At 62.2% G+C, this 102,409-nt stretch carries 89 protein-coding genes, 2 tRNA genes, 1 other RNA gene and 1 pseudogene; 34 read left to right on the forward strand and 59 right to left on the reverse strand.

Annotated features, from left to right (window positions below):
- The first annotated feature begins 32 nt into the window (after nt 1-32).
- The 4 genes from ACKAMS_RS20585 to ACKAMS_RS20600 all read left to right on the forward strand — a co-directional run bounded on the left by ACKAMS_RS20585 (nt 33) and on the right by ACKAMS_RS20600 (nt 1,933).
- Complete coding sequence (locus ACKAMS_RS20585; protein WP_003943461.1) at nt 33-1,001, forward strand: metallophosphoesterase; 969 nt, start codon at nt 33-35, stop codon at nt 999-1,001.
- Between the two features lie 54 nt (nt 1,002-1,055).
- Nucleotides 1,056-1,129 (forward strand) — tRNA-Pro (locus tag ACKAMS_RS20590).
- Between the two features lie 74 nt (nt 1,130-1,203).
- Nucleotides 1,204-1,527, forward strand: a complete 324-nt coding sequence (locus ACKAMS_RS20595; RefSeq protein ID WP_019746603.1) for a hypothetical protein — start codon at nt 1,204-1,206, stop codon at nt 1,525-1,527.
- A 52-nt stretch (nt 1,528-1,579) separates the two neighbouring features.
- On the forward strand, nt 1,580-1,933 hold the full coding sequence (locus tag ACKAMS_RS20600) for a VOC family protein (RefSeq protein WP_029254326.1): 354 nt from the start codon (nt 1,580-1,582) through the stop codon (nt 1,931-1,933).
- Between the two features lies 1 nt (nt 1,934).
- Here the strand turns inward: ACKAMS_RS20600 and ACKAMS_RS20605 are convergent, their stop codons facing one another.
- Nucleotides 1,935-3,491 (reverse strand): acyl-CoA synthetase, encoded by a 1,557-nt coding sequence (locus tag ACKAMS_RS20605; protein ID WP_408989448.1) that lies wholly within the window; start codon nt 3,489-3,491, stop codon nt 1,935-1,937.
- A 189-nt stretch (nt 3,492-3,680) separates the two neighbouring features.
- Here ACKAMS_RS20605 and ACKAMS_RS20610 point away from each other — a divergent pair, with 189 nt between their 5' ends.
- On the forward strand, nt 3,681-4,712 hold the full coding sequence (locus tag ACKAMS_RS20610; RefSeq protein ID WP_408989449.1) for an ABC transporter substrate-binding protein: 1,032 nt from the start codon (nt 3,681-3,683) through the stop codon (nt 4,710-4,712).
- 55 nt (nt 4,713-4,767) lie between these two features.
- Here the strand turns inward: ACKAMS_RS20610 and ACKAMS_RS20615 are convergent, their stop codons facing one another.
- The gene (locus ACKAMS_RS20615; RefSeq protein ID WP_020905958.1) at nt 4,768-5,244 is read right to left on the reverse strand and encodes a MarR family winged helix-turn-helix transcriptional regulator; all 477 of its coding nucleotides are present in this window, start codon (nt 5,242-5,244) and stop codon (nt 4,768-4,770) included.
- Nucleotides 5,245-5,363: 119 nt separating this feature from the next.
- Here ACKAMS_RS20615 and ACKAMS_RS20620 point away from each other — a divergent pair, with 119 nt between their 5' ends.
- Both ACKAMS_RS20620 and ACKAMS_RS20625 read left to right on the forward strand, forming a co-directional pair.
- Complete coding sequence (locus tag ACKAMS_RS20620; protein WP_030535688.1) at nt 5,364-6,977, forward strand: DHA2 family efflux MFS transporter permease subunit; 1,614 nt, start codon at nt 5,364-5,366, stop codon at nt 6,975-6,977.
- Nucleotides 6,978-7,069: 92 nt separating this feature from the next.
- On the forward strand, nt 7,070-7,738 hold the full coding sequence (locus ACKAMS_RS20625) for a DUF6891 domain-containing protein (protein WP_019746597.1): 669 nt from the start codon (nt 7,070-7,072) through the stop codon (nt 7,736-7,738).
- A 5-nt stretch (nt 7,739-7,743) separates the two neighbouring features.
- On the opposite strand, the gene ACKAMS_RS20630 is transcribed toward ACKAMS_RS20625, so the two are convergent.
- From ACKAMS_RS20630 to ACKAMS_RS20640, 3 genes are all read right to left on the reverse strand, one after another.
- Entirely contained in the window at nt 7,744-9,510 is a 1,767-nt protein-coding gene (locus ACKAMS_RS20630; protein WP_408989450.1) for a cholesterol oxidase substrate-binding domain-containing protein, read from the reverse strand.
- Nucleotides 9,511-9,606: 96 nt separating this feature from the next.
- A complete protein-coding gene (locus ACKAMS_RS20635; RefSeq protein ID WP_060939232.1) occupies nt 9,607-10,410 on the reverse strand; it encodes a metal-dependent hydrolase in 804 nt (267 codons plus the stop codon).
- A 220-nt stretch (nt 10,411-10,630) separates the two neighbouring features.
- Complete coding sequence (locus ACKAMS_RS20640; RefSeq protein ID WP_019746594.1) at nt 10,631-11,095, reverse strand: hypothetical protein; 465 nt, start codon at nt 11,093-11,095, stop codon at nt 10,631-10,633.
- A 167-nt stretch (nt 11,096-11,262) separates the two neighbouring features.
- On the opposite strand from ACKAMS_RS20640, the gene ACKAMS_RS20645 reads away from it, so the two are divergent.
- Both ACKAMS_RS20645 and ACKAMS_RS20650 read left to right on the forward strand, forming a co-directional pair.
- Complete coding sequence (locus ACKAMS_RS20645; RefSeq protein WP_003943475.1) at nt 11,263-11,967, forward strand: response regulator transcription factor; 705 nt, start codon at nt 11,263-11,265, stop codon at nt 11,965-11,967.
- Nucleotides 11,964-13,343 (forward strand): sensor histidine kinase, encoded by a 1,380-nt coding sequence (locus ACKAMS_RS20650; RefSeq protein ID WP_408989451.1) that lies wholly within the window; start codon nt 11,964-11,966, stop codon nt 13,341-13,343. Before ACKAMS_RS20645 ends, ACKAMS_RS20650 begins: the two co-directional genes overlap by 4 nt.
- Here ACKAMS_RS20650 and ACKAMS_RS20655 read toward each other — a convergent pair.
- The 8 genes from ACKAMS_RS20655 to ACKAMS_RS20690 all read right to left on the reverse strand — a co-directional run bounded on the left by ACKAMS_RS20655 (nt 13,240) and on the right by ACKAMS_RS20690 (nt 21,866).
- Nucleotides 13,240-14,229 (reverse strand): LLM class F420-dependent oxidoreductase, encoded by a 990-nt coding sequence (locus ACKAMS_RS20655; protein WP_020723628.1) that lies wholly within the window; start codon nt 14,227-14,229, stop codon nt 13,240-13,242. The genes ACKAMS_RS20650 and ACKAMS_RS20655 overlap by 104 nt on opposite strands.
- A gap of 6 nt (nt 14,230-14,235) precedes the next feature.
- A complete protein-coding gene (locus tag ACKAMS_RS20660) occupies nt 14,236-14,922 on the reverse strand; it encodes an HAD family hydrolase (protein WP_408989452.1) in 687 nt (228 codons plus the stop codon).
- A 269-nt stretch (nt 14,923-15,191) separates the two neighbouring features.
- Nucleotides 15,192-16,643 (reverse strand): catalase, encoded by a 1,452-nt coding sequence (locus ACKAMS_RS20665; protein WP_019746589.1) that lies wholly within the window; start codon nt 16,641-16,643, stop codon nt 15,192-15,194.
- A gap of 31 nt (nt 16,644-16,674) precedes the next feature.
- Entirely contained in the window at nt 16,675-17,229 is a 555-nt protein-coding gene (locus ACKAMS_RS20670; protein WP_019746588.1) for a Fur family transcriptional regulator, read from the reverse strand.
- 288 nt (nt 17,230-17,517) lie between these two features.
- On the reverse strand, nt 17,518-18,165 hold the full coding sequence (locus ACKAMS_RS20675; RefSeq protein WP_408989453.1) for a hypothetical protein: 648 nt from the start codon (nt 18,163-18,165) through the stop codon (nt 17,518-17,520).
- Nucleotides 18,149-19,864 carry a GMC oxidoreductase gene (locus tag ACKAMS_RS20680; protein ID WP_408989454.1) on the reverse strand — a complete coding sequence of 572 codons (1,716 nt, stop codon included), beginning with the start codon at nt 19,862-19,864 and terminating at the stop codon, nt 18,149-18,151. The genes ACKAMS_RS20675 and ACKAMS_RS20680 overlap by 17 nt, the downstream gene beginning before the upstream one ends.
- Nucleotides 19,861-21,345 carry a flavin-containing monooxygenase gene (locus ACKAMS_RS20685; protein ID WP_408989455.1) on the reverse strand — a complete coding sequence of 495 codons (1,485 nt, stop codon included), beginning with the start codon at nt 21,343-21,345 and terminating at the stop codon, nt 19,861-19,863. Before ACKAMS_RS20685 ends, ACKAMS_RS20680 begins: the two co-directional genes overlap by 4 nt.
- Nucleotides 21,342-21,866 carry a TetR/AcrR family transcriptional regulator gene (locus ACKAMS_RS20690; protein WP_020968240.1) on the reverse strand — a complete coding sequence of 175 codons (525 nt, stop codon included), beginning with the start codon at nt 21,864-21,866 and terminating at the stop codon, nt 21,342-21,344. Before ACKAMS_RS20690 ends, ACKAMS_RS20685 begins: the two co-directional genes overlap by 4 nt.
- A 183-nt stretch (nt 21,867-22,049) precedes the next feature.
- Between ACKAMS_RS20690 and ACKAMS_RS20695 the strand changes: the two genes are divergently transcribed.
- The 5 genes from ACKAMS_RS20695 (at nt 22,050) to ACKAMS_RS20715 (ending at nt 25,833) form a co-directional block, all read left to right on the forward strand.
- Complete coding sequence (locus ACKAMS_RS20695) at nt 22,050-22,754, forward strand: LuxR C-terminal-related transcriptional regulator (protein ID WP_019746583.1); 705 nt, start codon at nt 22,050-22,052, stop codon at nt 22,752-22,754.
- A gap of 190 nt (nt 22,755-22,944) precedes the next feature.
- Nucleotides 22,945-23,187 carry a LuxR C-terminal-related transcriptional regulator gene (locus ACKAMS_RS20700; protein WP_042950493.1) on the forward strand — a complete coding sequence of 81 codons (243 nt, stop codon included), beginning with the start codon at nt 22,945-22,947 and terminating at the stop codon, nt 23,185-23,187.
- Nucleotides 23,130-24,386, forward strand: coding sequence for a sensor histidine kinase (locus tag ACKAMS_RS20705; protein WP_223257798.1), 1,257 nt, complete (start codon nt 23,130-23,132; stop codon nt 24,384-24,386). The genes ACKAMS_RS20700 and ACKAMS_RS20705 overlap by 58 nt, the downstream gene beginning before the upstream one ends.
- On the forward strand, nt 24,383-25,480 hold the full coding sequence (locus tag ACKAMS_RS20710) for a hypothetical protein (protein WP_133728594.1): 1,098 nt from the start codon (nt 24,383-24,385) through the stop codon (nt 25,478-25,480). The genes ACKAMS_RS20705 and ACKAMS_RS20710 overlap by 4 nt, the downstream gene beginning before the upstream one ends.
- Before the next feature lie 47 nt (nt 25,481-25,527).
- The gene (locus ACKAMS_RS20715; protein ID WP_019746579.1) at nt 25,528-25,833 is read left to right on the forward strand and encodes a hypothetical protein; all 306 of its coding nucleotides are present in this window, start codon (nt 25,528-25,530) and stop codon (nt 25,831-25,833) included.
- A gap of 6 nt (nt 25,834-25,839) precedes the next feature.
- Here ACKAMS_RS20715 and ACKAMS_RS20720 read toward each other — a convergent pair whose 3' ends face one another.
- The 4 genes from ACKAMS_RS20720 to ACKAMS_RS20735 are packed head-to-tail and all read right to left on the reverse strand — an operon-like array spanning nt 25,840 to nt 30,666.
- The gene (locus ACKAMS_RS20720) at nt 25,840-26,751 is read right to left on the reverse strand and encodes a hydroxymethylglutaryl-CoA lyase (RefSeq protein ID WP_259120459.1); all 912 of its coding nucleotides are present in this window, start codon (nt 26,749-26,751) and stop codon (nt 25,840-25,842) included.
- Nucleotide 26,752: 1 nt separating this feature from the next.
- The gene (locus tag ACKAMS_RS20725) at nt 26,753-27,967 is read right to left on the reverse strand and encodes a CaiB/BaiF CoA transferase family protein (RefSeq protein WP_408989456.1); all 1,215 of its coding nucleotides are present in this window, start codon (nt 27,965-27,967) and stop codon (nt 26,753-26,755) included.
- 36 nt (nt 27,968-28,003) lie between these two features.
- Nucleotides 28,004-29,770, reverse strand: coding sequence for a multicopper oxidase family protein (locus ACKAMS_RS20730; protein ID WP_019746576.1), 1,767 nt, complete (start codon nt 29,768-29,770; stop codon nt 28,004-28,006).
- A 56-nt stretch (nt 29,771-29,826) separates the two neighbouring features.
- Nucleotides 29,827-30,666: an alpha/beta fold hydrolase gene (locus tag ACKAMS_RS20735; RefSeq protein ID WP_020968234.1), complete on the reverse strand. Its 840-nt coding sequence runs from the start codon at nt 30,664-30,666 to the stop codon at nt 29,827-29,829.
- Nucleotides 30,667-30,731: 65 nt separating this feature from the next.
- On the opposite strand from ACKAMS_RS20735, the gene ACKAMS_RS20740 reads away from it, so the two are divergent.
- Nucleotides 30,732-31,508 carry a TetR/AcrR family transcriptional regulator gene (locus ACKAMS_RS20740; protein ID WP_408989457.1) on the forward strand — a complete coding sequence of 259 codons (777 nt, stop codon included), beginning with the start codon at nt 30,732-30,734 and terminating at the stop codon, nt 31,506-31,508.
- Between the two features lie 49 nt (nt 31,509-31,557).
- Nucleotides 31,558-32,865, forward strand: a complete 1,308-nt coding sequence (locus ACKAMS_RS20745) for a DUF222 domain-containing protein (RefSeq protein WP_408989458.1) — start codon at nt 31,558-31,560, stop codon at nt 32,863-32,865.
- An 81-nt stretch (nt 32,866-32,946) separates the two neighbouring features.
- On the opposite strand, the gene ACKAMS_RS20750 is transcribed toward ACKAMS_RS20745, so the two are convergent.
- Both ACKAMS_RS20750 and ACKAMS_RS20755 read right to left on the reverse strand, forming a co-directional pair.
- Nucleotides 32,947-33,879, reverse strand: coding sequence for an oxygenase MpaB family protein (locus ACKAMS_RS20750; RefSeq protein WP_020905926.1), 933 nt, complete (start codon nt 33,877-33,879; stop codon nt 32,947-32,949).
- Nucleotide 33,880: 1 nt separating this feature from the next.
- Entirely contained in the window at nt 33,881-35,662 is a 1,782-nt protein-coding gene (locus ACKAMS_RS20755; protein ID WP_408989459.1) for an acyl-CoA dehydrogenase, read from the reverse strand.
- A gap of 159 nt (nt 35,663-35,821) precedes the next feature.
- On the opposite strand from ACKAMS_RS20755, the gene ACKAMS_RS20760 reads away from it, so the two are divergent.
- Both ACKAMS_RS20760 and ACKAMS_RS20765 read left to right on the forward strand, forming a co-directional pair.
- Nucleotides 35,822-36,463 carry a TetR/AcrR family transcriptional regulator gene (locus tag ACKAMS_RS20760; protein WP_408989460.1) on the forward strand — a complete coding sequence of 214 codons (642 nt, stop codon included), beginning with the start codon at nt 35,822-35,824 and terminating at the stop codon, nt 36,461-36,463.
- Between the two features lie 43 nt (nt 36,464-36,506).
- Nucleotides 36,507-36,848, forward strand: coding sequence for an Imm51 family immunity protein (locus tag ACKAMS_RS20765; protein ID WP_033235895.1), 342 nt, complete (start codon nt 36,507-36,509; stop codon nt 36,846-36,848).
- Nucleotides 36,849-36,910: 62 nt separating this feature from the next.
- Here the strand turns inward: ACKAMS_RS20765 and ACKAMS_RS20770 are convergent, their stop codons facing one another.
- From ACKAMS_RS20770 to ACKAMS_RS20785, 4 genes are read right to left on the reverse strand one after another with little or no spacing between them, the layout of a single operon-like run.
- Nucleotides 36,911-37,945, reverse strand: coding sequence for an aspartate-semialdehyde dehydrogenase (locus ACKAMS_RS20770; RefSeq protein WP_033235894.1), 1,035 nt, complete (start codon nt 37,943-37,945; stop codon nt 36,911-36,913).
- A 6-nt stretch (nt 37,946-37,951) separates the two neighbouring features.
- Nucleotides 37,952-39,217, reverse strand: coding sequence for an aspartate kinase (locus tag ACKAMS_RS20775; protein ID WP_019746567.1), 1,266 nt, complete (start codon nt 39,215-39,217; stop codon nt 37,952-37,954).
- A 49-nt stretch (nt 39,218-39,266) separates the two neighbouring features.
- Complete coding sequence (locus ACKAMS_RS20780; RefSeq protein WP_408989461.1) at nt 39,267-40,220, reverse strand: hypothetical protein; 954 nt, start codon at nt 40,218-40,220, stop codon at nt 39,267-39,269.
- The gene (locus ACKAMS_RS20785) at nt 40,220-40,585 is read right to left on the reverse strand and encodes a hypothetical protein (RefSeq protein WP_003943492.1); all 366 of its coding nucleotides are present in this window, start codon (nt 40,583-40,585) and stop codon (nt 40,220-40,222) included. Before ACKAMS_RS20785 ends, ACKAMS_RS20780 begins: the two co-directional genes overlap by 1 nt.
- A gap of 270 nt (nt 40,586-40,855) precedes the next feature.
- On the opposite strand from ACKAMS_RS20785, the gene leuA reads away from it, so the two are divergent.
- Both leuA and ACKAMS_RS20795 read left to right on the forward strand, forming a co-directional pair.
- Nucleotides 40,856-42,664, forward strand: coding sequence for a 2-isopropylmalate synthase (gene leuA, locus ACKAMS_RS20790; RefSeq protein WP_019746565.1), 1,809 nt, complete (start codon nt 40,856-40,858; stop codon nt 42,662-42,664).
- A 248-nt stretch (nt 42,665-42,912) separates the two neighbouring features.
- Nucleotides 42,913-43,290, forward strand: a complete 378-nt coding sequence (locus tag ACKAMS_RS20795) for an SHOCT domain-containing protein (RefSeq protein ID WP_020968226.1) — start codon at nt 42,913-42,915, stop codon at nt 43,288-43,290.
- A 95-nt stretch (nt 43,291-43,385) separates the two neighbouring features.
- On the opposite strand, the gene ACKAMS_RS20800 is transcribed toward ACKAMS_RS20795, so the two are convergent.
- Entirely contained in the window at nt 43,386-44,279 is an 894-nt protein-coding gene (locus tag ACKAMS_RS20800) for a LysR family transcriptional regulator (RefSeq protein ID WP_259120567.1), read from the reverse strand.
- A gap of 90 nt (nt 44,280-44,369) precedes the next feature.
- On the opposite strand from ACKAMS_RS20800, the gene ACKAMS_RS20805 reads away from it, so the two are divergent.
- The 3 genes from ACKAMS_RS20805 to ACKAMS_RS20815 are packed head-to-tail and all read left to right on the forward strand — an operon-like array spanning nt 44,370 to nt 47,296.
- Nucleotides 44,370-45,311 carry an EamA family transporter gene (locus ACKAMS_RS20805; protein ID WP_070385887.1) on the forward strand — a complete coding sequence of 314 codons (942 nt, stop codon included), beginning with the start codon at nt 44,370-44,372 and terminating at the stop codon, nt 45,309-45,311.
- Nucleotides 45,312-45,336: 25 nt separating this feature from the next.
- Nucleotides 45,337-46,590: a MurT ligase domain-containing protein gene (locus ACKAMS_RS20810; protein WP_097387976.1), complete on the forward strand. Its 1,254-nt coding sequence runs from the start codon at nt 45,337-45,339 to the stop codon at nt 46,588-46,590.
- Nucleotides 46,583-47,296, forward strand: coding sequence for a type 1 glutamine amidotransferase (locus ACKAMS_RS20815; RefSeq protein WP_019746560.1), 714 nt, complete (start codon nt 46,583-46,585; stop codon nt 47,294-47,296). The genes ACKAMS_RS20810 and ACKAMS_RS20815 overlap by 8 nt, the downstream gene beginning before the upstream one ends.
- Before the next feature lie 6 nt (nt 47,297-47,302).
- On the opposite strand, the gene ACKAMS_RS20820 is transcribed toward ACKAMS_RS20815, so the two are convergent.
- The 11 genes from ACKAMS_RS20820 to ACKAMS_RS20870 form a co-directional block, all read right to left on the reverse strand.
- Nucleotides 47,303-48,466, reverse strand: coding sequence for a low temperature requirement protein A (locus tag ACKAMS_RS20820; RefSeq protein ID WP_020905917.1), 1,164 nt, complete (start codon nt 48,464-48,466; stop codon nt 47,303-47,305).
- Between the two features lie 66 nt (nt 48,467-48,532).
- Nucleotides 48,533-49,660, reverse strand: a complete 1,128-nt coding sequence (locus tag ACKAMS_RS20825) for an acyl-CoA dehydrogenase family protein (RefSeq protein ID WP_153211051.1) — start codon at nt 49,658-49,660, stop codon at nt 48,533-48,535.
- 1 nt (nt 49,661) lies between these two features.
- A complete protein-coding gene (locus ACKAMS_RS20830; protein ID WP_020905915.1) occupies nt 49,662-50,867 on the reverse strand; it encodes an acyl-CoA dehydrogenase family protein in 1,206 nt (401 codons plus the stop codon).
- Between the two features lie 17 nt (nt 50,868-50,884).
- Nucleotides 50,885-53,095, reverse strand: a complete 2,211-nt coding sequence (locus tag ACKAMS_RS20835) for an acyl-CoA dehydrogenase (protein ID WP_408989462.1) — start codon at nt 53,093-53,095, stop codon at nt 50,885-50,887.
- 27 nt (nt 53,096-53,122) lie between these two features.
- Nucleotides 53,123-54,253 carry a steroid 3-ketoacyl-CoA thiolase gene (locus ACKAMS_RS20840; protein ID WP_408989463.1) on the reverse strand — a complete coding sequence of 377 codons (1,131 nt, stop codon included), beginning with the start codon at nt 54,251-54,253 and terminating at the stop codon, nt 53,123-53,125.
- Nucleotides 54,250-55,086, reverse strand: coding sequence for an SDR family NAD(P)-dependent oxidoreductase (locus ACKAMS_RS20845; protein ID WP_021342637.1), 837 nt, complete (start codon nt 55,084-55,086; stop codon nt 54,250-54,252). Before ACKAMS_RS20845 ends, ACKAMS_RS20840 begins: the two co-directional genes overlap by 4 nt.
- 1 nt (nt 55,087) lies before the next feature.
- Nucleotides 55,088-56,296, reverse strand: coding sequence for a DegT/DnrJ/EryC1/StrS family aminotransferase (locus tag ACKAMS_RS20850; protein WP_400821375.1), 1,209 nt, complete (start codon nt 56,294-56,296; stop codon nt 55,088-55,090).
- A 32-nt stretch (nt 56,297-56,328) separates the two neighbouring features.
- Nucleotides 56,329-57,510 (reverse strand): lipid-transfer protein, encoded by a 1,182-nt coding sequence (locus tag ACKAMS_RS20855; protein ID WP_047888076.1) that lies wholly within the window; start codon nt 57,508-57,510, stop codon nt 56,329-56,331.
- Nucleotides 57,507-57,920 (reverse strand): acyl dehydratase, encoded by a 414-nt coding sequence (locus tag ACKAMS_RS20860; RefSeq protein WP_408989464.1) that lies wholly within the window; start codon nt 57,918-57,920, stop codon nt 57,507-57,509. The genes ACKAMS_RS20855 and ACKAMS_RS20860 overlap by 4 nt, the downstream gene beginning before the upstream one ends.
- The gene (locus tag ACKAMS_RS20865) at nt 57,917-58,345 is read right to left on the reverse strand and encodes a Zn-ribbon domain-containing OB-fold protein (RefSeq protein ID WP_408989465.1); all 429 of its coding nucleotides are present in this window, start codon (nt 58,343-58,345) and stop codon (nt 57,917-57,919) included. Before ACKAMS_RS20865 ends, ACKAMS_RS20860 begins: the two co-directional genes overlap by 4 nt.
- Entirely contained in the window at nt 58,342-58,920 is a 579-nt protein-coding gene (locus ACKAMS_RS20870) for a MaoC family dehydratase N-terminal domain-containing protein (RefSeq protein WP_003943815.1), read from the reverse strand. The genes ACKAMS_RS20865 and ACKAMS_RS20870 overlap by 4 nt, the downstream gene beginning before the upstream one ends.
- A 65-nt stretch (nt 58,921-58,985) precedes the next feature.
- On the opposite strand from ACKAMS_RS20870, the gene ACKAMS_RS20875 reads away from it, so the two are divergent.
- Nucleotides 58,986-59,699: a TetR/AcrR family transcriptional regulator gene (locus tag ACKAMS_RS20875; protein WP_175413859.1), complete on the forward strand. Its 714-nt coding sequence runs from the start codon at nt 58,986-58,988 to the stop codon at nt 59,697-59,699.
- On the opposite strand, the gene ACKAMS_RS20880 is transcribed toward ACKAMS_RS20875, so the two are convergent.
- The 4 genes from ACKAMS_RS20880 to ACKAMS_RS20895 all read right to left on the reverse strand — a co-directional run bounded on the left by ACKAMS_RS20880 (nt 59,686) and on the right by ACKAMS_RS20895 (nt 62,785).
- Nucleotides 59,686-61,158, reverse strand: coding sequence for an MFS transporter (locus ACKAMS_RS20880; protein ID WP_069147121.1), 1,473 nt, complete (start codon nt 61,156-61,158; stop codon nt 59,686-59,688). The two genes, ACKAMS_RS20875 and ACKAMS_RS20880, sit on opposite strands and share 14 nt — an antisense overlap.
- Before the next feature lie 86 nt (nt 61,159-61,244).
- On the reverse strand, nt 61,245-61,814 hold the full coding sequence (locus tag ACKAMS_RS20885; RefSeq protein ID WP_020905905.1) for a TetR/AcrR family transcriptional regulator: 570 nt from the start codon (nt 61,812-61,814) through the stop codon (nt 61,245-61,247).
- Entirely contained in the window at nt 61,814-62,434 is a 621-nt protein-coding gene (gene recR / locus ACKAMS_RS20890; RefSeq protein WP_003943917.1) for a recombination mediator RecR, read from the reverse strand. Before recR ends, ACKAMS_RS20885 begins: the two co-directional genes overlap by 1 nt.
- 12 nt (nt 62,435-62,446) lie before the next feature.
- The gene (locus ACKAMS_RS20895; RefSeq protein ID WP_003943929.1) at nt 62,447-62,785 is read right to left on the reverse strand and encodes a YbaB/EbfC family nucleoid-associated protein; all 339 of its coding nucleotides are present in this window, start codon (nt 62,783-62,785) and stop codon (nt 62,447-62,449) included.
- A gap of 109 nt (nt 62,786-62,894) precedes the next feature.
- Between ACKAMS_RS20895 and ACKAMS_RS20900 the strand changes: the two genes are divergently transcribed.
- The 3 genes from ACKAMS_RS20900 to ACKAMS_RS20910 all read left to right on the forward strand — a co-directional run bounded on the left by ACKAMS_RS20900 (nt 62,895) and on the right by ACKAMS_RS20910 (nt 65,587).
- Nucleotides 62,895-63,695 carry an Rv3717 family N-acetylmuramoyl-L-alanine amidase gene (locus ACKAMS_RS20900; protein ID WP_408989466.1) on the forward strand — a complete coding sequence of 267 codons (801 nt, stop codon included), beginning with the start codon at nt 62,895-62,897 and terminating at the stop codon, nt 63,693-63,695.
- A gap of 84 nt (nt 63,696-63,779) precedes the next feature.
- Nucleotides 63,780-64,076 (forward strand): hypothetical protein, encoded by a 297-nt coding sequence (locus ACKAMS_RS20905; RefSeq protein ID WP_021332904.1) that lies wholly within the window; start codon nt 63,780-63,782, stop codon nt 64,074-64,076.
- Nucleotides 64,076-65,587 carry an alpha/beta hydrolase gene (locus tag ACKAMS_RS20910; protein ID WP_408989467.1) on the forward strand — a complete coding sequence of 504 codons (1,512 nt, stop codon included), beginning with the start codon at nt 64,076-64,078 and terminating at the stop codon, nt 65,585-65,587. Before ACKAMS_RS20905 ends, ACKAMS_RS20910 begins: the two co-directional genes overlap by 1 nt.
- Nucleotides 65,588-65,641: 54 nt before the next feature.
- On the opposite strand, the gene ACKAMS_RS20915 is transcribed toward ACKAMS_RS20910, so the two are convergent.
- Entirely contained in the window at nt 65,642-66,076 is a 435-nt protein-coding gene (locus tag ACKAMS_RS20915; protein ID WP_019746544.1) for an SRPBCC family protein, read from the reverse strand.
- 338 nt (nt 66,077-66,414) lie between these two features.
- Between ACKAMS_RS20915 and ACKAMS_RS20920 the strand changes: the two genes are divergently transcribed.
- A complete protein-coding gene (locus ACKAMS_RS20920) occupies nt 66,415-67,818 on the forward strand; it encodes an FAD-binding oxidoreductase (RefSeq protein WP_019746543.1) in 1,404 nt (467 codons plus the stop codon).
- The gene (locus ACKAMS_RS20925) at nt 67,815-69,116 is read left to right on the forward strand and encodes a class I SAM-dependent methyltransferase (protein WP_003943932.1); all 1,302 of its coding nucleotides are present in this window, start codon (nt 67,815-67,817) and stop codon (nt 69,114-69,116) included. Before ACKAMS_RS20920 ends, ACKAMS_RS20925 begins: the two co-directional genes overlap by 4 nt.
- 23 nt (nt 69,117-69,139) lie before the next feature.
- Here ACKAMS_RS20925 and ACKAMS_RS20930 read toward each other — a convergent pair.
- The 7 genes and pseudogenes from ACKAMS_RS20930 to ACKAMS_RS20960 all read right to left on the reverse strand — a co-directional run bounded on the left by ACKAMS_RS20930 (nt 69,140) and on the right by ACKAMS_RS20960 (nt 86,504).
- Nucleotides 69,140-70,194, reverse strand: a pseudogene (locus tag ACKAMS_RS20930) (hypothetical protein).
- 108 nt (nt 70,195-70,302) lie between these two features.
- Nucleotides 70,303-72,444 (reverse strand): 3-hydroxyacyl-CoA dehydrogenase NAD-binding domain-containing protein, encoded by a 2,142-nt coding sequence (locus ACKAMS_RS20935; RefSeq protein ID WP_020968211.1) that lies wholly within the window; start codon nt 72,442-72,444, stop codon nt 70,303-70,305.
- A gap of 45 nt (nt 72,445-72,489) precedes the next feature.
- Nucleotides 72,490-73,704, reverse strand: coding sequence for an acetyl-CoA C-acetyltransferase (locus ACKAMS_RS20940; protein WP_003943886.1), 1,215 nt, complete (start codon nt 73,702-73,704; stop codon nt 72,490-72,492).
- A 222-nt stretch (nt 73,705-73,926) separates the two neighbouring features.
- Nucleotides 73,927-75,789: a multicopper oxidase domain-containing protein gene (locus ACKAMS_RS20945; RefSeq protein WP_408989468.1), complete on the reverse strand. Its 1,863-nt coding sequence runs from the start codon at nt 75,787-75,789 to the stop codon at nt 73,927-73,929.
- Nucleotides 75,790-75,877: 88 nt separating this feature from the next.
- The gene (locus ACKAMS_RS20950) at nt 75,878-77,464 is read right to left on the reverse strand and encodes a hypothetical protein (protein WP_151097650.1); all 1,587 of its coding nucleotides are present in this window, start codon (nt 77,462-77,464) and stop codon (nt 75,878-75,880) included.
- Nucleotides 77,461-83,580 (reverse strand): SDR family NAD(P)-dependent oxidoreductase, encoded by a 6,120-nt coding sequence (locus tag ACKAMS_RS20955; protein WP_408989469.1) that lies wholly within the window; start codon nt 83,578-83,580, stop codon nt 77,461-77,463. The genes ACKAMS_RS20950 and ACKAMS_RS20955 overlap by 4 nt, the downstream gene beginning before the upstream one ends.
- Before the next feature lie 677 nt (nt 83,581-84,257).
- Nucleotides 84,258-86,504, reverse strand: coding sequence for a DNA polymerase III subunit gamma and tau (locus ACKAMS_RS20960; protein ID WP_211918636.1), 2,247 nt, complete (start codon nt 86,502-86,504; stop codon nt 84,258-84,260).
- A 162-nt stretch (nt 86,505-86,666) separates the two neighbouring features.
- On the opposite strand from ACKAMS_RS20960, the gene ACKAMS_RS20965 reads away from it, so the two are divergent.
- Complete coding sequence (locus ACKAMS_RS20965) at nt 86,667-87,980, forward strand: ammonium transporter (protein WP_003943791.1); 1,314 nt, start codon at nt 86,667-86,669, stop codon at nt 87,978-87,980.
- Between the two features lie 6 nt (nt 87,981-87,986).
- On the opposite strand, the gene ACKAMS_RS20970 is transcribed toward ACKAMS_RS20965, so the two are convergent.
- The 7 genes from ACKAMS_RS20970 to ACKAMS_RS21000 form a co-directional block, all read right to left on the reverse strand.
- Nucleotides 87,987-88,358: a carboxymuconolactone decarboxylase family protein gene (locus ACKAMS_RS20970; protein ID WP_408989470.1), complete on the reverse strand. Its 372-nt coding sequence runs from the start codon at nt 88,356-88,358 to the stop codon at nt 87,987-87,989.
- 8 nt (nt 88,359-88,366) lie between these two features.
- Nucleotides 88,367-89,962 (reverse strand): long-chain-fatty-acid--CoA ligase, encoded by a 1,596-nt coding sequence (locus ACKAMS_RS20975; RefSeq protein WP_408989471.1) that lies wholly within the window; start codon nt 89,960-89,962, stop codon nt 88,367-88,369.
- On the reverse strand, nt 89,955-90,578 hold the full coding sequence (locus ACKAMS_RS20980; protein ID WP_042950423.1) for an alpha/beta hydrolase: 624 nt from the start codon (nt 90,576-90,578) through the stop codon (nt 89,955-89,957). The genes ACKAMS_RS20975 and ACKAMS_RS20980 overlap by 8 nt, the downstream gene beginning before the upstream one ends.
- The gene (locus ACKAMS_RS20985) at nt 90,578-91,939 is read right to left on the reverse strand and encodes an MFS transporter (protein ID WP_021332896.1); all 1,362 of its coding nucleotides are present in this window, start codon (nt 91,937-91,939) and stop codon (nt 90,578-90,580) included. The genes ACKAMS_RS20980 and ACKAMS_RS20985 overlap by 1 nt, the downstream gene beginning before the upstream one ends.
- A gap of 96 nt (nt 91,940-92,035) precedes the next feature.
- Nucleotides 92,036-93,088, reverse strand: coding sequence for a 3-keto-5-aminohexanoate cleavage protein (locus ACKAMS_RS20990; protein ID WP_003943988.1), 1,053 nt, complete (start codon nt 93,086-93,088; stop codon nt 92,036-92,038).
- 51 nt (nt 93,089-93,139) lie between these two features.
- Nucleotides 93,140-94,039 (reverse strand): TauD/TfdA family dioxygenase, encoded by a 900-nt coding sequence (locus tag ACKAMS_RS20995; protein ID WP_019746531.1) that lies wholly within the window; start codon nt 94,037-94,039, stop codon nt 93,140-93,142.
- 30 nt (nt 94,040-94,069) lie between these two features.
- The gene (locus tag ACKAMS_RS21000; RefSeq protein WP_003943928.1) at nt 94,070-95,044 is read right to left on the reverse strand and encodes a quinone oxidoreductase; all 975 of its coding nucleotides are present in this window, start codon (nt 95,042-95,044) and stop codon (nt 94,070-94,072) included.
- A gap of 200 nt (nt 95,045-95,244) precedes the next feature.
- On the opposite strand from ACKAMS_RS21000, the gene ACKAMS_RS21005 reads away from it, so the two are divergent.
- Nucleotides 95,245-96,249 (forward strand): AraC family transcriptional regulator, encoded by a 1,005-nt coding sequence (locus ACKAMS_RS21005; RefSeq protein ID WP_021342611.1) that lies wholly within the window; start codon nt 95,245-95,247, stop codon nt 96,247-96,249.
- On the opposite strand, the gene ACKAMS_RS21010 is transcribed toward ACKAMS_RS21005, so the two are convergent.
- Entirely contained in the window at nt 96,242-97,288 is a 1,047-nt protein-coding gene (locus tag ACKAMS_RS21010) for a YeiH family protein (RefSeq protein WP_020905890.1), read from the reverse strand. The two genes, ACKAMS_RS21005 and ACKAMS_RS21010, sit on opposite strands and share 8 nt — an antisense overlap.
- Nucleotides 97,289-97,389: 101 nt before the next feature.
- Here ACKAMS_RS21010 and ACKAMS_RS21015 point away from each other — a divergent pair, with 101 nt between their 5' ends.
- On the forward strand, nt 97,390-98,298 hold the full coding sequence (locus ACKAMS_RS21015) for a LysR family transcriptional regulator (RefSeq protein ID WP_408989472.1): 909 nt from the start codon (nt 97,390-97,392) through the stop codon (nt 98,296-98,298).
- A gap of 7 nt (nt 98,299-98,305) precedes the next feature.
- On the opposite strand, the gene ACKAMS_RS21020 is transcribed toward ACKAMS_RS21015, so the two are convergent.
- The 4 genes from ACKAMS_RS21020 to ffs form a co-directional block, all read right to left on the reverse strand.
- On the reverse strand, nt 98,306-98,887 hold the full coding sequence (locus ACKAMS_RS21020) for an HhH-GPD-type base excision DNA repair protein (RefSeq protein ID WP_019746526.1): 582 nt from the start codon (nt 98,885-98,887) through the stop codon (nt 98,306-98,308).
- Between the two features lie 18 nt (nt 98,888-98,905).
- Complete coding sequence (locus tag ACKAMS_RS21025) at nt 98,906-100,261, reverse strand: glycosyltransferase 87 family protein (RefSeq protein WP_020968199.1); 1,356 nt, start codon at nt 100,259-100,261, stop codon at nt 98,906-98,908.
- 98 nt (nt 100,262-100,359) lie between these two features.
- On the reverse strand, nt 100,360-101,652 hold the full coding sequence (locus ACKAMS_RS21030; RefSeq protein WP_019746524.1) for an aminotransferase class I/II-fold pyridoxal phosphate-dependent enzyme: 1,293 nt from the start codon (nt 101,650-101,652) through the stop codon (nt 100,360-100,362).
- A gap of 41 nt (nt 101,653-101,693) precedes the next feature.
- An RNA gene (gene ffs / locus ACKAMS_RS21035) (signal recognition particle sRNA small type) lies at nt 101,694-101,793 on the reverse strand.
- Nucleotides 101,794-101,929: 136 nt separating this feature from the next.
- Here ffs and ACKAMS_RS21040 point away from each other — a divergent pair.
- Nucleotides 101,930-102,017: transfer RNA gene (locus ACKAMS_RS21040), tRNA-Ser, on the forward strand.
- 77 nt (nt 102,018-102,094) lie between these two features.
- Nucleotides 102,095-102,409: hypothetical protein (locus ACKAMS_RS21045; protein ID WP_408989473.1), on the forward strand; the 315-nt coding region annotated here is incomplete at its 3' end.

The raw sequence follows: 102,409 nt of genomic DNA on the forward strand, positions 1-102,409 counted from the left end.
GCAGAAGAACGCCACACCCGTATCCTTGAGAGGTGTCTTCCCAGTTCCGCACCAATCTGACCCGCACCGCACTTGGTGCCGCGGGCGCCGCTGCACTAGGGATCGGGTACGCATCCGGCATCGAACGCAATGCATTTGCACTGCGTGAGGTGACGATGCCAGTCCTGGCGCCCGGTTCGTCGTCGCTGCGGGTCCTCCATCTCAGCGACCTGCACATGATGCCGAACCAACGGTTGAAACAGAATTGGTTGCGTGAGCTCGAAGGCCTCGACCCCGACCTCGTGGTCAACACCGGCGACAACTTGTCGCATCAGCGCAGCGTCCCGGCAGTGGTCCAGGCGCTCGGTGATCTGTTGGCTCGGCCGGGTCTGTTCGTCTTCGGCAGCAACGACTACTTCGCTCCGAAACCGAAGAACCCACTGAGCTACATCTTCAACAAGGACAAGCGCATCACCGGGGATCCCCTCCCCTGGGGCGATCTGCGGGCCGCGTTCACCGAACGTGGATGGCTGGACATGACCCACGTGCGCCGCGAGCTCGAAGTGGCCGGTATTCGCATCGCAGCCGCCGGCGTCGACGATCCGCACCTGAAGCGTGATCGCTACGACACCGTCGCCGGAACACCCAATCCCGTCGCCCAGCTCAAGCTTGGTCTGACGCACTCGCCCGAACCTCGAGTTCTCGATCGGTTCGCCGACGACGGTTACGACCTTGTGCTCGCCGGCCACACGCACGGTGGTCAGCTATGCCTTCCGTTCTACGGCGCGTTGGTCACCAACTGCCAGATCGATCGATCCCGGGTCAAGGGGCCGTCGAAGTGGGGCGCGCACACCCAGCTGCACGTCTCCGCGGGCATCGGCACTTCGCCGTGGGCGCCGGCGCGCTTCTGCTGCCGCCCCGAGGCAACTCTGTTGACTCTGGTTCCGGCCACCAGGCGCGAACCGGAGCACGTCTCCGCACACAGTTCCGCAGAGTCTCCAGCGTCGGTTCTACGCAACTGACCTGCGGATTTAATGGCAGTCGACTCGGTAATGTAAGCTAACCGAGGTTCGACACGGGGTGTGGCGCAGCTTGGTAGCGCGCTTCGTTCGGGACGAAGAGGTCGTGGGTTCAAATCCCGCCACCCCGACAGTGAAGAACAGCAATCGAGGCCCTTCCGCTCACGCGGGAGGGCCTCGATTGCGTTGACGATAAGGTGAAGCCGTGGCATCCCAACCAGACTTTGCGCACAACGACATGGCGAGCCGTAGCCGACGCGAGAAAGCCGTCGGCCTGGCCAAGTTCGCCTGGGATCGCGATATCAGTAGCGCAGAGTTGCTCGAGATGCCCGACGATCGACTGCGCAAACTCGCACGTGCGGCCGGCGCCAATCCGCCGAGCACGCGGGAGACCTGGACCATCGCGGCCGGACTGCTCGACGAGAAAGCTGTGTGGGCAGCCGCTAACCCTGACCGTCCCGAAGCTCGGCGTGAGCATCCGGACGAGAAGATCATGTGGGTGAAGAAGCCGATCGAGCCCTGGCTGTGACAGCCGAATTGAGCGCAGCTGTGACAGCCGAATTCAGCGGAGCTGTGAAGCGGTGATCGGGCAGGTTGATGAGGTGGTCGTCGACTGCTCGTCTCCTATCGCACTGGCGAAATTCTGGGCCGGAATCCTCGGCGGACAACCAGTGGAGCGAAACACCGCGTGGGCGTTTGTCGACCCTCCAGGATGGACCCGCCTCGCGTTCCAGCGCGTACCGGAATCCAAGCTGACGAAGAATCGTCTACACATCGACGTCAGCGTGGATGACGTCGTCGCTGCAACCGAGGCCGCCGAGCGCCTCGGCGCAACTCGGGTCGGTACTGTCCAGCAGGACCCGGCCGGTACCTTTCAGGTGCTGCTGGATCCAGAGGGAAACGAGTGGTGCGTCGTCCGAAGTATCGGAAGGTGATTCACACTCCCGCTACGGTTTCGCGAGCCCAACGGTAGTCGGCCTTCCCACTGGGCGAGCGGAGGATGCTGGGTACCAGCACGATCGACCGGGGGATCTTGTACCCAGCCACGTGGGTGCGGCAGTGCTCCGACAATGATTCCGTCGCAACATCTTCGAACCCCGGTCGAACCTGCACGACAGCGGCAACCTTCTCACCGAATCGTGCGTCGGGCGCGCCCGCTACCAAAGCGTCGAAAACTGCCGGGTGAGTTTTGAGCGCCTGCTCCACTTCTTCGGGGTAGACCTTCTCGCCGCCGGAGTTGATGCACATCGAACCGCGCCCGAGCAGCACGATGGTTCCGTCGGCTTCCATCGTGCCCATGTCCCCGAGTACCGCCAGACGCACCCCGTCGACGACAGGAAAAGTTGCAGCAGTCTTGGCGGGGTCGTCGAAGTAGGCCACGGGGACATGGCCGGCCCTGGCGATGAAACCGGTTGTGCCCGAGCCTGGTTCGATGCGACGAAATTCGTCGTCGACAAGAATCATGTTGGGGTTGGATCGAATTCGCTTTGAACCGTCCTCACCGAATTCGACGACGCCGTCGTTGCCGGATTCCGAAGCACCGAAGGCATCCTTGATCACCAGTCCCGGTAATCGGGTTGTCAGTTCTGCCTTCAGGTTCGGGGAGAACAATGCGCCACCCGACCCGATCAGTTTGAGAGTCGAAAGATCGTACCGGCCTTCGCTTGCGGCGATGGCGTCGGCGATCGGCCGAGCAATCGCGTCGCCGACGACGGTGATTCCGGTGATCTTCTCGGCCTCGACCAGTCGCAGCACTTCCGTCGGATCGAAGCTGCGAGTCAGCACTCGGGGCGCTCCCATGAGGAAAGCCGTGAGCAGTGAATAGATCGCGGCTCCATGCATGAGCGGCGGGATTAGTAGCAGCACAGTCGGATTGGTGTTCGCCACGGCCGCATCCACAACCTCTTCGAGACTCCGACGCGGCGGCCCGCTGAGGTTCGCTCCGGACAGGGCTGCGAAGAAGAAGTCCTCGTGCCGCCACACCACGCCCTTGGGCATTCCGGTTGTACCGCCGGTGTAGATGATGAAATGGTCGTCGTTGCTTCGCGGGGCGAAGTCGCGAGTATCAGTCTGCGCGGCAAGGGCGTTCTCATAGTCGTCGCCGACGATCAGCACGTGGGAGATCTCCGGACACTGCGGAACCACGGCCAATGCCGTCGGCACGAATTCCTCTTCGACGAGTAATGCCACCATTTGAGAGTTGATGTAGATGTACAGGAGTTCTGCATCGGTATAGCGGAAGTTGACGTTGATCGGCACCGCTCTGATCTTCAAGCAAGCCAGGAGCGCTTCGACGTACTCGACGCAGTTACGCATGTGAATACCGACGTGCTGCCCCGGCTCGACGCCGACGGACTGCAGATGATGTGCGAGTCGGTTCGATCGCAGTTCGAGTTCGGCGTAGCTCAACCGCGAATCTTCCAGAATCAAGGGAACCCGATCGGGGATCGCATCGGCAACGGCCTCGAACAGATCGGCAATGTTCAGGGTCATCGAAATCCTCACTACACGCGTCTTCGCTTACCAGTACAGGTCTTTCGCGAAGCTAACACGTTGGTCGCACCCTGTAGTCCGAATTGCGTAGCGGTCCCGCTGAGCGAGACCTGACGCGCTGCTCACCTGACATCAACGGTGCGGATACCTCTCTGACCAAGCCCGATAGCCGGAAGGTAGGGTAGCCTAATGCATTCACGCACCACTCTCCGGAGCCGCACGTCGGTCCGGGTCGCCCTGCTTGCCCTGGCGACTGTTTTTGCCGCTACGGCCTGCGGTTCTTCCGACGCCGGCGGCAACGCAAACGGCAACACCGATGTCGCAACCGGCGGCAAGCTGTTCAGCACCGCCGACACGGAAACCGCGAAGCTCGGCAGCGATGCTGCGCCCGGCGAGTTCCCACGCACCATCACCCATGCTCTGGGCGAGACCACCCTCGAGGCCAAGCCGACCCGCGTCGTCGTCCTCGACAGTGGCGAACTCGACGAGGTCCTATCGCTCGGGATCACCCCGGTCGGCATCGCCAGCCCGGAAAGTGCCGCCGGTCAGCCGTCGTACCTGGCTGACAAATTGGTCGGCGTCCCCGATGTCGGCACGACCAACAACCTCAACCTCGAGGCGATCACCGCACTGCAGCCAGATCTGATCCTCGGCAGCAAGTTGCGCCAGGACAAGCTTTACCCGCAGCTCGCGGCAATCGCGCCGACGGTCTTCAGCATCCGCCCCGGCTTCCCGTGGAAGGAGAACTTCCTCCTTGCCGGTGACGCACTCGGCGAGGAGACCAAGGCCGAGCAGGTTCTCAACGACTACCAGACGCACGCGGATCAGGTCCGTGAGTCGATCGACGGTTCGCCGACTATCTCGCTGGTTCGCTTCATGTCCGGGAAGCTGCGCCTGTACGGCAACCTGTCGTTCATCGGCGTCATCTTGAAGGATGTCGGCCTGCCACGCCCGGCGATCCAGGACATCAACGAGTTGGCCGTCGAGGTCAGCCCGGAAACGATCACCGAGGCAGAGGGTGACCGAATCTTCTACTCCAGCTACGGAAATCCCGCAGACACCGGTCAGACCACCGTTGTCGCCGGTCCGCTGTGGGCAAGCATGGACGCAGTCAAGGAAGGCCGCGCCACCGAGGTGAGTGACGAGACCTGGTTCCTGGGCCTCGGCCCGACAGGCGCAGGCCTGGTTCTCGACGACCTGCAGGCCAAGCTCGGCAAGTAGCCGTCACCGACACAAAAAAGCCGCCCGACTCTCCGGAGTCGGGCGGCTTTTTTGTTCAGCGGTTGTCCTGCTCGAGGTGTTCGTTCATCGTCGAGTGCAGGTCGACGAGAAATTCCTCGAATCGACTGAGCAGTTCGGGCGGGTATTTCTCCATCATGGCGTCGAGTCGCACGGCAAGTGGGCCGAAGAACTCGTCCGCGAGGTCCTGCACATGCGCACTGCTGTGCAGCGTGACCACGCGACGGTCTGCATTCTCACGGGTCCGGACGATATGTCCCGCCTTCTCCAGGCGGTTGAGCAACGCGGTGGTTGCGCCCGACGTCAGCGAGATCCGCTCTCCGAGGCGGGCGGGCGAGAGCGGCGCCCCCTTCTCCTCGGCAGCGGTGATTTCCATCAAGGCAGTCGCGTCGGTGGAATGCAGGCCGAGCCACGACGCGAATCGATGACTGAATTCGGTGAACGTCCCACCGTACGCGCGGAATTCGTCCATCAGCCGCTCCCGCTCCACGGAGATGTCGCGCGGTGCTTCCACCCCGTGATCCCACCTTTCCTGTGCCAGACGGCGGCCGGTCGAGCCCAGCGCGCACGTTGACAACTTACCGCCTCAAATATACCTTCACTGTGAAGTTACTTCACAATGGAGGTTTATTCGTGAACATCTCACCCACCACTCGCAAGTGGTTGGGCCTGATCGCCATCGCACTCGGCGTGGCACTGATCGTCGTCGACACCACTATCGTCAACGTCATAGTTCCCTCGATCATCGAAGATCTCGGAATCAACTCCGTTCAGGCTCAATGGATCCAAGAGTCCTACGCAATCGTGTTCGCGGCGCTCCTGCTATTGGTCGGCAGAGTTGCGGACCTGGTCGGCGCCCGTCGCATCTTCATCGCCGGTGTCGTCGTGTTCGGCGCAACGAGCCTACTGGCCGGACTGGCACCGAACGGCGGCCTGCTCATCCTGGCGCGATTCCTGCAGGGCGCCGGCGCGGCCATGATCCTGCCCACCTCACTGTCGCTTCTGAACGCGATGTTCACCGGCAAAGCCCGCGGCCAGGCCTTCGCAGTCTGGGGTTCCACCATCGGTGCTGCTTCCGCCCTCGGCCCACTACTCGGCGGCTGGCTTGCCGAACATGCCTCATGGCGTTGGGCATTCGGCATCAATATTCCGCTTGCCGCGCTCATTCTGATCGGCGCTGTGCTGTTCATCGCGCCCTCACCCCGCACCGCTGGGCGCATCGACACCACCGGAGCGGCACTGTCCATCGCCGGCCTGGGCCTGCTCGCCTTCGGCCTCGTCGAGGGACGTACGTATGGGTGGCTGACGACGAAGGAACCCTTCGATCTGTTCGGCCTGTCGTGGTCCAGCGGACCGTCGCCGGTTCTGGTGGCGTTGGTTCTCGCCGTTCTGTCGCTCGGTGCGTTCGCCTACCGTCAAACCATGCTCACCCGCAGCGACGATCCGTCGCGGGCGCTGATGGACGTACGGCTGTTCTCCATCTCGTCGTTCCGCAACGGCAACATCGCGACGCTGATCATCGGGCTCGGTGAGTTCGGAATCGTTGCGGTGCTTCCCCTCTGGCTTCAGTTCACGCTCGGGTACAGCGCACTCCAGGCAGGGCTCGCGCTGGTTCCCATTGCCATCGGCAGCTTTGTCGCCAGTGGTGCGAGCTTCGGAATGGCGTCGAAGGTCTCGCCGTTGGGCTTGGTCCGTATCGGTTTGGCCCTCGAAGCGCTCGGTCTCGCCGGTCTCGGATTCATCGCTGCAACAGACAGCCCCTGGTGGACTATCGCCGCAGTGCTCTTCTTCTACGGCATCGGTGTCGGTTTTGCGACTGCGCAGGTGACCAACGTCGTGCTCGAGGAGATTCCCGAGCAGAGCGCCGGTCAAGGCTCCGGCATTCAGAGTGCGTTCCGCCAACTCGGATCCGCACTGGGCATCGCTGTCCTCACCACGGTCTTCTTCAGCACTCTCAATTCCACGCTGAACAACGACCTCACCGAGTCCGGTGTCGACCAAGCTCAGGCTGATCAGTTGACGCGTGCTGTCACCGACAGCGCGGGCGCCGCCATCGACTCGCTGGCCGGGTCACCGAGCACCGCTTTCGTCGCCGACGCTGCACAGTCTGCAATGACTCACGGGATCACACTCGGCGGATACCTTGCGGCCGGATTTGTCGTGGTCGGCCTGATCGCCACCGCGCTCATCCCGAACAAGCCTGCCCCGTCGACCGAGGAGGAAACAAAGGCAGCAGCCGACGCCTGACGGCCGGATCGGTGCAGTACGGTGCCGGTATGCGATTGCCCTGGTCACGGTCAGCACCGTCACGGTCAGCACGGTCACGTCAGCCTGCAACGGTGCTCAGCGCGGCCGACATCGTGGCCGTCCGTGAGCAAGCACGCGAATTGGTAGTCCCCGGTTTCGCGACGTTCGACGAAATCTGCGAAGCCGCCCGAGACTGTGTCGAGGGCGGTTTCGAGAACGATGAACTCGGCAGACAGATCGACGCAGTAGTGCGTGAGGTCTGGGACCGAAGGCTCGGGGAGCAGACCCAGTGGACGGGTCCCGGCGACTTCGAGCGCGTATCCGCCGCCTTCGCAGAACTCGAGCGCAGCGGCATCGTGGCCCGCATGAACTTCACCTGCTGCATGCAGTGCGGCACTACCGAAATCGACGACGAACGCACGCCGTCCGAACCGGACGAGAACGGGTATCCCTTTGCTCAGTGGGCGTACACGTTCTTCCACATGCAAGATGCGGAGCGTCTCGGCGACGAGCCGTCCGATCTCTACTTGTCCTACAGTGCGTTTCGTCCGGCCCACGATCTCGATCCCGCGCTGGTCTCCGCCGCGTTCGGCGGCGACGAAACCGCCAAGGCACAGATGATCGCGCACACCGATCAGACCGTCGGGCGCCAGGTAGCCGACGCACTCCGAGCCCAGGGACTGAGCGTCGACTGGAACGGTGACAACAATCAGCGCATCCGCATCTCCGACGTGCGCTGGCGCAAACCACTACCGCAGTAGGAGATTCAGCTGGGCGGCAAGACGCGGTCGATGAACGTATTGCTGAAGACGCGGTGCGGGTCGTGTTCGTCCAGAGTGGCGAGAGCGAAGTCCCAGTTCCCGTCGCCACCGGCACGGAAGGTGGCAGGCACTGTGCTGGTGAGGAATTCGTCGTCCTGGTACGCAGCTTGATCGGTGAATGCCCATCCCTTGGACCACTCCGGACGGAAAGTCGCGTAATCGCCGGAGTAGTTCGCGACCATCCACCGTTCCATCTCGCGAAGGAACGCGGGCAATCCCGCGGTGCCGGGAATCGAGACCACGTTCATCCAGATCGCCGTATCCCAGTCCTGACGATCCGCCCGGGGCCGCACCGCTGACAGATCCGGCACGCCGGCGCTGTCGACAAGGACTTCGCCACTGTCATCGACACCACAGAGACGCACTTCGAACGGCATGTTGACGGGATACTGCCCCCGCGACGCGTAGTGCGTCATTCGCTCGTTCAACCAACTCGTCATCTCGTGGACGACTCGGCCGATGTTGGACCGCTTGGTGATCACCGCGCCGCCGCCCGCTACTACGCGCAACGTCGTGTGCCGCAGGTAGAACAGAACATCTTTTGACCAGCCCCACAGATCGTCGGTGTCGGTCAGCGCCAATCCTGCTGCTACAGCTCCGAACTGAGAGGCGCCGAACAGCGGTGTCGCAGCTTGAAGGCCCTGCGCCACCATCCCCAACGGGGTGGTGACTTCTTCGGGAATCGCGTCGGAGAAGAAGTAGTTGTACGGCCCGCTCACCTCTCGGGACTCCGGTGGTTTGACCGGGGTCGGCGTCCAGACCTTGAGCCACGGTGTTTGCGTGAACGGGAACCAGATCGCCTCCACCCGTCCGGATTTCTCGACAAAACTCTCGTAGGTACGCCCTGGCGAACCGGGAGCAGCAAAGAGTTCTTGCCACGGAATGTCGGTGAAACTCTGGCACCGCAGCCGATAATTCTCCCCGGCTTGCAGCGTCACGGAGGTGACGAAGGTTCGGCCCAGGTGAGTCAGGAAAGCCGTGATCTCGTCATCTGATCGGTGAAAAGTCTTCAGCCCGTATCGATTGCGGCCTTCGTCCCACGCCACCACCGTGATCTCGGTGATCAGATTGCTCAGCGAACCATACGATTGACCAGGGGTGATCGTCTCCCCCACCGCCGGATAGGTTGCCCCGTGAGCGCCGATCGCCAGCGCGCCGGCGATGGACAGCTCACCGATCGCCGGAGCGTTGGCCCAGCCGAGCCCCTCGCGCTCGAGCGCTGTCAGAATCGCTTCGATACTGGCGCCGGCGCCCGCCGTGACGGTTGCGGGCGTGCCGTGCTGCACCACAACCGAATTCAAGTTCGCCATCGTATCGACCAGCAGAACTCGATCCGAAGGCGCGCCGGGCACCACCGTCAACGGACTCCACCCGTGCATCGTTCCCTTCGCACGCACTGTGTACCCGTTGTCGAACGCCCAGTTGGCGAGGGTGACGACGTCGTCGCTGTGACGCGCCGTCGCCGTCCACACACTCTCGAGCATGATTTCTCGCGACCAGTTCGCGTATGCCTGCTGTGACAACGGAATGTCCGACGGAAATCCGGGCGGTGGCGCGATGGTCGATGCCGAGCCCCAGGGAACAGCTCCCGCCGGTGCCCAGGAAATACCCGCGAGAGCAGCTGCGGCGACACTCGCTGCGAGAAATCCGCGCCGGCTCACACCGTCTTCTCTCGAGCTGTGCTCCGCCTTGCGCTCTGCTTGATGCACCACTGCTCACTCCGTCAGCCGACTCGGTTCATGTCAGGGACGAACGTAGAACAAATATGATTACGATGCCAGTGGTTCCGTAATAAAAGATTTAGATGCTCACTGCACCATCGGAGCGAAGACGGCGTAGATCGCTTCCGGGGCGCCGTCGAAAGCACTGATGATCAACCAGGCAGTCAGGACCGTCAGCGCCGGCCCGATCAGAATCTTCTCGAGGTTCCCACCTGCGCGGATGGACAGAAATGACGGCAGCCGTTGTTCCCACCACCGCTTGCCGCCGAGCGGAATCAGGGGCGCGAGAAACGGCACCCCTTCCTTGGTGATCGCATCGCCGAGACAGTGTGTGGCGCAGCCCAGTGCCACTGCAACACCTAGCCCGGTGGATCCGGCCTCACTCGGATACCACTGCCAGGTGAGGGCCGAGAGCACCAACGCAACGGCGGAGACGGCGAGCCACCCCTTCTCCTTGGCCAATTCACCCGCCAATCCTCGGATCGCCAGCCCGAGGCAGAAGAACAGCGTGATGATGATGGCGGGCTTCCCGAACTGAACAACCAGCGCCGAGACCCCGGCCCCAAGACCGGCGGCAAACAGCGCGGTGTGCGTGAGCGTCCGATGCCCACCACGACGCTTGCCGTCCTTCTTGCCTCTGGTGATGCGGTAGAAGGTCACCGAAATTGCGTCGATACCTTTGGCCAGCGCTTTGCTGAGCGGACCGAATGATCGGGAAACCGTCGACTGACCGGTATCGAGGTCGGGAAGCAAGGCGGCTCCCGCGCACACACCGGCAAAGGTCAAGGTTTCAGCGGTGGATGTGGGCCCTCCCCAATCGAGAGGCAACAACTCTGCAACCACCAACCCCACAGCAGCACCGGACATCGCGTGGGTGGGGCCCATGACCATGAAACACAACACCTTTCGAAACGCGCCCCGCATCAGGCCGTACCGCACCCTCTGCAAGACACCACACACATGACGCCGTCGGCGACGGTCTCGGCATGCTCGCCGAGACCGCCCCGAACGTAGCAAGTGCTACCGACAGGGTTGACCAACCTCCGGACCTGGTTGAGTACGGCCGTACCGTTCCAGGTCAAAGCGGTTCATGCGGAGCTTTTTTCGCTCGTCAGCCCGCAGCAACCGCGCATGACAGGGCAACGCCTTCCTCCAGCGGAGCGACGCCTGCCATGTTGAGCACCTCTGCCGGAACACCCTCGATCGCCGGAGCCCATTCGACGGTCGGCAACGCCGGCACCCCTTCACGCGCAATGAATGTCGCGGCGTCGCCAGGGACTTCGATCGTGATTGCGGCTGTGCCCGCCTCCTCGGCGCGCACAACCTTGCCCTCGTCGATGAGCTTCTGCAGCTCCTCGTCGGAAATCGGCGTCGCGGCACCACACGCTACTTCCGGAGCCACACCCGCCTCTGACGGAGCGGTCGCGATCGATCGCACCGCCACCGGCGACCCGTCGGAAATCGGGTTGGAAGCCCAGGCGATTCCCGGCGCCACGGCCATACCGAGGACCGCCACCGACGCCACCACCACACCGGTCCGGCTGGCCCGCTTGCCGTTCACTTTCAATCGCGTCATCGTTGTTCTCCTTGATCGAACGTTCTCGAATTCTCGGCGCGGTCGCATCCGAGAAACCCGAGGTTATGAAGCCAACACTGCAGATCTGTTGTCGGTTTCTTAGGAGTTGATGAGAATGCGGCGGCCCTCGCTCCGAGCGAGGCCCCAGGTCGCAATCCGATGGCACCATGGCTGGAGTGAGTACACGCGAGCGCATCCTGATCGTTGACGACGACGCGAAGGTTCTGAATTCGCTCGAACGTGGACTCCGATTGTCGGGCTTCGACACGGCAACTGCCGTCGACGGACGATCGGCCTTGTCATCGGTGAACAAGCAATGCCCGGCCGCACTCGTTCTCGACGTCAACATGCCCGGCCTCGACGGCGTCGGAGTGGTAACCGCCCTGCGCGCGATCGGCAACGAGGTTCCGATCTGCGTACTCAGCGCCCGAAGTTCCGTGGGTGACCGCATCGCGGGGCTGGAGGCGGGCGCCGACGACTACCTCACCAAGCCCTTCGAATTGGCCGAGCTCGTCGCCAGACTGCGCGCATTGCTACGACGCACGACGCGAGCCACTCCGTCGGTCGACCATCCGATCACGGTGGGACCGCTGACGGTCGATCTCCGTGGCCATCGAGCACACATCGACGGTAGGCGAATCGAGCTCACCAAAAGAGAATTCGACCTGTTGTCGGTACTCGCCGAGCATGCCGGTGTCGTACTCAGTCGCGCACAACTCCTGCGACTCGTCTGGGGTTACGACTTCGCGGCCGACACCAATGTCGTCGACGTCTTCGTCACCTACCTACGCAAGAAACTCGAAGTCGACGGGGCGCCCCGCGTGATCCACACAGTGCGCGGAGTGGGCTTCGTCCTGAGGGCCGAACGATGAAGCGGCCGCTGTCACTTCAGACCCGGGTAGCCATCGCGTCGGGCCTGGCCGCCGGAATCGTGATTGCCGCGATCGGAATTGCGTTCGCGGTCTTCTTGCGCGTCAACGGATCCGAACAACTCGAACGCACTCTCGATTCCGTCACCCTGGGCGTCGCAGCGAGTGCGCCGAGCCCCCTGTTCATCGAAACACCAACTGCAACCACAGAACCATTCGTGGTCAGCCCTGGATTCAACGCCACGACCGTCAGCGCCTTGGCTACCACCGATGTTCGCAGTCGGGATGTTCTCGTGCCCGGCGACAGCGGCGCCGCACTGGCCGTCAGCATCCCCGAAGACCCACTGACCCAGGCAATCCGTGAACAGCAGTTCCAGGTGGCCGCTGCGGCAGTGGTCGCCATCCTTGCCGCGGCCGGGCTCGGCTGGTTCCTCACAGGCCGAGCCGTCCGGCCTCTACAGCAATTGACCGAGACCACCAGTTCGATCGGCAACAACCTCGACGTCGAAGGACTCTCGCGCCGGGCACCGTCGGTTCGTGGAACGCGCGAAGCCGAAGAACTGTCGGAGGCAATCCACAGCATGCTCAGTCGCATCGAAACCGATAGAAGCCGCACCGAAGAGGCGTTGGCGTCGGCACGCGATTTCGCTCGCGTCTCCGCCCACGAACTACGCACACCTCTCACGTCGATGCGTACCGATCTCGAAGTTCTCGCAACACTGGATCTCACGGAAAGCCAACGCCGCGAACTCTCCAGCGAGTTGTTGGAGGCGCAGCGCCAGATCGAGCGCACCCTGACCGATCTCGAGACGCTCGCCCTGGGTGAAGTGGCCGATCCGGAGGATTGTGCCGACGTCGATCTCGTGGAGGTTGCCGATCGTGCCGTCGCTGACGCCGGCCGTCTGCACCCTCAGGTCGACGTTCGTTTGAAAGCACCGGAAGAACTTTCGGTTCAGGCCTTTCCCGCGGGCATCCGTCTGGTGTTGACCAACGCCGTCACCAACTCCGTTCGGCACGGCAATGCCGACGAAGTCGAGATCACCGTCCGATCAGGGGCTGCCACCGGTTCGGCGACGGTATACGTCGACGACAACGGCACCGTGATCGCGCCGTCGGAACGCGAAGCGATGTTCGAACGATTTGTTCGTGGTACCGGCGCCGGCGACGCCGGAAGCGGTTTGGGGTTGGCCCTCGTCGCACAGCAGGCGCGACTGCACGGCGGTAGCGCGCGACTCGACGCGAGCCCCCTCGGCGGAACTCGATTGATTTTCTCGATCAACCCAATTCGACGTGCAGAGCCTCGAGCAGTGGCTTGGCTGCCTCGTCGAAGAATCGGTCTTGGGTATCTCCACCGATCTGTACCAGCGCTACATCGGTGAACCCGGCATCCGTGTACGCCTTGACTGCCTCCACGATGACATCGAGATCAGGACCACACGGAATACTTTCCGCCACATCCTCTTTGCGCACGAACTGAGTCGCACCTGCGAAACTCGCCGGTGTGGGTAGTTCGGAGTTCACAGACCACCCTCCACCGAACCACCGGAACTGCTGATGAGCGCGAGCGATGGCCGTGTCGCGATCAGGATCCCACGAGATCGGAATCTGACCGATGGTCCGGCCTGCTGGCGCCAACCCGTACGCCCGTCCGTGAACATGCTTCCACTGGTGCACCAGATCCGAATCCGGTTGCACGGCAATCAGGTCATCGGCCATCGGACCGAACCGCTCGACGGACTTGTCGCCGGACATGGCCAGCGCCAGGGGAACCGGGTTCTCCGGGAGATCCCAGATCCGCGCGGACTGAACGTCGAAGTACTCCCCCTTCCAGCTCACCAGATCTCCGGCAAGCAGTGCGCGAATGATGCTCACTGCCTCCTGCAGCATGTCGTGCCGGGTGTCGACGGACGGCCACCCCTCGCCGACCACATGCTCGTTCAGGCTCTCGCCACTTCCCAATCCCAGTGTGAAGCGCCCGTCCGCGAGGATCTGGATCGTCGCGGCTTTCTGCGCGACCACGGCAGGGTGGTACCTGACGGTCGGACAAGTCACATACGTCATCAACCCGACTCGCTCGGTGGCATGGGCAACTGCTCCCAGCACCGACCAGGCGTAAGGCGCATGCCCCTGCTCGGTCAGCCATGGCGAGTAATGATCACTCATCACTTCGAAGTCGAAGCCGACTTCTTCGGCCCGAACTGCATGGCGGACCAGTTCTTTCGGGCCGGCCTGTTCGGTCATCAAGGTATAGCCGAATCGTGCCATCACTGATCAACTCCCGGTATCTTGGCCTGAAACGAGTTCGGAAATCACACTGCCGTCGAGGTGGTCGAGAAGGTCGCGGGCGTCGTCGTACACCGTCGCCGCACCCGCGCCGTCGAGTTCGTCGGTCGACATGCCGCCGCTGCGCACTCCCACAGCCACAACGCCCGCCGATGTCGCAGCCTTCATGTCCCAGACGGCGTCTCCGACCATGACCGCATCGCCAGCGTCGACACCTGCCTTCGCGAGCGCGATCTCGATCAGGTCCGGATCAGGCTTGGCCTCGTCGACGGATTCCGAAGAGGTGGCGGCGTAGATCATTTCGTCGATGTCGAGCGTCTGGCGCAACAACTCCAGTTCGTCGTCGGGCGCCGAGGTAGCGAGCACGACGTGCAGTCCGAGCGAGTGAACTCGGCGGATCAACTCTCGCGCTCCCGGCAGTACTCGGAGACGGTCAGCCGACTGCCGGTAGTACTTGGTGTGAAGTTCCTTGGCCCGAGGCCCGCACCCGTCGATGTCTTCGCCGAGCAACGTCTCCAGTAGTTGGTCTCCGTCCCTGCCGATGCAGCGGTGCACCCGCCACGCGTCAACCGGGCGACCCACCTCGAAGAAGGCTCGCGACCACGCTTCTACATGCAGATAGTTGGAATCGACGAGCGTTCCGTCGATGTCGAAGAGAACTGCACCTGTTGCCATGGGAATTGACTGCCCAACACCTCGGTTCGCGAAACTTGTGCCCCGAGCATTCTCCGCTCGAGAAGCGGATCATGGAGAGTGCGGACAGCAGAAGTGCACGTCGAACAGGGGTGTCGTCATGGAGTCAGTGGTTGTGTTCCTTCTGGCATGCTTCGTCTACTGGTTCGCACTGCTGTAGTTGGGCAGACAAAAACGGACCGCTGCCGGGAAGTGATTTCCCTTGCAGCGGTCCGCATTCGGTAAACCTAGGCGATGCTCATGTCAGCGGGTCACTGACCTGCGCGTACACCTTCTTCGACGCGCTTACCCAAATCTGCGTCGACGTTCTTCCAGTACTCGAAGACACGCAGTAGAACTTCTTCGCTGACGCCGGCAAGGGCGTGGCCGACGATGTTGCTCACCAGGCGCTCACGAGCTGCGTCGTCGAGAACTTCACGGACCAGCGTTCCGGCCTGCGTGAAGTCGCCGTCCTCGGCGTGCTCGATGTATCCGGCGCGCACTGCCTTGCCGTCGAACGACCACAGGCCTTCGTCACCGGCAACAGACGGATCGGCGTGAGGTCCGCCGTACGAGTTGGGTGCGTACACCGGCGTCGACGGGGAATTGAAGCTGTAACGCATGGCGCCCTCCTTGGAGTAGGAGTTCACCTCGTTCTTCGGGGCGTTGACCGGCAGGTCGGCGTAGTTGGTGCCGATGCGGTAACGATGTGCGTCGGCGTAGGAGAAGACGCGGCCCAGAAGCATCTTGTCCGGGCTGAATCCGATGCCGGGCACCACGTTCGACGGCTCGAAGGATGCCTGCTCGATCTGCGCGAAGAAGTTCTCCGGGTTACGGTTCAGCGTCCACTTGCCGACCTCGATCAGCGGGTAGTCCTTCTGGGACCAGACCTTGGTGAGGTCGAACGGGTTGAAGCGGTAGCCTTCGGCCTCGTCGACCGGCATGATCTGAACCTTGAGGGTCCAGCTCGGGAAATTACCGGCCTCGATGGCGTTGTACAGATCCGCGCGGTGGTAGTCGGGATCGCTACCGGCGAGGCTGTCTGCTTCTGCCTGTGTCAGGAACTCGATGCCCTGATCGGTCTTGAAGTGGTACTTCACCCAGAAGCGTTCACCCGCAGCGTTGACCCACTGGTAGGTGTGCGATCCGAAGCCGTCCATGTTGCGCCAGGTCTTCGGGATACCGCGGTCACCCATCAACCAGGTCACCTGGTGAGCCGTTTCGGGACGCAGAGTCCAGAAGTCCCACTGCATGTCGTGGTCACGAAGACCGGAGCCTGGCAGTCGCTTCTGCGAACGGATGAAGTCGGGGAACTTGATGGCGTCCTTGATGAAGAACACCGGGGTGTTGTTGCCGACGAGGTCGTAGTTTCCCTCTTCGGTGTAGAACTTCATCGCGAAACCGCGCGGATCGCGCCAGGTGTCCGGGCTGCCCTGCTCACCGGCGACGGTGGAGAAGCGGACGAGCGACTCGGTCTTCTTACCCGGCTGCAGGAACGCGGCCTTCGTGTACTTGCTGACGTCGTGTGTGATGACGAGTTCACCGAAAGCGCCGCCGCCCTTGGCGTGGACGATGCGCTCCGGGACACGCTCGCGGTTGAACTGCGCGAGCTTCTCGATCAGGTAGTGGTCGTGAAGGAGCACCGGCCCCTGAATACCCGCGGTCAGCGATTCGTCATCACTTGCGACCGCGATACCGAAATTGTTGGTGGTGGGCTTGGTCATGGCGAAGCCTCCTAGCGTTGTGGGCTGGGCGTCAGAGGAGCGGGGCTGCATCCGAGCCGAACGCATGGGCTGCATGCGAAGGGGCTGGCTCGGAGGTTCTGGACGCATCAATTCGATTCTGCGAGACCGTGTCCGACGCGGTGTCGGATTCGGCAGAATTCTTCAGGCAATCTTCGCAACGGCCCCAGAACACGACCTCGGCTTCGTCGATTTCGAAGCCGTGATTATCGGAAGGTTCGAGGCAGGGAGCTTGGCCGACAACACAATCGACGTCGACGACCTTGCCGCAGCCGCGACAGACGAGGTGATGGTGGTTGTCACCAGTTCTCGTCTCGAACCGTGCGGGTGAACCCGCCGGCTCGATGCGTCGCAGCAATCCTGCGTTCACGCATGCCTTGAGCACGTCGTAAACGGCCTGTGTGGATACCGATCCGAGCTGCTGCCGCACGAGTGCTGCAACAGAATCGGCGTCTGAATGCGGTTGGGCTGTAACCGCATCCAGCACGGCGAGGCGCGGAGCAGTGATCCTCAACCCGACGGCGCGAAGTTGCGCTCGGGGGTCGAAGTCATGCTCTCCGTCTCGCATGTTTCCCAGTATGCCGCTTTTCTGGAATTAGTCAAGAAAAGGATTGCCTAAGTTGAATCGAGACCGGCGTCACATACCCGGGACGGGAACAAATGCGGGGAGACCACCGTTGAACACCCTGTCGGCGTCCGAACAAGCCCCGGGCCCCACCCCTTTTGTCGCTGCGAGCGACCACCCGCCGAGAGGCGCCTGTGGGACGTCGACACCTAACTTTTTACACAACACGAGCAAGGCCGCCCAATCACCGACTGGGCGGCCTTGCTCGTTCCTTCGCAGGTCAACCCCCCGCTATCGGTGCTTGGCTGCTCCCGTAGTCATTTTTCCGCCCAGAATCACGGCGCCGTGATGAGTGCCCGATGCCAACCAGTTCGGCAGTGTCGGCCCCTCTGCCTCGACGCTCACGCGCGCATATCGGAACGACCCCGTCAGCCTGGCCGACGCGATCGCCAGACCTCCACCGGATTCCGGCTGCGCAAATCCCAACGCCCCGGCAATCGGCAGACGCGGCCCCAGCATCCGCGTGTCCGAACGCACCCGCCATCCGTCGCCGGTTGCAGTGAATTTTTGCTGCACATCTCCGTCGAACTCGGCCAGGACCTTGGGTAGTTGCCAGTGGACTCGCCCGCCGTGCACCGACGGTTCCGAATCCACCGCGATGAAAGGGACCGCCATCCGCGGCATAGGCCCGATCCGTTTCCCTGGCACATGCAAGACCGGACTGGCGAGGATCTCGCGATACGGGCCGACCGGCGAATCGAGGTAGTCCACCATCATGGCCACCGTCACCGGAATCGTTCGACCGTCTGGCCCGAGTTCCCGCGCCGCCGGCGTACTGCGGTGCCACCACAGTGTTGCGCGAACGGAAGCAGGCCACGGCGGCGGATCGCTCACCGGCCAGTCGACGCGGTCACTTGTCGATTCAGGCACGCTCCACATCGGACACCTTCTCAGCTCGAACGGTCAGGGGAAGCCGCAAAGCACCTGGTGCATGCGTCGGCACCACCGGGTTGGACGGCAACGTCGGATCGATACGTACGTATGGTTCGCCGGTCTTCGGGCGGGCGTCTGCGGCACCTTTGTTCGGCCACATCGCGCACGCTCGTTCCGCCTGCGCAGTGATGGTCAGGGAAGGATTCACGCCGAGATTCGCGCTCACCACCGAACCGTCCATGACGTGCAGGCCGGCATGTCCGTAAGCACGGAGATACGGATCCACGACGCCACTCGCCGCGCTGTCACCGATTGCGCAGCCACCCAGAAAGTGCGCCGTCATCGGGATATTCACGATCTCGGCGATGGAACCGCCCGGGTCGCCGTCGATCTTCTCGGCGACCTTGCGAATAGCTGTATGGCCCTGCGGAATCCACTGGGGAGGCGGATCACCCGGTCCCGGCCTACTGGTGAGGGAACGCCCGAATCGTTTGGTGTTCTTGGAAAGCTCGAGGGAGTTGTCGTCGGTCTGCATCACCAGCGCGATGACGGTTCGCTCGGACCAGTTCCGTACCGACAAGGACCGGAAGAAGGCACCTGGGTGCCGTGCCGCGACCGCCAGAGTCTTCAGCACCCGGGGAGTTCGCCCACCGCCGTCACTCAGGACGGTCTGCAGAAGTCCTATTGCATTGCTGCCCTTGCCGTATCGCACCGGTTCGATGTGCGTGTGATCATCCGGGTGAAAGGATGATGTGATCGCTACGCCCTGCGTGAAGTTCCGTCGACGCGACTTCGACGTTGCGGCCAGTACGGCTTCGGAATTGGTACGTACAACGGTGCCCAGAGTGTCCGACAGGTCAGACAGGGCACCGGATTCCTTCATACCGAGCAGCAGTCTCGCCGTTCCGTACATTCCGGCGGCTACCACCACCTGATCGGCGGTGAACCGAACTTCTCGCCGGCGGACGCCGTCCGTTCGCCTCGCGAGCAGGTGATAACCACCGCTTGCGCTCGGCCGAAGTTCGGTGACGGTCGTGAGCGGATGAACCCTGGCGCCCGCTTGCTCGGCGAGATGGAGGTAGTTCTTGACCAGCGTGTTCTTCGCCCCGACTCGGCACCCGGTCATGCATCCCCCGCATTCGGTGCAACCGGTGCGTTCGGGCCCTTTTCCGCCGAAGAACGGGTCCGGCACGGAAACTCCTGCCTCCCCGAAGAAAACACCGACGGGGGTGGACGTGAAGGTCTCCCCCACGCCCATCTCTTCGGCTACGTCTTTCATCACCGCATCGGCCGGAGTGAAGGACGGATTGGTGCGAACACCCAACATCCGTTTGGCCTGGTCGTAGTACGGCGCCAGTTCGTCGTGCCAGTCCGTGATGTGCGCCCACTGATGGTCTTCGAAGAACCGCTTGGGTGGCTGATACAACGTGTTGGCGTAGTTCAACGATCCGCCTCCGACGCCGGCTCCCGCCATCACGAGTACGTCCGGAAGAAGGTGGATACGCTGAACCCCATAACATCCGATCCACGGCGCCCACAGGTACTTTCGCATCCGCCAACTGGTTTGGGGCAACTCGTCGTCGGCAAACCGTCGACCGGCTTCGAGCACCCCGACACGGTAGCCCTTCTCCGTCAGGCGAAGAGCGGCGACACTGCCACCGAATCCCGATCCGATTACCACCACGTCGTAGTGCGTCGTGGTCATGCCTGGACGCTTTCGATCTTGCGAGCGGAGTAGTTCTCACGATCGAAATGCTCCAGCAGCGAACGGAATTTGAATGTGAACGTCGGCCACTGCACCGAGTTGCGCCCCTCCGGATCGATGTACCAACTCGAGCATCCGCCCTTGTTCCACACCGTGTGCTGCAACTCGTGCTGAATTCCCTTGTTGTAGTGCACCTGTACCGACTCGTTGACATCAAGAGCGTCCAGTCGCTCACGTTTCATGGTGTTCAACGCGTCGTTGACGTACTCGGCCTGGGACTCGAGCATGTACACGATCGAACTGTGTCCGAGGTTGGTGTTCGGACCGTACATGAGGAACAGATTCGGGAACCCGCTGACCGCAGTGCCCTTGTAGGCATTGGGGCTACCGTTCCAATGCGCGGCCAGCGTTTCGCCACGTTTTCCGGTGATCAGATGCGCCACAGGCGGTTCCGTCGGCGTGAACCCCGTGGCGAAGATGATGGTGTCGACCTTGTGCTCGACTCCGTGCCCGTCGACCACCCCGCCCTCGGTGACCGAGACGAGCCCGCTGTCGACCAGGCTCACGTCCGCGCGGTCGAGGGTGCGCAACCAGTCGTTGGACAGAAGCATGCGCTTGCAACCGATCGTGAAATCGGGAGTCAGTTTCCGGCGCAACTCCGGATCTTTCACCTGTCTGCGCAGATGGAGGCGCGCGGCCGCCTCGAAGGCCGGCAGGACCCACGTCGCATGTGACATCGCGGCACCGAGCAACTCGCGAAAACCGTAAACCGCTCCGCGAACAACTTTCTGCGTAGCGGGAATCCGCGAATAGACGGCCTTCTGCGCCGCAGGCAGGGTGCGATCCATTCGCGGAATCACCCAGGCCGGAGTTCTCTGGAACACGGTGACATGGGCAGCAGGGTCGGCAATTTCGGGAACGAACTGGACTGCCGACGCTCCCGTTCCGATCACTGCTACGCGCTCACCACGCAGGTCGTGTTCGTGGTTCCACGTCGCCGAATGGAAAGTGGTACCGGAGAACTGGTCGAGACCGGGAAAGTTGGGAATCTTTGGAGTCGACAACGCCCCGGTCGCAGCGACCAGCGTCTTGGCCGTCAATGCCCCTCGGGATGTCCGAACACGCCACAGCGCCGCATCCTCGTCCCACACAGCAGCTTCGAGTTCGCAGTTCAGGACTACGCGATCCACGATGCCGGTGTCTGCCGCCACCTTCTTCAGATAGTCGTAGATCTCGGGCTGACGAGCGAAGGTATGACTCCAATCGGCGCTCGGCGCAAAAGAATACGAGTACAGCGCCGTCGGCACGTCACAGGCGCACCCTGGGTAGGTGTTGTCGCGCCAAGTGCCGCCGATGTCAGCTCCGCGCTCGATCAACACGACGTCCGCCGCGCGATTGTCGCGAAGCATTCTGGCTGCCAAGCCCATACCGGCGAATCCGGCACCGACGATCAGCGTTTCGACATGTTCGGGAAGCTTCACTTCTTCTCCACTCGGGATTGCCAGGCCGGCAACAGTCGCGCTCTGAGCGCGTCGTCGGCTTCGGGTGTACGGAAAAGGGCTGAGACTGCAAGACCGCGGACGAGTTCGATAGTGAGTTCGACCGACTCGGAATCGAATCGATCGCCGAACAACTCGGCGCTACCGAACTCGAGTGCCTCACTGACCTTGCGTTCGAGGGGCACCGTCGCCGCATGCAGAACAGGATCGGTTCGCGCCGCGACCCACAATTCGAGCGCAGCGTAGAACAGCGGCCCGGAGAACGCGTCCGCCAGGACCTCGAGACCTCGGCCGCGATCCACTTCAGCGGTGAGGATTTCTTCCAGTCGCTTGTCGACCAGATACTCGACGGCGGCAACGACCAGCGATTCCTTGGTCGGAAAATGATGCAGTTGCGTACCTCGCGAGACGCCTGCGCGACGGGCGATCTCCTGGGTGCTGGTCCGGGCGTAGCCCAGTTCGACAAGCGATTCGACGGCGGCGTCGAGCAGGCGCCCACGCATCGCGGCAGTTCGTTCGGCCTGCGTACGGCTTACTTTCGCATCGGAAGTGGTCTCGGTCACAAGACAACTGTAGAGCCGAAACGTAAAACAGTCCAGGCTGACTTCAAATCTTGATACGTAACATACCGATCAGTCAGCTCTGCCTGATAACGTCCTCGCATCGAGCGGAGGGAAACAATCGCTATGCCAGAGCAAACTGCATTTCCACACCGCCGTGTCGGACTGGTGGAAGACCACGAGTCGGTGGCTATCGGCTTGTCCGTGATGCTGAAGGACGAGCCGGATATCGAGTTGGTGTGCATCGCGACCACTGTGTCCGAGATGCTCGCTCAGAACGTCAGCTTGGATCTGGCAATTCTCGACCTCCGACTGGCCGACGGTTCATCGCCCAAGAGCAACGTCGAGGAACTGCGGGCCGCGGGGCTCGAGACATTGATCTTCACCGGGGCGGAAAACCCGTTCCTCGTTCGCTCGGCTGCCCGTGCCGGTGTGCTGGGCGTCGTGCGCAAGTCCGAACCGACTGCCGTCGTGATTGATGCAATACGCGCCGCCGCGTCGGGAAGGCAGGTGGTGACGACAGAGTGGGCTGCCGCAATCGACGGGGATCCAGGTCTCGACGAGGTGGGTCTGAGCCCTCGACAACTCGAGGTCCTCGAACTTTACGCATCCGGAGAGAAGGCAGATCGCGTTGCGCGACTCACCGGTTTGGCGCCGCAGACGGTCAACGATTACCTCCAACGCATCAGGCAGAAATATGCGGCTGCCGGACGGCCGGCCCCCACAAAGACAGATCTGTACAAACGCGCGGTCGAGGACGGGGTGTTACCGATTCCGGAACGCAGGAATCTCGGTAGAAATCTGACCTTGACTAACAATGACCTTCAGTAATGAAAAAGTTCGGTAACGATTGATTTCGCTGAGGCTGCCCCTGGAAATATGGGCAGAGGAATTGATGTCTGGGAAAAATGGCCAACTTCGACTTACATTCACCTGGTAAGAAGACGGCGCTGTCGGGGAGTCTGTCATTCCGCTAGACGAAAGAAAGACGAAACTCATGACCGTCACTGTGGAAAACTGCATGACACAAGACCCTGTCGGACCGCACCTTTCGGAGCGCGAAGTCGAGGTTCTCAGGGAATGGCTACTGAGTGATTCGAAATCACGCGTCGCTCAAAACCTCTACATAAGCGTGGGAACGGTGGGAACCCACCTGTCCCGGATTCGCGAGAAGTATGCCGACGTTGGAAGGAACGCACCGACGAAATGCGAACTACTCGTGCGAGCGATACAAGATCAGATAGTGACGATCGACGAACTCTGATCGACAAAGTTGCTTTCGACAAAACAGCCACTGCTTCGGACGAAATTCTCAGGCTCTTCGGCCGTTTCATCGGCGCAGGCTATGTCTGTTATCTGATATTGCTCGCCCCTGCCATTGCCGAAGCCACTGCGATGTCCGCGTCTTGGTGGACCCCGCTGGCAGTGGTCGCAACTTTCGGTAGTGGACTGGTATTGGGAGCATCGACGTTTCACGCAGACACCCGGTGGGTGAAACGAGCCGCGAGTGCAAATGCGCTCCTCTACGTCGTGGTCATCCTCCTGTGGTGGCCGGCCTGGAATGGTGAGCACGTCACGGATTTCACCTTGTGGATTTCCAATTTCCCCGGCGTCGCCAGCCTTGCGGCAGCTGCGGCTTGGCGACCGGCCGCTGCCGTCGTGCACCTTTTCGTGGCGGCAACACTCGCACAGTTGACCAATCACATAATCCGGACGAGTCCCACGACGCACCTGCTTGTTCCCGACCTCGCCTTCGCCTGGACATTTTGCGCGGTATTCGTCGCAGCGGCCGTCATGGCCTTGCGCACCGGTCGCGTGCTGGATGCAACTATCGCCACCACTCATGCCGCTGCGGCAGGCGCCGCAGCGGCCGAGGCCAAGTCCGTCGAACGCGAGAGATTCGACGCACTCATCCACGACACCGTGATGTCCACCCTGCTCGCTGCTTCGAGAAACGATGCCGATCCCTCGGTCATCGCTCAGGCACGAAGGACTGTCGAGAGGCTTGACGAACTCCGCTCCGGAACCGATCACGAGACGAGTTTCGACTTCGACGGAATTCTCGCTCAGTTGCGTTCAGCCGCTTCGGAAGTCGACGAAAACATCACGTTCGAGACCGCCCTCTCAGTCGGGTCCGATCCGAGCGGATACGCGCCCGACTCGATTCGTGCGATGGCCGGTGCGATGGCCGAGGCGCTGCGCAACAGCGTCAAGCACGCCGGAAGCAGTGCACGGCGTTCGGTCACGGTCACGGCAACCACCACCCACCTCGAAGTAGTCGTCGCGGACGACGGCGTCGGCTTCGATCCGAGCTCCGTCGAGACGCATCGCCTCGGAATCACTGTCAGCATCCGCGGCAGAATGCGCCAACTCGACGGCGGATCGGCAACCATTCGATCGTCACCCGGCCGCGGCACTTCGGTGACTCTGACCCTGAGCTTGCCCGCAGCGGTGATGACATGACCAGACCGGACGGACGAGATGTCCGCGATCTCCTCGGTATGCACAGCCGTGCTGCTCGATTCATGGCTGCATGCTTCGCGCTCACCTGCGTGATCTCGGTCGCGTACACCTCCTCCGACGTCCGCGCAGTCTGGCCGATGGTCTTGGCAATTATCGTGTGCTCAACTGCGGCCTTTACACTCGTTCTGAGCCGAGGCGACCCGATGCCGCTGGGGCAGAGCGTTCTGGTGTCTCTGACTGGCGCCGTCACGAGTGGCCTTGTGTTGTCAGTGGTTCCAGTGCCCGTCAACGACATGACTCAATTGTGGATGTTCGGGATGTCTACGGCCGTTTTCACCTTCATGTGCGTTCGTGGGCGTACAGCACTCGCGTGGCTCGGGCTTGGGCTCATGGTGTTGGTGACCGCCATCTGGTCCTCCACTACCGGCCAGGGGGCCATGTACGGAGTGTCGTTGACGGTCATCAACGCGGGCCCTGTTCTGATGTCGACCTTCTTCGCGTACACCATCCGTCCTCAAGCCAGGGTTATCTACGAACTTCGGGAGCAGTCCACCCAACGAATTGCCTCCGCATCCGCTAGCGCTGCGATTCTCGAGGAACGCGACGCGCAACTCGACAGGCTCGATCTACTTGCGCGCCCACTCCTCGAACGGGTCGCTTCCGGGATTCCGCTGACAACCGCCGAGCGGCAAGAATGCGAACTCCTCGAGGCGCAACTCCGAGATTCGCTGAGGGCGCCTGGCTTACAACAGACAGATGTCATCGATGCTGTGCATGCCACTCGAAACCGCGGCGTCGAGGTAGTCCTGCTCGACGACCACGGAATGGATGGCGCTGACCCCGCCGTGCGCGACCGAATCCACGCGAGCATCGTCCGGGAACTCACCGCGATCACGCGAGGCAAAGTGACCATTCGGATCCTTCCACCTCGGCGCACCGCTATGGCCACGATGCTGGTCGACACTGAAGACGTTCGACGAATCGAGTTCGATCACAACGGAATGCAGCTGTTACGGCAGGGAGATCAGGGGGAACTCGGCGCCTCGTCCATGTCCGTCGATCCGACTACAGACAGCGCCGTCTATCCCGAATAGCTTTCGAGGAGAGTGAGATTCACCGCGTCGATCACCAGGAGAAATGAATGATCTTCGAACTGCGTCCAGCACATGTTGCACGCGCCCTTGCCGCACTGTGTGCCCTTCCGATTCTGTGGACCTTCGCAGTCGAGGGAATCACCACGACAACGGAATACGACTACAGCACGGGCGAAGTATCCTCATCGAGCGACCTGGGCTCTCAGATCGGAAGCGTAGCGATCTGGATCGTCCTCGCGATCGCATGTGCCGCCGGTGCATGGTATCTGGAGAAACAGCGCATCGGTTGGCCGCCGGCGGCACACGAGCAGCTGGTCAAACTGCAGCTGGCATCACCCAACCGAGAAGAGTAAAGGCCCCTATCGCTTCCGATCGCCGGCGCGGAGAAGATTACTGGGAACCGTATGGCCCACTATCTCCTCTGCAACGGCAGCGGCACGAATGCTCGCATCCAGGTCGATACCTGTCGCAATGCCCATGTCTTCGAGCATGTAGACCAGTTCCTCAGTCGCGATATTGCCACTGGCACCAGGAGCAAACGGGCAACCGCCCAGGCCACCGGTGGACGCATCCAGGTTTCGAACTCCGTGCTGCACAGCCGCCAACGCACTGGCAAGACCAGCGCCACGCGTGTTGTGGAAGTGCACACCCAAGCCGAAGTCACCCACTCTTTCGCCGACAGCGTCGATCAACCGTCCGACGCGTCCCGGTGTGGCAGTGCCGATGGTATCCGCGATCGAGAACTGATCAGCGCCGAACTCTTTGGCCTGCTCCGCAATCCGCAGAACACGGTCCGGATCGGTTGGACCGTCGAACGGACAGTCCCAGGCTGTGGCCACGATGACCTCCACCCGTCCACCAGCCTCGTGGACGATCCGGACGACCTCTCCGATACGTTCGGTCGCTTGCTCCGTCGTCGACCGAGTATTGGCCTCGCTGTGGCTATTCGATGCCGACACAACATATTCGACGGTTTTCATTCCTGCAGCAACGGCCCGTTTCGCTCCACCGATTCCGGCGACCAATGCCGAGAACTCGATGCCTGGCCACTGGTGCAACTCTGCGGCCAACAACTCCGCGTCGGCCAGTGCCGGCACCGCACGCGGTGACACGAACGACGTCGCCTCGATGCGCGAAACACCTGTCGCAGACAGAGCTTCGACAAGACGAAGTTTCTCCGCCAGCGAGACCGGGTCTTCGATCTGCAACCCATCCCGTGGCCCGACTTCACGAATGCTGACCGCGGGAACACCTGCTTCAGGTACCGACACGTCAGATCACGCCCTTCTTCTTCAGTTCTGTCTGCTCGTCGCCCGAGAGTCCGAGGAGCCCACCCCAGACCGAAGCGTTGTCGTACCCCGGCGACGCTGCTCCCGCGTTGCGAACGGATCCGGGTGTCTCACTGAATGTAGGCACGACGCCCAGGCCGAGGACGTTTTCCCCGATCCGCTCGTCGTAGTGGTCGACGAGCATCCCCCGTTCGATCAGCTGCGGATCCTTGACCACATCTTCAACCGTATTGATCGGCCCGGCAACAACTCCCACTTCGGTGAGGCGTTCCACGAGACTGGTGGGATCTTGGAGCGCAACCCAGGCGCTGATCAATTCGTCGAGCTCGTCCTGATGTTTGCCACGCGCAACATGATTGGAGAATCGGTCGTCTTGCGCTAGTTCCGGTCGACTCATGATGGTGCACAGACGCACGAAGAGCGTGTCCTGATTGGCCGCGATCACCACCCAGTTTCCTTCAGAGGTCTGGTAGATGTTGGACGGTGCGATACCCTCCAACCTCGTTCCCGAGGGCTGCCGGATGATCCCGCCCCGATCGTAATCCGGGATCGTGGATTCCTGCACCGCCAGACAGGATTCCGTGAGGGCAACGTCGACCACCTGACCACGGCCGGTCCGCTCTCGCGAGAGCAACGCCGCCAGCACTCCCTGAACGGCGAACATCCCACCGAGAGAATCTCCGAGTGAAAGGGCAATACGCGGGGGTGCCTGCCCTGGATAACCGTTCAGATGCCGAAATCCGCTGACTGCTTCGGCAACCGAGGCGTAGCCGGCGCTCTTGGCTTGCGGTCCGCTCTGCCCGTAGCCGGATACCCTGGCCAACACCAACTTCGGATTGCGCGCGCTGAGCACGTCGAATCCCAGACCCCACTTCTCGAGGGTGCCCGGCCGGAAGTTCTCGACCACCACGTCGGCATGTTCGATCAGATTCAGAAACAGGTCTCGGCCCGCGTCGACGCGAAGGTCCAACGTCACACACCGCTTGTTGCGGGCGTGGACCGTCCAGAAGAATCGATGACCGTCCTGCTCTGCCTGACCCCAGGTACGAAGCGGGTCTGGACGGTCCGGTGATTCGATCTTGATCACGTCGGCTCCCATGTCGCCGAGCAATTTCCCGGCGAAGGGCCCGGCGATCAAGGTTCCGAGTTCAATCACCCGATATCCGTCCAGGGGCCCGGTGGGCGCACCTTCCGACACAGCTGCCTCCTCTGGGAACTTTTCTCCCTTTGAAGGCTACGTCACCACCCGGTATCGCAACATCATGTCGTGGTCTTCGTGATCGAGCATGTGGCAGTGCCAGACGTACCCCTGCAAGTCCCCCATGCCAGCTTCTCCGTGCGCCGAGTGATCTGCCATGGAACCTCTCGCGAAAGTTGCATCCGGATCGAAGCCCAACTCGTCGGCCGTCGGAAAGCGCACGATCACGCGGGTGATCGAGTTGGCATCCACGATGACCGTGTCCTTCTCCCCCGTTTCCCACACTTCGGGAGGCCGCAGCGAAGAGGTCACGAATTCCTCCGCCGACGGCGTCCACCGGACCCCCAAGTCAGGCACCGGATACCGCTGCATCAGTGCTGCAGTGTCGAGGCTCTGGCGTCCCACAACGCGGAACGCCACCAGGTGCAGATGAATCGGATGTGGTTCCGTGGTGATGTTGATCAGATTCCATTGCTCGACGGCCCCCTGACGTGGCAGTTCGATATCCGAATCGGTGAACCTCAAATTGTTGAGCGACATAGTGATCGACGGGTAATCCGACGGACGCGACAGCTGCATGATCGTGAGATTTCGCACCACATCCGGGGACGCCGGTTCGGCGGCAACGGAATTCAGCTGCTGCGGGATCGAGCCGGTGAATCCCTTTGCGCTGCCCACGTCGAACCGACAGAACACCGGCATCACCTGCGTGCCGCGTTGAGCCACCGCAAGGGGTACCGGTTCGTCGTTGCGCAATTCCACCGTTGTGCCCGGCTCGAGCATACTGAAGTCGACCAGCAGATCAGCGCGTTCACCCGGACTCAACCGGACGTGATCCGTCGGCGCCGGAGCGGCCAGTAAACCGCCTTCGGACCCGATCACCCAGAACCGCATACGATTTGCGAAATGCAGATTCCACACCGAATAGGTTGCGGCGTTGAGCAGTCGCAATCGATACAGGCCGCGGGCAACCTCCACTTTCGGCCACACGACGCCGTTCACCACGCCAACGTCACCGGGGGTCGCCGGATCCCATGAACCTTGCGGAGTGAGCCACGTGGAACGGACACTCTGTTGACCGTCGGAGGTGAAGACCTTGTCCTGCAGAATCATCGGGAGTTCGAACTCACCGGACGGCAGGCCGAGAGAATTCCCGGCGGCGCCCGTGTCAACGTCGTCACGGAGAAAATACATCCCGACCAATCCGGCATAGACGTTGAGGCGCGTCATTCCCATGGCGTGATCGTGGTACCAGAGATTGCCGGCGGCACGACCATTCGTGTATTCGTGGACCAAACCTTCGCCCGGACGCTGGATCAACTCCGGATGTCCGTCGAACTGTGGTGCAGTAACTCCTCCGTGCAGGTGAAGCGAGGTGGGGACCTGTGTGCGGTCGAGGTCGCTGACGCCGTGCAGACCCGGATCGACATCCGCGGCAAGCGGATACGCAGAAATGTCATTGGCATATCGGACTGTGACGAGCTGATCGACGTGAGCTTCGATGGTGGGGCCCAGATAATCCATTCCGCCGTAACCCAGCGACGGCGACGACGGTAGGTCCGGATGGAAACGGTGCATCGACGAAGCCGCGCGAAGCTCCAGGTTGCCACCCGAAATGCCCGGCAGGACAGGAAGGGTCTCCCGAAACGGTTCCAGCCGGGGTGACGGAAGTTGGAATGGGCGTAGCGGATCGATGTCAGGGGGTCGAGCTGTCGCTGATCCAGCGGACAATGCACTCAGGCCGGCCAGCAAGCCAAGCCCTTGAACAAACGATCGTCGACGGATCTTGTGTGACTCGTCCACTCACGGCCCCCTCACGCTGACGGCATCCGGAGCGGGTTACCCGTGTGCTCGCACGGTCAAACACCGACCACCTTCTCCAACCAAGGTTTGAGAATGGGCAGAACATGAGCCGGTTGCATTGCCTGCGTGTGATCCAGACCGTCTAGTACCTCGATATCCCACCCTGCCGACCGAGCGGCGTCGAGGTCGAGATCGGCCGGCGCGACCCGTACCCCACCCCATCGGTCACCGTATTCGATGACGTCTTGCGAACCGACGAAACACATTCGCGGACAAAGGATGCGCCCTTGTATTGTTCGATCGTCGAATTCACCAAGTGCGCGGTACAGCGTCACGAACTGCCGGGTCTGCGCTCCGGTCAACGCAATGTCTATGGAGTTCCAATCGAACTCGTCTGATGATGCCGTGGGTTGTGATGTGCGCTGGGGCGGTTCACTCGTCATGCGGTGTGTAGCTTCGGTAACCTGGAGCATCGCCTTGTACGGCCCATCCACCGGCGGGAAACCACCCATGACCAGTGCGGTCAGACGATCGGTGCGCAGCGCCAACTGCAATCCGCACAGAGCCAGCCAGGAGTATCCGTAGTAGGCGAACTGGTCGATCCCAGCCGAATTCGCCACAGCCAGAATGTCGGACGTGATGTTGTCGGGAGTGAGCGTGTCCGGAGCGGGCGACGCCATCCGGTGCCCTTCGTAGTCGAAGGCAACCACAGTGAAGTTCGACGCCAACCCTTCCATGAACGTTCGACCGAGCGAGGGGTCAACGCCCCAGGCGCGCAGTTCGTCAGCCTTGATGCCGGTAGCCGAAATCGGATTCACGGGCATCAGCACGGCGGGGCCATGTCCGAGAACCTCGACATCGATAGTTGTCCCGTCGTGAAGTCTTGCCTCAACCATGCCCACTCCCAAATCTTTACACTGTAAAGTAATTAAGAATAGCGCGACTCCACGAAAGCGACAAGATGAACAAACAGGCAGGCCGACGCGATATCGCACGCACGATTTCACTTCTGTGGCGTCAACCCGAGACGCCTTCCGGCCGCCGAGGACCGAGGCCCGCGCTGTCCACGGACTCAGTCGTTGACGCCGCGATCGAAGTCGCCGACGCCAACCCCACGACACCGTTGTCGATGCGCATGATCGGCGACCACCTCGGCTGCACTGCGATGTCGTTGTACACCTACATACCGGGAAAGGACGAACTACTGGACCTGATGCACGACCGGGTGCATGCCGAGCTACCGCCGATCGCAGACACCGGCGACTGGCGCATGGCACTGTCCGACTGGGCCGCCGCACTCTTCGCCCTACATACACGCCATCCGTGGACATTGGATGTCTCGTTGGCGCGCCCCGCCCTGGGTCCGCACGAGCAGGCAGGACTCGAATCACTCCTGTCCATTCTCTACTCCACGGGTCTCGACGCTCCGATCATCCGCAGATCGGTGAGCATGATTTTCCATTTCATCCGGGGGTCCGCGCGGACCCTAGCTGAGATCCGGAGCGCCTCGACCATCGGAGATTCCGAATTTCATTGGTGGGCAGAGTCTTCTGCTGCACTGGCCGATGCTGCACCGGATTTCGCGGACGACTTCCCCCACACGATGCAGTTGGGTCGGGAGGCCCCACCGGTACCGGGCGGCGACTTCTATCTCGAACGAGAAACCGAAGAGTCATTTACTCAGGGCCTACAGATCCTCCTTGACGGGATCGAATCGAGGATTCGAAAACACTCTTGACTCGAACGCATGTTCGAGTATTCTTGTGTGTAGGGGATCGGGGGATTCAATGAGTATCAACACATCATCTGACGTCGTTTGTGGTTCTGCGGTGGGTTTGCGCGGACGTCTGTGGCGGTTGACGGCTTCTGAATTGCATACCGCTGCTATCGAGGCGAGCGCGGAGATTCTGCGGCTCGAAGCTGTTCGGGTGGCGGTGGTGGACGAGTTGTCGATGCGTCCCGATGATCAGGTGATCGCCAGCCGCGGAGTGGGTGCGTGGTTGGCGGCAAACACGATGCTGCAAATCCGGGACGGGAAGAAGATCGCCGCCCTCGGTGCAGCGCTACGCCCGTTTCCGGCAGTGGCGGCCAGATTCGATGACGGGGACTGCTCGTTCGATCATGCCGTGTTGATCGTGGCGTTCTGCGAATCACCGCCGAAGGGCATGCCGGAGGAAGCGCTCCCTCGCTGTATCGACTTGTTGTTGGCTGCCGCGTCCGGGGTGGAGGCGACGACCACGAAGGTGCGAAACGTCATCGCGACCTTGGAGCGAATCTTCGAATCCGACAAGATTCCACCCGCCGAAGATGACGACCGGAACGAACTCCGCATCGCGTCGACATTGAACGGCCGGGTGGTGGTGCGCGGCGATTTCGACGCTCTCACCGGCGAAATGCTGCTCTCCGCCCTGTCGAATCTGACGATGCCCAACCCGGCACCCGATGGAACCCCCGATACCCGGTCGGCAGCGAAGCGGACCGCGGACGGGTTCACCGAACTGATTCGGCGGTATCTGGATTGCGCGAAAACCGGTGTCGATGGTGGTCAGCGTCCGCACGTGAACGTGCACATCAACGCCCGCGATCTTGCGGAGCACCGCGATTGCGCCGCCGCACCCTCGCCCGATGGTGGTGGAGTGGCTGTGTCGGATCTCGATGTCGGGCACATGCCGTGGCTCGGGCCGCTGTCCGTGTCGCAGACCAGACTCCTCGGGTGTGACTGCTTCCTGTCCACGGTGCTGCTCGACGGTCACGGCGCGCCGCTCGATGCGAAACCCGGAAAGCGATTAGTGTCCGCCGAACAGCGAGTGGCGTTGATCGCCCGAGACAAAGGCTGCGCCTTCCCCGGCTGCACATGCGTTCCCGCCTGGACCGATGCGCACCACATCCGGCACTGGGCCAACGGTGGCCCGACGGTGATGAACAACCTTGTCCTGCTGTGCCGTTCACATCACCGGCTGATGCACCGCAAAACCGGATTCGTCGGGAAATGGGAAATCCGCATCGGCACCGACAACAAACCCTGGTTCATCCCACCACCCTCGATCGACCCGCAGCAGCACCCACGGCCCGCGAACACCACCTTCAAAACCTGAGAAGAACCTCAGGCACAACAGAACACGGCCCAGCACCGCATCGAGCAGATCTCGATGCGGTGCCGAAAGCCGTGAATTCCGTCAGACCGCCTGCGGAACTTTGGTGGCGCGTGGGAATCGCTCCCGAATCTCCGCTGGGGTGACAACTCTCGGGTCGAGGGGTTGCTCGTCACGCAGGTGGCGCTCCAACACCTTGCCAGTCATCGGCGCGATGACCTTCAGAGCAGTGGTCATGTTCTTCGGTGAACTGCCGACCCGGACCGCAGTTCGCACCGCGGGCGCAATTGCCCTGTCCAACAAAGCGGGTTGATCGAAGCCGCCCATGGTTCGCATCCAGCCCGGCAATGTTGCGATAGTGGCCGGCGCGACCAATCGGCTGAACGTCGCGAACTTCGTCTTCCCCTGCGCCCTTGGCGTTCTCAACAAGTAGTGCATCGCCCGGTTGGCACGCTCGGAGGTACACAATCTGGGCCTGACTTCAGCGAAGTACTCACGTACCTCGTCTCGCGAGCGCGGAACGTCGGACGCTTTGCATGTCTGCAGTTCGGCGGCGATCACGCATTCTTCCCAGTACCGCTGCTCTTCGACGGCGGAGAGTGGGCCCGGCCCGTACATCTCGTAGCACTTGAGCACCGAATGCCAACCGGTCACGTGGATCCACAGTTGTGACGCCGGATTGTTTGCACTGTAACGAGTTCCGGTGATCGGTTCGATACCCGTGGCCTGAGCGTGAACCGTCATGAGATGGTCGGACAACGCCAGCGCCGTCCGCCCGTCGGCAGTGGCGACGGTCAGGAAGTACGCCAAGGTTCGGTCGAGTCGCCCGGCGGGATCGCTGTAGATCCCGCTCATGTCTGCCACTGCGGCAGCAAGGAAGGGGTCGAAGTGCTCGAGCACCACTGACCGCTGGAAACCGATCAATGCTGTCGGGGCCGCCCAGATCTTCCAACTGGGTGATCCTGGGCCGAAGAAGCCGTAATCCTCACGCGGTCGATTCATCGTCAGTTCAGACATTTCATTCCTCCCCGTTCGTTGAGCCTGCACCGTTCATTTCGTAGGCACCAGACAAGGTGACTACTTGCTGCCAGACGTACTCGAATCGCTCGGCCGCGAACGCGGGGCGCCGAATAGATGCGAGTGCCAACCGCTGCTGATCTTCACTGGCGCTGGGTTTTCCGTACAACTCCACCGCTGCAGCACTGAAGTCGCGAACCAGGACGTCGAAGATCTGATCCAGCACCCCATCGCTCCGCTGCCCCTCGTCCAATCCCAAGATCTCGGCTTGTTCGAGGATCAACTGGCCGTAGACGACGAGGGTGAAGAGTTCGGTGATCGCCAGGCCGAAGTCCAAGTCGACCTGCTGCGCCGCATCCGGTGCAGCTTCGGCCAGAAGGGTCACGAGCGCTTCTGCCTGCTCCACGAACAGTGCAACGTTGGGAACATCCGCAAACTTCGCATACACCGCTCGCCAGTCGTCGAATCGAACCTTGGACAACCCCCGTGCCGGGCCCTGACGGAACAGGAACTCGTCGTCGGCTGCGTCGTTACGCGTCGGAATCGCCGGAAATGACTCGGGGGCAAAGAGGTACGCCGGCATGAACTTGGCGATCAGGGCGAGATTGACGGCGACGGTCCCCTCGAGCTTGGGCAGCCCGTCGACATCCATCTTGGCCACCGCGAGGTAGCTGTCCTTCTCGAAGCCCTTTGCCGCAGCGATGTCGGAGAGCAGTCCGATCACCTTCTGTGCCTCGGTTGTCACCTTCATCTTGGTGACAGGATTGAACAAGAGGTAGCGGCGGTCCTCGGGCGATGCGGTGCGGAAGTAGTCCACCGCACGATCCGAGAAGAGCCTCATCGCCAGCAGGCGCGCGTACGCGTCGACGAATTCACGTCGTACGTGTGGGAACGCCGTGACGGGATTGCCGAACAGGATTCGATTGTGCGCGTGGGTAATCGTCTCGTACAAGGCATGAGTCGACATACCGATTCCGCCGAAACACAGGTTGAATTTTCCGATGTTCACGGTGTTGAGTGCGGCACTGAATGCTGCCTCGCCGGTATGCAGGATATCCTCTGCCGCAACGGGATAGTCGGCGAGTGAGAACTCCGCTACGTACATCTGGGCCGGAACGATGTTCTTCACCACGGTAAATGCCGGATGGTCCGAGTCGGCGTAGAAGAAGACGTACTGATCGGCGCCCTCCACTCCGTCGACGCGACCGAAGACAGAGACCGTGTTGGCGCAGTTGCCATTTCCGATGTAGTACTTCGAACCGCTGGCCAGGTACCCGCCGCTGCCGTTCGGCGTCAAGACCATGTCGGTGGAGTAGACGTCGGCGCCGTGCTCTTTCTCGGACAATCCGAATGCCGCAACGCCTCCGGAAGCCAAAGCGGAAGCTGCTCGCGCCCTTGCAGTCTCGTTGCCGCTCTGCCACACCGGCCCCAGGCCGAGAATGGTCACCTGCCACGGGTACCAGTAGTTGAGTCCGTAGAAACCGAGGATCTCGGACAGCGCGGCGATACGGCTGGTATCCCAGCGCTTGTCGGAGTCACCGCCGCTGTCGCGGGCGGGGGTCAGGAAAGTCGCGAACAGGCCTTCCTTTGCCGCGAAGTCGAGGAAGTCGGAGTAAAAGGTCTTGTCGTGGTAGTCGGCCAGAAGTCGATTCTTTCCACGCGCCTCGAACCAGTCGACGGTCGCGCCCAGCAGTCTCCGCGTGGTCGCGTCGAATTCCGGCCGATCGTAAGTGGAGGGATGGAGCAACAGATCATTCGGCACTAAAGAGGTCGACGCTGTCATCGCGGTTGTTCTCCTAGAGATCTCGGCAGAGGCGCCTCACTGACCGCCTCTTCGAATACAACGCCACCGTAACAATTGATGACGCCGAATACAACGGTTGCGTATGATTCACGAAGAAGTGGCAGGCAGATTAGGGTGGGAGCGGAGGTGAGGCACACGATGACCAGGTCACAAGCTGACGCAACGGATACACCGCGACGCAAATACGCCCCTCGCATGGCGCCGGAGCAACGACGCGAACAGTTGCTCGACGCAGCATTCGAGGTCACCGGCCGCGTAGGCCTGCACAACCTCAGCATGGAATCCGTTGCTGCCGAAGCCGGCGTCGGCAAGCCTGTCCTCTACACGATTTTCGATACGAGGACCGATCTCGTCGCCGCACTCCTGCGCCGCGAGCACGAGCGAGCCATCGCTCAGGTGCTCGAAACCATGCCGACGGATCTGAGCGAACTCGGCCCAGCGGCGTCATACACCGGAACCGTTGGCGCCTTCGTCGACGCCGTACTGGAGAACCCGACGCGCTGGCGCCTGATTCTGACGTCTGTCGAGAACGCCCCCAGCGAGTATCACGGCTTGCTGAAGCTCTCTCGCGGAGCTGTCTTCGCCCGCGCCGAAGAACTGGCCCGCGCCGGGATTGCCCTCGAACCGAAGCTCGAGGGCCTTGATCCGGTTCTACTCGCGCATACCATGATGTCGTTTGCCGAAATGCTCGGACGGTTGGCCGTCAGCGACCCCGAAACGTATACCCGAGAACGACTTTCCACCTTTGCCGTTGCGCTCGCTCAGTCGGTCGGGCATTAGCAGACCACTGAAACCTGTCGGTCGGATCTGCTTCAATACACGCATGACATCACCATCGATCGAACCGCTGCAGCTCTTCGAAACATCTCCCGGAAACTGGTCACTGATGCTCACCGACCAGCACTTCGGCAAGGTGGCAGCGGTTTTCGAGCAGGTAGAGGGCTTCGAAGGTTCCGGCTACGACTGGGCTTCGGTGGCCCATGCAGTGGTTGGTCGCGACGCACCACATCTGGAGGGCCGATTCGGCACCGATCCCGAAGCGGGCATGTTTGTTGCGTACGGCGGCGACCACGAAGCTCTTGGTGAACTCGGTGTGCTTCTCGCCAAGGCGTATTCGGATGCCGAGTACCTCGGCGGACTCGTCGCTATTTCCGAACTCGACTAGAACCCCTGTCGAAACGACACCGGCCCCACACCTAGGTGCGGGGCCGGTACCGAACGAAAGATCTAGCCGACCAGCAGCTCGGCAATCTGAATCGTGTTGAGCGCGGCACCCTTACGCAGGTTGTCGCCCGAGACGAAGAGCGCGAGTCCGCGGCCTTCGGGGACACCCTCGTCCTGACGGATGCGACCGACCAGCGACGCGTTGCCACCGGCGGCGGCGAGCGGCGTCGGAACCTCGACCAGCTCGACGCCCGGAGCGTCGGCCAGCAGTTCCTTGGCGCGAGCGACCGAGAGCGGGTTGGCGAATTCCGCGTTGATCGCGAGCGAGTGCCCGGTCACGACGGGTACGCGCACGCAGGTGCCCGAAACCAACAGATCGGGAAGCCCGAGGATCTTGCGGCTCTCGTTGCGGAGCTTCTGATCCTCGTCGGTCTCGCCGCTGCCGTCATCGACCAGCGAACCTGCCAGGGGCAGGACGTTGAACGCGATGGGGGCGACGTAGTTGTTCGGGGCCGGGAAGTCGACAGCGCTGCCGTCGTGAACCAGCTTCTCGGCGTCACCGACAACGGCGCGCACCTGTCCGAGGAGTTCCTCGACGCCGGCGATGCCGCTACCGGACACAGCCTGGTAGCTGGAGACGATCAATCGCTGCAGACCGGCTTCGTCGTGCAGAACCTTCAGCACCGGCATCGCTGCCATGGTGGTGCAGTTCGGGTTCGCAATGATGCCCTTGACCAGGTTCTTCGCGTCCTGCGGGTTGACCTCGCTGACCACGAGGGGAACCTCGGGATCCTTGCGCCATGCGGAAGAGTTGTCGACAACCGTCGCACCGGCCGCGGCAAAGCGCGGAGCCTGCGCACGGGACAGCGTCGCACCGGCGGAGAAGAGGGCGATGTCGATGCCCTTCAGATCCTCGTCGGACGTTGCTGCGGCATCCTCGACAACGATCTCTTCGCCGCGGAACGTCAGCTTCTTACCGGCGGAGCGTGCCGATGCAAAGAACCGCACCTTGTCCGCGGGGAAGTTACGTTCTTCGAGCAGAGTGCGCATGACGATGCCGACCTGACCGGTCGCACCGACAACAGCGATTGTTGTCATGAGAAATTACCGTCCTGTTCCTGCGTGTACTACAGCTTCTTCGTCGCCGCCGAGACCGAAAGCGGCGTGGATAACGCGCACGGCGTCGTCGAGTTCGGTGTCCTTGACCAGCACGGAGATGCGGATCTCGGAGGTCGAGATGAGGTCGATGTTGATGTCGGCCTTGGCCAGTGCCTCACAGAACGTGGCCGTGACGCCCGGGTGGCTCCGCATTCCGGCACCGACCAGGGAAACCTTGCCGATGTGGTCGTCGAACAAGATCTGTGTGAAGCCGATGTCTTCCTGACGCTTGGTCAGGATCTCGACGGCGCGGGGGCCGTCGGCGGTCGGCAGCGTGAAGGTGATGTCCGTCTTGTTGGTCTCCACCTTGGAGATGTTCTGCAGCACCATGTCGATGTTGATCTCGGCATCGGAGACAGCGCGGAACACCTTGGCAGCATGTCCCGGTGTGTCCGGCAATCCGACAACGGTGATCTTGGCTTCGCCGCGATCGTGCGCGACTCCGGTGATCAGGGCCTCTTCCACAGGAATGTCCTCCATCGATCCGGACACGATTGTTCCGGGCTTGGTGGTGTATGACGAACGGACGTGCACGGGCACGTTGTAACGACGGGCGTACTCGACGCACCGGAGCATGAGCACCTTGGCACCACACGCTGCGAGTTCGAGCATTTCCTCGAAGGAAACCGTCTCGAGACGGTGAGCGTCGGGGACGATGCGCGGGTCGGCGGAGAAAACGCCGTCGACGTCGGTGTAGATCTCGCACACGTCGGCGTTGAGCGCAGCTGCCAACGCAACGGCGGTGGTGTCCGATCCACCGCGTCCGAGCGTCGTGATGTCTTTACTGTCCTGGCTGACGCCTTGGAATCCGGCGACCAGAACGATCGAGCCTTCGTCGAGCGCCGTGCGAACACGGCCGGGCGTGACGTCGATGATCTTGGCGTTTCCGTGGCTGCCGGTCGTGATGACTCCGGCTTGTGAGCCCGAGAACGAACGAGCCTCAGCGCCGAGAGAATGAATTGCCATCGCAACCAAGGAGTTGGAGATGCGCTCACCCGAGGTCAGCAGCATGTCCATTTCACGGGCCGGCGGGGAAGGGCACACCTGCTGAGCCAGGTCGAGCAGCTCATCGGTGGTATCGCCCATCGCTGACACCACGACGACGACATCATTGCCGGCCTTCTTGGTCTCGACGATCCGTTCAGCGACTCGTCGGATGCGCTCGGCGGTTGCCACCGAGGATCCGCCGTACTTCTGGACGACGAGAGCCACGCGTTTCTACCTCCAGGTCGAAATTGTTTACAGATACCAGAGGTCGAGCTTACCGAGGTGGTCCTGGGACTTCCCGATGCGTACTGCTGTTCGCCTCAGATCCGCGCGGGATCAGTTGCGAGATCCGCGCTCGCATCAACGTCGCAGAACGCGAACCACCGGCAACGTAACCGACCACCGCGACGGCAACTCCGCAGGCGAGAAGCACGCGGATACTGCTGACCAGGGAAGCTGCCAGCGCGTCGTACACCGCCACAGCCGCCTCGGACGACGGTATGTCTGAATTCTGTAAATAGACCCGGCGCACGACGGCCAGCGCCACCAGCAGGGCGATCATCGCCACCGCCGTCGCCAGCCCGACCAGGGACAGCGCGCGGATTCGCCCCGGTGCAACTGCGACGGCCGTAATCGCGCAGGCCACCGACGCCCACGGCAACCAGGCTGCTGCTCGGTCGAGAGTGTTCGAGAAATCCTGGGCCCGCACCAACTCGTCGGATTGCAGGATCTCGAACTGCGGATCGAGCGCCGGGAGGCGATCGATCACGGTTAATCCGCGATCGCGCAGGTTCGTCCTCAGTTCCGTCATGACCGGCTCGAGGGAGACGGTGACCGTTCCACTGTCGTCGGCCCGAACGATGCCGTCGGCGGCTCGGCCGGTCACCATCGCGGCAAGTTGCGCGTGCGCTCGACGGTTGGCCGCGGTCCAGAGCGTCGCAAACTGGTCGCTCGAGACCAACGACTGAGCGGCCTCACGAACGAGTCTCTCGGCCTGTCTCGTCACAACCTGCGGAAACCCGTCCAACCGCTGCGTCAATTCCTCGGTCAGCCGATCAACGACCGCCGATTGGACAGCGGGGTCGGCAGCCAGCGGGGCAACGGACTCGACATAGCTGTCGGTGTCGTTCACCTGGGTGTGGACGAACAGCGCGAGCACCGAGCCGGCAAAACCGAGACCAGCGAGAACGATCAGCAGTGAACAGACGATCCAGCGGATCGAGCGCATCACGTGTGCTTGGCGCGCGCCGGTCGAATCTTCGCGGTGATGTGGTGAATGCGGTGATCGTCAGCGGGTATCCGGAAGGTCTCGGTAACCCGAACGGTCATCAGGTTGCGCCCGAACAACCCGGCGTCAAGGAGGTAGTCAGCCGTCAGGTCGTCCCCGTCGACCGTCCACTCCACCTCACGAATGTCGCGGATCACGCGATACTGAGGACCTCCGGAAAGGCTGCGCCGCAAATGATTCCCCGAAAATCCGGTCTTCAACCCGACCTCGTGACGTACCGCGTCCGGAGCCAGCGGTACGGAACTGCCATCGTGACTACGGAGCGCGTCGAGGTACGTGCTCGCCACGGCGATTCGGGGATCCATGGACGACAGTCCACCATTTTCGAGGCCGAAACGGCAGCACAATTCGGCGACAAATTGGACATGAGGGCGAACCCCACCGATTTCTCGCGAAATCCAGGAGTAGAGTGCTGTGCATGCAGCGCGCACTCCTTCTTGGTTGCCGCGACGGGGTCTGATCCAGACTGGCCTCCCGCCGCGGGGTTTTTGTGCGCCGGTCGACCAAGCCTTCCGGACTCATGGTCTTGACCAACAGGTCATCAGGCCAGGTCCACAATCCTGGAGATCACACCAATGTCCCCCGCTGACGCATTCACCACCGGCACTCGCACCATTACCCCGCCCACGAAGCCGGCACCTTCCGACCAGCCTGCGTGGAACACGCAGAAGAACTCGTCGATGCCGACGTTCCGCTACCGCCCGTTCGCCGAAGAGGTCGAGACGGTCACGCTGCCCGACCGCACCTGGCCGGACAAGATCATCGACCGAGCACCCCAGTGGTGTGCCGTTGACCTGCGCGACGGCAACCAGGCGCTGATCGATCCGATGAGCCCGGCGCGCAAGCGTCGCATGTTCGATCTCCTGGTCCGTATGGGCTACAAGGAGATCGAGGTCGGATTCCCGTCCGCGAGCCAGACCGACTTCGACTTCGTTCGCGAGATCATCGAGGACGGCGCGATCCCATCCGATGTCACCATCCAGGTGCTGACGCAGTCGCGTCCCGAACTGATCAAGCGCACATTCGAGGCGTGCGAAGGTGCCGAGAACGCGATCGTGCACTTCTACAACTCCACCTCGATTCTGCAGCGCCGCGTCGTGTTCCGCGCCGACAAGGACACGATCAAGAAGATCGCCACCGACGCCGCCGAACTGGTCCTGGCCGAGTCGAAGAAGTACCCGGACACGAACTGGCGCTGGGAATACTCGCCCGAGTCCTACACCGGCACCGAACTCGAGTACGCCAAGGAAGTATGTGACGCCGTCACCGAAACCCTGGGTGCGACGCCTGCCAACCCGGTCATCCTGAACCTGCCCGCCACCGTCGAGATGGCGACACCCAACGTGTACGCCGACTCCATCGAGTGGATGCACCGCAACCTGGCCCGCCGCGATTCGGTCATCCTGTCGCTGCACCCCCACAACGACCGCGGCACCGGCGTCGCTGCAGCCGAGCTGGGCTACCAGGCCGGCGCAGACCGCATCGAAGGCTGCCTGTTCGGCAACGGCGAGCGCACCGGCAACGTCTGCCTGGTCACCCTCGCTCTGAACATGTTCACGCGCGGCGTCGACCCGCAGATCGATTTCTCGAACATCGACGAGATCCGTCGCACGGTCGAGTACTGCAACCAACTGCCCGTCCACGAGCGTCATCCGTACGGCGGCGACCTGGTCTACACCGCGTTCTCCGGCAGCCACCAGGACGCCATCAACAAGGGCCTCGACGCCATGAAGGTCGACGCCGACAACCAGGACTCGGACGTCGACGACATTCTCTGGCAGGTCCCCTACCTGCCGATCGACCCCAAGGACGTCGGCCGCAGCTACGAGGCCGTCATCCGCGTGAACTCGCAGTCCGGCAAGGGCGGCGTCGCGTACATCATGAAGGCCGATCACGGTCTGGTGCTGCCGCGTCGTCTGCAGGTCGAGTTCTCGCAGTCGGTCCAGAAGATCACCGACGGTGAGGGCGGCGAGGTCTCGCCGAAGGAAATGTGGGACGTCTTCCACGAGGAGTACCTCGCCCCCGTCACCCCGCTCGAGCGGATGAAGCAGAAGGTCACCGCGTCCGAGGAGGACGGCGGCACCGACGCCATCACCGCCATCGTCAAGGTGAACGGCAAGGAGCAGGAGATCTCGGGAACCGGTAACGGCCCGCTCGCTGCCTTCGTCGACGCGCTGGGAAGCATCAACTTCGACGTTCGTGTCCTCGACTACTCCGAGCACGCAATGTCCGCCGGCGACGACGCCCAAGCGGCGGCCTACGTCGAGTGCGCCGTGACGGGCCCGGACGGTCAGAGCACCGTCGTCTGGGGTGTGGGTATCGCCACGTCAATCACGACGGCGTCGCTGCGCGCCGTGGTTTCGGCAGTGAACCGCGCGAGCTGACACTCACGCAATACGAACCCGGCTCTTCAACAAACCCTGGTCTCACCCGATTTTCGGGTGAGACCAGGGTTGTTTTCACGGCACAGAAGTTCTTCGGTCCGTGTTTTCGGTTCGGCATGACATAGGTCCCGAAAGAGTCGCTTAGCGAAGTTAACAAACAGGATTCACCCATCGAGGATGATGCAGCCGACCCCGGCACGTGAGATAGTCACCTCAGACAAATCCGACTTGTGAAATGGGGCTCGACAATGGATTCCTTTTGGGACTTCCTCTGGCTGATCATCATCAGCTTCGCGTTCATCGCGTACCTGATCCTGCTCTTCTCGATCATCACCGACCTATTCCGTGATCACAAGACTTCCGGCTGGGTAAAGGCAATCTGGATCGTCTTCCTGTTCTTCATTCCGCTGCTCACCTCGCTCGTCTATCTGATCGTCCGAAGCGACGGAATGGCCCAGCGCTCCATGGAGGCTGCTCAGCAGGTCAAGAATGCACAGGACAGCTACATCCGTGAGGTTGCCGGAAAGTCCCCGGCCGAGTCCATCGCAGATGCAAAGGCGCTTCTCGACGCCGGCACCATCAGCGAAGAAGAATTCGCAGCGCTCAAGGCCAAGGCCCTCGCCTGATTCAGGCCCTCACTAATCAGTGAGGATTGCACTACCGAAACGGGAGCGACACTAATCGTGTCGCTCCCGTTTCGTATTCATTCACCATCCGCCGTTCATTCACCGACCGCCCGGGCGACGTCGCGAAAAGCGTCGAGAACCACTCCGATAGCCGGGCTGCGGTCGATGTGTAATCGAGTTGCCAATTCATAAACGCGAGCAGCGCGCACGCCTGCCACCGGTTTCCTCGATACTCCAGGATGTGTGATCGCGTAACGCGGCATCAAAGCCACACCGTGGCCCGCCGCCACCAACTCTTCGATAACTCGGAAATCGTTTATCCGATGAGCGACTCGAGGTTGGACCCCGGTGACGGACGCAACCGACAACAGAACGTCGTCGACCGGAAACCCGCCGCGCACGCTGATCCAGTTCTCGTCGGCCAATTGTTCCAACCGGACCGAATCCTGCTCGGCGAGTGGATGATCAGGCCGCAGCACCAGGTCGATCGGTTCACGCATCAGCGGTTGCACGCTGACCCGGGGAAACGAGGTCTCGGCGCCGCGTTCGTCACGGTGAGTGAGGATCACGTCGTGATCGGCCAACAGTCCAGGGACGGCCGACGCCGGTTTGTCGACGTCGTGTGCGTCGATGTCCACGTCCGAGTTCTTCAGCGCCGTCAGGACGCCGGGCAGCAGGAGAGCCGCTCCGGAGGGAAAGAACGCGACTCGCACCTTGCCGCGCGGCGAGCCTCGGTACGACGCCATCTCGTCCGCTGCCCGGTCGAGCGCCGCCACCACGTCGTCGGCGCGGAGCACCAGCGCTCGACCAGCGTCGGTGAGGCGCAGCGTGCGCCCGTCCGGTTCGAGGAGCGAGACCCCCGCCTCTCGGGCGAGGATCTTGAGTTGTTGCGAGACGGCGGACGGCGTCATCGAGAGAGCGAGAGCAGTAGCACCGACGGTTCCTCGGTCGGCGAGCTCGCGGAGAATCCGCAAGCGCGTGGCATCCATACGGTGACGAATATCCATGTAGCAAAACTACATGGATAGTGCATCTATAATCGCTTGTTCTGATGCTTCGTACGGCTCACGATTAACGTCATGACTCCCCGCGACCGTCTCCTCGGCCTGACCGTGATCGTCTTGTGGGGTCTGAACTTCCTGGCCATTCGCGTCGGCCTGGATCATTTCCCGCCGTTCTTCTTCGCTGCACTCCGGTTTCTGATCATCGCGATTCCGGTGGTCATCTTCGTGCCGCGTCCGCAGGTACCGCTCCGTTGGTTGCTGCTCTACGGATTCGGTTTCGGATTCGGCCAGTTCGTCTTCCTCTTCTGGGCGATGCATTCAGGGATGCCGACGGGTCTCGCATCACTGGTCCTGCAGTCGTCCGCGCCGTTCACCGTCCTACTCGGCGCGTTCCTGCTCCGCGAGAAGCTCAGCGTCTGGCAGGTCTCCGGGATCGCCGTCGCCGTAGTCGGTATGTCGTTGATCGGCTGGGACCGTTCACACCACGCGGCACTGCTGCCCGTGATCCTCACGCTCCTCGGCGGCCTGTCCTGGGCGTTCGGCAATCTCGGCAGCCGCTTGGCCGCGGCGAACACCGTCGGCGAGCCCGCACCGATGCGCTTGATGCTGTGGATGTGCGTCATCCCGCCGTTGCCGATGCTCGCCCTGTCCGCGGTGGTCGAAGGCCCCACCGTCGGATGGCACGCGCTCGGTACCGCGTTCAGTGCCGACGCCTGGCCGTCACTGGTCGGGCTGGCCTACATCATTCTGCTCGGCACCATCGCCGGATCCGGGCTCTGGACGATGCTCATGGGCCGCTATCCCGCCGGCATGGTGGCGCCGCTCTCCTTGCTGGTACCGGTAGTGGGAATCGGCGCGTCCTGGCTGTTCCTGCACGAGGATCCGAGCCCGTTGTCCCTGGTCGGGGCAGTCATCGTGATCGCCGGAGCGAGTGCCGCACAGATGAGGCGCAAGCCCGCGAACACTGTTTTCTCGGACACACCTGCAGCCTCACCACCGGCGCGACTCGGCGTCTGACGACGCCCTGTGCCAAACTCGGGCCGTGGGAACTGGACTATCGATCACAGCGCGCGGAAAGCTCGCCATGCGAGCTGCCGCAGCAGCATCTTGGGCATCGCAGAAGGCCGGTCGCGGCAAGGGTTCGATGATCGGCGGGTTGATCGCCCTCAAGATCGACCCGACGCTCATGACTCAGCTCGGACGCGGCAAGCGCACCGTCGTGGTCACGGGCACCAACGGCAAGTCGACGACCACACGTATGACCGCCGCAGCACTCGCGACACTCGGTGACGTCGCCACGCAGGCCGACGGCGCCAACATGGATGCCGGGATCGTGGCCGCTCTGGCCGCGCGTACGGACGCAACGCTGGCAGCACTCGAGGTCGACGAACTGCACGTCCCCCACGTAGCCGACGCCGTGAACCCGGAAGTGATCGTGCTGCTCAATCTCAGCCGCGATCAGCTCGACCGGGTCGGCGAGATCAACATGATCGAGCGGAAGCTCCGCGCGTGCGTCAATGCGCATCCGAACGCGGTGATCGTCGCCAACTGCGATGACGTACTGGTCACCTCCGTGGCATACGACGCCGCCAACGTCGTGTGGGTTGCTGCCGGCGGCGGCTGGGCCGGCGATTCCGTCAGCTGCCCGCGCACCGGTGAACCCATCGTGTGGGAGGGAAAGCACTGGCGCAGTACCGGTTCCGACTTCGCGCGGCCCGAGCCGACCTGGTGGCTCGACGACGACAATCTCTACGGCCCTGACGGCCTGAAGATTCCGATGACGTTGACTCTCCCCGGAAAAGCCAACCGCGGTAACGCCGCTCAGGCCGTAGCGGCAGCGGCGGCTTTGGGCGCAGATCCGGTCGGGGCAGTTGCCGCCGCGTCGACGGTCCAGGAAGTCGCCGGCCGCTACAGCACCGTCGAGGTCGGACCGCACTCCGTCCACATGCTGCTCGCGAAGAATCCCGCCGGTTGGCAGGAAGCGCTGTCGATGATCGATCCCACGGTGGACGGACTGGTGATCGCGGTGAACGGTCAGGTGCCGGACGGCGAGGACCTCTCCTGGCTGTGGGACGTGAAGTTCGAGCACTTCGAAGGCGTCAAGGTAGTGGCCGCCGGCGAACGCGGAACCGATCTCGCCGTTCGCCTCACGTACGCAGGCGTCGAGCACACCCTCGATCCGGATCCGTTGCGCGCCATCGCTTCCTGCCCGCCCGGACGTGTGGAGGTACTGGCGAACTACACAGCCTTCCGTGACCTCAACACCGCCATCGCGAAGGAGTCTCGCAATGTCTGACTCGACAATTCGCATCGGACTGGTTCTCCCCGACGTCATGGGCACCTACGGCGACGGCGGCAATGCCCTGATCCTGCGTCAGCGTCTGCGGATGCGCGGGTACGACGCCGAAATCGTGGACATCACCTTGAGCGATCCGGTCCCCGACTCGCTCGACGTGTACACATTGGGTGGCGCCGAGGATTCCGCTCAGCGACTCGCAACGCGCCATCTCGCGAAATACCCTGGCCTGCAACGCGCCGCCGAGCGTGGCGCACCGGTTCTGGCGATCTGCGCTGCCATTCAGGTGCTCGGCAACTGGTACGAAACCTCCAGCGGCGAACGCGTCGACGGTGTCTCGATGCTCGACGTCACGACCTCTCCGCAGGAGAAGCGTTCCATCGGCGAGGTCATCACGAAGCCCTTGATCGACGGGCTCACCGCGCCTCTCTCAGGTTTCGAGAATCACCGCGGCGGAACAACTCTGGGTAGCTCAGCCTCTGGATTCGCACGTGTCACCCATGGTGTCGGAAACGGCGTCGGCGACGGATTCGAAGGCGTCGTGCAGGGTTCGGTGATCGGGACGTACATGCACGGACCCGCCTTGGCCCGGAATCCGGAACTCGCGGACCTCCTGCTCATGCGGGCCTTGGGCGTCAACGAGCTCGAACCCCTGCATCTGCCCGAGGTCGACAAGCTCCGCAAGGAGCGGCTCGCAATTCGCTGACCCGGTTCAGACGGTTTCGGATTTCCCCTCGGTCAGAACCAGTTCCACGGCCAACAGCGCGGCGCAGGCCAGTCCCGCAACCAGTTCGGGCACCGCGGTGTAGGTACCACCGAGCACGACGACGATCGCGACCGAGAACGGCATGAGGGTGCGTACCGAGGAGTCATGTAGTCGAATGTGGATGAACCACAGGGCGGCAAGGATGACCGCGACCGGAACGGTGACGGCAGCACCCGTCACCAACGCGCTGCCGTCACCGTGATGAGTCCAGAAGTCGACGCGCGAGGCCAACCCCGCACCGATGGCGGCAGCGGCGGCGAAGATGAAGTAGTGACCGAACCCCCAGACGAAGGGTGAGACGTTGTCACCGCCGATCACTTCGCCTGCATTGCGTTGGAAGTAGAGCCACCACAGGCTGAAGACAATCAGAATGCCGCCGATCACGACGTAGGTGACCTGCGCTGCCGGATGCTCACCGTCGACCGCGTCCTGAATCGCGATGGTGGTCGAGAGGATCGTCTCGCCCAGAACGATGATGAAGAACAACGAGTACCGCTCCGCGATGTGATGCGGGTGCCACGGCGTCATGCCCGGCTTCTCCGACCAGATCGGTACCGCGAATTCGCACAGAACCAACACCAGGAACGTCGGGACGTAAATGGCGGACGGAACGAAGTAGAAACCGATCCAACCGATCTGGACCAACACGATTCCGAGAGCGTATCGACGAGCCGTGAGCGCATGTTCGGGGTCGTTCCGCGACACCCTGAGCCATTGGATGACCAGGGCTATTCGCATGATGACGTAGCCGACGATGATGAGCAGGGCGTCGTCGTTGAAGAAGCGGACGATGCCGGCTGCAAGGACCAGCGATCCGAGGATCTGGAAGATGGTCAGCAGCCGGGCGATTCCGTCGTCGTTGTCGTACGCCGAGGTGAACCACGTGAAGTTCAGCCACGTCCACCAGATCGCGAAGAATGCCATCGCGAAGTGCCCGACGCCCGAAGCCGCGTGCCCTTCGCTGATCGCGTGGTGCAGACCGGTGGCCGCTTGAGCGACCGCCACGACGAAGCAGAGGTCGGTGAGCAGCTCGAGCGGCGTCGCCACCCGATGCGGCTCGTGCGGATCCCGCGGAACCAACGGCCGGATGAACGAACTGGTGCGATTCACGAAGGGCAGAGTAGCGCGATGATTGCCGACGCGCTGCCCGTGACTGCAACCTGTCGTCTCAGATATTCACGCCGACGCCCCGATCTGGGCTCGGATTTCCAACTGATCGGCGAGTTCGGCGCCTATCGCCCCCGCGCTCCCCAAGGTGAAGGCGATCTGCCGTCCCCACAGGAAATAGCGGTGAATCGGGTAGTCGACGTCCGCGCCGATTCCGCCGTGCAGGTGCTGGGTCGCGTGCACCACACGCAGGCCGCCGCGCGACGCCCACCATTTGGCGACCAGCGCCGCTGCTTCCGCTTCACTCTCGACTCCGCTGTCCATCAGCCAGGCAGCGCGGTGCGTGGTCAACCTTGTGCTCTCGGTGTCGAGGTACGCGTCGGCGGCCCGGACGGCAACTGCCTGGTTGGTCGAGAGTGGACGACCGAATTGCACTCGCTCGGAGGTGTATTTCGCCGTCATCCCCAGCGCTTCCTCGCAGACGCCGGTAGCCAGGGCCGCGAGAGCCACCCGTGCACGCCGCAACGTCCAGTCTCGAACCACCGCGCCGTCTGCGGGAAGTGCGTCAGCTGCAGTAACCGCAACCCCGTCGAACTGCACAGCACTGTTGCTCTCGCGGTTCGTCACCGCAAGCGGTGTACGCACCAGCGCGTCCCGGTCCGTGGGCACGATCATGACGCTGACACTGCCGTCCGGCATCGTCACCGGAACGACCAGCGCGGCCGCGAACTCCGCGGCAGGCACGGAGTCGACGTGGCCTGACAGAACCCAACCGTCAGGCGCCGGCTCGGCGCGAACCGCCGTCTCGGCGTTGTAGCCGGTGTCGAATGCGCCGGTGACGATCACCGAGCCGTCGAGCAGTCCCGGAAGCCACGACGCTTTCTGCTCCGTGCTGCCGAACTCGGAAATCGGCAGCGCCGCCGTGGAAATCACCGACCAGAGCGGCACCTGGGCGACCCGGCGGCCCTGTTGTTCGAGCACCGCAGCCAGGCCGAGCATTCCGAGTCCTGCTCCCCCGACCTCTTCCGGCAGAGCGATTCCCAGAACGTCGGAGTCGGCGAGGAGCTTCCACAGTTCGGCGTCGAAACCGCTGGTGCTCTCCACTTCCCGCAGTCGGTCCACTCCGGACTTCGCCGAGAAGATCGATTCACTCAGATCCCGCACGGCGGACAAGTTGTCGTCGAATTCGAATTCCATGTCAGCTCTTTTCGTTCTGTGCAGCGGGCCGGCGACGCGCAGCAAGCGCCATGCCCAGGCATTTTGCGGCGACAATTTCACGCATCACTTCGTTGGTACCACCACCGAAGGTGTTGTTCTGGGCGCGCCGACCCAGGTTCTCGACCCGCCCTTCCAGTACCGCTCCGGGTGTACCGGGGCGCAGTAAGCCCTTGGCACCCAGCACTTCCTGCAGCATGCCGTACGCACTGACGACGGCTTCGGTACCGAAGATCTTGGCCGCGGCCGAATCCCCGCCGCCCAAGGTGTTGGCGGCGACGTCCGCCACCAGTCGCAGGTTCATCAGGTCGGCGGCGCTGAGCAGCGCGTAGACTTCCGCCAATTTCTCACGTACCCAGCCGATGTCGTAGACGTGGCCGTCACCGGCGGGTTCCGTCTTTGCCCACTCGACCACCTCGGCGAAGAGCTCGTTGGCGATGCCACCGCGTGCTGCCAGGGCAACACGTTCGTGGTTGAGCTGGTTGGTGATGAGCTTCCACCCCTGATTGAGCTCACCGACGACATTGCTGATCGGCACCCGGACATCTTCGTAATAGGTTGCCGAAGTGCTGATTCCGCCCACGGTGTGAATTTCGGTGACCGAGAACCCCGGCGAATTGGTCGGTACCAAGACCACGGAAATGCCCTGATGCGTCGGCGCGTCAGGATCGGTGCGAACGGCAAGCCAGACCCAGTCGGCAAACACACCCGCACTGGTGAAGATCTTGTTGCCGTTGATGACAAGCTCGTCGCCCTCGATGCGGGCGCGTGTTTCGAGTGCCGCGAGATCGGTGCCCGCATTGGGTTCGGTGTAGCCGATGGCAAAGATCAATTCACCCGCCAGGATCGGACGCAGGAAGAAGTCCTTCTGAGCTTGCGTCCCGTGCTTGATCAGAGCGGGTCCGACGGTGTTCAGCGTGACCAGTGACAGCGGCGCATTCGCGCGAATCACCTCGTCGTAGAACACATACAGAGCTTCGGGGTTCTCACCCCGACCGCCGAATTCCTCCGGCCACCCCAAGCCCAGCCAACCGTCTTTACCCATCCGGCGCAGGATGCGATCGAAGACGGGGCCGCCTTCGGTCTGATCCACGAGAGCACGGCGGTCTTCGTCGTTGATGATCTCTGCGAAGTATGCGCGCAATTCCTTGCGCAGAGTCTTCGACTCCTCCGACAAATCCAAGTACATGGTGAAGCTCCTAAGATCTACGAACGCGGCAGGCCGAGTACGCGCTGCGCGATGACGTTGAGTTGGATTTCGACGGTTCCGCCGCCGAACAGAATCGAGGGAAGTCCGATGTGGTCTATCGCGTAATTCGCCGACGGGTCGACAACTGCGGCGCGCGGTCCGAGCAGTCGCAACAGGTCCCGCGAGCCCTCGCGCTGCGCCAGGGCGTTGTACACCTTCGACACGCTGATCTCGGCGCCCGGTTCCTGACCCGCCAGTCGCGCCGACACTCCGCGCAGATTCATCGCGGACAATGCCAACTCACGAGAGATACTGCGGCCGAGGCCTTCCACTGCGTCTTCGCGGGGGCAGTCGTGGCTCGCGTCGGCAATCACCTGACGGAACAACCGACTCGAACCGTGGTGCAGCGTGCTGCCCATGCTCAAGCGTTCGTTGGACAGCGTTGTCGCAGCAAGTTTCCACCCTTGCCCAGGTTCGGCCACCAGGCAGTCGTCCGGGACGAAGACGTCGTCGAGGAATACCTCGTTGAATTCCGACTTGCCGGTGGCTTGCTTCAGCGGACGTACGTCGACGCCCTTCGAGGTCATGTCGACCAGGAAGTACGACAGCCCACGATGTTTCGGAGCGTCCGCGTCGGAACGCGCCAGGCATACTCCCCAATCTGCCTCGTGCGCACCCGAGTTCCACACTTTCTGACCTGACAGGACCCAGCCACCGTCGACCTTGCGCGCTTTCGTGCTCAGACCGGCCAGGTCTGATCCCGCGCCCGGCTCACTGAACAGCTGGCACCAGATGATGTCGGCGCGCAGCGAAGGCTCGACGAACCTGTCCTGCTGCTCGGCGTTGCCGTGTTCGAGAATCGTAGGCAGCACCCATTCCCCGATCACCGTGGACGGTTGAGCCCAACCTCGCATCGCGAATTCATGTGCGATGACGGCCTGTTCCCTCGGTCCCGCTCCCAGCCCGTACGGCGCCCGATAGTGCGGGGCAATCAGTTTGGCGTCGGCAAATCGGGCGCGTCGAGCGCTCCCCTTGGCCGGCGCCCAACTGGCGCTGGTGGTTCCGTCGTCGGGCAGCAGCGCAACCTCGTCCAGAACCCTACGAACCTGCTCTCGTAACTCCGGCAGCATTTCCGGGTCGACAAAGGAGAAATCCCGTTCCGAATCGGCAGACCGGTCTCCCAATGTGTGTGCCCACTTCACCTCGGAACCCGCCACTGCCGCGATACTGATCGCCCGGCGCCAGTACAGATGCGCGTCGTGCTCCCAGGTGAATCCGATTCCGCCGAGCAAAGTCACACATTCGAGGGCGTTCTCGATGCCGACGGGCAAAGCGGCCAACGCAGCTTGAGCCGAGACAAGTTTCTGCTGATCCGCGTCATGGTCTTCGGATCGAGCGGCGTCCCACGCTGCGGCACAGGCAATCTCGGAGCGGACCAGCATCATGGCCGCCTTGTGCTGAACTGCCTGGAAGCTTCCGACCGGACGGCCGAACTGCTGCCGGGACTTCACATAGTCGACTGCGGTCCGTAGCGCCCACCCGGCGATACCGCTCGCCTCCGCAGCCAACACCGTGTTGACGATCAGTTCGGTTCGGTGCGCCTGGAGACCGTCGACGATCAGCCCAGCCTCGACCTGGTGATCGGTCAACGTCAGTGTTCCGATCGACCGTGTCAGATCCACCCCGTCTTCGATCACCACCGCAGCGGAAGTCGACGGTTCGAGCCGGAACCACAACTCGCCGTCTTCGCTGTTCGCCCGCACGAGAACGACATCAGCTCCGGCCAGACCTAGAGCTGGGTCGGCAGAACCGCTCACTGTCCACCCAGCGTCGCTTCGAGCAGCGCGCAATCCCGCGCCTGTACAGACTGCTCCGGTTGCACCGGTGGCCAATTCGGTCAGCATTGTTTCCGCAGCCGGGCCCGCAGCTGTTGCGAGAATCCCACTGGCGATGACCGTCGGAACGTACGGTCCCGGATAGAGCGCATCACCCAATTGCTCGACTACCACTGCAAGTTCGGCAAGACCCGCCCCGTCACCGCCGTACTGCTCCGGCAGGTGCACTGCGTGCAGGCCCTGACGGACCAACCCATCCCACGAGTCCGGCCGATCACCGGCGGCGTACCGCTTGACGTTGCTCCGCGTATCGGCGATTCCACCGAAGCGGTTCGCGAATGCGGCTACCGCTTCCGCCAGGTCACGGTGATCTTCGAGCAGGGATAGTGCCATGGCAGGTTCCTCAATCTTCGGTTCTTGTCAGATGCGTTCGAGAATCAGGCAGGTGGTTGCGGCGGACGCGCAGATCGCGATCAGTGCGATGGACTTGTCCCGGCGCTCCAATTCGTCGATGACATTGGCCAACAGTCTGATTCCGGTTGCACCGGCGGGGTGGCCCAGTGCGATTGCGCCGCCGTTGACGTTCAGCAATTCGGGATCGACGCCGTGAACCTGCGCGAACGACATCGGTACCGAAGCAAATGCCTCGTTGACCTCGAACAGATCGATGTCGTCGATTGTCAGCCCGGTGCGTCCGAGCACGATGTTTGCCGCGTCGACGGGACCGTCGAGCATGAACTCGGTGTCCCCGCCGATAACGCACTGCGCCAGTATCTTTGCCCGTGGCCGCACGCCGAGGGCCTTGGCTCGATCCTCTGACATCAGCAGAGCTGCACTCGCACCGTCCGAGACCTGCGAAGACGTTCCAGCGGTGTGCAATCCGCCTTTTTGAACGGTGCGCAGCTTCGCGAGCCCTTCGAGACTCGATTCGCGCAGACCCTGATCACGGTGAACCGGAACGTCAGAGCCCGGAGCGACCACATCGATGATGTGCGAGTCGAAGCGTCCTGCCTCCCAGGCTGCTGCGGCTCGCTGCTGCGAGCGCAGCCCGAAGGCGTCGAGATCTTCGCGGCTGAAACCGCGCTTGACAGCAATCCGATCGGCCGCGGTGTACTGGTCGACGGTATCGAGTGACCACGACTCCGGACGCGGCGTTCCCAGGCCGGTACCCACCTTGTACGTCAACGGAGCTCGGGACATCAACTCGACACCGCACGCCACACCCACGTCGACTGCACCGATGGCAATTTGGCCGGCAATCAACTGCACCGATTGCTGCGCTGTGCCGCACTGCGCGTCGATCGTGGTGCAACCCGCTTTCAACGGAAGGCCCGCATGCATCCAGGACGTACGCACGATGTTTCCGAACTGCTCACCGAGAGGCGTCACACAGCCGCCGATGACCTGGTCGACCGCGTCAGGATCCACGCCCACCCGATCCAGCACGCCTCTCTGCGCATAACCCAACAGTTCCGCCGCGTGGACTCCGGACAGCCAACCCTCACGCTTGCCGAACGGCGTTCGTGCTGCGTCCACGATGACGGGCTTCATGCCAACTCCTCGGTTCGTAGTGCCGTTCCGTCCAGACCGCGTACGGTCAGGGACCACTCGTCGATCAGGTCCAAGCTGACGCTCGAGCGCGCGGTGAACTCGGTGTCGCAATCACACAGCGCTGTGACCGCTTCCACCATTTCTTCCATAGATTCGACCTGATCCGGCCGGATAGTCTCACCGACCAGGACTTTGGCGCCCTCACTGAGCACCGCTGCCCGCGGTTGAACCGTGTTGACGCGAACCCCCTGGCCGTAGAGTTCCACGCCCATGCCGTTGCTCATCCTGTTGAGCGCTGCTTTGGAGGCGCCGTACACGGTCATGGCAGTTCCCGGTTCGACCCACGTGAACGGCGGGCCATGCCACGGTTTGACGGTGCCACTGGACACGTTCACGATCCAGCCGTATCCGTTTGCCACCATCCCCGGCACCACGGCTTGCATCAGATCGAGCGGTGCATGGACATTTGCCTCGAACATCAAACGTCGCCGCCGCAGTGGGTAATCCGACAGCGGCTGATAGATCGCCGCTGCCGCGTTGTTCACCAGGATGTCGATCGTCCCGCCAAGCTTCTCGACCGCCAGCGGCACAACGGTGTCGCGCTGCTGCTCGTCCGTCAGATCTGCGACAACTATCTCAACTTTGGTTCCGTACTTGGCAATTCGAGCCGCAGTCTCTTCGAGACTGCCCGGCAGGGTTGCATGCGTGCCGAGCGTCCGAGCCACGAGGGCGACGTCGGCACCCTCGGCTGCCAGTCGCTCTGCGACGCCCGCACCGATTCCGCGACTGGAACCGGTGACAAGCGCTCGGCGGCCGTCAAAGCGCCTCGTCATGCTATTTGAACTTCGAGGCGAAGCGATTGATGCTCTCCGCGATCCGTGCAACTTCGTCTTCACGCAGGCCGTGACTCATGCCGAGTGTCATTCCTCGGGCGAAAACCGCGTCGGCTTCCGGCAATCCTTCGACCGGCTGACGGAACTCGATGTTGTTCATCATCGGGTGACGAGTGACGTTGCCGCTCCACACAGTTCGTGTGTCGATACCGTCGGCCTCGATGGCTTCCTGCAGGTCGCTGCGCGTGAAGGGGGCGTTCTCGTTGATCATCACCGGGTAACACAGCCACGCCGTATCGAGACCGTCGAGTTCTACCGGCGTCGTGAAGAATTCAGGATGGGCGCCGTATGCCGCCGTGAAGGCCGCAAACGTTGCCTTACGCGTCTTGTAGTTCTCTTCCAGCTTGTCGAGCTGCACGACTCCGTAAGCTGCGCCGAGTTCGGAGGGCTCGAAGTTCCATGACATGAGCTCGAAGATGAAGTCGTTGTCGTAGTCGACTCCGTCGAGTTCTTCACGGAAGACTCGGCCGGACTTGGTGCTGCCGAACAGATTCGGCTCACTGCGACGGCCCCAGCGGCGAAGCAGCAAAGCCTTGTCGCGGCTGGCTTCGTCGTCGACGCACACCATTCCGCCGGTTCCCGCGCACGTGATGATGTGTGCCATCGAGAAACTGGTGACGACGATGTCTGCCCGGGAGCCGGTGGGAGTGCCGCGGAGCGTGGCGCCGATCGCGTCACACGAATCCTCGATCACCTTGAGTCCATGGCGATCAGCGATATCACGAATGACGTCCCAGTCCGGGCAGTTGCCGGCCAGGTTCGGCATCAGGATGGCACCGGTCTTTTCGGTGACCATTGCCTCGATCTTGGTGACGTCGACGTTGAACGTGTTGGGTTCCACGTCCACGAACACCGGCACCAGACCGGCACGCACGATCGGTGCGATATCGGTGGAGAACGTCAACGGCGACGTGATGATCTCGCTTCCCGCAGGCAGTCCGAGCAGCTCGACTGCCAAGTACAAACCCGAGGATCCCGAGTTGCACATGACGCCGAACTTCTTGCCTGCCAAGGCCGCGATGCGTTCTTCCATCTCGAAGACGTTCTTGCCGATGCGCAATCCTTGATGCCCGCTGCGCAAGACGTCGACAACCGCCTGTATTTCTTCCTCGCCGTGCGTAGCCCTGGCGTAGGTGATCCGCTCGCTCATCTGGTTCCTGCTTTCTCGAATTGGCGGCAGATTCAGCGATCTGCCGAGAGGACGAGCGCACTGTGCGGGACGGGAGAGCCGCCGGTCACGAGCACGTTGTCCAGAGTTTTGGTGGGTTGATTGGTGGAAGTGCCGCGGATCAGGCGTACACCTTCGGCAATGCCGTTGACGCCGTGGATGTATCCCTCACCGAGTTGGCCACCGTGGGTGTTGATCGGCAGGCGACCGTCCAGCTCGAGATTCCCGTCGGCGATGAAGTCTTTTGCCTCACCTCGACCGCAGAATCCGTACTCCTCGAGTTGAAGCAGAACCATCGGAGTGAAGGCGTCGTAGAGAATTGCGGCATCGATGTCGTCCGGGCCGATACCGGCCTGGTCCCACAGTTGGCGCGCCACGAGTTCGACTTCCGGCATGCTGTCGATGTCTTCGCGGTAGTAGCTGCTCATCGAAATCTGTTGTGGACCTACACCTTGCGCAGCACCGCTGATGATCGCTGGTTTGTGCGGCAGGTCGCGGGCGCGCTCTGCGCTGACGATGACCAGCGCCTGTCCGCCGTCACTTTCCTGACAGCAGTCGAGCAGACGGATGGGGTCGGCGATCATGCGCGAGTTCTGATGATCCTCGATGGTGATCGGGCGTTCGTAGAACCAGGCCTTCGGGTTGTTCGCGGCATGCTTGCGTGAGAGAACCGAGATCTGACCGAAGTCGGCGCTGGTTGCCCCGTACTTGTGCATGTAGAGCTTGGCGAGGAAGGCTTCCTGCTGCGCCGGGGTCAGAAGCCCGTACGGGTTGATCCAGTTCCGATACTCCTGGTCCGTCGACGCGTTGTACGCAAAGGGTGGTGGCCCGGCGCCGAATCGGTGACCTGATCTTTCGTTGAAGGCACGGTAGACGACCACGACGTCGGCGACACCACTGGAGACGGCAAGCGCGGCTTGTTGAACCGGTGCGCAGGCACCGCCGCCGCCGTGTGGAATACGACTGAAGAACGTCAGTTCCGGGATCCCGAGAGCGCGTGCGACCGCAATCTCGGGATTGTTCTCCATGGTGAACAGTGCAAATCCGTTCACCTCTTCTGCCTCGATGTGAGCGTCGTCGAGCGCAGCGATCACGGATTCGCACGCCAACTGCCATTCACTGCGGCCGGAGTTCTTGGAGAACTCGGTGGCGCCGATCCCGGCGATGGCGGCTTGCCTCGAAAATCCTCGTGTCATGCGATTACCCTTTCCGCCGGTTCGAGAGTCACGTCGGCTGTCACGTGCGTTCCGCGAGCGTTCTTGCCGAGAACCGTCACGGTGAGCGCCCGGCCGTCGGAGTCGATCACCTTGCCGGTCAATGTCATGGTGTCTCCGGGAAAGTTCGGAACACCAAGCCGTAGTGATGTTTTGACGATTCGCGATCGCGGGCCTGACCAGTCGGTGATGTAGCGGTCGATGAGCCCGTTGGTGGTGTTGATGCTCATGAAGATGTCGGGAGTTCCGCGATCCTGCGCCTTGCCCGGATCGTGATGCACGTCCTCGAAATCCTGAGAAGCGATCGCCGTGGCGACGATGAGCGTTCGGTCCAACGGCAGTTCGAGGCTGGGAAGGGCCGAACCTACCTCGTAATCAAAAAGATTCGTCATTGCACCGATCCCCGTCGCCTCAGTTGCGGCAGCATCTCCCCGTGGGCGTGCTCGGAGAACGCCACTTCGAGTTCCATACCGAATTCGAGTTCCTCGTGATCGATGCCCGCGATGTCGGCAACCAGACGCGACCCTTCTTCGAGATCGACGAGTCCGACGGCGAGCGGGTACTCGAAGGCAGGATCCTTCGGGTGGTGAATGACCGTGAAGCTGTGCAACGTGCATCGCCGCGTGGATTCGACTGTGTCCCAACTGAACGAGCGGCATTCCGGGCAGGCGGGCGCTGGCGGGTGGCGCAGTGTCTTGCAATCCGCACACCGTTGGATCTCGAGGCGACCCTCTTTGGCCGCGGAGAAGAAGAAATCGTTGTCGTCGGTGACGGTGAGTCTCGGCACCGCGGTGTGGCGGGAGCCAGTCTCGCTCATGCGATTACCTCCTGGGCTTCGGGCTTGGTATCTGTCTGGGTATCTGGTTTGAATCTGAGCAGTCGAAAGCGCTCTTCGACCAGCGTCTTTCCGTCCTGGTCCACGTACTTCTTGAACAGAGTGATGAAGCACCCGTGACCGAGAGCCGTCTGTTTGAACGGTGAGATCGCTTCGATGGTGAAATATGCGGTGACGTGGTCTCCGGGACTCAACTCCGCGAAATACTCCTGCTCGACGTTGGTCGCGACTACGGACGTGTAGCCGGCCTCGTCCAACAGCCCGAGTAGTCGTGAATAGGCGAAATCCTCGGAGGCTCCGTCGGCGCGAAGTTGTTGGACCTGCCGATAGCGGCGGTAGCCCGCCATCACCCAGGTCGAGATCATGGCGGGTGGGCAGACGACGTCTCGACGGCCAGTGCTGCGAGCAGCTTCGGCGTCGACGTAGATCGAGTTGCGGTCGTCGTGTGCCTCGACCCAGTTGCGGATCATCGCCTCGTTGACGGCATAGCGGGCGACGCGGGGTGGTTCAGCCTCTGCGCCGATGAAATTCGGAAACTGCGTCTGCAGGCTCTGCACTGAAATCCTCCGTGAACGAAAGTTGAGCAAGCGCTTGATTTTGAAGCTAGCATAGGAATCCGGAAGTGGAAACACGCGATCTCACCGACGAATTGGTTCGAGCCGGAGCCATCAGGCAGGATTGCGCTACGTTCGACGCCGGCAGCCCGGCACCCGCGAAACCCTGCTCTGAGCAGGACCGACAACCAGTGGAGATTTCAGTGGCATCACCAGATCGTCGGGAGAAGATCCTGGAGAGCTCAGCCGAGCTGTTCGCCAGGAAGGGTGTCGCCACCACGACCGTTCGCGAGATCGGCGACGCCGCTGGAGTGTTCTCGGGCAGCCTTTACCACTACTTCAAGTCGAAGAATGCGATAGTCGCCGAGCTCATGCGCGGCTTCATCACCGACATTCAACTCCGCTTCGATCAGGTGGAGAAGACGGCGAACGACCCCGAGGACGTCCTACGCGGCCTGATCCGCGAGACCCTGGTCGTCATCGAACTGCACCCGCACCCGACGGCGATCTACCAGAACGATCGGGCGTATCTACGCGACAACGATCTCCTGCAATCCGTCGACGGTCCTTCCCGCCAAGTCCGCGAGCATTGGATGAAAGCGATCGCCGAAGGCGTCGATCAGGGAATCTTCCGCAAAGACGTGGCCCCGGAGATTTTCTATCGATCAGTACGAGACACCCTGTGGTCGACCACGCATTGGCCGGACCGCCAGAAATACACCACCGAAGAGTTCGCGGATCTGATGATCACACTCTTCCTCTCGGGATTCAGGGTCGCCTGACGAGATCCGGCAGGTCCAGATGTTTCGGGGTTCGCCCCTGCGGCAACAGGATCGACACTGCGAACACGACCACGGCGCAGCCCGCGCACACCAGGTAGGCGACGGAGAATCCGGTCCACGACGTGGAATGTTCCGAACCGCTGATCACGAACGCGGCGAGGATCGTTGCCACCGTCGCGCTGCAGATCGTGCTTCCGGACGTCCGCAGAAGTGAGTTCACCCCGTTGGCTGCAGCCAGTCGCTGACGAGGCACGGCAACCAGAATCAGCAGCGAGAGCGTGCTGTAGACGATGGCGGTCCCGACTGCTGTGATACCCAGTGCTGCAACCACTCCCCACAGTGGCTTACCGGCAACTGCGTGAATCCCGTACCCTCCGGCGAGGAACACGGCACCGGTCAACATCGCAGTCCGTGAACCGAAGCGGTCGGTGATCCGCACCGCAACCGGCGAGAACAGCACCATCGCGATACTCGCCGGAATCTGGCAGAGCGCCGCCGCGATGATCGACAGGCCGTACCCGGCGCCCGGCCCCTTCATCCCCTGCAGCAGTTGTGTGGTGATCAGTGTGTTCCCGAAAAATGCGAACCCGACGAGCAGAGCCGCCAGATGCGGGATCAACACCGCACGTTTCACGAGAGCGCGGACGTCGACCAGCGGATTGACGTTGCGCCGCTGTTGAATTACCCAGAGCGTGAACAGCACCGCCGACGCGGCCAGCATGGAGATCACCGCTCCGCTGGTCCATCCCCAACTCGACCCCTGAGTGATCGGCACCAGTAGCGCGATCATCGCGGCGCTCAGACCGACAGCCCCGACGCCGTCGAATCTTCCCGACGGATTCGGCTCGGACTCTCGAATGAACAGCACCGCAGCAAGAGTCACGGACAGTCCGATGGCGGTGGTTACCCAGAACAGGACGTGCCAGTTCGAGTACTGCGCGATCATCGCAGAAAACGGTATGCCCAAAGCGGTTCCGACGCCGAGCGTCGAACTCATCATGGCCACTGCGCCGTTGACCTTGTTGCGTGGCAATTCATCACGGAGCATGGAGATTCCGATGGGGATGACCGCCGACCCGGCTCCCTGCAACGCTCTCGCGAAAATGAGCACAGCGATGTCCGACGACAGCGCACACAACATCGAGCCGAGAGTCATCATCGAGAAGGCAACCAGAAGCATCTTCTTCTTGCCGAACATGTCGGCAAGCCGGCCGAAAATGGGAGTGACGACAGCGCCGACCAGCAGCGTTACCGTCACCAGCCAGGACACCGCCGTACGTCCAGCACCTGTGAAGTGCGGTAACTCCGGCAGCAGTGGAACGATGACCGTCTGCAGAACAGCCTGGAACACGGCTGCGGCGACAACGATGGGGAAGAGAAAGCGGGAGCGCGGCTGCGCGAGACTCGCGTCGGGGGTGGTGGCTGCAGGCGTGCCCGGCGGACGGTCGAGCGTCGTCACCCCACACCGCCTGTTCCCACTAGGTAAATATCCGTTCACCTACATTAGGTGAACGGATATTTACCAAGCAAGAATTGTGATGCCGCTCACCCGTCGAGCAGCTTTTGGACAAGTGGTGCGTACAGCGCAACCACTTCGTCCTGGGTGCCGGTGGCATGGCCGGCCATCATCCGTCGGCGCATGATCGCCACTCCGACCACCATCGACATCGCCAGTTCCGCGCGCAATCTCGCGTCGGGGCCGGACAGGCGAGCGGCGAGGGTGTCGATCATCTGCGTCGAATAGTTCTCGCGCAGCTTGCGGTTGCTCTCTTCACTGACGCCGCTCATGAACAACAAGCTCATGGACAGCGGCTTGTACGACTCCAACGGCTTGGTGAACAGCGAGACCATGCGCTCGCCGAGCGAGTCGTTCGGGGCGTCGAAGACCGTGACCGCCGCTGCCCGGAAGTCGACCAACTCGTCGTACAACTGCTCTTTGGAACCGAAGTACTTGATGATCAGAGGTGCGCTGACGCCTGCGTCTTCGGCGATGTCCTTGAGCGTGATTTCGCGGTACGGCCGAGTCGCGAATGCTTTCCCGGCCGACGCGATGATCTGCGCACGCGTCTGCTCGGACGTACGACGCACCTGCTGACCTTGCTCCGTGCCGCCCATCAAGCGTTCCGCGACAATTCACGACGGCCGGACAGTGCCCGACCCAGCGTCAACTCGTCTGCGAATTCGAGATCGCCACCCATCGGAAGACCCGAAGCCAACCGAGACACCGTCAGCCCCGGAATGTCTCGCATCATGCGAACGAGATAGGTGGCTGTCGCCTCACCCTCCGTGTTGGGGTCGGTGGCGATGATGACCTCGGACACGTCGACGCCGTCCTCCTGATTTGCGATGCGAGCCAACAACTCCCGGATACGCAACTGGTCAGGCCCGATCCCCGAGAGCGGATTGAGCGCACCGCCGAGCACGTGGTAGCGACCCTTGAACTCACGGGTGCGCTCGACAGCCTGGACGTCCTTCGGTTCCTCCACGACGCAGATCACCGTGCGATCGCGACGTGCGTCGGCGCAGATGCGGCACTTCTCCTGATCGGACACAGTTCCGCACACCGTGCAGAACTGAACGCCGTCACGGATGCGCTGCAATGCATTTTTCAAACGGTCGATCTCGGGAGGCTCCACGGAGAGCAGGTGAAAAGCGATGCGTTGAGCGCTCTTCGGCCCGACTCCGGGAAGCTTCCCGAGTTCGTCGATCAGATCCTGAACCGGACCTTCGTACACGCGTTCTCGTTTCTAGAAGCCGGGGAGACCGGGAAGGCCTCCGCCGAGTCCGCCGGCCAACGGGCCGAGCTTCTCAGCAGCGACTTCCTGTGCTTTGCGCGAAGCGTCCTCGATCGCGCCGATCACCAGATCCTGCAGCGTCTCGACGTCTTCGGGGTCGACGACCTTGGGATCGATCTGCAGACCGACAACCTCGCCGGTGCCCTTTACCGTGGCGACAACCAGTCCGCCACCGGCCTGACCGGTCACTTCGGCCTGAGCCATTTCCTGCTGCGCCGCCATCAATTGCTGCTGCATCTGCTGAGCCTGAGCCAACAGAGCAGACATGTCGGGTGCTCCACCTGGTTGCACGAGCGGTCCTTTCTACAGAGTTATCCCCACCAGCGTAGTCGGTGCGCGCTACCGTGAGCGGGTGCGCCGGAACCAGTCAGACACCGTAAAACCGTCAGGTAGGTCAAACATGGCATCACGTGTGTTCCGCTCCACTGCCCTGATCGTCGTGGTCGGGGCTGGGCTTCTGAGCGCTGCGTGCACGATTCCGACCGAGACTGCCGAGGCCACGACTTCGGTCGAGGTGTCTCCGCTCAGCACCGTGGCCGCTGGCGTCCCCGCTGCGCTCACCGGCAAGGTCGTCTTCCTCGATCCCGGGCACAGCGGGGCGAACGACGACAGCATCAACACCCAGGTCCCCACGGGCCGCGGCGGCACCAAGAACTGCCAGACCACCGGCACCAACACCGATGCCGGGTTCCCCGAGCACACCTTCAACTGGGAAGTTGCGAGCCTGGTCAAGAGCGAGCTCGAAGGCCAAGGCGCAACTGTCGTCCTGAGTCGACCCGATGACGTCAGCGTCGGATCATGCGTCGACGCACGTGCCGAAGCCGCCAATTCCTCCGGCGCCGACGTAGTGGTGAGCATTCACGCGGACGGCGCAGCAGCCGGGGCCGAGGGTTTCCACGTCTGCTACTCCGCGCCCCCGCTGAACACGGTGCAGGCCGGCCCGTCCGTCGCCTTTGCCGAAACCATGCGCGACTCACTCGTCACCGCCGGGCTCACCCCGTCGACCTACATCGGTGACGACGGGTTGGCGCCACGCGCCGATCTGACGGGACTCAATCTGTCGCAGCGGCCGTCGATTCTGGTCGAACTCGGCAACATGCGAAATGCCGACGAGGCAGCGCGCATGACGAGCCCGGACGGTCAGCAGGAGTACGCAACCGCCGTCACCAGCGGAGTCACCGCCTTCCTGACAACCCCCTGACCTCGCTACTGTGGAGAAATCCCGATTGTCCACAGGAAACTCGGCACCGTCCCGCTAGCCAGCTCACCTGGATACGGTTCTGCCATGGGGCCGATACTTCAGGTAGATTTCGCTGCTCTGCAGCAACTTTCAGCTGATCTGTCTCGAATTGCGGATCAGATCTCGGGGATCGATTCCGCCGGCCCGATTTTCGAAGCCGCGGCGGCCCTGAACTCGTCCGCTGTCGCGGCTGTGTCGACTGGGAATGCAGGCGTCATCGCCGACGCGTACCGGCACCTGGCTACGCAATTGGGACTCATGGCGTCGGGAACCGCTGCCGCAGCACGTCTGTACGACGCTGCCGAGGGCGAAGTGGTGTCCGAACTGCGCGGAGCCTACTGATGCAGCCCACCGTCTCTCAGCTTCGAACGTGGTCACCGGAGAAATTGCGCACGAGCACTTCGGAACTGATCGACATCGACCGGCAGATCGAAGCTCTCGGCAATGACGCCGGACGCAGCATCGACGCCGTCCGCGAATTCTGGCAGGGACAAGCGTCGAGCGCGTCGGCAGTGCAGTGGTCTGGCATCTCGCTTTCCTCGTCGCGGCTGTCGATTGCGGTTCGCGTAGTTGCGGATCTGTATGGCGGAGCGGCCAATACGATCGGGGCGGCGCGAAAATCAGTTCTGGACCTGGTCGAGGAGGCGACTCTCGAACACGGCTTGACGGTGTCAGACAGTGGAGCTGTATCGGCGCCTGAGACGAAGCAGCCGTGGAATCTGGCCGACGTCATGCAAGAATCCGAAAACGCCACGGCTGCAGAGATTTTTCAGCAGAGGATCTCCACTGCATTGACGGCACTCGACGATGAAGACAACCGGGCCGCGACTGCTCTGGGTGAGGCATTCCGGGAGATCGGATCACTCCTTGGCAATCAGACTGATCGCCTCAACCGCACTGTCGTCGACATCATCGATGGGAGGTCGACACTCCCCGGGACACCAACGGAGCTACACCGACTGTGGGAATCGCTCACTCCCAACGAGAAAGACGCGTTGGCGAGGTGGGATCCGTCCATCGGTAGCCGCGACGGCCTTCCCGCTCTAGACCGGGACTACTACAACCGGCGGTACCTCACGGCGCTCGAGCAGTTGCCGGATCGAACGGTAGCTGCCGGATACACGGCCGTGCGCGGCGAACTGCGACCGGACACGTTCCTTCTCTCGGTCACGGATGGGCACGCCGTCGTGGCAGTCGGTAATCCCGATGCCGCCGACAACGTCGCAACACTGGTTCCCGGAACCGGCTCCGGGCTGTCGGGCGTCGGCGGAGATCTGCAACGAACCAAGGCCATGTACGACGCGGCGGTCGCGGCGGCGCCAACGGAAGCCACATCAGTGATCCTGTGGTCCGGATACGACGCTCCCCCAGGCATTCCCGATGCAGCCTCGGATCGGTACGCCAACTCCGCGGCACCGAGGCTGGACAGCTTCCAGGACGGGTTACGAACCTCGCATGACGGTCAGCCGTCGCACAACGTGGTGATCGGTCATTCCTACGGCAGCACCGTCGTCGGTGCTGCGACTACCCGTGGCGCTTCTCTCGATGTCGACGAACTGGTTTTTGTCGCAAGTCCGGGCGTCGATGTCGAGCGCGTGAACGAACTGAGCCTGGACGGCGTCGACTCGGACGAGGTGGCGCGCCATGTTCATTCGACGACGGCCTTCTGGGATCCGGTCCAATTGATCCCCAAGATCCTCGGAGTCCACGGGTTCGACCCGTCGGATCCGGAATTCGGCGCGCAGATATTCGCCGGATCACCCGGGCAGCCTGGGTTCGGAGTTCACAGCGACTACTGGGAAAGCGGAAACCCCGCACTCACCGAATTGGCGCGGATCATTACCGGCCCATGAAAGAAGGCGCCGTACCGGTGAAGGTACGACGCCATCTCGGTGATGCAGGATCAGTTAGACGAGTTCGCGCTTGAGGTTGTCCAGGACCTGGGCCTGGATGCGCTGCAGACCCTTCGGGGCGAACGTGCGCTCGAAGAAACCGCCGATACCGGTGGCACCCTGCCACTGGGTGAGCGTCGTCACCGTCGTTCCGGTGCCGTTAGGGGCAACGGTCCAGGTGGTGACGAGACTGGAGTTCGCGTCCTTCTCGGTGATGACGTTGCCGTCGACCGTAACGGTGGCCTTGACGTTGCGCGAGCGCTTTTCCGTCGCCTTCAGCGTCCACTGCGCGACGGTGCCGTCACCCTGGCCGCCTTCGACGACCTTGTAGTCGAGGTACTGCTCGGACAGGATCCGCGGGCGAACCGTCTCGTAGTCCGCGAGCGCCGCGAGCACCTTGTCGGGTGCTGCTGTGACGACTATCGAACTCATTGCATTGACCTGACCCATATGCCCTACGTCTCCTTGCTCGACCAACGCGGCTCGATACCGCGAATGACTACCCGAATCCGCACCTCGAACTGCGCAGATATTCCTTTCCATACTGCCTGCTGCGCCCGGGTATCTCGACCATCTACCCATTCCGTGTGAGCTGGTTCACCACTCGGAGCATTTACCGAGTTCGATTGCAACAACTCGATCAAATTCGGGCATTAATACCCCTCCGGATAGCTTGCACACGCAACTACCGATAGCGTCAGGGTGTGACTCTCTCGTTCAATGGGGTAGTTCAGAAGTTAGATCGAATCCGGACAAAGCAAGGCCCGGGTTCCGATGCTGCGCGTGAAATGGGGTTCGAGCAGCACAGAGAAGGCGTCGAACGCCTACTCGCGTCATACCGCGCCATTCCCGCCGATGCTTCTGTACGCCTGGCAAAGAAGACATCCAATCTGTTCCGCGCTCGCGCCAAGACGTCGGCCCCCGGCCTCGACGTCAGCGGTCTGGCAGGTGTCATCGCCGTCGATGCGCAGGCGCACACAGCCGACGTCGCCGGCATGTGCACCTACGAAGACCTCGTCGACGCGACACTGCCCTACGGTCTGGCGCCACTGGTCGTACCTCAACTCAAGACCATCACCCTGGGCGGTGCGGTGACGGGCCTGGGCATCGAGTCCACCTCGTTCCGCAACGGCCTGCCACACGAGTCGGTGCTCGAAATCGACGTACTGACCGGGAGCGGCGAGATCATCACCGCTACGCCGGACGGCGAACATGCCGAACTGTTCTTCGGTTTCCCCAATTCCTACGGCACACTTGGCTATTCGACGCGATTGAAGATCGCACTCGAACCCGTCAAGAAGTACGTCGCCCTGCGACACGTGCGTTTCGATTCGTTGAAGAAGCTCGAAGAAACGATGGATCGCATCGTCACCGAGCGCGAGTACGACGGGATCGCCGTCGACTATCTCGACGGGGTGGTCTTCACCGATTCCGAGAGCTACCTCACACTCGGCGTACAAACCGACGAGGAAGGCCCGGTCAGCGATTACACCGACCAGGACATCTTCTACCGGTCGATCCAGCATCCGTCACTCACACAGCCCAAGACGGATCGCTTGACCATTCGGGACTACCTGTGGCGCTGGGACACCGACTGGTTCTGGTGCTCACGGGCTTTCGGTGCACAGAACCCGAAGATTCGACGCTTCTGGCCCAAGCAGTACCTGCGCAGCAGCTTCTACTGGAAGCTGATCGCCCTCGACCACAAGTACGACATCGGAGATCGCCTCGAAAAGCGCAAGGGCAAGCCCCCGCGCGAACGCGTCGTCCAGGACGTCGAGGTACCCATCGAACGAACCGCGGACTTCGTCTCGTGGTTCCTCGAGGAAATTCCGATCGAACCACTGTGGTTGTGCCCGTTGCGTCTTCGTGAGCCCAGCCCGGCCGCTGCCTCAGCTTCTCGGCCGTGGCCCCTCTACCCCCTCGAACCCAAGCGCACCTACGTCAACATCGGCTTCTGGTCTTCGGTGCCGATCGTTCCCGGCGAGCGCGAGGGGGCAGCAAATCGACTGATCGAAGAAAAGGTCAGCGATTTCGACGGACACAAATCGCTCTACTCCGACTCCTACTACTCGAAGGAAGACTTCGAGGAGCTGTACTACGGCGGCGACCGGTACATCGGACTCAAGGAACGCTACGACCCGAAATCCCGTTTATTGGATCTATTCTCTAAGGCGGTGCAACGTAAATGACCACGTTCAAAGACTCCAAAAGCCAGGACAAGCTCTCTATTGCCGAGATTCTCGAGACGCTTTCCGACGGCATGCTGCCGCTTCGATTCACCGCGTACGACGGCAGCACCGCCGGCCCCGAAGATGCCGACTACGGACTGCACCTCAAGTCGACTCGCGGAACCACTTATCTCGCAACGGCGCCCGGCGATCTCGGCATGGCCCGCGCGTACGTCTCCGGCGATCTCGAAGCCGAGGGTGTTCACCCCGGTGATCCGTACGAGATCCTGCGCATCATGGGTGACGAACTCCACCTCAAGCGCCCGTCGGCACTGACACTCGCCAGCATCACCCGCTCACTGGGCTGGGATCTGTTGCGGCCCATCGCCCCGCCGCCCCAGGAACACCTTCCTCGCTGGCGTCGCGTCGCAGAAGGACTGCGTCACTCCAAGACTCGTGACGCCGAAGTCATCCATCACCATTACGACGTCTCCAACACCTTCTACGAGTACGTCCTCGGCCCGTCCATGACGTACACCTGTGCCGCCTACGACAATGCGGAACAGACGCTCGAAGAAGCCCAGGAGAACAAGTACCGCCTGGTGTTCGAGAAGCTCGGACTCCAGAAGGGTGATCGACTTCTCGACATCGGTTGCGGCTGGGGCTCGATGGTTCGCTACGCGGCCCGACGCGGCGTCAAGGTGATCGGCGTGACTCTCTCACGCGAGCAAGCGGATTGGGCACAGAAGGCCATCGAGGACGAGGGCCTCGCCGATCTCGCCCAGGTCCGTTTCTCCGACTACCGCGACGTGGCCGAAACCGGATTCGACGCAGTGTCCTCCATCGGCCTGACCGAGCACATCGGCGTCGGAAACTACCCGGCGTACTTCGAGTTCCTCAAGGGCAAGCTGCGTGAAGGTGGGCGTCTGCTCAACCACTGCATCACCCGTCCGGACAACCGAAGCAGTGCCAAGGCAGGCGGATTCATCGATCGGTACGTCTTCCCCGACGGGGAGCTCACCGGTTCGGGTCGCATCATCTCCGAGATCCAGAACGTCGGTCTCGAGGTGCGCCACGAGGAGAACCTGCGCGAGCACTACGCACTGACGCTCGCCGGATGGTGCCAGAACCTCGTCGACAACTGGGACGCCTGCGTCGCCGAGGTCGGCGAGGGAACCGCACGCGTCTGGGGCCTGTACATGGCCGGCTCACGACTCGGGTTCGAGCGCAATGTCGTTCAGCTGCACCAGGTTCTGGCCGTCAAGCTCGGCCCCAAGGGCGAGGCGCATGTGCCGCTTCGCCCGTGGTGGAAGGCCTAGGGAGCTCCGCTCCCTGTGAGTGGTTAAGGAGTCTCTGCACTCCTTAACCACTCACAGGCCCCGCAGGGGTTCTCCCCTCTTCTCCCCCAACCTCCCCGCCGCAAGACCGTCTCCACCTCGTGCGCAACCTGGCACGGGGTCTTCATCACCTCGTCGAATCCGTAGACCAACCGCGGACGACCTGCCAGCTCTGCCGCGTTGTCACGACGGCGATCACGGAATGCCACTTCGGCCATGGAATGCGCCCACCGACCGTCGAGACGCACGATCAACGGCACACCCACTTCGCTGTAATCACAATCCTCGTACAGCGTGCGCCCGTCGACGCGAACCGGTGATTGGCGTCTGGCCGCGGGCAACCCGTGTGCTTGCTCCACATCCACCGCATAGTGATATTCGAGAGTCGATTGCACCCCGTCGGCCAAAAGCTTCACCGCACTTTCGAGGGCCTTCCGGTATCTACGGGGTGAGCGCTCCTCCATGCGTCGGCGGACGTCCGTCAATCGGATGCGGCCGTTGGTGACTGTGGTGATGAGGCTGACATAGGCCTCACGCGGAGTCGGTTCTGCGACGGCCAGATCGAGTGCTGTATCAGCCTTGCCGGTGCGCGGCATCTGCGCGTCGACGCCAATGTGACGATGAGCCCTCGAACGGTGGACCACAACGCCGGGATGGAGGACAGTGCCGATCAGGGGTGACGGATGTCGGTCGGCGCCGAGGCCACGAACGAAAGTGGCGGCCTGAGAGATCGCAGACTTCCCGTACGGAACGGTGATATGCACGGGTGCAGTGCCATCCGGCCGACGCATCGACCATTCCTCAGCGGCGGTGTGATGGCTGAGCATCGACGACCCGCCGCCGTACAAGAGCGCGGCCTCTCGAGTACGGCATACCTGGTCAATGGGCCCGTGGTGACGGAGTAGACGCCGCGAAGAACAGTTTGCCAGCGTCCGACCTCAACTCGTTGTTTCACGCGAGAGCGAGGAAATCCGATGGTGTGAAGTTGAGTGTGAGTGACCAGTCCGTGCTGAGCATCGACGACGGTCTGCAATGCATCGATTTCTGTATGTGAAGGCATACGACGAGCCTGCAAATACATACAGTCGGATTTCGCCGAGAAAACCAACCTGTGGATAAAGCTGTGCGCGGTTAGGAAGTGTTGAGACTCCCTAACCGCGCACGGGGGCTATGCCCCTAGCGAAGCCGGCGGGGTGAACCGCGGGCCGTACTGCGCAGCGAGTTCCTTTGCGCGAGCGACGAAGCCGGCCGTGCCGCCCTCGTATCCGACGATGAACTGGTGAACGCCACCGGTCCAGGCCGGGAATCCGATGCCCATGATGGAGCCGATGTTGGCGTCCGCCGTGGTGATCAGGACGTTCTCGTCGAAGCACTTCTGCGTCTCGATCGCCTCGATGAACAGCATGCGGTCGATGAGGTCCTGGATCGGGGCGTCGGAGGTTCCGGAGTTGAAGTTCTCGCGGAGTCCGGACCACAGGCCGGTGCGCTTGCCCTCGGCGTAATCGTAGAAGCCGGCTCCACCGAGCTTGCCCTTACGATCGAACTTCTCGACGAGGGTGTTGATGACCTCGCCGGCCGGATCTGCCGGCAGTTCCTTGCCCTCGGCCTTGGCGGCGTCGGCAGATTCCTTGCGAATCTTCTGCATGAGGGTGAGGTTGAGCTCATCCGAAAGCTGAAGCGGCGCAGCCGGGTAACCGGCCTGCATACCGGCCTGCTCGATGGTGGCAGGCTCGACGCCCTCGGCGAGCATGCCGATGGCCTCGTTGATGAAGGTTCCGATGACACGCGAGGTGAAGAAGCCACGCGAGTCGTTGACCACGATCGGCGTCTTGCGGATCGCCTGGACGTAGTCGAACACGCGAGCCAGAGTCTCGTCGGAGGTCTTCTCACCGCGGATGATCTCCACCAGCGGCATCTTGTCGACGGGCGAGAAGAAGTGGATGCCGATGAAGTCTTCCTGACGCTTCACGCCGGTGGCGAGACCCGTGATGGGCAGCGTCGACGTGTTCGAGCCCAGCAGTGCCTTGGGATCGACGATGTCCTCGATCTCCTGGAACACCTTGTGCTTGAGTTCCTGGCTCTCGAAGACCGCTTCGATGACGAAGTCGACGCCGGCGAAATCTGCCGGGTCAGCCGTCGGGGTGATCTTGGCGAGGAGTGCGTCGGACTTCTCCTGCGTGGTCTTGCCGCGCGAGAGTGCCTTGGCCTCAATGCCTTCGGCGTACGCCTTGCCCTTGTTGGCAGCCTCGATGCTGACGTCCTTGAGGACGACGTCGAAGCCGGCCTTCGCGGAGACGTACGCGATGCCCGCGCCCATCATGCCCGCGCCGAGGACGCCGACCTTCTTGATGGTGGACTTCTCGATGCCTGCCGGACGTGAACCGCCGCCGTTGATCGACTGCAGGTCGAAGAAGAACGCCTGAATCATGTTCTTCGCGACGCGGCCGGTCACCAGCGAGGTGAAGTAGCGAGCCTCGATGAGGAGCGCGTTGTCGATGTCGACCTGCGAGCCTTCGACGGCTGCGGCCATGATGGCGCGCGGAGCCGGCATCGGAGCACCCTTGAGCTGCTTACGCAGGTTCGCGGGGAACGCCGGAAGGTTGGCAGCGAATGCCGGGGTGGACGGGGTTCCGCCAGGGATCTTGTAGCCCTTGACATCCCACGGCTGAACGCCGCCTTCGGGGTTGGCCTTGATCCACGCCTTCGCGGCCGGAACCAGTTCATCCACCGAGCCGACGACCTCGTCGATGAGGCCGACTTCCTTGGCCTGAACGGGTCCACGCTGCTGCCCCTGGAGCAGGACGCCCATGAGCGCGTTCTGCAGACCGAGCATCCGCACGGTGCGCACGACGCCGCCGCCGCCGGGCAGCAGGCCGAGGGTGACCTCGGGCAGGCCGATCTTGACGCCCTTGACGTCTGCCGCGATGCGGTGGTGGGTCGCGAGAGCGATCTCGAGGCCGCCGCCGAGCGCCGCACCGTTGATGGCGGCGACTACCGGCTTGCCGAGAGTTTCGAGGCGACGCAGGTCTGCCTTGATCTCGACGCTGTGGTTGTAGATCTCCTCGGCCTGCTCGGGGCCGACCTTGATCATGTTCTTGAGGTCGCCACCGGCGAAGAAGGTCTTCTTGCCTGAGGTGATGACGGCACCGGTGATGGAGTCCTTCTCGGCGACCAGACGGTCGACGGTGGCCTTCATCGACGCGATGTACGCGTCGTTCATGGTGTTTGCGCCCTGGTTGGGATCGTTGATGGTGAGCACGACGATGCCGTCGGCGTCCTGGTCCCAGTTGATGATGTTCTGATCAGTCACTTTGCTTGACTCCTGGTAAGCCTCGTTGGAAGGACGGACGCCGCGTCAGACGCGCTCGATGATGGTGGCAACGCCCATACCGCCGCCGATGCACAGGGTGATGAGGGCGCGCTTGCCGCCACGACGCTCGAGCTCGTCGACCATCGTTCCGGTGATCATCGCGCCGGTTGCACCGAGCGGGTGACCCATGGCGATCGCGCCACCGTTGACGTTGAGCTTCTCGTCCGGGATGTTCAGGTCCTTCTGGAACTTCAGGACGACGGAAGCGAATGCCTCGTTGATCTCGAAGAGGTCAATGTCGTCGACCGTCAGGCCGGCAGCTGCCAGAACCTTCTTCGACGCCGGCGTCGGGCCGGTGAGCATGATGGTGGAGTCGGCGCCGCTGGTGGCGGTGGCGACGACGCGAGCGCGCGGCGTCAGACCCATGTCCTTGCCGGCCTGCTCGCTACCGACGAGCACGAGGGCAGCGCCGTCGACGATTCCCGAGCTGTTGCCGCCGTGGTGAACGTGGTTGATCTTCTCGACCCAGTGGTACTTCTGCAGCGATACGGCGTCGAATCCGCCGATTTCACCGATCACACCGAACGCGGAAGCCAGGCCGGCAAGGTTCTCGGCCGTGGTGCCCGGACGCATGTGCTCGTCGTTGTCGAGGATGGTGATGCCGTTGATGTCCTTGACCGGCACTACCGACTTGGCGAAGTATCCGCCGGTCCACGCCTTGGCGGCGAGGTCCTGCGAGCGCACGGCGTATGCATCGACGTCGTCACGCGAGAAGCCCTCGATGGTGGCGATGAGGTCTGCGCCGACGCCCTGCGGCACGAAGTAATTGTCGTAGTTGGTGGCGGGGTCGAGCGCCCACGGTCCACCGTCGGATCCCATCGGAACGCGGGACATCGACTCGACGCCACCGGCGATCACCAGTTCGTCCCAGCCGGACCGAACCTTCTGAGCTGCCATGTTCACGGCTTCGAGACCGGAAGCGCAGAAACGATTGAGCTGAACGCCGCCGACGGTGTCCGGCAGTCCCGCATCGTTGACTGCAACGCGGGCGATGTCCATTCCCTGATCGCCAACGGGGGTGACGACGCCCAGGATGAGGTCGGAGATCCGATCCTCGTCGAGGTCGGGAAAGCGCACGCGCAGTTCCTGGATCAGACCCGTGACCAGCGAGATCGGCTTGACCGAGTGCAACGACCCGGTCTTCTTGCCGCGGCCTCGCGGGGTACGGATGGCTTCATAAATGAATGCCTCTGTGGTCACTGTGAGGTGTTCCTTCCGTGTAATTCGTCGAACCGGTCTGCAGATCGTCCGCGCCGCCTTCGGTGGTGGCGCATGGCCGAGGTACAGACCTCAGCCCTTTCACTGTAGAACGTGTTCCAAATTCATGGGAAGGACCGAAGCGATCCTGCTAGGTGACCGAGGTGATCCGACGCGCGAACGCCTGCCCGCTTCGGTTCATTTCGAGAGCGCCCCCGGAAGCACTCACGGCACGATGCGATACGGCAACATCATGTCGTGATCTTCGTGATCGAGTAGATGGCAATGCCACACATATCCCTGGAGCCGACCAGTGTTACTCGCGTCGTGGTTGCTCATGCCGTGGTGCCCGTTTCCCTGATGCGCCTGATCACCGCCCGTCATCCCACCGCCCGTCATCCCACCGCCCGTCATCACAGCGCTCGGAAGACGATCGAACATCGCGTCGGGATCGAAACCCAGCTCATCCTCGGTGGGGAATCGCACGATGATCCGGGTGACAGTGCCGCCGTCCACCCTGACGGTGTCCTTCATCCCCGCTTCCCACGGCGCCGGCGCGATCATCGGCCCCGCCTCGAACCCGTCGGGCGACGGAGTCCACTTGTTGCCGATCACCGGCTGCGGATGGCGGATCAAGTACTCCAGCGTCCGCATCGGTGTCCTGCCGAGAATCCGGAAATTCACCAGGTGCAGGTGTATCGGATGCGGGTCCGGCGTGGTGTTGACGATGTTCCACTGCTCGACGGTGCCTTGCCGCGGCCTCTCGACGTCCGTGGTGCTGAACGTCAGGTTGTTCAGCGTCATCTGAGCCGGTGGATTCCGCAGTTCCAGTTGCTGGCTCACTGTCACCGTGCGAATTACCGTCGGCTGCTCCAACGGGGCGAGAACGTCACGTTGTCGGCGCCCACCGCGCAGTTGCGACGGAACACCACCGGTGAATCCGCGCCTGGAGTCGCCGCGGAACCGGCAGAACAGCGGCATAGTCACTTCACCGATGACAGCAGCGGGCAGCGGGGGCGCCTCGTCGTTGCGGAGCTCCACCGTCGAACCCTCCGACAGTCCGGTGAAATCGACGAGGAGGTCGTACCGCTCCCCCGGTGCGCAGCGGAAGGCATTGACCGCGACGGGTGCGTCGAGCATTCCGGCGTCGTTGCCGATGACCCAGAACGTCATCATGTTCGAGAAGTGAAGATTCCACACACTTGCCGACGACGCATTGACGATGCGGAAGCGGTAAAGGCCCCGAGCCACAGACAGTTCCGGCCACACCTTGCCGTTGACCAAGCCAACGTCGCCCACCGCGCCGCCTTCCCACGATCCTTCCGGGATCAAGATGGTGGATCGGCCGTTCTGGGCGCCTGTCGGCGTGAAGATCTTCTCCTGCAGGATCAACGGGATCTCGAATTCCTCGGCCGGCAACCCCAACGGATTTCCCAGTTTGCCGGTGTCGAATTCATCCCTGATCAGATAGTTGCCGATCAGACCGGCGTAGACGTTGAGCCGGGTGATGCCCATCGCGTGATCGTGATACCAGAGGTGGGCGGCTTCCTGACCGTGCGAAAAGTGATGCATCGCAGCCTGTCCCGGCATCACCAGCAGTTCCGGGTGGCCGTCGCTCTCAGGTGAAGTGACTCCACCGTGCAAGTGCAACGACGTCGGCGGTTTCGCACGAAAGTCGGCCTGCATTCCGTGCAGCGTCATATCCATGTCCGCTGCCAACGGATGTCCGGTCAGATCGTTCTCGAACGTCAACATGATCGGCTCGCCGGAATGCGCCTCGACGGTCGGGCCCAGATAGCCGCCACCGATCTCTCCGCTGCGGTACGACAGTGCCGGGGACGATGGAAAGTCCCGATGAAAGGCATGTTGCCCCACTTGCGCTGTCAGCGTGATCTCGTTTCCGGAAAGCGTCGACAACGAGGGTAGTTCGTCACAAAACGGCTCGAACTCCGGCGAATGAAAAATCAACGGCGACTCGATGTCCGCGCTCCCGGTTGGAACAGCACTTGCCTTTGTACCCAATGCAACCGCCACCGTGCCGACTGCCGACCCCTTCAGAACCGACCTTCTCGAAACCCCGATACCCATACATACCCCTCCCCATCGAAACGGGTTGCGTTCTCCGGCAAGGAAAACGCAACCCGTCTCTCCACTTCGATCTCGGAAAATCCCCCGTCTACTTTCCGTCGATCGCCTCCAGCACCGAATCGATCAGTGACTGCGGAAGTTTCGACGGCGGAGAGATTTCCAGTTCTCCCGGAGCGCCCGGCATCGTCCAGACAGTTCGGTGCCGAGCGATCGCGAGCTTCTCCCGTGATCCGTCCTCATTGACCTTGAAGTACTCGAACTCGAGGTCGATCCCCCTCTCGTAGAGGGCAGCCAAGGACATCGTGACCAGGACGTCGTCGAACGGCATGACCTCGCGCAGATGCTCAACCCTGGTGTGCACACAACGCAGTTCCCCGAGAGCGCCTCTGGCCGCCATGGCCTCACGCTGAGAACGGGCGAGGAACTTGTCCCGAACCCTCGACTGCCAGATGTAATAGTTTCCGAAGTAGATGTTGCCCACGACGTTTCCGTCCTGCATCGTCGTAGAGAACACCTCGGATTCGAGCAGGTACGGATTGCGCGGCACCATCGGAGCCGAGCGGATCAAGGAACCACGATCGACGTCCTTCGGTTGTGTGGGGACAGCGACGTTCTTCGCCCCCGTCGGAATCGTCATCGGCTCGATGAAATCGTGGAAGTACTGCGGCATCGGCCGTGCCGCCACCACACCGTGGGAGAGGATTTCCACCCACGTCGTCTGCATCGCACTCCACCCGATGTGAGTGCGCGTCTCGCCGTCGACCCGGCACCATTCGACATGCAGATTGGTGGTTGCCCGATCCGGACCGGTGAGCTCGGTGATCCAGATCGTCCCCTCGACAATGTCGTCGGTGTACAGGTTCGCATCGATGAACACCTCGGAGTTGTTGGTCACCATGCCCCAACGGCCCGTCGCCATGTCCTCCACGATCTGCTTCGAGATCGGTCCGGTTCCCCTCTCTCGCAAAGCGCCCAACCACAGCGCGAAGCTCGCGAACCCCACTGATCCACCGACGTTGCACGCGTCCCGGAACCCGACGGGGAACCGGATCGACACCGCCGGATAGCCGCTTCGGGCCACCACATGCACGTCGGAGCCGTAGGCCATCGGATCGAACTGCGCGAGAGACTTCGCGGACAACGGGCCGGAGTCGAACTGTGGTGCCGGGTCCTGCGCCGGTTCTTCCGCATCCTCCTCGTCCGAAACACGCTCTTCGGCATCCGCCTCATCGGTCACAAACGCGAGAATTCGCTCCTCGTTGTCCGTCAACAGAGCCGGAAAGGTCAGAACCACCACGCTTCCCTCTGCGCCGCCGCGGAAGGTCACTGCGTCTTCCTCCCTGGCGCCCATCGCCAGAGAAACCGACATCTGCCCCGTGGCCTTTCGGATCGCCTCGGCCGCCGCCCACAGCCTGGTTCCCGCACGATCGAGTGATTCGCCGCCTGCGATCAACTCGTCGAGCAGCGGAATCCGCGCCGAACCCAGAAGCGCCTTCCACTGCACGACGGTTCGGGAGCGAATCGGTTCGATGTCACACCCCTGAGGCCAGTCGCCGGCCGAACTGAGTGACTTGCTGCCGTCGTGCGAGAGCGAGACATCCACAGAGGGCGGAATATCACCGACAACGACGGGCTTTCCGGTTTCCTGCCATTCGATGGCAAAGGCATTACTCATTTGATCACCACATCCTCATCGAGATGAATGTTCACGGCCGCCTCGGCGATCGGTTTCTCCTGCTCGTGGCGTTCCGACTTGGTCAACTCGTGAATCCCCGGGGTGTGCGCGACCACAACCCGCGGGCTCTTCACTCCCAACGCCCGGCTGTGTTGCGCGAGCTTGTCGAGAATGATCTGTGCGTCGCGCGCAGTCGGATCCGCGATTTCCTCAGCCGTAGGACGGCTTTCGTCGTGGGAGAGAATCTGGGAGCGATATCCCTCGAGCTGCATCACCACTCGTCCGTCCTTCACCACCGCCACGTCGGCTTGCATGTGGGTCTCTGTCTGCACCTTGTCGTAGGCGTACGCGGTGAACGAACGAGCCTCGAATCGTCCGTCGTACATGTCGATTCGCGCAATGTTGACCGGAAGGCAGATCTCCCGCGGAACCATGATCTGGCCCGATTGGAGCAGGGAATCGAGGAAATACGGATCACCGAGGAGGTGCTGCTTACGGTCGGCTCGCGAAATAGCACTGAAGAGAATGTGCTCGGAATCGAGGCTCGAGATCTCTTCGAGTCGGCGGAAATCGCCCTCCTGGAACAGCAACCACGAGTAGAGGTCGTCCAACGGATCGATGTCGAGCACCGGTCGCGGCAACTCCTTCTCGAACTCCGGCAGTGATTCGTCCAGCCCGAAGATGAAGTCGGCCGAGAAATGGGGCCGCCCGTACCCGGTCCGTTCGGTGCCGATCGTGACATGCACCCGCGTTCCTGCGGCATCACGATCCTGCTCCACGACGCTTGCCTTGATCTCGACTCTGGTGCCCTCGACGGTGTCGACGACGATCGGTCGATCCAGTTTGATGTCGTCGATGCGGACGCGACCCAGGGTCACGCGTCCCGTGACATACGCCGCCGCCTGCGACATCGCCTCGAGCCCGAACACCGTCGGAAGCAGCGCCGATCCCTTCCAGACATGATCGAGGACAAAGGGATCCGCCGAGGTGGACAACGTCGTCCGGGTCACCAGTTCTACCTGCGGCTCGAATGTCACCACTTGGTCGATGTAGCGCGACACCGCCGGCAGAGCCGGTGCTGCAGGCGCCCAGGTGTCGAGACCGCCGAGTCGACTGGTCACGACGATACGACTCGCCTCGGGTCCGCTGTCGACCAGGCGAAGGAAATGATCCACTCCCGCAGCCGTCGAAATCGGCATGACACCCATCTTCGCGAGGTGGTTGACACTGCCCATGCGGGCGCCCATTCCGGTCTCTCCCCACACGCTGTACGCGAGCGAGAACGTCCGAGTCTTCGGGTGCCCGGCGGCATACCGCACCACCATTTCGTCGAGAAGCTCGTTTCCGTATGCATACCAGCTGTTTCCGGGCATACCTGTGAATCCGATGATGGAAGAGAAGCCCACGAACAGCTTCAAGTCACGATCAGCGAGCGCTTCGACGAAGTTGGCTGCGCCCAGGACCTTAGGTGCAACCTCCTTGAAAGCCGCAGCGCTGTCGACTCTCTCGAACCGCCGCGGAACATTTGCCCCCGCACCGTGGACAAACCCGGTGATCGGCCCCACCTCGACCTCGATCTGGGCGACGACGCCGGCCACCGCCGCGGCATCCGTGACGTTGCAGCGATAGTAGTGAGCGCTCAAACCGGCAGACGTGAAGTCCGCAAGAGTGGAGGCGATCTCGTCGCCCGCTTGTCGCTGAGAGCTTCCGATCAGCACCAGTTCGGCGCCGGTCTTTCGACCGAGGGCCAGAGCACATTGGGCCATGATGCCCTTCGCGCCACCGGTCACGACCACGACATCCGAACTTCCCAATCCGCTTTCGCGGACGGTGTAGTCGTTCGAGGCGAGAACCCGCGGTTGCAGTGCCGTGCGTCCCATCTCGGCGTCGTAAGTCGCGAACACATAGGGTGCAACCGAATCCAACTCGGAGACGACAGTGGCTGCCACCTCCGCGTCCGCAGTCGAGCCGTCGAATCCTATGACGCGCACATCCAGTTCCGGACGCTCGTGATGCACCGAAGCGGCGAAAGCCGCCACACTCGGCACCGGCGCTGGATTGCTCAACTCGACATCGGTGAACTGAACCACTGCCAATGTGGTTCGCGCGCCTCCACTTTGCTGCGCCGGAACTATCTTGTACATGTGTTCGATCCCACGGCGCAAGCCGCTTTCGGTGACGGAATCATCGGTCACGCGCGGCATTACGGCAACCACGTGGTGTGCATTCGCAGTAGTGCTGTCGGAGAATGTGCGAATGTCGACCTGAGCACCACGACCTCGAAGTTCGGATTCCAACCTTCCGACCAAACCGGCGTCGTCACCGATGACTACAAACGTCGTGTCCGTGAGGTCTCGGACTCCGTGCAACGCTGTCTCGCTCCGAACCTTTTCCAGGGTGTAATCGCGAACCCAGGTGAAGCTGTCGGCTGATATACCCTTTGCCTTCGCCGGCAGCGCCCGCGCAGCCGGCTGCTGCTGCCCCGACTTCTCCTTCGCGGACCGATCGAGCACTTCGATCAGTTCACCCAGGCTGACGTTGACGAGTTCGGCCGGATCCAGGTCACCCTGAACACCCAACCGTGTTGCCACCGTGGCGATTGCATCGGCGGCCTTGATCGAGTCCATGTTCAGATCGTCCAGAAGGTGGAGGTCGACGTCGAGAGACTCCACCGGAAATCCGGTGTCCTCCGCGATTACCTCGAGCAGTATTCGCGACACGTCCGACTGCGCCGAACTCGCTGCTGGAACGTCAGAACCGGGATGCGGTGATGCCGCAAGGATCAGCGATGCTGCTTCTCCGATGGTGGCGTTGGCCAACTCGGCAGGGTCGAGGTCGACAACCTCGAACTGATGTGCAACCTTCGAAATGGCCTCTGCCGCACTGATCGAGTCGAGATTCAGATCATCGAGCAGACGCAGATCCGTCGTGATCGACTCGGCGGGGAATCCCGTCGTATCGGCGAGGATCCTGATCAGCTCACTTTCCACGGACCCGGCGCCCGCAACAGCCGGCTCTTCGACTACCGGAGCCGAAACCGGCGAAGGAGCTTTCGCTGCTACAGATTCGTGGCCGTTGGTGACTGCCCGCGAAGTCGGAGCAGATGGAACAGATGGAGAAGACGGAGAAGTCGCTCCACTGCCTACATCCGCGCGAATGACGTCGACGAGGAAGGTCCCGCGTCGGCTCAGGTAATCGGCCAGCGCCGCAGCCGGATCCCCGCCGGACGTACCAAGTGCGAGCGGTTCGGGAGCAGAGGTAACCGTCAGCTTCGCCTCGGCCAGGTTCTCGATGAACACCTTCTGATCCGCAGGAACGAATTCGCGCACGAACCGGCCGTCGAAAAGTTCGTTCCAGCGGACCTGAGCGCCGTGTACGTACGTCGCGGCCAGTGCGACGTTGAAGTCCTCGTCGCGTCCGGACTTGGACGCAACGGGGAAGCAGCGCACGCCGTCGGTCCCATTGATCGCCTTGGTGAGCCCGGTCAGCACACGGCCGGGTCCGACCTCGACGAGCAGGTCCACTTCCTGCGAGATCCCACTTACCGTCTTGACCCAGTCAACCGGTGAGACAACCTGTTTGGTGACCAGTTCGCGAAGTCCCAGTGGCGTCTGTACGCGTTCCCCTTCGACGCAGGAATACACGGGGCAAGTCAACGAATCGACTTGCTCGTCAACGGGCGCAGTGGACTTCAGCTCCCGTTCGGCCTCATTCATCATCTCGGAGTGGAAAGCATTCGACACGGCAAGCGCCTGAGCCGACACTCCGCGGGTCTTCGCGATGGCAACCACATCGTCGACCGCGTCTTTGGTACCCGAAACCACACTCTGCGTGGGCGTATTCAGATTCGCGACGGTCGCGTAACCCTTTGCCTCCGCGATGATCGCCTCAGCCGTCGATCGGTCGCAGGTCAGGCTCGCCATTGCGCCGTTTCCACCACCACTGACAGCCATGGCCGCACCCTTCGCCGCAGCCAAGGTGATCAGCGTCTTCTGGTCGTAAGCTCCGGCCGCGTAGAGCGCAGTCAACTCCCCGAGACTGTGGCCGGCGACAGCACTGGGTGTGACACCCAATCGGCGGAGGTACTCGAACCAGAGCAGCGACGCCAAGGCGACGGCGGGCTGGGTGAACTGTGTCTGGGCGAGGTCCCGCTTCCACTTCGCCAATTCCGCAGCGTCTGCACTCTTGACCGGGTTCCGCAGAATCCGCGGCGTGATCGCCTCCGCTCCAACTCCCTCCAACCAGCCGTCCGCCTTGGTCGCCAGTTCGCGCGCCCACTCGAAGCGCTCGATCAGCACGCGAGCCATCTCGAGTTGTTGGGATCCCTGTCCAGGGAACAGGAATCCGATGTCGTGGCGGACGCTGTTCGAGATCGAGATCTCGTTGCTCACCACCTTGACCTGGCCGGAAGCTGGAGCGGAGTTCTCGCAGATCACGGCAAGCTGACGCATGCGTTCGGCCAACTGCGCGGGACGTCCGGCCACCACTGCGGCACGGAAGGGCGCGGTCGGCGAGATCACTCGCGAGAGTTTCGCCGAAAAGTCCAGCAGCTCGGCAACACTCAACGGAACCGCCAGATCTGCAACATCCCGCGCTCGGGTCGCCAAGTCCACCGCGGAATCTGCAGAGAGTACAAATACCTCGGTGTCCTGATACGACGCCATCATCGTGCGGACGTCTTGCGAGGGTGTCAGCTTGCTGGACGGTGCATCAGCCGATTCGATCGCGACGTGGCAGTTGATACCGCCGAAACCCATGGCTTGCGCACCGGCACGCATCTTCTCCGACGGATCTCTGATCTCGCCGTTGACAAGCGGAAAGAGTGCCGGTGCTTCGGTTCCGAACGCCGGGTTCGGGTCGGTGCAACCGGCGAGCGGCGGAAGGATTCGTTGATTGACGGCCATGGTCGCCTTGATCAGCGCAAGGATGCCCGACGCCGCCTTCGTGTGCCCGATCAGCGACTTCAGTGAGGTCATGCCGATGCTACGAGCCTCGACGGGTCCGTCCGTCTGCGCGGCCTGCTGGACTCCGGCCAATTCGACAGGGTCCCCGACGGGAGTACCAGTTCCGTGTCCTTCGACAAAGGCAACCTCGCTGGCCGCGAATCCCGCTCCCGAGTATGCGCGACGGATCATTTCGGCCTGAGTTTCGGCGCGGGGCTTGGTAATTCCACCCTTGCCATCGGTGGAGATGCCCCAGCCGCGAATCGTCGCGTACACGTAGTCGCCGTCCGCCCTGGCGTCCTCGAGTCGTTTCAAGGCCACGAATCCGCAACCTTCACCCGGGATGAATCCGCTTCGGCTTGCGTCGTACACGTTCATGTCGCCGCGTGTCAGTGCACCCAAACGGGCGAATCCCACCAGTTCCAAAGGATCCAGGCTGACGTCGACTCCACCTGCCAATACGAAGTCGGCCGCGCCGGACGCCAGCTTTTCGGCTGCAGTCGCCACCGCGAGCATTCCGGACGCGCACGCACCGTCCACGACGTACCCGCCGCCGTTGAAGTCGAGGTAATTGCAGATCCGGCCGGCGATCGTATTCGACAACATGCCGGCCAGAGTGTCTTCACTCGGCTCCACCAACGGGCCTTTGTAGACCTCTTCCATCGTCTCGGCGAGAGCATCGGCGACGGAACTGTCCAACTGGCGCGCTTCGGCTGCCACAGCGAGTGCGCGCTTGACGTAAGGCCAACGCAAACGCATCGACCACATCCGGGATTCTTCACCGGTGAGGGAGTTGCCGACGATTGCGGCGCTGCGTCCAGTTGGCACCGATCCTCGGCTGTAGCCCGCGTCCGTCAAAGCCCCGAGTGCTGTTTCCAGCGCCAACCAGTGTGTGAGATCTGTCGACTTGAAGGTTCGCTCCGGTATCCGGCGACCGACCCAGTCGAATTCGAAACCGTCCATGAACGCGCCGCGGTCGGCGTATGTCTTGTCGACGTCGTCAGGGCTCGCGCTCCAGTAGTCGTCGAGCGACATCCGCGACTCGGGAAACTTTCGGAATTGCATCCGTCGCGCGAGGACGTTCTCCCAAAATCCTTGCAGATCATGGGCACCGGGAGACCACATGCTCATCCCGACTATCGCGATCGCGGGATTAGTTGAATCTTCAGTCATCTTACACTTCCTATTTTCGCGCGCATCCACGGGAGACTCAATCGACCGAAGACTAACCACGCGTTCAGCCGTGTGTAAAACGCAGATTCACCTCAAGGCATAAACAAATAACAAAGGTCGTTCAGCTCCGTGAACATGTGTCAGCAATTTGACAGCAATCGATAGTTAGCTGTAACTCAGAGTTACTTATTTGCTTCGTCGCCGGTCAAGCAGTGGTTTGAACATCCGTACCGGACACCGGTTTCACGGCCACCATTTTCTCGAGATCGGCAAATGCTCAGTTGAGTGCGCATCGAAATGCCGCAATGCCGAATATGTGGCCAATTCGCCGAATGTCCCAAATTGGTCGATCACCGCAAAACAAACATCCGACAACTATCAATCTGAACATTCGTGACACACCGAGAATTAGCAACAGCACGCGAATGTCGATCAGACAACGAGAAATTCCAGATATTCTTCGGCGACCATCGTCCGAATCGATGTTTCGTTACACCGGAATTGAGCGAACGAATGTGCCAGCAAACCGGCCACACACAATTCAGCTTTGCCGGGCCGAGCCGGTGCCCTTTCGACACGTGCGCACACAAAAGGAACGGCACTTATAACAATTCGATCACACAGTGGTGCCGCGGCATTCCGACAGCCGTTTCACGCGCACGGACCGAGTCGGCAACTCAGCTTTCGAGGCGGCGTGCCCCGAGGACGTCCTTGAGGAGTTCCTTTGCAACGTCCTCGGGATCACGTCTGGCAGTCGGATCAGCGGGCTCAGCCGCCTCCGCGAACATCTCGTCCTCGTCCTCCGGCGTTGCAGGCGGAGGAGTTGCCTCGTAGTCGACCTCAGGAGCAGGGGCCGGTCCAGGGTCTTCCGGATAGTCGGGGGCCTCAGGCGGCGGAATGTCGTCCGAATCTCCGCGCTGGGGCTGCGGGGCCTTGGGCTGCTGCGCTGCACGCTCCTGACTGGGGCGCGAGAAGCGGGGCGCAGCGGCCGGGCGGCTCGCAGCTTCTGTCGCCTTGGGTGCGCTCGATGCTGCCGGCGCTGTGGGCGCACCTTCTTGGTACTCGACTTGCCAAGTGCCACCGAACATCTCGGCAAGGACCTCGCAGATGACCGCCGCGTTGTGCGGTTGCGTCACACGAGCACCCAGGACCGGCGAGCCGTGAGCGATGACCACAACATGTCCACGCACGTCGTGAACCGTCGCAGCGGACAGCATGGCCGGAAGAACCTTGTTTCGTTCACCGACCTTGTTGCGCAAGGTGTTCCACGATTCACGGAGGGTCTCGACTGTGGGGCCCGCCGAGACCGGCGCAGCTTCTGCAGCCGCCGGCTCCTCGTACTCGGGCTCGGGCTCGTAGTCGGGTTCCGGCTCGGCAAGCCCGATCAGCTCTTCCGCTTCGACCGGAGCAGGAGCCGGTGGTTCAACCACAGGAGCTTCAACTATTGGAGCTTCGGCAACCGGAGCTTCAACCACTGGTGCTTCAACCACCGGAGCTTCAACCACTGGAGCTTCCGCAACCGGCGGTTCCACGATCTCGACGGTGGGAGGCTCGACCACGGGAGCTGCCGCTACCGGAGGTTCGACGACAGGAGCCTCGACGACCGGCGGCGCCGCCGGAGCCGGGGCGGCTGGTTCCGGCCGTGCCTCAGGCTCGGCCTTGCGTTGGGAGGGCCGTTGGAACTTGGAAGCAATCTCCGGTTCGAGCGGCGGCACAGTCGGTGCCGGCGTTGCTGCCGCGCGAGGGGCAGCGGCAGCCGCGACTCCGGCAGCCGGAAGACCTTGTTCCAGGCGCTCGAGCCGCTGCAACACAGCCGACTCGGTGTCGGAGGCCGAAGGAAGCAGCATTCTCGCGCACATCACTTCGAGCAGCAGCCGCGGCGCCGTCGCCCCACGCATTTCACTGAGACCAGCGTGGACGGTTTCGGCGAAACGGGTGAGCGTGGCCGGGCCGACTCGCTGAATCTGTTCACGCATCGTGACCAGCTCGGCCTCCGGCGCATCGACCAACCCTCGTTCGCTGGCATCGGAGACTGCCTGCATCAAAATGAGATCGCGTAGACGTTCGAGGAGATCGAGCGCGAATCGGCGTGGATCGTGACCGGCGTCCATCACCCGATCGACAGTGCCGAACAAGGCGGCTCCGTCACTGGCAGACAGGGCGTCTACTGCTTCGTCGATGAGCGCGACGTCGGTGACTCCGAGAAGAGAGAGCGCCCGCGGATACGTGACACCTTCTTCGCCGGCTCCCGCGAGCAACTGATCGAGGACACTCAACGAGTCGCGAGGCGAACCGCCGCCAGCCTTGATGACCAGGGGATAAACAGCAGGCTCGACCGGTACGCCTTCCTGGGCGCAGATCTTTTCCAGGAGTCCGCGCATGGTCGACGGCGCCAACAGGCGGAACGGGTAGTGGTGTGTACGCGAACGGATGGTCGGGAGAACCTTTTCCGGTTCCGTCGTCGCAAAGATGAAGATGAGGTGCTCCGGCGGCTCTTCGACGATCTTGAGCAGCGCGTTGAAGCCCGCCGCCGTCACCATGTGTGCCTCGTCGATGATGAAGACGCGGTAGCGAGAAGCGGCGGGGGCGTGGAACGCCTTGTCTCGGAGTTCTCGGGTGTCGTCGACGCCACCGTGACTTGCGGCGTCGAGTTCCGTCACGTCCAGGTTGCCTGTGCCGCCCGGGCCAAGCGAAACGCACGAGTCGCATACATCGCACGGCGTCGACGTCGGTCCCTGCTCACAGTTCAGCGAACGCGCCAGGATTCGCGCCGACGACGTCTTTCCACAGCCGCGCGGGCCGGAAAACAGATAGGCATGGTTGATGCGTCCGGTGTCGAGGGCCGTGCTGAGCGGTGCGGTGACATGCTCCTGCCCCACCACCTCGGCGAAGGACGCGGGTCGATACTTCCGGTACAGGGCCACGCGCAAAGACTACCGGCGACCCACGACAGGTGATCCGGTGCGGGTGCAACGCCGACTTCTCCCGAAACATGTTCGCAACACAATCGCAGTGCGGAGGAAACCGCACGCACCCATCGTGGGTTCCGTGCACGCGGGCTGGTCCGCATGCGTGAGGAGAAAACTGTGCCCGCCACCATCGATGCCGGAGCAACTGCCTGGTTGCTCGTCAGTACTGCACTCGTACTTCTGATGACGCCAGGACTCGCGCTCTTCTACGGCGGCATGGTCCGCTCGACCGGCGTGCTCAACATGATCATGATGAGCTTCGTCTCCATCGCACTCGTCACGGTCGCGTGGTTGTTCGTGGGCTACAGCCTCGTGTTCGGCGACGATCACGGTGGCATCATCGGCGGACTCGAACACATCGGCATGGCGGGCATCGACCCGTCGACCGTGCACGGGAATGTCCCGGAAGTGTTGTTCGCAACCTTCCAATTGACGTTCGCAATCCTTACTGCAGCACTCATCAGTGGTGCGATCGCCGACCGCGCGAAGTTCTCCGCCTGGATGATCTTCGTCCCCATCTGGTCCTTGCTCGTCTATGTCCCCGTCGCTCACTGGGTGTGGAATCCGCAGGGATGGCTCGCCCAGATGGGCGCACTCGACTACGCCGGTGGCCTCGTGGTCGAAATCGTGTCCGGAGCGTCAGGCCTGGCATTGGCACTGGTCCTCGGCCAGCGGATGGGTTTCAAGGCCGAGTCGATGCGTCCGCACAATCTGCCGTTCGTCCTGCTCGGCGTCGGTCTGCTCTGGTTCGGTTGGTTCGGATTCAACGCCGGGTCGGCCCTTGCGGCCGACGGTATGGCCTCGCAGATCTTCCTCAACACACTCGTCGCCGGCTGTACCGGACTACTCGGCTGGCTGTTCGTCGAGCAGAACCGTGACGGACACCCCACGACGTTCGGCGCAGCTTCGGGCGTCGTCGCCGGTCTGGTCGCGATCACCCCGTCGTGCGGAACGGTGAACATGTTCGGTGCGCTCGTCATCGGTCTGATCGCGGGCATCGTCTGCTCGTACGCCGTGGGATGGAAGCACAAGCTCGGCTACGACGACTCCCTCGACGTCGTCGGCGTGCACCTCGTCGGCGGAATCGTCGGCTCGTTGCTGATCGGACTCCTCGCGACGGCCGTGATGACGGGCGGTCCGGAAGGTTTGTTCTTCGGCGGCGGATTCGCGCAGCTGGGCAAGCAGTTCGTCGGTGTCGTCGTGGTCGCGCTCTATGCCTTCGGTGTGACCTACGGTCTCGGAAAGCTCATCGACAAGACCTTCGGCTTCCGTATTTCGCGTGAAGACGAGGCCCGCGGAATCGACGTTGCCCTGCACGCGGAGTCCGCCTACGAGCACGGAGTCCTCGGCCACGGTCCGATCGGCGGACAGAACCCGAGCCCGTTCCTCCAGCGTCAGCGTGAGGAACGGGAGAACCGCGAGCGGGACTGACCGCCGTCACCGGTTCGCGATTTCCTCAATCAGGATCGGAACGCCGACATTGCAGGAGTGAATCCCGACGACGGTGGTCAGTTTCAGCACCTCGAGAATCTCCTTCGGGGTCACTCCCATGTCGAGCGCAGCGCGAATATGGCGTCGTACGCCGGGTGCGTACATGTGTGTGCTCGCCGCATCGACGGCTATGCACAGCAACTGGATCACCTGAGGTGACAGCACCCCACTGTTCCAGGGCTGCATTGCTGTCTTCATGTACAGCTCGGTCCACTCGGGATCCAGCTCCGAAAGTCCGTCCCACAACGGATTCCAGCCACCCGAATCCTTCATGGCCTGGGTCACGGGAAAAGCTTCACTTGCTCGAACGTCAGTCATCGATCTCCTCAGACAATCGAAAATGCTTGATTCAGTTCACGTTTGAGAATCTTTCCGGTTGCCGTCATCGGCAGCGACGGCACGAACTCGATGCGGCGCGGATATTTGTAGGCGGCCATCTGTTCCCGCGACCATTCCACGAGATCCGATTCGGAGATCTCTTCACTCGGCTCTCGGATCACGAATGCGACAACTTCTTCGCCGAGGCTCGTGTCCGGCACCCCGACGACAGCGACGAGTGAGACGGCTGGGTGGGTGAGCAGAACCTCTTCGATTTCGCGTGGGTAGACGTTGAATCCGCCCCGCACGATCATGTCCTTCGCGCGGTCGACGATGTAGTAATTTCCGTCGGTATCGACCCGTGCCAGATCCCCGGTGCGAAACCATCCGTCGCACATTACTTCCGCCGTCGCCTCGGGTCGGTTGAAATAGCCCTTCATGACGTTGTGCCCGCGAATGGCCAACTCACCCACTTCATCGGGGCCGGTGATCGTACGCCAAGAGTCATCGACAAGCCGCGCTTCGACGCCCCAGATCGGCACGCCGATCGAACCGGGCCGGGGGTCGCTCTCCGGGTCACTGAACAAGGCCAACGGAGAGGTCTCGGACAACCCGTACCCTTCGAGGATCTGAACACCGAAGCGTTCCCTGAACTGTGTCAAGATTTCGACGGGAAGCGCTGCACCACCGGAGATCGCGCACCGCATGTTCTGTGCAACGGTCTCGATATCCACCCCGGATTTCACTACCTCCTCCAGCACGCCGAGCAGTCCCCAATACATGGTCGGGACGCCCGCGAAGACCGAGATCTTTTCGCGTTCCATGATCTCGAGTGCCGCGGTCGCATCGAAGCGCGGCATCAACACCAAAGTGGCACCGACGCAGATTCCCGCATTCATGGTCACTGTCTGGCCGAACGAGTGGAACAACGGCAAAGTCAGGAGATAACGCTCATGCATGGACGGAACGCTCTCGAACAACCGGTTGGTCGACAGTGCATTCAAGACCATGTTGCAGTGAGTGAGTTCGGCGCCCTTGGGCTTTCCGGTCGTGCCGCTGGTGTAGAGAATGACCGCGGTGTCCGTCGGTTCACGAACAACCGCGGCTGCAGGCGTTTCCGTGCCGGACACGGATGCCAGTGCTTCGCCTAGAGTCTCGACTCCGAGGGTCGACGACGGCGCACCCGGCTCGGTGCTGATCACGATCAGGGCCGAACAGGTCTCGCTCTGCTCGAACCCGGCGATGGCGTACTCGGCGATCGGTAATTCGGGACTTCCCTCGAAACAGAAGTACAGCTTCGCTTCCGAATCAGCCAGGTGATAGGCAATTTCGCGCCCCTTGAGCAGGATGTTCAGAGGAACGACGACGCCACCGGCCTTGAGAATGCCGTAGTAGACGATCGGGAACTCGCGAACGTTCGGGCAGGACAACGCCACCTTGTCACCTGGCTCGACACCCCGCGAGACGAGCAGATGGGCGATGCGATTCGCGTACGCGTACGCGTCGAACTGCGCATACGTCAGCCTCGCTTCTCCGAGAACCAGCGCATCCCGTTCCGGGTATCGCCGGGCCGAGTCTTCCAGCAGAGCAGCAAGATCAAGCATGACTGTGTTCCTCCTGCGCATCGGAATCCGTGGCATGAGACGAGGCAGCGTGCGACACCGACTCGAGCAGCTCCCGCACCAACGATTCCGCCCGCGGCCAATACCCGTATCCGGACGCCGGATTGAGATGTCCGACCTCACCCAGATCCAGCAACCGACTCCCCCATCCTTCAGCCAAACCCACAACTCGGCGATACCCGGCGAGCGGATCGTTCCGACTCGCCGCGACCGTGCTCGGAAAAGGCAGACGCTGACGCGGTATCGGTAGCCACCCGTTCCGATCGAGCTCCTCGAGAGACGGATAGGACTCGGGTAGAGGAAGTTCGAGATCCGCCGGCGTGACCAGAAGTGCGCCGGCAACATCTCGATGATGCGCCCTCGCCCAGTGAGCAACGGTCATAACTCCGGCGCTGTGCGCGACCAGGACCACCGGGCTGGAAACACTTGTCAACACCTCGTCCAATGCCGCAACCCTGGCATCGCGACTGAGCTTGTCGGTCTCGAGGGGAGGAACCGTCAGAACGTTGTCGAGCCTGCGCGCGAGGTGAGTCTGCCAATGATCCTCGACATGATCGCGCAGACCGGGAACTATTACTACCGTGGGTGATTCATCCATCAGGAACTCCGAACTTCTGCTACTTCAGTGGCGCCGGGGATCTCGGGCCGATTCTGCAACGTCGCCAGCCGCCTCATCCCGGCGGGGTAGGCACGCTTGCCGGCTACCAACGCGAGGGCCGCGACGACATAGACGAAGGGCGAAAGCTGTAGAGCACCGAGAAGACCCAGGTGATCGGCGAGGATGCCGACCACGAAGGGACCGAGCGCCAGCCCAAGAAGGTTGTTGGCAACGGTGAGCGTTCCCATGGCCGACGCTCGAATCGAGTGATGGGTAAGGTTCGCGACCATAGCTGCCGTCGGCCCCGACGAACCGGCGGAGAAGAATGCACCGATACCGAGCAATACGAGTTGCGCTGTCCCCGTATCCAACCGGAGCCCGATACTCAGCGTCACCAACGAGATGGCGCAGTAGACGATTGCGGTGGTCCATTTCCGCGCCGAATCGTCGCGGCTGAATCGATCTGTGATGAACCCGCACACCACCATCCCACTTCCGACCAAGAGGACGAATACGGAAGCCGTGACGCCGGCCTTGTCCGGGGCCAAATCGTAGTAGCGATTGAAGAAGCTCGGCAACCACGCCAGAAGTACAGCGGCGGTGAACATCTGGAGACCACCACCGATGTAGGCGAACAACACGGCGGGATTGGTGAACAGCGAGGACACCGGCGCACGAAAACCGTCGTGTCTCACCGCTTCCCCGGCGGCATCCGGCGCGGCCTCGACGGCGTAAGCGGTGAGCTTCTTCTCGGTGACGAGGGCACGGAACAGCGCAACCAGAATCAGACCGAAGATCGCCATGGCGGCAAAAGACCACCGCCAACTGAACTGGACTGCGATGAACCCACCGATTGCCACACCGATGACCGAACCGAACGATCCACCGGCCATGAAGGCACCGGCAAGAGCTGCGTGCACGCGGGGCGCAAACACACTGAGGACCACGGCGATACCCACGCTGCCGTACGCCGCTTCACCGACACCTACCAAGAATCGGGCGCCCAACATCTGTTCGTAGGTCTGAGCGATTGCGCACAGCAACGTCGCGACGCTCCACAACACCGCCATCAAGATCAAGCTCTTGACGCGGCCCCAGCGGTCCGCGAGCAGCGACAACGGGAACGTCAACAGCCCGACCATCAATGCCACCACGCTGCTCAGGGAGGCGAGGTGTGAATCGGAGAGATCCCAGTCCGCTTTAAGGATCGGGAAGACTGCACTGAGCACCTGCCTCGACATGTAGTCCGAGAGCAGAAGACCGAAAGCCAGGGCGAAAACGATCCACGGGTATAACTTTCGTCGTCCGCCGATTCCGAGCGCGGTGTCCACACGTGGCGTGGCGGGAGCTTGCAGTCCCATGACTCTCCTAGAAGTACTCGAGGTAGACGGGGGGATTCGGGGGTACGAACCGTCGCGGTTCGTACCCCCGGAACTGTTGTACGAGAGGGTGTGAACTCAGGCGTGCTGCGTGAATCCCAGCTGGCCGATCCGGCGGTTGGGCGCGTAACCCAGCTTCGCCAACGTCTCGTCGGTGTCGGCATACGTCTCGCCGATCCGGTAGATGTCCCGAGCTTCCTTCGCGGTAGCCACCTCGCGGCCCAATTCGCCTGCAATGCGCACCAACTGCTCGATCTGCTGCACCGACGTCATCTTCTCGCCCTTGCGGCCCCAGATGGTGTCCTCGTTGCCGCAACGAGCGTGCAAGCCCATCGCGATGGCCATCGTGTTCACCGGCAGGACGCTACGCATCAGCGTTTCCAGCGTCAGGCACGCACCGTCGGGAACACGCTGGACGAAGTTCATCATGTTGTACGGGTTGGGGCCGTCGAAGCCGCCGCCGATTGCAACCCACGTGAGGTTGACCGGACCCGTGTAGATGCCGCGTCGGATCAACCGCTCCACCGTTTCGAGCTGCGGAATACTGGACAACTGGAAATGCGGCTGGATTCCGGCGGCCTGCAACCGGCGCAGGTGCTCTGCCACCCACTCCGGACCGGCGGGCACGGTCATTTCCCGATACGTATCGGCCAATTCCGGACGTTGCATCGACGTACCCGCGATGTCGTCGTCGGTCATCAGTTCCATGATGTTCATCTGGCTGGTGTTGATCGCGATCGTCACCTGGTCGGGAGCCGGCTCCAATTCCGCCAGCATGTGACGCACGTCGTCGGACAACCACTTCGCATCGGCGCCTTCGCCCTCCGGGGCAAACGAAATCGAGCCGCCGACCTGCAGAATCATCTCGGGAACGGCCTCACGCAAGCGGCCGAGAAGCTCGTTGAACTTCGACAGTCGCTTCGAGCCCTTGCCGTCGAGTTCACGCACGTGGATGTGGAGAACGGTGGCACCGGCGTTGAAGCAGTCGACGGCTTGCTGGACGTGCTCGTCCATCGACAGCGGGAGGTCTTCTGCAAAATCGTCCGGCTCCCACTCCGGTCCGTAGGGAGCAACGGTGATGACAAGCTTGTCCTGGGTTTCGGGGAACAGTGAATCGTCGTGGAAATGCATAGTGTGACTCCGATCGAGTGAATGAATTATCTTCGGGGCTGGGAAGAGAGATCAGAACGGTGCGTCGCCGATGATTCCGGCGCGCTCCATCTTTCGAACCGCGGGCCAGTAGTCCTGCACCGCGTAATGCTGTGTCGACCGGTTGTCCCAGATCGCGACGCTGTTCTCGGTCCAGCGCCACCGAACCTGATACTCGGGAATCTGGGCCTGACTGGCCAGGTAGGTGAGCAGGTTTCCGGCACCGGGGGCGTAATCGATTCCGTAGCGGACGTTCTCGGGCGTGTGATAGTTCACGAGGTGTGTGGCGAACGAATTGACGAAGAGAATCTTCTCGCCGGTCTCCGGATGTGTTCGTACCACGGGATGTTCGGCGTCGGGAAAGCGTTCCTTCAGCTGGTGCCGCTGATCGATCGGCATCCGAGCGCCGAAGGTCGACTCGATACTGTGCCTGGCACGCAGATCCTTGATCTGCTCCTTGACCCGCGCCGGCAGATTCTCGTAGGCGAGTGCCATGTTCACCCAAATCGTGTCGCCGCCGACCGGAGGTGTTTCCACACAACGCAATACACATCCCATGGGCGGGTTCACGCGCCAGGTGGCGTCGCAGTGATACGCATTCTCGAAATGCTCCGGCGGGCTGTCCAGGTCTTTGTAGATGCGGACCAGGCCCGGGTGGTCGGGGTCGCTGCCCAGTGCCGGATGATCCTCGAGCTCCCCGAATCGCTGGGCAAGCTCTACGTGCTCGGCTTTGGAGAAGTTCTGGTCGCGAAAGAACAGAACCTTGTGCTCGAGCAGCAATCCCTTGATCTGGGCAAAGAGTGCAGCATCTCGCGCGACCTCGCCGAGATCCACCCCGGACAACTCTGCCCCGATCGAACAGGTCAATTTCTCGACGTGGATCATGCTGGTCGACGAGGGAAGGTTTTCTGTCAACGTTGCGGTGTTGGTCATGACAATTCCTCTGGGAAGTGCTGTTTCGGTTCAGACGGAGAAGACGGAGGAACCGATACTGCGACCGGACTCCATGTCGTGGTGCGCACGCACCGCATCTTCGAGGGGGTATCGCTGGTTGATCTCGATCTTGATTCGCCCGGATTCGACGTGTGAGAACAGTTCGCCCGCCAATTCGGCACGTTCCTCGGGATCCGCGATGTAATCGGCAAGTGCCGGACGTGTGAGGAAGAGAGATCCCTTGACGGCCAACTGCATTGCCTGAATCGGCGGAGTCGGCCCGGACGCCGTTCCGAAGCACACCAGCAGCCCGCGCCTGGCAAGGCAATCGAGAGAGATGTCGAACGTGGATTGCCCGATACTGTCGTAGACAACCGGCACGCCGACGCCCCCGGTGATCTCCTTGACACGCGCTACGACGTCCTCGCGGGTGTAGATGACGACTTCATCGCACCCGTGAGCTCGGGCAACGCTCGCCTTCTCGTCGCTCGAGACCGTTCCGATCACTTTGATTCCCAACAGTTTTGCCCACTGGGTGAAGATCAGTCCAACCCCGCCCGCCGCAGCATGCAGCAACACGGTGTCTCCCGCTTTCAACGGGTAGATGCGGCGCAGAAGGTAGGCGGCAGTCAGTCCTCGCATGGTCATGGCGGCCGCGGTGTCGAAGGCAATGCCGTCGGGTAGCGCGATCAGGTCGGACGACGCCATGATCCGCTCGGTGGCGTACGCACCCAGCGGACTGCCGGTGTAGGTCACACGGTCCCCCACTGCAAAATCGACTACTCCCTCGCCGATCTCTTCGACCACACCGGCGCCCTCAACGCCCATCCCGGCAGGCAATTGCGCAGGATAGAGGCCACTTCGAAAGTAGGTGTCGGCGAAGTTCAACCCCACCGCTTCATGACGAACCCGAACCTCTCCGGCACCGGGTCGTCCTACCTCGATCTCTTCCCAACGCATGACGGACGGTGTGCCGATCTCGTGGAACCGAATGGCGTTTGCCATCAATGCTCTCCAATTCTGTGGGCGGGCTCGACTCGATTACGGTCGAGCTGTATTCGTACGCAACAACTTCCAGAAGTCGGTGCTCGACTTCGCGGTCGTGCCGAACTGATGTGAACAAAACTATGTGAGATCCGGCTCACATGCTTAACTTGACGAGACACACAACACAACATTTCGGGACATCGAGTAAAGGGGGCCCTATGAAGCCACTCGCCCGCTACGCGTCACTGAACCGATACGTCGACCTGTGCCGAACAGTGGACGTGGACGCTGTGGCCCTCATGAGAAGTGTCGGCCTGAGCCCGGCAAGCCTGGCGAACCCCGACCAATGGGTACCGGCCGCCTCCATTGCATCGCTCCTGGAGCGATCGGCAGCGGAGTCCGGACACGAAGACTTCGGGCTTCTACTCGCCGGCCTGCGTCGACTGTCCAATCTCGGTCCCCTCAGCTTGGTCATCAGGGAAGAACCAGACGTCAGGAGCGCGCTCGACGTATTGATGCGATACGAGCACACGTACAACGAGTCATTACGCATTCGACTGAACGAGGTCAACGGACTCGCCACCCTGCGAATCTCGCTCGAGGTCGGCGAACCGGTCGACACCAGACAGAGCGTCGAACTCGCAGTCGGCGCGACGCTGCAGATCCTGCGAAGTTTCCTGGGTTCTCGATGGCATCCGGTCAGCGTGGGATTCACGCACAATGCCCCGAAAGATACGAGCACGCATCGACGAATCCTCGGCGACACCGTGGAATTCGATCACGAATTCACCGGAATCGTTTTCTTCGCCGCCGACCTGGATGCGGCAAACCAACTGTCCGACGAGTTGCTCCGGCCGTACGCTCGCCAGTTCCTCGATTCACTTCCCGCATCGGAAACCTCCGACACCCTCAGCCGCACCAAGGAATTGATCGAAGTTCTGCTTCCGACCGGCCGCTGCTCTGTCGAGCAGGTGGCACGAAGCCTCGGATTCGACCGGCGGACACTGCACCGTCATCTCGCCGAATCCGGAGATACGTTCACGGCCGTTCTCAATTCGGTCCGAAGCACCCTCGCGGAACGATTTGTCGCCAACCCTCGCTATTCATTGACCGAAGTGGCGGTGCACCTGGGGTTTTCGACGCAGGGCAGTTTCTCGCGCTGGTTTCGCACCCAGTTCTCGACGAGCCCGAGCGCATGGCGGACTCAACGCTCGATCAGCTGACCAGCACGACTCCGACGTAGGCGATCGTCGCCACCCACACGGTGGAAATCGCGGCCAGAACGAATGGTCGTGCGCCCACTCCACGAATGACGCTCAGCCGCACCCCCAGCCCGAGAGCGAACATCGCAGCAGCCAACAGCGCCGTCTGCACGGTCTTCGCCAATCCGAGAAGCTCATTTGGCAACATTCCGGTGGAGCGCAAACCCATGCAGCCGATGAATGCCACGACGAACAACGGAATCAGCGGGGGCCGCTTGGTGGCGGTGTTGTCGACCATCGTGCGTTGCCGAATGCTCAGAAACGCCATGACCGGCGCCAACATCAATACGCGCGCAAGTTTGACCACGGTCGCGACACCCAACGCGGTGGCGCCGAGAGCGCTGCCGGCAGCCACTACTTGTGCCACTTCGTGGATCGACCCACCGGCCCACATGCCCGCCTCGATCTCGTTCATACCGAAAGCATCGGCCAGCAAGGGGATCGTCGGAATCATCAGAGTTCCGAAGATCACCACCAGCGCAACAGCGGTCAGCAACTCTTCCTCTCGCGCATTCACCACACCGTCCGCAGCAGCCACAGCCGCTGCGCCACAGATCGAGAAGCCGCAGGCAATCAGAATCCTCTGCGACCAACTCAATCCCAGAAGCTTTCCGGCATACATGGTCCCGGCGATACCGAGGAACACTATCGCCACCACAACGGCGATCACTCCCCAACCCAAACCGACGATGTCGGAGAACATCAATTGCAGCCCGAGCAGAGCGATACCCACCCGAAGTAGCCGTTTCGCCGAGAATGCCAGGCCAGGTTGGAATTTCGCCGGCAAAGAGACGGTATTCGCCAGCACCGCACCCGCCACGATCGCAATCAGCAACGGACTCACGGCGGAGGTGAACTGACCGGCTATCAGCGCGACCGTGGCACCCAAGGCGCACAACGCAACTCCGGGCACCAATGCAGCGACACTCGACCACCGTCGTACTTCTGACGAAGGGGCGACTGCGGGTTTCTCGGCCACGGACTTCACATCACGGTTCACTCATCCAGCGTCCTTGAGCCACCATCGCTCCGGTAGGGCGATTTCTACCATCACGACATATCAGATCGATATGGAATAGATGCTGGGTATAGCCTGTCTGCATGACCAGAAAGTGGCCCGACCTCACCACACTCGAGCTACTCGTCGGCATCGATGATCACGGAAGCCTCAGTGCTGCAAGCCGTCTGGCTCACATCGCACAACCGAATGCCAGCCGCGCCGTCAAAGCCCTCGAGCGGCAGCTCGGGATGCCACTCATACACCGAAGGTCGACGGGTGCGACTTTGACTCCGCAGGGGACCGTCATCGTCCACTGGGCGCGCCGCGTCCTCGCCAACTCGAGGCAGCTTCTCGACGTCGCCGAAGGGATACGGACCGAACGATCCGCGGAATTGACCGTGTGTGCCAGCATGACCGTCGCCGAACATCTGATCCCGGCCTGGCTCGGCGTCTTTCGATCACTGCATCCTGGTGTCACCGTCCACCTTCAGGTCTACAACTCGACACGCGTACTCGAAGCCGTCGAAGTAGGAATGTGTGACCTCGGATTCGTCGAGTCACCGACCGTTCCGAAGAGCCTGCCCAGCGTCACCGTCGCTCGTGACTCGCTGGTCGTGGTCGTTCACCCGGATCATCCATGGGCGCGTCGACGAAAGCCGCTGACCGTCGCCGAACTGGCAGCGACACCGCTGCTGGTGCGTGAGCCCGGATCGGGAACCAGAACGACTCTCGACCTGGCGTTACACGAATACGAGCGCGGTGCACCGTTGTTGGAACTGGGTAGTTCGGCCGCGATTCGAACCAGCGTGCTCGGTGGCGTCGGCCCGGCGGTACTGAGCACGCTGGCCGTCGACGACCAGGTGAAGCAGGGAGAACTTCGGGTCGTAGCCGTCGAAGGCTTGGAACTCGACCGATCCCTGCGTGCAGTGTGGCGCCCGCCGCGTCAGCTCGAGGGCCCCGCAGGCGACCTGATGAAAGTAGTGCGTGCGAGCGGGTCCCGGAAATCCTGAAAGCGGCTTACTTCTTGTCGGCCTTCGCTGCGGCCTTTGCGGCCTTCTTGAACTCGCGGACCTCGAGCAAAGACTGTTCGTCGACCACGTCTGCAATCGAGCGCCTCGAGCCCTCGAGCCCGTAGTCGCCGGCCGCTTGGCGCCAACCTTTCGGCTCGACGCCGATCTGTTTTCCGAGCAACGCCAGGAAGATCCGGGCTTTCTGATCCCCGTAACCGGGTAGGGCTTTGAGCCGCTTCAGCACTTCCTTGCCGTCGGGATTTCCCGAAGTCCAGATCGCCGCGGTGTCGCCGTCGTAGTTCTCGACGATGAACTGGCACATGAGCTGGATACGCTCGCCCATCGACTTGGGGAATCGGTGCACAGCCGGAGGCTCGGCACAGATGGCGATGAACTCGTCGGTGTCCATGTCGGCGATACGCCTGACGTCGATACCGCTGAGCCGATCCGCCAGCTTCTTCGGACCGAGGAAGGCCGTTTCCATCGGAACCTGTTGATCGAGAAGCATTCCGATCAACAACGCCAACGGGTCCTCGGCGAGGAGGGCATCAGCTTCGGGGTCACCGACAAGGTTCAGTTGAAGTGCCATGAGTCCGATACTGCCACGTCAGGCGGCAGTTGTGACCGGCGCCGACGCATCCGGAGCCGGAATCTTCCACTTCTTCCAGCCGAACAGAACCAACGTCGAGACCGCGGCAAGCGTGAAGACCCAGAGGTAGACGCCGACGGTCGGAATCCGCAGATACTCGGGTGGCACGAACATGAACAGACCCATTCCGACAAAGCGATCCGTACCCGGAATGACCGACGGGTCCCACCAGGTGTGAGACCAGTTCAAGACTGGGAGCAGGAAAACGAACGGCGCCACCCACGCCCAGCGCTTCTTCGACACCATCGCGTAGTGCGCGGCGAGGACGACCAGCGGGACGAACCACACCCAGTGATGACCCCACGAGAACGGCGAGACAGTGGTCGCAGTCAACCCCGTCATGGTGAGGCCGAGCAATTTCTGGCCGTGCCGGTGAGCAATCCACGCGGCACCGAGTCCGAGGCATACTGCCAGCGCACTGAAGACGAGGACCAGGACCCGCGACGGCGTCGGAGTGTGAGTGAGCTGAGCAATCAGACCGGACACGGACTGGTTGCTCGGAGCATCCGTCGGTCCGACGCGTTCGCTGTCGACAAGAGTGCCGGTCCAGTACTTGTACGCATCGTTGTAGATCACGACGAAACCAATCGCGACGGTCGCCGCGAACGTCACGACGGCCGTCACCAACGCACGCCATTGACGAGTGATGAAGAGGTACGCCCAGAAGAAGGCCGGAGTGAGCTTCACACCGGCGGCGATGCCTGCCCCGATTCCTCGGAGCCGACTCTTCTCGTCCCGACCGAGGTCCCACACGATCAAGAGCAGCAGGAAGATGTTGATCTGCCCGAGCCAGAGCGTCGTACGTATCGGTTCCATGAACAGAAAGATCGTGGTGGCCAACGCACTGACGGCGTAAGCCTTCACGTCGAGCCGATAACCGAGGTACTTCCAGCACAACACGATCACTGCGAACAACGCAGCGATGTTCAAACCCGTCCACACGACAATCGCCTGTTTGAACGAGAGCACCGCCCACACCGTGAACAGCAAAGCCGCAAACGGGGTGTACGTGAACATCATCCCTTCCAGGACTGGCCCGTCGTACAACGGAAGGCCCTGAACCACAACGCTGCCGCCGTGGCGGTAGACGTCGAGATCGAGGAAATTTTCGAAGATCCCCCAGTACCGCGTATTCATCGGCACGGCGAAAAGAACCATCAGCACGGACGCGACTGCCAGAACACCGAGCACAGAGAATCCGAGAACACCGACACGGAGACTGCGTCGCGGTATGTCAGCTTCGATGACCGACTCTGATTTCGCGGTGTGCGCCTCGAAAGAGGGTCCATCCGAAGCGTTGATCGCGCCCGTCACTACAACCTCCGGGATTTACACCCTATGTCGGGAATTGATGCTCCGAACGGTACAAGACGAGACCGAAAAGTACCGACCGGGCACGCCGCTTAGAGAACTCAGATCTCGGAGAGACGCGATTCGGTGGCTGCGAGCAGGACACACGTCGCCACGCCGTCCATGGCAACTTCGAGTTCAGCCGTGGACGGGAAGCTCGGGGCCAACCGGATGTTCCGGTCGTCCGGATCCGTGCTGTACGGGAAAGCCGATCCGGCAGCGGTGAGCGCGATACCCGCGTTCTTCGCCAGTTCGATGACGCGCTTGGCCGTGCCGTCGACCACGTCGAGGCTGATGAAGTATCCGCCCTTCGGCTCGGTCCAGGACGCGACCTTCGAAGCACCGAGACGATCCTCGAGGATCCGCAGTACGAGCTCGAACTTGGGTGCGAGGAACGCGCGATGCTTCTCCATGTGCGCACGAACGCCGTCGGCATTGCCGAAGAAACGCAGGTGGCGAAGCTGATTGACCTTGTCAGGTCCGATGCTCTTCTTACCCAGGAACTTCTGGTACCAGGCAAGGTTTTCCGCCGAGCTACCGAAGAAGCTCACACCAGCGCCGGCGAAAGTGATCTTGGACGTCGACGCGAACACGAGCGGACGGTTGGGGTGTCCGGCCTCCGCTGCCATCGAGAGAATGTCGTAGGAAGGTGCGGTCTCGCCGACGAGAGGATGCACGGCATATGCGTTGTCCCAGTACAGGCGGAAGTCCGGCGCGGCCGTCGGCATCGACGCGAGCGTCCGGACAATTTCTTCGGAGTACACGGCGCCGGTGGGGTTCGCGTAAACCGGAACCGCCCACATGCCCTTGATCTGCGGATCTGACGCAACAAGTTCGGCGATCTTGACGACATCCGGGCCGTCGTGGTTCATCGGCACCGCAATCATCTCGATGCCGAGGGACTCGGTGATCGCGAAGTGGCGGTCGTAGCCCGGTGCGGGGCAGAGAAACTTGATCTTCTCTTCCTGTGCCCACGGCCGGGCCGAATCCGGAGTGCCGTGCAGCAGTGAGAACACGACGTTGTCGTGCATGATCTCGAGGCTCGCGTTGTTGCCGGCGAGAAGGTTCGCAACGGGGATACCCAGCAGCTCACCGAAGATGGCGCGCAGTTCCGGCAGACCGGTGAGTCCGCCGTAGTTGCGGCAGTCGGTGCCGCTGCCGTCACGGAAGTCACCGTCGCCGGGCAGCGTCAGCAGCTCTGCGGAAAGGTCGAGTTGTTCCGGGGAAGGCTTACCGCGGGTCAGATCGAGTGCGAGCTTCTGCGCCTGGAGCTGCGTGTACTTCGCGCTCTGGCTCTCATGCTCGGAGGTGAGTTCTTCATGGCTCATCAACCCGATCTGGGTTTGGATAGGCATCCGGAGCGGCCTTTCACCGACGAGGCGGGGTCGGGTATGTGAAAAAATAGAGGACCCCGCGCACCCGGCAGAGCCCGTTGACCCTTGCTGCCTTCCGGCCCTGGGGGAGTTCACAGGATGCGCGCCGCGCGGGATCCAATGAACAGTGTAGACGGCTTTCGTCGGCCGCTGCACACCACCTACCGGGGTGGAGATGCAAACCCTGAGATCCACCGGTTCTTCGCAGGTCAGGTACCCGTTTAACGCTTCACGCCTGCAATTGGGTATGCTGCTCCACGGAGGATTCGCCTAGTGGCCTATGGCGCTCGCCTGGAACGCGGGTTGGGTTAACGCCCTCAGGGGTTCAAATCCCCTATCCTCCGCCAGGGAAGTCCCCGACCAGTCTTGGTCGGGGACTTTTTCTTTGCCACGAAGCATCGCCGAGCAGCGATACTGTCGACGAATGCGTCCCTCGACAACTGGCCGGGTCATCGCAGCAGGTACCGGCCTGATACTGAGTGCACTTGTCGACGCCCCCGTGAAAAAGTGGATGTCTCACCGCCGAACACCTGCCTACGCCGCCGGCCTCGTGGTCGCCGCGGCCGTTTATCCCGTGGCTCGGCAGGGACAAGCTCGGCAGGGACGCCTGGTCGACGTCTCCATCCCCGTTCGCGAATGGAGTGCAGTGTCCGCAACATTTGTGGTCTTCGTCGGCGCACTGGTTCTGCAGCCGAGTACCGCACGGCGACTGGTTGCAGCGAGCTGGGCCGTCCACCCG

This window comes from Rhodococcus sp. 5A-K4 (assembly GCF_046097995.1).
GTDB lineage: Bacteria > Actinomycetota > Actinomycetes > Mycobacteriales > Mycobacteriaceae > Rhodococcus_F > Rhodococcus_F erythropolis.

What these genes read in the sequence shown, in the direction of transcription:
- ACKAMS_RS20660 (WP_408989452.1), bottom strand. Translation starts at nt 14,922, where the DNA reads ATGGCAACAGGTGCAGTTCTCTTCGACATCGACGGAACGCTCGTCGAT.
- ACKAMS_RS20705 (WP_223257798.1), top strand. Translation starts at nt 23,130, where the DNA reads ATGCGAACTACTCGTGCGAGCGATACAAGATCAGATAGTGACGATCGA.
- ACKAMS_RS20710 (WP_133728594.1), top strand. Translation starts at nt 24,383, where the DNA reads ATGACCAGACCGGACGGACGAGATGTCCGCGATCTCCTCGGTATGCAC.
- ACKAMS_RS20770 (WP_033235894.1), bottom strand. Translation starts at nt 37,945, where the DNA reads ATGACAACAATCGCTGTTGTCGGTGCGACCGGTCAGGTCGGCATCGTC.
- ACKAMS_RS20735 (WP_020968234.1), bottom strand. Translation starts at nt 30,666, where the DNA reads ATGGTTGAGGCAAGACTTCACGACGGGACAACTATCGATGTCGAGGTT.
- ACKAMS_RS20860 (WP_408989464.1), bottom strand. Translation starts at nt 57,920, where the DNA reads ATGACGAATCTTTTTGATTACGAGGTAGGTTCGGCCCTTCCCAGCCTC.
- ACKAMS_RS20885 (WP_020905905.1), bottom strand. Translation starts at nt 61,814, where the DNA reads ATGGGCGGCACGGAGCAAGGTCAGCAGGTGCGTCGTACGTCCGAGCAG.
- ACKAMS_RS20995 (WP_019746531.1), bottom strand. Translation starts at nt 94,039, where the DNA reads ATGACCAACACCGCAACGTTGACAGAAAACCTTCCCTCGTCGACCAGC.
- ACKAMS_RS20815 (WP_019746560.1), top strand. Translation starts at nt 46,583, where the DNA reads ATGTCTGACTCGACAATTCGCATCGGACTGGTTCTCCCCGACGTCATG.
- ACKAMS_RS20970 (WP_408989470.1), bottom strand. Translation starts at nt 88,358, where the DNA reads ATGACTGACGTTCGAGCAAGTGAAGCTTTTCCCGTGACCCAGGCCATG.
- ACKAMS_RS20715 (WP_019746579.1), top strand. Translation starts at nt 25,528, where the DNA reads ATGATCTTCGAACTGCGTCCAGCACATGTTGCACGCGCCCTTGCCGCA.
- ACKAMS_RS20850 (WP_400821375.1), bottom strand. Translation starts at nt 56,296, where the DNA reads ATGAGCGAGCGGATCACCTACGCCAGGGCTACGCACGGCGAGGAAGAA.
- leuA (WP_019746565.1), top strand. Translation starts at nt 40,856, where the DNA reads ATGTCCCCCGCTGACGCATTCACCACCGGCACTCGCACCATTACCCCG.
- ACKAMS_RS20990 (WP_003943988.1), bottom strand. Translation starts at nt 93,088, where the DNA reads ATGCATTTCCACGACGATTCACTGTTCCCCGAAACCCAGGACAAGCTT.
- ACKAMS_RS21015 (WP_408989472.1), top strand. Translation starts at nt 97,390, where the DNA reads ATGACCAGAAAGTGGCCCGACCTCACCACACTCGAGCTACTCGTCGGC.
- ACKAMS_RS20675 (WP_408989453.1), bottom strand. Translation starts at nt 18,165, where the DNA reads ATGTGGAGCGTGCCTGAATCGACAAGTGACCGCGTCGACTGGCCGGTG.
- ACKAMS_RS20655 (WP_020723628.1), bottom strand. Translation starts at nt 14,229, where the DNA reads ATGGCACGATTCGGCTATACCTTGATGACCGAACAGGCCGGCCCGAAA.
- ACKAMS_RS20855 (WP_047888076.1), bottom strand. Translation starts at nt 57,510, where the DNA reads ATGACACGAGGATTTTCGAGGCAAGCCGCCATCGCCGGGATCGGCGCC.
- ACKAMS_RS20795 (WP_020968226.1), top strand. Translation starts at nt 42,913, where the DNA reads ATGGATTCCTTTTGGGACTTCCTCTGGCTGATCATCATCAGCTTCGCG.
- ACKAMS_RS20945 (WP_408989468.1), bottom strand. Translation starts at nt 75,789, where the DNA reads ATGGGTATCGGGGTTTCGAGAAGGTCGGTTCTGAAGGGGTCGGCAGTC.
- ACKAMS_RS20805 (WP_070385887.1), top strand. Translation starts at nt 44,370, where the DNA reads ATGACTCCCCGCGACCGTCTCCTCGGCCTGACCGTGATCGTCTTGTGG.
- ACKAMS_RS20765 (WP_033235895.1), top strand. Translation starts at nt 36,507, where the DNA reads ATGACATCACCATCGATCGAACCGCTGCAGCTCTTCGAAACATCTCCC.
- ACKAMS_RS20635 (WP_060939232.1), bottom strand. Translation starts at nt 10,410, where the DNA reads ATGGTCATGGGCCCCACCCACGCGATGTCCGGTGCTGCTGTGGGGTTG.
- ACKAMS_RS20665 (WP_019746589.1), bottom strand. Translation starts at nt 16,643, where the DNA reads ATGACCAAGCCCACCACCAACAATTTCGGTATCGCGGTCGCAAGTGAT.
- ACKAMS_RS20690 (WP_020968240.1), bottom strand. Translation starts at nt 21,866, where the DNA reads ATGCGTGGGCGCCTGCTCGACGCCGCCGTCGAATCGCTTGTCGAACTG.
- ACKAMS_RS20950 (WP_151097650.1), bottom strand. Translation starts at nt 77,464, where the DNA reads ATGAGTAATGCCTTTGCCATCGAATGGCAGGAAACCGGAAAGCCCGTC.
- ACKAMS_RS21000 (WP_003943928.1), bottom strand. Translation starts at nt 95,044, where the DNA reads ATGGCAAACGCCATTCGGTTCCACGAGATCGGCACACCGTCCGTCATG.
- ACKAMS_RS20680 (WP_408989454.1), bottom strand. Translation starts at nt 19,864, where the DNA reads ATGACCACGACGCACTACGACGTGGTGGTAATCGGATCGGGATTCGGT.
- ACKAMS_RS20925 (WP_003943932.1), top strand. Translation starts at nt 67,815, where the DNA reads ATGACCACGTTCAAAGACTCCAAAAGCCAGGACAAGCTCTCTATTGCC.
- ACKAMS_RS20670 (WP_019746588.1), bottom strand. Translation starts at nt 17,229, where the DNA reads ATGCGAGACGGAGAGCATGACTTCGACCCCCGAGCGCAACTTCGCGCC.
- ACKAMS_RS20905 (WP_021332904.1), top strand. Translation starts at nt 63,780, where the DNA reads ATGGGGCCGATACTTCAGGTAGATTTCGCTGCTCTGCAGCAACTTTCA.
- ACKAMS_RS20755 (WP_408989459.1), bottom strand. Translation starts at nt 35,662, where the DNA reads ATGACAGCGTCGACCTCTTTAGTGCCGAATGATCTGTTGCTCCATCCC.
- ACKAMS_RS21005 (WP_021342611.1), top strand. Translation starts at nt 95,245, where the DNA reads ATGAAGCCACTCGCCCGCTACGCGTCACTGAACCGATACGTCGACCTG.
- ACKAMS_RS20610 (WP_408989449.1), top strand. Translation starts at nt 3,681, where the DNA reads ATGCATTCACGCACCACTCTCCGGAGCCGCACGTCGGTCCGGGTCGCC.
- ACKAMS_RS20900 (WP_408989466.1), top strand. Translation starts at nt 62,895, where the DNA reads ATGGCATCACGTGTGTTCCGCTCCACTGCCCTGATCGTCGTGGTCGGG.
- ACKAMS_RS20825 (WP_153211051.1), bottom strand. Translation starts at nt 49,660, where the DNA reads ATGGAATTCGAATTCGACGACAACTTGTCCGCCGTGCGGGATCTGAGT.
- ACKAMS_RS20920 (WP_019746543.1), top strand. Translation starts at nt 66,415, where the DNA reads ATGGGGTTCGAGCAGCACAGAGAAGGCGTCGAACGCCTACTCGCGTCA.
- ACKAMS_RS20650 (WP_408989451.1), top strand. Translation starts at nt 11,964, where the DNA reads ATGAAGCGGCCGCTGTCACTTCAGACCCGGGTAGCCATCGCGTCGGGC.
- ACKAMS_RS20830 (WP_020905915.1), bottom strand. Translation starts at nt 50,867, where the DNA reads ATGTACTTGGATTTGTCGGAGGAGTCGAAGACTCTGCGCAAGGAATTG.
- ACKAMS_RS20605 (WP_408989448.1), bottom strand. Translation starts at nt 3,491, where the DNA reads ATGACCCTGAACATTGCCGATCTGTTCGAGGCCGTTGCCGATGCGATC.
- ACKAMS_RS20740 (WP_408989457.1), top strand. Translation starts at nt 30,732, where the DNA reads ATGAACAAACAGGCAGGCCGACGCGATATCGCACGCACGATTTCACTT.
- ACKAMS_RS20645 (WP_003943475.1), top strand. Translation starts at nt 11,263, where the DNA reads ATGGCTGGAGTGAGTACACGCGAGCGCATCCTGATCGTTGACGACGAC.
- ACKAMS_RS20800 (WP_259120567.1), bottom strand. Translation starts at nt 44,279, where the DNA reads ATGGATGCCACGCGCTTGCGGATTCTCCGCGAGCTCGCCGACCGAGGA.
- ACKAMS_RS20745 (WP_408989458.1), top strand. Translation starts at nt 31,558, where the DNA reads ATGAGTATCAACACATCATCTGACGTCGTTTGTGGTTCTGCGGTGGGT.
- ACKAMS_RS20835 (WP_408989462.1), bottom strand. Translation starts at nt 53,095, where the DNA reads ATGGCACTATCCCTGCTCGAAGATCACCGTGACCTGGCGGAAGCGGTA.
- ACKAMS_RS20695 (WP_019746583.1), top strand. Translation starts at nt 22,050, where the DNA reads ATGCCAGAGCAAACTGCATTTCCACACCGCCGTGTCGGACTGGTGGAA.
- ACKAMS_RS20985 (WP_021332896.1), bottom strand. Translation starts at nt 91,939, where the DNA reads ATGGGACTGCAAGCTCCCGCCACGCCACGTGTGGACACCGCGCTCGGA.
- ACKAMS_RS20845 (WP_021342637.1), bottom strand. Translation starts at nt 55,086, where the DNA reads ATGACGAGGCGCTTTGACGGCCGCCGAGCGCTTGTCACCGGTTCCAGT.
- ACKAMS_RS20750 (WP_020905926.1), bottom strand. Translation starts at nt 33,879, where the DNA reads ATGTCTGAACTGACGATGAATCGACCGCGTGAGGATTACGGCTTCTTC.
- ACKAMS_RS20975 (WP_408989471.1), bottom strand. Translation starts at nt 89,962, where the DNA reads ATGCTTGATCTTGCTGCTCTGCTGGAAGACTCGGCCCGGCGATACCCG.
- ACKAMS_RS20640 (WP_019746594.1), bottom strand. Translation starts at nt 11,095, where the DNA reads ATGACGCGATTGAAAGTGAACGGCAAGCGGGCCAGCCGGACCGGTGTG.
- ACKAMS_RS21020 (WP_019746526.1), bottom strand. Translation starts at nt 98,887, where the DNA reads ATGGCACTTCAACTGAACCTTGTCGGTGACCCCGAAGCTGATGCCCTC.
- ACKAMS_RS20915 (WP_019746544.1), bottom strand. Translation starts at nt 66,076, where the DNA reads ATGGGTCAGGTCAATGCAATGAGTTCGATAGTCGTCACAGCAGCACCC.
- ACKAMS_RS20955 (WP_408989469.1), bottom strand. Translation starts at nt 83,580, where the DNA reads ATGACTGAAGATTCAACTAATCCCGCGATCGCGATAGTCGGGATGAGC.
- ACKAMS_RS20760 (WP_408989460.1), top strand. Translation starts at nt 35,822, where the DNA reads ATGACCAGGTCACAAGCTGACGCAACGGATACACCGCGACGCAAATAC.
- ACKAMS_RS20980 (WP_042950423.1), bottom strand. Translation starts at nt 90,578, where the DNA reads ATGGATGAATCACCCACGGTAGTAATAGTTCCCGGTCTGCGCGATCAT.
- ACKAMS_RS20700 (WP_042950493.1), top strand. Translation starts at nt 22,945, where the DNA reads ATGACACAAGACCCTGTCGGACCGCACCTTTCGGAGCGCGAAGTCGAG.
- ACKAMS_RS20780 (WP_408989461.1), bottom strand. Translation starts at nt 40,220, where the DNA reads ATGCGCTCGATCCGCTGGATCGTCTGTTCACTGCTGATCGTTCTCGCT.
- ACKAMS_RS20840 (WP_408989463.1), bottom strand. Translation starts at nt 54,253, where the DNA reads ATGAAGCCCGTCATCGTGGACGCAGCACGAACGCCGTTCGGCAAGCGT.
- ACKAMS_RS20910 (WP_408989467.1), top strand. Translation starts at nt 64,076, where the DNA reads ATGCAGCCCACCGTCTCTCAGCTTCGAACGTGGTCACCGGAGAAATTG.
- ACKAMS_RS20785 (WP_003943492.1), bottom strand. Translation starts at nt 40,585, where the DNA reads ATGGATCCCCGAATCGCCGTGGCGAGCACGTACCTCGACGCGCTCCGT.
- ACKAMS_RS21030 (WP_019746524.1), bottom strand. Translation starts at nt 101,652, where the DNA reads ATGCCTATCCAAACCCAGATCGGGTTGATGAGCCATGAAGAACTCACC.
- ACKAMS_RS20865 (WP_408989465.1), bottom strand. Translation starts at nt 58,345, where the DNA reads ATGAGCGAGACTGGCTCCCGCCACACCGCGGTGCCGAGACTCACCGTC.